This is a genomic window from Mycobacterium sp. (assembly GCF_965229265.1).
GTDB lineage: Bacteria > Actinomycetota > Actinomycetes > Mycobacteriales > Mycobacteriaceae > Mycobacterium.
In genome coordinates this window covers 1,544,685-1,660,027 of record NZ_CBDDIY010000010.1, presented here as the reverse complement: position 1 = coordinate 1,660,027, position 115,343 = coordinate 1,544,685, and the positions used below count along the sequence as shown (strand labels likewise).

Here is a 115,343-nt window from a genome sequence, read left to right as displayed (position 1 = left end):
GCGCCATGACAGACCAGAAGCAACATTCCGTCTCCACACCAGTCGCCGTTGTCGGTATGACCGCGATCTATCCGGGTGAGCCGGGGCTGGAAGGTTACTGGCGCACCATCACCGGCGGTCGTGACGCCATCGGCGACGTGCCACCCACCCACTGGCTGATCGATGACTACTACGATCCCGACCCGAAGGCCACCGACCGGACGTATTGCAAACGCGGCGGCTTCATCGACCCGGTGCTTTTCGATCCGGTCCGATTCGGGTTACCGCCTAACGCGCTGCCGTCGACGGATTCCGCGCAGCTGCTGGCACTCATCGCCGCCAGGAAGGTGCTCGACGAGGCGATGCGCTCGGGGGTGGACATCGACCTCGACCGCGTGGACATCGTGCTCGGCGTCGCCTCCACGACCGAACTCGTCGTCCAGATGGGCTCGCGAATGCAACGACCGATCTGGCGGAAGGCGTTGCTGGAGAACGGCCTAGCCGAAGATGAGGCGGACGAGATCTGCCGGGACATCGCCGATCAGTACCCGGCCTGGCAGGAGAGCACCTTCCCTGGGCTGCTCGGCAACGTGGTGGCTGGGCGCGTCGCCAACCGCCTCGATCTGGGCGGCAGCAACTTCGTGGTCGACGCCGCCTGCGCCAGTTCGCTGTCGGCGCTGCAGGCCGCGCTGCACCGGCTGTATCTGCACGAATCCGATCTGGTGCTGACCGGCGGCGTCGACGCACTCAACGACGTCATGATGTACATGTGCTTCTCCAAGACGCCGGCGTTCTCGCCGACGGGTGACTGCCGCCCCTTCTCCGACGGCGCTGACGGGACCATCATCGGCGAGGGTGTCGGCATGCTGGCCCTCAAACGACTCAGCGATGCCGAGCGTGACGGCGATCCGATCCACGCGGTCATTCGGGGCCTCGGCTCCTCCTCGGACGGGCGGGCCTCCAGCGTCTACGCACCACGCTCGGAAGGGCAGGCAAAGGCTCTGCGCCGTGCCTACGAGCGCGCCGGTTACGAGCCGTCCACGGTGGAGCTTCTCGAAGCGCACGGCACCGCGACGAAGGCCGGCGACGTTGCCGAATTCGCCGGGCTCAAGCAGGTGTTCACCGACGAGTCGGCCCGCATCGCGCTTGGCTCGGTGAAGTCACAGATCGGCCATACCAAGGCGGCGGCAGGCGCTGCAGGACTCATCAAAGCCATTCTGGCACTGCAGCATTCGACATTGCCGGGAACGTTGAAGGTAGACCGCCCGAATCCGGCGATGGGCCTGGAGGAAAGCCCCTTCTACGTCAATGCGCAGACCCGTCCGTGGGTGCGAACCGGCGACCAGCCGCGCCGCGCCGCGGTCAGCTCTTTCGGATTCGGCGGCAGCAACTTCCACGTGACTCTCGAGGAATACCGTGGCGAGCAACGCGCCAAGCGGCTGCGTGCCCTGCCCACCGAACTCGTGGTTCTCAGCGCGACGTCGCAAACCGACCTGGCGAAGCGGGCCGCCGATGTCGTGGCCGCCGCGCGCTCCGGCGAGAGCCTGGCCAGGATCGCCTTCGACTCGGCACGCGAGTTCGATGCGTCGCACACCGCGCGTGCAGGTCTGGTCGCGGCCGACATCGCGGCGCTCGAGACTCTGCTGGAGAAGCTGCGTAAGGCGCTCTCCGACGGCGTAGCCGATCAGCTGAAAGACCCCAACATCGCGGTCGGATTGGGTCCTGCCCGCGACGGCAAGACGGCTTTCCTGTTTCCCGGACAGGGCAGTCAGTACGTCGGGATGGGTGCCGACCTCGCGCTCGCCTTCCCACAGGCGGTGGGGGTGTGGGATTCGCTGGCCGGTGACCTCACCGACCTGCATCGCGTGGTCTTTCCCGAGCCCGCGTTCGACGCGGCTTCCTCGGATGCCCAGAAGGCCAGGCTCACCGCGATGGAGAACGCCCAGCCGGCCATCGCCGCCGCCAGCCTTGCTCAGCTTGCGCTGCTCAACGTGCTTGGCGTGACCGCGGAGGCGGCCGCCGGCCACAGCTTCGGAGAGGTGACCGCCCTGGCTGCGGCGGGTGTTCTTCCGGTGCAGCGACTTGTCGAAACCGCACGCAAGCGCGGTGTGCTGATGGCCGAGGCCGGACAGGGCCAGGACGGCGCGATGCTGGCCATCACGGCCAGCACCGACGATGTTCGGGCGTTTCTTGACTCGCAGCCGGAGTCGGCCGGTTCGCTGGTCATCGCCAACGACAATGCACCGGGCCAGGTGGTGTTGGCCGGACACGAGTCCGACATCGCCTGGGCGCAGGGCGCAGCGAAGTCGGCGGGCTGGACGTCGGTGCGGCTGCCCGTGGCGTCGGCGTTCCACTCGCCGATTGTGGCCGCGGCCTCGACACCGTTGACCGATTACCTGAAGACACTGGAACTCGGACCGACGCACTTCCCGGTGTATGCGAATGCGACGGCAGAGCCTTACGGGGACGCAGTCGCCGAGCAGCTCGGCGATCAGGTGCGCCAGCCGGTGCGGTTCCGCGAGATGATCGAAGCGATGGCCCGCGACGGTGTCACCAGATTCGTCGAGGTCGGGCCGAGTCGGGTCCTGACGAAACTGGTCGACAAGATCCTGGAGACGACACCACATCTCGCGGTCGCCCTCGACGATCCGAAGGCCGGCGGACTACGCGGCTGGCATCGCGGATTGGCGGCGCTCGCCGCCGACGGCGTCGCGCTCGACCTGGTGGCCCTTTACGACAACTACGACGAGCCGGAGAAGCACGTGCCGGCACCCAAGCACGCGGTTCTGGTGGGAGGAGCCAACCTTGGAAAGCCCTATCCGCCTGCGGACGGCAAGGTCACGATCACCCCGAAGCGCGTCCGCGTGACCACGCCGAGCGTGCCGCCGCCCACCGCCCCGTCGCGTGAACCCGTCTCGGCTCTGCCCCGCAACGGCGCGCCGGCCCCGGCGGTCCAGACCCCTCCGGCCCCGGCTGCCGCAGCAGTCCAGGCCATGCCGGCGCCGACTCCGGTATTGCCGCGCAGCGGTGCGCCCGCGCCGGCTGCCGCGGCCGTCCAAGCGCCGCTCTCCACAGACGCCTGGAGTGTTATCGACCGCATCCAGAAGGAAACTGCCCAGCAGCACGAGCGCTATCTGGATGCACTGGCCAACACTCACCAGGCCTACCTGGAGATGTCGGCCCAGATGATGGCCGAGATCGTGGGCGAGCGTACCGCCGCGCCGCGCACGCCGGCCGCCGCGCCGCATCTCGTCGTGCAGGCGCCGGCGGCGGCGCACCAGGTGCCTGCCGTCGCGGAACCGGTCGCAGTCGCGCCAGTGGTCCAGCCCGCCCCGATCGCAGTCGCGCCGGTGGTCCAGCCCGCTCCCGCTCCCGTGGCACCGGCACCCGCACCCGTGCCGTCGGTTTCGGCGGGTGAGGTGGTGTTGGCGATCGTCTCGGAGAAGACGGGTTATCCGGCTGACATGCTTGGGCTGGATATGGAGATGGAGTCTGAGCTGGGGATTGACTCGATCAAGCAGGTCGAGATCCTGGCGGCGTTGCAGGCGAAGTTCCCTGGTGCTCCTGAGATTCCGGCTTCGGAGTTGTCGAGTTTGCGGACTCTGCAGGATGTGGTGGATTCGGTCGCTGATTTCGCGTCGGCGGGTGCGTCTGCCCCGGTCGGATCCGCGGCGCCTGCCGTGCCGTCGGTGTCGGCGGGTGAGGTGGTGTTGGCGATCGTCTCGGAGAAGACGGGTTATCCGGCTGACATGCTTGGGCTGGATATGGAGATGGAGTCTGAGCTGGGGATCGACTCGATCAAGCAGGTCGAGATCCTGGCGGCGTTGCAGGCGAAGTTCCCTGGTGCTCCTGAGATTCCGGCTTCGGAGTTGTCGAGTTTGCGGACTCTGCAGGATGTGGTGGATTCGGTCGCTGATTTCGCGTCGGCGGGTGCGTCTGCCCCGGTCGGATCCGCGGCGCCTGCCGTGCCGTCGGTGTCGGCGGGTGAGGTGGTGTTGGCGATCGTCTCGGAGAAGACGGGTTATCCGGCTGACATGCTCGGGCTGGATATGGAGATGGAGTCTGAGCTGGGGATCGACTCGATCAAGCAGGTCGAGATCCTGGCGGCGTTGCAGGCTAAATTCCCTGGTGCTCCGGAGATTCCGGCTTCGGAGTTGTCGAGTTTGCGCACCCTGCAGGACGTGGTCGACTCCATCGCCGGCTTCACCTCCGGTGGTGCAAGCGCACCCGCGCCGGCCGCAGCCCCTGCCGCGGCGGCGCCGGCTCCGCTCACGTCGCAGTCCACCGGTGAGGTGGTGTTGGCGATCGTCTCGGAAAAGACGGGCTATCCCGCCGACATGCTCGGGCTGGACATGGAGATGGAGTCTGAGCTGGGGATTGACTCGATCAAGCAGGTCGAGATCCTGGCGGCGTTGCAGGCGAAATTCCCTGGTGCTCCGGAGATTCCGGCTTCGGAGTTGTCGAGTTTGCGGACTCTGCAGGACGTCGTCGACTCCGTCTCCGGTGCGACCGCCGGTGGCGGATCCGAACCCGCTGCGCCGGTGCCGCATTCGGCCCCGGTCGCGGCGCCTTCCGGTGGCCTCGACTGCACCGCGGCAGCGTCTCGGGAGGTTCCGCCCAGCGGCTTCGCCATGGCGGGCCTGGGCGACGGTGAGGTCCTGATCACCCGTGAGAACGCGGCCTTCGCCGAGGATCTCGAACGGGTCATGATCAGCCATGGCATCAAGGCCCGCGCCGTGGACGTCGTGCCGCACGAGGCGGCCGCCGTCATCAGCCTGGCCGCCTTGGGGCCCGCCGGGTCGCCGCAGGACTGCATCGAGACGCACCTGCGGGCATTCCACGCCGCCCGCAGCGTTGCCAAGAGCTCGTCGCGCTCGAGGCTTTTCGTGACCGTGCAATCCACCGGTGCCCGCTTCGCCGAAGCCGATACTCCGATCGGTGTGGCCAGCATCGCCAAGACCGCGGCATGGGAATGGCCCAACGCCTCGGTCCGCGCGATCGACATCGAAACCCTCGATCCCGAACGTCTCACCGCCGAACTGCTCAGCGGCGGTAGCGGGGTCGAGGTGGCGCTGCGCAGCGACGGCACCCGGCTGGTCGTCGTCGACGACGTCGACGCCGAACCCACTGGCGAGACGATCAGCGTCCCGTCCGACGGAGTCGTCGTGGTCACCGGCGGTGCACGCGGTGTGACCGCGCAGTCCGCCCTCGCCCTCGCCGCGCGCCACGGCGTGCGTCTGGCGCTGCTCGGTCGTACCGCCCTGCGCGACGGCGCCGGCGACGAGCCTGCGGGCACCACCGCGACGGAGATCGCCACCGCGCTGGCGGCCTCGGCGCGTTCGCGCGGCGAGACCCTGACCCTGCCGCAGGCACGGGCCCAGGCCGAGCGGTTGCTTGCCGAGCGGGAAGTCCGCGCCACCCTGGCCGCCGCTGAGCGCCAGGGCACCCCGGCCCGCTACTTCGCCGCCGACATCAACGACACTGAGTCGTTGCGCAACGTCCTCGACGAGGTGCGCAGCAGCTTCGGGCCCATCGTGGGCGTCGTCCACGGGGCCGGCGTGCTTGCCGACCGGCGCCTGGAAGACCTCGACGACGAGCAGTTCGTCAAGGTGTTCAGCACCAAAGTGATTGGCGCCGAGGCTTTACTGGCCGCGACGGCGTCCGACGACCTGCGGTTCGTCTCGCTGTTTTCCTCCATCGCGGCGCGTGCCGGCAACCCCGGCCAATGCGCGTACGCCGCGGCCAACGCGGTGCTGGAGTCCATCGCGGCACGGGAAGCCGCGCGCCGCGGCGACGCCTGTGTCGTGCGCGCGTTCGGCTGGGGCCCGTGGGACGGCGGCATGGTCGATGCCACGCTCAAGAGCCGGTTCCTGGAGTCCGGGGTGGGTGTCATCCCGATCGACGAGGGTGCGCAGTTCTTCGCCGAACACGCGCTGCGGCGCTCGGGATCGACCGCGATCGTCGTCGCCGCACCCGCCGAAGGGCGCCTGCGGTCGACCCGCCTGGACTGGGACGTGTCGACCGACAACCTGCCGGTGCTCGCCGACCATCAGGTACGTGGCCGGGTCGTCGTGCCGGTGGTGATCGTGCTCGACGCCATGCTGCGTGCAGTTCGCGGTCTGGTGCCCGACGCATCCCCGGTAATCCGCGATTTCCAGGTGCTCTCCGGTGTCACCTTCGCCGAACGCGAGCAACAGGCGCTCACACTGGACCTCGAGCCGACTGGTTCGGCCTACACCGTCAGCGTGCTGGATCCGGAGGGTCGTAAGCGCTACCGGGCCGTCCTGGAGACCGAATCTGATTCCACCACAGGCACTTCGGTGCCCGCTGTTTCCGGTGGGCCGTGGCCGTTCGGGGTCGAGGAGATCTACGGCGGTCCGTTGTTCCACGGCCCGAGGTTCGCCGCCATCGAGCGCCTGGACGCTGTGGGATCCGCCGGCGGCAGCGCCACCCTCACGGGCATGAGCGATCTCGGGTGGCCCGAGGGCGACTGGGCGATCGACCCGGTCAGCGTCGACGGCGGGTTGCAGCTGGGCATCCTGTGGGCGAGCGTGCACGGACGCCCCCTGGTGCTTCCGGTGCGCATCGGGCGCGCGGTCTTCCATGCGCCATTCGGGGACGGCGGCAGCCTGCGCTGCCGGATTGCCGCCAACCCGGTCAACGACAAGCGGGTTGACTTCGACATCGCACTGGAGACCGCCGACGGCACGCTCGTCGCCGAGCTCGCGGGCGTCGAGTTCTACGTCGCAGGCACTGGGGCGGATACGACGGCGTGAGTGGTTTCGAACCTGTCGCCATCGTCGGGCGCAGCTGCATCCTGCCCGGCGCGGCCACGCCGGAGGCACTGTTCGACGCGACCCTGGGCGGTCGTTGCCTGCTGACGCCCACCCGGCCCGAACACTGGCGGGGAGTAGACCCCGCGGCGCTGCTGGCCAGTGGCGAGCCCGGGCTGCGGGTGTCCTCGGCGACCGGCGGTTACATCGACGCGGCGCCCGACCTCTCCGCCATCTCCTCGAAGATCCCCGATTTCGACCGTCTCGACCCGATCAGTCACTGGCTTGCGTATTGCGCGCAGCAGGCGCTCGGTGGTCCGTCGGCGGGTCCGCGGACCGGGCTGATCGTGGGCAACTTGTCCTACCCGTCCACGGGCAACACCGAATTCGTCGAGGGCGTCTGGAACGGCGACGGTCACGCCGACCCGCGCAATCGCTTCTCGTCCGGCCTGCCGGTGCACCTGGTCGCCGGGGCGATGGGGATGACGGGGCCTGCCTTTGCCCTGGACGCCGCATGCGCGTCGTCGCTGTACGCGATCAAACTGGCCTGCGACGCCCTCCACGACGGCGATGCCGACGTGATGTTGGCCGGCGGTGTCAACGGCGCCGACGATCTGTTCCTGCATCTGGGTTTTACCGCGCTGCAGGCGCTCAGCCCCTCGGGCCGGTCGCGGCCGTTCCACGCCGACGCCGACGGTCTGGTGCCGGCGGCGGGTGCCGCACTGGTTGCCCTCAAGCGCCTCGAGGACGCTGAGCGGGCCGGCGACCGAATTCTCGGGGTGATCCTGGGTGTCGGGCTATCCAACGACGGACGCCAGAGCGGCTTCCTGGCACCCGCGGTGGGCGGGCAGACCCGCGCGATGTTGGCTGCGCTGGAGCAGGCCGGTCTGGGACCCGCCGATATCGACTATCTGGACTGCCACGCCACCGGCACCCCGCTGGGCGATGCGACCGAACTACAGAGCATTCTCGCCGCTTACGGCGAGGTGCCGCTGCGGCTCGGGGCGCTGAAAGGCAACCTCGGACACACCATCACCGTCTCCGGCGCGGCCAGCCTGATCAACGTGCTTTCCGCCATGCAGGCATCGACCATCGCGCCTGCGCTGTGCGACAAACCCACCGCGGCGCTGGGGGATACGCCGTTCAGCCTGGCGACCGCACCCACTGCCTGGGACGGTGAGATCAAGCGGGCCGCGGTCAGCAACTTCGGGTTCGGCGGTAACAACGCGCACCTGATCGTCGCGAACTATCTCCCCTCGCGCCGCACGGCGGCGCGGCCGTCGGCGCCGTCGGGCGACATCGTGATCTGCGGGCTGGGAGTGGTTACCGGAGATGCCCGCGACGTGGAGTCGTTCCGGCGCCGGGCACTGGGCCCCGAAGCGGCTCCCACGCCGCTGGATACCGTGGAACTCGACCTAGTGCGCCTGGGCTTTCCGCCCAGCGAACTCAAGGCCAGCCTCAGCCAGCAGACCACCATGCTGGCCGCCGCCGGACAAGCACTCGAGCAGGTCGGCACCGATCCGGAGCGCACCGGCGTGATCGTGGGGATGGGCTGCGATGCCACCATTGCGCGGCAACGCCTTCGGGTCCTGCATGCCGATGACCAGGACTGGCTGACCGCCAACAGCGATGCGGCTCCGCGCCTGACGGCCGACGGCGTCGTCGGCACCATGCCCAACATCCCGGCCAATCGCATTCACGCACAACGAGATTTCCGCGGATGGGGCTTCACCGTCTCCAGCGAGGAACTCTCGGCCATCACCGCACTGCGGATCGGTGTGCGCGCCTTGCGCCGTGGGGAGCTCGATACCGTCGTGGCGGGGGCGGTCGACATGTGTTGCGAGCCGGCCCATGAGCGTGCTGCCGACGCGGTAGGAGCCGGGGGATGGGAGCCGCACGGTGACGCGGCGGTGGCGTTCGTCCTCAAGCGGCGCGCCGACGCCGAGGCGGCCGGTGACGACATCATCGCCGTCGTCGATACCACGGGGGCGGTGAACCCCTCGGATCCGAACATCGGCGCCGAGCGTTTCGGACGTACCCATGCAGCCAGCGCGGCGATCGAAATCGCCTCGCGCGCAGAGGCGTTACGTGCCCGGGTTCGGGTAGACCAGAACGGGGCGCAACCCGCCCCGGGCGGCACCCAGACGTCGATCTGGCTCGAGTCACTGGGCGGGCGCGCCGACGGAGTCACGCTGTCGGCCGTCGGCCAACGACCCCGGCCGCTGGCGCTGGGTGCGGTCCCCATCTGCGAGCGCTACGCCGGTGAGAGCCGCGATGAGGTACTGGGTCGGATGAAGCGACGTGAGCCGGGCGGAATCGGCCCGGTGCGTTGCTCGGTGGTGGCTGACGGCACCGCGTCGTTGGAGACGTTACGCACAGCGGCCGCACAGCGACTGGAACGCGGCGAGGTACCGGTGATCCCCGGTGTCGCTTTCGCCGACGCGCCGACCACCGGAGAACTGGCATTCATGTTCACCGGAGCAGCCGCGGCCTATCCCGGAGCGGGACGGGATCTGTTCCTGGCGTGGCCCGAACTCGGCGACGCGCTGGCCGCTCGGCTATCCGGCGTCGGTGCCCTGGCGCGTCCGCTGTACGGCGCCGGTATCACCACGCTGGACCCGCGCACCCAACTCACCGGCTGCGCCCTGGTCTGTCAGGCGCATGCGGAGTTCTCCCGCACGGTGCTCGGGTTGTCGCCCACCGCGGCCATCGGCCTGTCATCGGGCGAAACGAATTCGCTGCTGGCGTTCGGGGTCTGGCGCGATCTCGAGGAGATGCTCGGCGAGATCGAAGCCTCGGGCATGTACGGCGAGCAGCTGACCGGCAGCTGCCGGGTGGCGGCCACGGACTGGGGTCTGGGGGACGAGCCAGCACCATGGGAATGCTGGCGGATCACGGCACCGCGAGCGGCGATCGAAGCCGCACTGGCCCGCGAACCGCGGGCCTACATGACCATCGTGCAGGCGCCCGACGACTGCGTCATCGGCGGCGACCCCGAGGCGTGCCGACGGGTGATCGATGCCGTCGGGGGTGCCAGCGCCATTCCGTTGGGCCTCGACATGGTGATCCACTGCAGCGCCATGGATCCCTTCGCCGACACCTGGCGTGCGATCCACACCCGTGCGGCTCATGCCGTGCCGGACGTGCGGTTCTACACCAACGCCGGCAACCGCGCCTACGAGCCGACCAGTGCTGCGGCCGCCGCCGCGATCACCCAGCAGGCCGTCGAGCCGATCGATTTCCCGGCAACGATCCTGCAAGCCTGGGAGGACGGGGTGCGCGTGTTCGTCGAGCACGGCCCCCGCGCCATCCTCACCGGGGCGATCCCGAAGATCCTCGGCGACCGCCCTTTCGTGGCCGTCGCGCTGGACCCCCAGGAACGGCGCGGACTTCGCGCACTCGCGGAATCGGTTTCCAAGCTGTGGGTTCACGGCCTGCCCGTAGCCATCGACGCATTCGATGCGCGGCTGGAACACCTACGCGGCCAATCCGTCCCGACGTCCGCGAGCGCCCGCAAGGTGACGCTGCCCGCGCACTGGCCCGACGTTGCCTCGGTGCCCCAGGCGCCAGCTCACCACGCGTCCGAGAATGGGAGCACCCCGATGCCGGAACTGGATTACGGAACCCTCCAGACGATGCCGGCTGCGCCGGCCTACCCGACGCCGCTGGCGATCCCGCGGAAAGAGGTCGTCGTCACGGCGACCGAGGTCGTCGCCGGCCGCGCTACGGTGGCACCGAGCCCGGTCAACGGCCGCACCGCCGCCGCGATCAGTCTGGTCGAATCGGTGAGCGAGGCCCATGCGGCGTTCGTCGAACGGCAGGCCCAGGCGCATGCGTCGTTCCTCAAGGTGCGCGGCGAGATGATGGCGATGGCGGCGGGTGGGCGTTCGCCGCTGCCGCTGGAGGCGCCAGCCGCCCCCGTCGCGTTGACGTCGGCGCCGCAACCCGTTGCTACACCGGTGGATCCGCCACGCGCGGCGGTGCCGGTGGCCCCGGCACCGCCGCCGGCCCCAGCCCCGGCCCCAGCCCCGACTGCGGCTCCCGCGCCCCTGCCTGCGCCGCCCACCACCTCCTCGCAACCGGCGCTCTGGTCGCGTCATCAGCTGGAAATCCTTGCCGGCGGCAACATTTCGGAGGTATTCGGCCCGAAGTTCGCCGAACTCGACCAGTACGACCGCCTGGTGCGGATGCCCGAGCCGCCGCTGCTGCTGGCCGATCGCGTGATGATCGTCGAGGGCGAGCCCGGCACGATGGGCACCGGCCGCATCGTCACCGAGACCGATGTCAACCCGGATGCCTGGTACATGCACAACGGGCGGATGTCACCGGGTGTGGTGATCGAGTCGGGCCAGGCCGATCTGCTGCTGGCCTCGTGGCTGGGCGCCGACTTCCACAATCGGGGACAGCGGGTCTACCGACTGCTCGGCTGTGACCTGACGTTCATGGGTGAGCTGCCCAAGGGCGGTGAGACGCTGCGCTACGACATTCACATCGATGGTCACGCCAAGCACGGCGACACTCGGCTGTTTTTCTTCCACTACGACTGCTATATCGGCGACCGCCTGATGATCTCGGTGCGCAACGGACAGGCCGGCTTTTTCTCCGACGAAGAACTCAGCCAGTCCGACGGGGTGCTATGGGACGCCGCCGATGACGTGCCGCGCCAGGGCTCGCGCCGCGACGAACCACCGCGGGTCACCCAGAAGCGCGCGTTCGACCGTGCCGAGGTCGATGCCTTCACCGACGGGCACGCCTTCGCCTGCTTCGGGCCAGGGTTTGAGCGGGCTGCCGCCCACACCCGCACCCCGAAGCCCCCGCGCGGCAAGCTGCGCCTGATCGACGAGGTCGCCGAGTTCCAGCCCGACGGCGGTCCCTGGGGCCGTGGGTATCTGCGTGCCACCGCGTCGGTGCCCAGGGACGCTTGGTTCTACGACGGGCACTTCAAGAACGACCCGTGCATGCCGGGCACCCTGATGGCCGATGCCGCCACCCAGGCGCTGTCGTTTGCAATGGCCGCCTACGGATTCACCATCGAACGTGACGGCTGGCGCTTCGAGCCGGTGTCCGACGAGATGGCCCGGTTCGTCTGCCGGGGGCAGGTCACCCCCGACGCCGACCATCACCTCGATTACGAGGTGTTCATCGAGGAGATCGTCGACGGTCCGACGCCGACCGTCTACGCCGCGCTGCTCTGCCGCAGTGACGGCTTCAAGGTTTTCGGCTGCCGACGGTTCGGGATGCGCCTGGTGCCGGATTGGCCGATGCCGCCGGGCGCCCCGGGGCCGATCCGAGTTCTGGAGGGCACCAAAGACGTTCGCGGTGACTACGGTGCGCTGCTGGCCTGCGGTCGGGGTATGCCGTCCGATGCTTTCGGCTCGCTGTATGCCCCGTTCGATGGCACCCGCCGGGCGCCGCGCCTGCCCGACGAGCCATACCACTTCGTCTCGCGGATCCTGAGCGTCGACAGCCCGCCCGGGGTGCCGACGAAGGGCGGCACCGTCGTCGCCGAATACGACGTTCCCGCCGACGCCTGGTATTTCGAAGACGGCAAGTCCTCGACGGTCCCGCTGTCGGTGCTCATCGAGATTCTGCTGCAGCCGTGCGGTTGGCTGTCGTCGTACAACGGCTTCGCCGCCAATCGGCCCGACGACGTCGTGTTCCGCAACCTCGACGGCAACGAGGTGGTCCTGGTCACGCCCGCCGAGGTCGGCACGTTGCGGATCACCTCCACGCTGGAGCGCTACGCCGAGGGCGGCGGTTCGACCATCGTGTTCTTCGACGTCACCTGCACCCAGGGCGACCATGTCGTGATGACCATGAAGACGGCGTTCGGGTTCTTCAGCCCTGAGGCGCTGAAGAACCAGGTCGGTCTGAAGGTGGAACCGGGACAGCTGGAGTCGCTGTCGGAGCCGGCGCCGATCGCCATGCCGTATGGAGCCGACGAGCTGCGCGGCGACCCGTGGCTGGCCCAGGGCCGATTGCAGGTGATCGACCGGGTGAAGTTCTGGCCCAGCGGGGGAGCTGAGGGCCTAGGACGGCTGGTCGCGGAATACGACATCGATCCCGAGACGTGGTTCTTCAAGGCGCATTTCTTCCAGGATCCGGTGCAGCCGGGTTCGTTGGGGTTGGAGGCGATGCAGCAGGCGGCCCGCGCCGCCGCCAAGCTCTCCGGTCTGGGCAGCGAAGACAGCGAGTTCGAGATCGTCGCGGTCGGTCAACCGTTCAGCTGGAAGTTCCGCGGGCAGGTCGTGCCGACCAATACGCGGACTCGTAGCGAGATCGACATCCTCTCGGTGACCAGAGAAGACCACGGCGTGCTGATCGTGTTCCAGGGCTCGTTCTGGGTCGATGATCTGCGCATCTACGAAACGCTGGGGATGGGTGTCCGGGTCGTCGAACGATCGCGCGGACCCCGTTGACCGCCGATACCATGACGGCATGAGGGGAATCATCCTGGCCGGGGGTTCAGGTACGCGCCTCCATCCGATCACCCAGGGCGTCTCCAAGCAGTTGATCCCCGTCTATGACAAGCCGATGGTGTATTACCCGTTGTCCACGCTGATGTTGGCGGGTATCCGGGAGATCCTGGTGATCACGACGCCGCATGATGCCGACAGCTTCGAGCGGCTGCTGGGGGACGGATCGCGGTTCGGTGTGTCGATTACGTTCGCCCAGCAGCCAGCTCCGGACGGGCTGGCGCAGGCGTTCACCATTGGTGCTGATTTCATCGGTACCGACAAGGTCGCCCTCGTGCTCGGTGACAACTTGTTGTATGGGCCTGGGATGGGCACTCAGTTGAAGTATTTCGCCGATGTCGACGGCGGCGCGATCTTCGCCTACTGGGTGGCCGAGCCCTCGGCGTACGGGGTGGTGGAATTCGATGCCGGCGGAACGGTGGTGTCGTTGGAGGAGAAGCCGAAGCAGCCGAAGAGCAACTACGCGGTCCCGGGTCTGTATTTCTACGACAACGACGTGGTGGCGATCGCCCGGGGGCTTTCGCCGAGTGATCGTGGGGAGTACGAGATCACCGATGTCAATCGCGCCTACTTGGAGCAGGAACGGTTGCGGGTGCAGGTGCTGCCGCGGGGGACGGCGTGGCTGGACACCGGGACGTTCGACCAGATGACCGACGCCGCCGATTTCGTGCGGACCATGGAACGGCGTACCGGTCTGAAAATCGGGGTGCCCGAGGAGATCGCCTGGCGGCAGGGCTTTCTCACCGACGACGAACTGCGTGACCGGGCCGATAGGCTGGTGAAGTCAGGGTACGGACGCTACCTGTTGGACCTGCTGGAAAGGGGTGCGTGATGGCGCAGCTTCTCGTCACCGGGGGTGCCGGGTTCATCGGGTCCAACTTCGTGCACTACGCGGTGGGGCACACCGACCATCACATCACTGTGCTGGACAAGCTGACCTACGCCGGTAACCGTGAGTCGCTGGCCGGCCTTCCCGAGTCGCGTGTTTCCTTCGTACACGGTGATGTCGCCAACGCGGAGTTGGTGGACAAGCTCGTGGCCTCCGCCGACGGGGTCGTGCACTATGCGGCCGAAACCCACAACGACAATTCACTCGACGATCCCGAACCGTTCCTGCACACCAACCTGATCGGTACGTTCACCTTGCTCGAAGCCGTCCGCAAGTACGGCGTTCGCTATCACCACATCTCCACTGACGAGGTGTACGGCGACCTTGAGCTGGACGATCCGAGCCGGTTCACCGAAGCCAGTCCCTACAATCCGTCGTCGCCGTATTCCTCGACCAAGGCCGGTAGCGACCTGTTGGTGCGCGCCTGGATGCGGTCCTATGGTGTGGCGGCAACGATTTCGAACTGCTCCAATAACTATGGCCCGTACCAGCACGTCGAGAAGTTCATTCCGCGCCAGATCACGAATGTCTTGCGTGGCACTCGCCCCAAACTGTATGGCGATGGTCGCAACGTCCGGGACTGGATCCACGCCGATGACCATTCGTCGGCGGTGCTGCGGATCCTGGAAGCGGGCCGCATCGGGGAGACCTATCTGATCGGTGCGAACGGCGAGAAAGACAACAAGGCCGTCGTCGAACTGATCCTGACGATCATGGGTCACGACGCCGACGCGTACGACCACGTCCCCGACCGCAGTGGTCATGACCTTAGGTATGCGATCGACGCGACCAAATTGCGCGACGAACTCGGTTGGCGGCCAAGATATCCCGACTTTGAGCAGGGTCTGACCGCGACCATCGAGTGGTATCGCGATCACGAGGAGTGGTGGGCGCCCGCCAAAGACGCCACCGAGGCGTTCTACGCCCGACTTGGGCAATGACAGGGGAGTGATGACGGAGCTCGGCAAGACGCTGCGCGCGGTCAGCACGGCCATTCCGGGTCTGACCATCTGGGAACTGCCGGTTCACGGCGACAACCGCGGCTGGTTCAAGGAGAACTGGCAGCGCGAAAAAATGGTGGCTGCTGGAATGCCCGACTTCGGGCCGGTGCAGAACAACGTTTCGTTCAATGTTGCTGTCGGCACGACGCGCGGTATTCATGCTGAGCCGTGGGACAAGTACATTTCGGTGGCGTCTGGACGGATCTTTGGTGCGTGGGTGGATCTGCGTGAGGGCCCGACCTTTGGCACGGTGGTCACCGCGGAGCTCGATCCGTCGCGCGCGGTCTTTGTCCCGCAAGGCGTTGGCAACGGATTTCAGACGTTGGAGCCGAACACCGCATACACCTATCTGGTCAATGATCATTACTCACCCGACGGTGTCTACACATCGCTGAACCCCGCCGATGCGACCATCGCCATCGACTGGCCGATTCCGTTGGAGCAGGCCGAATTGTCTGCCAAGGATCGCGCGCAAGGGCCGCTGTCTGAGGTTGTTCCCGTCCGGCAGCGCAAGACTTTGGTGATCGGTGCCGGTGGGCAGCTGGGTCGCGCTCTGCAGGCGGCGTACGGAAGTGCGTCGCACGTCGAGTTTGTCGACCTTCCTGGCTTTGATCTCACATCTGACGATCTCGGTGCGGCGCGACACTGGCGTGAGTACGACACGATCATCAACGCCGCGGCCTACACCGCGGTGGACGCGGCCGAGACCGCGGAAGGCCGTGTCGCGGCATGGGCCGCCAATGTCACCGGTATCGCGAATCTGGCGCGCGTCGCATCGGCGCACCGGCTCACCGTTGTGCACATATCGAGCGATTACGTGTTCGACGGCACGGCGACACGGCCCTACCGCGAGGACGACCCGATGGCCCCGCTCGGCGTCTACGGGCAGACGAAGGCTGCCGGTGACCAGATCATCAGCACACTGGACCGGCACTACATTCTCCGCACCTCGTGGGTGATCGGCGATGGGCGAAACTTCGTGCGCACCATGATGTCTCTCGCCAAGAAAGGTGTCGACCCGGCGGTGGTCGACGACCAGGTCGGCCGCTTGACATTCACCTCAGAGCTGGCCCGGGCGATCGGGCACCTTCTCCAGACGCGGGCGCCCTTCGGTACGTACAACATGACGGGGTCGGGTCCGGTGACCTCGTGGGCTGATGTGGCTCGGCGCACTTTCGAGCTGGCGGGTCATGATCCGAACCGGGTCAGCGGTGTGTCCACCACCGAATACTTCAGCCAGTCCACGAATCCTGTGTCGCCGCGCCCGGCCAGCGGTGTGCTGGACCTGACGAAGATCGAGTCGACTGGTTTTGTGCCCGTTGATGCGGGCCAGTCGCTGGAGGAATACGTTCGCCTGGAAATGTGCGAAGCAAACGAGCAAGCAGGCATTTCAGTCGGCGAGGAGAGGTAGAGCATGGCCACCAACATGGTAGAAGCCTTGCGTCGGTCCGTCGAGCGCGTATCCTTGGCAATTTTGTCGGTGCTCGATGTCGTCTTGTCGCCATTCGTGTATATCTCCGCAATCCTCCTGAAGTTCGTGCGAATGGCCGGCGTGCAGAATCTACCTTGTTCCAAGGCGGCACTGATGCGGGTCGGCGTGTTTCCGGTGTGGGACCATTATTATGAGCCGGCGTTTCGTAACGCCGCGTTGCGTGAACTATTGGCGGAGGACAGGGATCTGCCGGGAATTGACCTAAATGTGGCGGCTCAGCTGCAACTACTCGACTCTTTTTCCTATCAGAACGAGTTAGTTGGCCTGTCGCGAACGCGGGGGCAAGGCGACGAGTTCTACATGGACAACGGTGTGTTCGAGTCTGGTGATGCGGAATATTGGTACAGCCTTATACGACGCAAGAAGCCAGCCCGCATTATCGAAATCGGGAGCGGCTTCTCTACCAAGATGGCGCGGCGCGCGGTGGACGCCAATAAGCAGGAGGACGCGGCATATGAATGCGAACATATCCTAATCGAGCCGTACGAACACGGATGGCTTGATGAAATGGATGGCGTTACGGTCATACGTGCAAGAGTCGAGGACTGTGACGTCCAAATGTTCCACGACCTCGCGGCAAACGATATCCTGTTCATAGACTCTTCGCATATAATCCGACCTCGTGGTGACGTGCTCTTTGAATACCTGCAGCTACTGCCGCAACTTAACGACGGCGTCATTGTTCACATCCATGATATCTTTACTCCGAAGGACTATCCGGCTGGATGGGTTGTCGACGAAGTAAGATTCTGGAACGAACAATATCTTGTCGAGGCATTTCTCACCTTAAACAGTGAGTGGAAATTGATTGGTGCTCTCAATTTTCTGAAGCATCATCATTACGGTGCTCTAAGGTCGAAGTGTCCGTTTCTTTCCGATGACCGTGAGCCGGGGTCGTTATACATCCAAAGAGTTGGCACAATGACTCCGTAGCGGGTGTGCTTGAAGTTGTTTGGTGGTTGGTTTTATCTTGAGCTCGACTTGGCTCAAGTTAGCGCACACTGCCGCTGCCGACATTGAGCCGGGCTCTTCGGAAGTCGCCGGGTAGTGGAGTCCTCGGCGGTGAGGTTGGTGGCTCTTCGTGGTTCAGGGTGCATTTGCGAGTCGGTGCTGTGCGCCGCTGTGCAGTAGTGGTGAGCACCACCGGAGGCGGTGAAGTTGCGGAAGCCGAGGGCGTCGCGGCGTTAACGGGGTCAGATTGCGTGTGACTCGGCGCGGTCGTCGTGCGGCTGGAGCAGCGCCCGCACCGCTGGACGCGGTCCTGAGTCGCGAAGCATGAAGCTTGCGGGCCGAGGCCGAACAACCTGTGGCCACCAGAACCACCGGCCGAGCAGCGCGGCGATCGACGGTGTCATGAACGACCGCACGACAAGGGTGTCGAATAGCAGCCCAAGACCGATGGTGGTGCCGACCTGGCCGATGATCTGCAAATCGCTGGCGGCCATCGCGCACATCGTGAGGGCGAACACCAGGCCCGCATTCGTCACCACTTTGCCGGTGCCACCCATGGCTCGGATGATGCCCGTCTTGATACCGGCGCCGATTTCTTCCTTCATTCGAGATACCAGCAGCAGGTTGTAGTCAGAACCGACAGCCAAGAGGACGATCACGGACATCGGAAGCACCATCCAGTGCAATTTGATGCCGAGGATGTATTGCCAAATCAATACCGACAGACCGAATGACGAACCCAATGACAATGCCACCGTGCCCACGATGACGAGTGCCGCGATGAAACTCCTCGTGATAACGAGCATGATGATGAAAATAAGGCAGAGTGCGCCGACACCCGCGATCATCAAGTCATAGCGGGATCCATCGTTGAAGTCCTTATACGTCGCCGCAGTACCGGCGAGGTAGATCTTGGCGCTTTCGAGCGGTGTTGTCTTGAGTGCTTCCGTGGCTGTCGTCTTGATCTTGTCGATCAGTGCAATGCCTTCGGGTGTCGCCGGATTGCCCTTGTGGGAAATGATCAAGCGCGCCGATTTGCCATCAGGTGAGAGGAAAGAACTCATCGCCTTCTTGAAGTCCGCGTTCTCGAAAACCTCCGGCGGCAGAAAAAACGAGTCGTCGTCCCTGGCCTCGTCAAAGGCCTGTCCCATGGCATTGGTGCTCTCGCCCGCACTCTGAGAGGCGTCGATCGTGCCGGACATGGTTGCGTACATCGTTTGCATCATGGTCAGCATGGCTTCCTGGATGGCGATCTGCCTCGGTAGAGTTGCCAGCATTTCCGGCATGAGCCTGTCCAGGGTCTTCATGTGGACCATCATTTCCTGCAATTTATCGCCCATGCCGTCGAGGCCATCCATCGTTTCGAACAAGCTCCGTATTGCCATGCAGAGGGGAATGTCGTAGCAGTGCGGCTCCCAATACAGATAATTTCGGATTGGTCGAATGAAGTCATCGAAATCGGCTATATGATTTCGCATTTCGCTGACGAGTAGCGCCATTTCGCCAGTCACGATTACGGAATGGTGGGTCACGTCATTGAGTTGCGAGTTCAAACTATACATACGCTTCATGATCGCAATTTGCCGAGTCATCAGGTCGGTCATTTTTTGCATATCGTTGATTCGTTCTTTCATGAACTTCATCTGTTGCGACTGACTCGCATTTTGCATGCTGATCATGAACGGGATCGACGTGTGCTGGATGGGCGTTCCCTCAGGTCTTGTGGCGCCTTGCACTCGAGACACTCCGGGAACCCGGAATATAGCCTTGGCAAGCCTATGCAGCACCAAGAAGTCCGCCGGATTGCGCATGTCATGATCCGACTCGACCATCAGAATCTCCGGCATCATCCGTGCCTGTGAGAAATGGCGGTCGGCAGCCGCATACCCCACATTCGCCGGAATATCGGCAGGTATATAGAGGCGGTCGTTGTAGCTCGTCTGGTAGCCGGGCAGGGTGATGAGGCCGACGATGGCGACCGCTAGCGTAGCGGTGAGAATAGGAGCCGGCCAGCGGACGATGGCGGTGCCAATCCGGCGCCATCGACCGGTCTTGATCCGGTGTTTGGGATCGACGAGCCCGAATCGACTTCCGGTCGCGAGTACGGCGGGAACCAGCGTTACCGCGATCGCCACTGCCACAAGCATGCCCACCGCGCATGGCACACCGATGGTTTGGAAGATCGGCAGGCGGGTGACGCTGAGGCACAGCATCGCGCCGGCGATGGTCAGTCCGGAGCCCATTACAACCGGAGTGACGCCGCGGAAGGTGCTGAAGTAGGCGGCTTCGACGTCTTCGCCAGACTGGCGGACTTCCTGATAGCGGCCGAAGAAGAATATCCCGTAGTCAGTTCCGGCTGCCATCGCGAGGGCTACCAGGAGATTGATCGCAAAGGTCGACAATACGATGAAATTGTTGTCGGCGAGAAAAGCGATGACCCCGCGGGCCGCGAATACTTCGATACCGACGGTGATCAACAAGAGAATCACCGTGACGATCGAGCGGTAGACGAAGAGGAGCACCGAGAAAATAATAACGGCGCCGATGACAGTCATTTTGAGAATAGACCTGTCACCAGCGTGCTGCGTATCAGAAGCAAGCGCCGCGGGACCCGTCACGAATACCTTGACGCCGGGCGGCGGTGGCGTTCGTTCTACGATGCTGCGGACCGCAGCAATTGAGTCCTGGCCCAAGGTCGTGCCTTGATTGCCGGCCAGGTTTAGTTGCACATAGGCCGCTTTGCCGTCGGCGCTTTGGGCACCTGACGCGGTGAGTCGATCGCCCCACAGATCCTGCACGTGCTCCACATGTTTGTGGTCGTCTCGAAGTGCGCGGATCAATCCGTCGTAGTACGTATGGGCATCGTCGCCGAGCTGTTGCTGTCCCTCCAGCACCAGCATGGCGAAGCTGTCGGAGTCGGATTCCTGGAAGTTCGCCCCTATCCGTTCCATGGCCTTCACGGCAGGGGCGTCGGCAGGGGCCAGCGGCACGGAATGTTGGCGCCCGACGGTTTCTAGCCATGGGACTCCAAACGACACCAGCAGCGTCAGTGCGATCCACACCAGGATGATCGGTACGGACAGCGCGCGGATGGCACGTGCAATGAAGGGCCGGTCGCCCTGGGAGTCCGCCACTTAGTGCTCTTGGCCCTGCAACAACGCGCGCACAAGCGGGCGCGGTCCAGTTGGCCGCAGCATCGCGCTGGCCGGGCGTGGTCGCACGCGCTGAGGCCACCAGAACCAGCGACCCAGCGCCGCGGCTATCGAGGGTGTCATGAATGCGCGCACGATCAAGGTATCGAATAGCAGACCTAACCCGATTGTGGTGCCGACCTGGCCAATGCTCGTCAGATCACTGACGACCATGGTCATCATGGTGAATGCGAAAACCAGACCGGCGGTTGTCACAACCTTGCCGGTACCCGCCATCGCCCGGATGATGCCGGTGTTGAGGCCGGCGGCCAGCTCCTCTTTCATCCGGGCAACCAGCAGCAGGTTGTAATCGGACCCCACCGCCAAAAGGATGATCACCGACATCACTAGCACAGCCCAGTGAATTTGCCTTCCGATCAAGTATTGCCACAGTAAAACCGAAAGACCAAAGGAAGCACCCAGCGAGATCAGCACTGTGCCGACAATGACCATGGCCGCAATCAGACTTCGAGTCATGATCAGCATGACGATGAAGATGAGGCAGAGCGCGGAGATTACGGCGATCATCAAGTCGTAGCGAGAGCCGACGACCAGGTCTTTCACCGTGGCCGCGGTGCCCGTCAAGTAGATCTTGGAATCTTCGAGTGGTGTTCCCTTCAGCGCCTCTTCGGCCGCTGTCTTGATCGGGTCAACCCGTGACATGCCTTCGGCCGATGCAGGGTCACCTTTCTGGAAGATGATCATCCGTACGGATTTTCCATCCGGTGAGATGAAGATGTCCTGGATCCGCTTGAAGTCGGCATTGTTGAACAATTCCGGTGGCGCATAGAACGAATCGTCATTCTTCGCGGTGTCGAAGGCCTTTGCCATGGCGGTGGTATCGCCCATGCCGTCGTCTGCCTGGCCGAGCGTTCCAGCCATGGTGCTATGCATCGTCAGCATCATGGTCCGCATGCTTTCCATGATCGCGAGCATCTCAGGGAACTGCTGGAGCAGCTGCGGCATGATCACGGTCATTTGATCGAGGTCTGCCACTACGAGGCGCAACTTATCTGCAACGCCATCAATGCCGTCGATAGTTTCGAACAACGACTTCACCGCCCAGCATAAGGGAATGCTGTCGCAATGGGGTTCCCAGTAGAGGTAGTTTCGAACCGGGCGCATAAAATCATCGAAGTCAGCTATGTGATTGCGCAGGTCTAGAGTGATGTCTTCCATTTCATGGGTTGTCTGCGCCATATGGTTCGTGGTGTCAACCATCTGCTGCATGAGGCTGTACATTTTTTTCATCACGACGATCATTTCCCCAAGCATTTCACCCTGTTTGAGGAGATCGTCCATGCGCGCGTTCTGGAAGACCATGAATTGCTTCTGCGACGCCTGCTGCATGCTGATTAGGTATGGAATCGTCGAGTGGGCGACTGGAGTGCCCTCCGGCCGGGTCACAGCCTGAACCCTGGAAACACCTGGCACCGCGAGGACGGCTTTGGCCAGCTTGTTCAACACCAGGAAATCAGCGGGGTTTCGCAAATCGTGATCGGTCTCGACCAGCAGCATGTCGGGCGCCAGCATCGCCGACTCTGGAAAATGTCGCGACGCGGCCTCGAGTCCGAGAGTGGCCGGAATGTTCCGTGGCAGATAGTTCTGATCGTTATAGCTGGGTTTGAAACCCGGCAGGGTCAAGAGCCCGATCAGCGCGACCGCCAGTGATGCGGTGAGGATGGGCACCGGCCACCGGACTATCGCCGTTCCGATTCGACGCCAGCCGCGCGTCGTGGCATTCCGTTTGGGGTCGAATATTCCAAAACGACTTCCGATGGAAAGCACCGCGGGAAACAGCGTCAGCGCCACGAGTACCGAAACCGTGATACCAACGGCGCACGGCACTCCCAGCACACGGAAGAAAGGCAGTCGGGTGAAGCTCATGCAGAGCACGGCGCCGGCGATCGTCAAACCGGAACCCAAGACCACCGGAGCGACTGAGCGGTACGTGGTGTAGAAGGCCTTCTCTCGGTCTTCGCCGGCCTGGCGCGCCTCGTGGTACCGCCCGATGAAGAATATTCCGTAGTCGGTCCCGGCGGCGATCGCGAGAGCCACCAAAAGGTTCACGGCGTAGGTGGACAGTTCGATCATTCCGATATGGCCGAGCAGGGCGACGATTGCCCGCGCCACCTGTAATTCGATTCCCACCACCACAAGGAGAAGAATTGTGGTGACGATTGAGCGATAGACGATCAGCAGGATCACGAAGATCACCGCGATGCTGAGCATCGTGATGGTCGTGACCGTCCGATCGCCGCTGTTCCCCATATCCGCGACGACAGCCGCTGGGCCAGTGACATATGCCTTGATTCCGGGGGGTGCCGGTGTTTGTGCCACGATGCGCTGGACGGCAACGACGGATTCATTGCTTATCGGGGCGCCGGGTTGCCCGGCGAGATTGAACTGAACGTATACCGCTTTACCGTCGGCGCTTTGGGCAGCGCCTTGGGTGAGCGCGTCGCCCCAGAAATTCTGGATGTGCTGAACATGAACTGGGTCGGCTTCGAGCGCGCGGATCAACTGGTCGTAGTACCGATGGGCGTCGTCACCGAGGGGCTGCTGACCCTCGATGACGATGATTCCGACATTGGCGGACTCGGCTTCCTTGAAATTCGCCGCTATGCGTTGGGTTGCCGCATACGACGGGGCATCGGTGGCCTGCAACGACGCCGCATGCTGGGCCTCGACCAACTCCAGGGGCGGCACGGTGAAGTTCACAATGCCGATGACAGCGAGCCATCCCAGGATGATGAGCAGCGCAAATCGGCGGATTGTCCGCGGGAGGAACGGCGGCCGCTGGTCGTGCGTTTGGGTGCTCATGCGGACTTCAGCATGCAAGACGTGAATGCGGAGACCTCGTTGGAGACCTTCTCGGCCTTGACGTCGCCGTCCACCAGGATGCGGCAGCCAATACTGTCGGTGTCACCCTGCGCCGCGACGCTTCCCACTCCGGCCGCACCGACGAGCGGAAATTCCAACGTCCACGGCAACGGCGCGGCCTTGATGTATTGCGGGCTGCCCTCTCCATTGAAGAAGCTGATTTGGGCGGTGGTCCCGGGCGGTCCAAAGACCTCATACTTCATTCGTTTGGGGTTGAAAGGCTTGCTGTCGTCGGCCTTTGTGTCGCCGTAAGAGATCGAGTGGTCGGTGCCAAAGATGCCATGCAGTCGGGACACCGTGAATCCACCCGCGACGACGACGGCGAGAACCACCAACGGGATCCAAAGCCGCGCCAGAAGCCCGAAAATCGCCGTCCCGATACCGCGGCGCTTCTTACGGGAACCTCTGCGCTGCACCTCGGTTTCGACGTCTGCGGCGACGTCGTCGTAGTGTGCTGGCTCAACGTCGGGCAAACTGCCTTCGGTCACAGCACCCACCCTTTCCCACCTTTCACTTCTGCGGCCGTCGTGGCTCGAATCGGGCTAGCCCGCTCATGATCACCGCAACTGGACAGCATCTCGCGGTGCAAGGGCCGGATTGCTAGGAGAGTTAACCATGCCGCCGGTGGCTACATGGGCATTTTCAGTGCCCCATGCGACGCATAATTGACGCGCGCTTTTGACCTGGAGTTCTCGCCGAAACGGGCGTCGAGTGGAGTGGGTTTGCTGCTAGCGTGAGCGCCGACGGCGTCCGTTCCCGATAACGGAGCCGCGTAGAAGCACCATCGATCGACGATGCAACATGCGGAATGAGCTAATCCGATGCCGGCCGACCCCGACACGTTGAACGACCGGGCCCGCGGCGGGCGTCGCCTGCCGGAGTGGTTGCGGTCTAGCCAATTCCTCGGACCGGTAAGTGTCATCGGCGGCGTGGCGTTGATCGCGTCGATGGACGGCCCCATCGCGGTTTTCGCACTCCCGGCGATCCAGAACGATCTGGGACTGTCGGACGCGGGGCGCAATTGGGTGATCACTGCCTACCTTCTGACGTTCGGTGGCTTGATTCTGCTGGGTGGCCGCTTGGGCGACACCATTGGACGGAAGCGCACTTTCATTCTCGGGCTGGCGCTGTTCACCGTCGCCTCGGTGCTGTGCGGTGTGGCCTGGAACGGCGGCGTCCTGGTCGTGGCCCGGTTGTTGCACGGTGCGGCGGCCGCGGTTGTCACGCCGACGTGCATGGCGCTGGTCGCGACCACGTTTTCGAAGGGGCCGGCGCGGAACGCAGCGACAGCGGTATTCGGCGCGATGGCCAGCTTCGGCGCGGTGCTGGGGCTGGCACTGGGTGGAGTGCTCACTGGCGTGTCGTGGCGGCTGGCGTTTCTGGTCAACGTACCGATCGCGGTTGTCCTTATCTACTTCGCTTGCACGCAGCTGAGGGAAACCGAGAAAGAGCGTATGAGGCTCGACGTCGCCGGGGCGATCGTGGCGACGGTGACCTGCAGTGCCGCGGTCTTCGGCTTGTCGGTTGGGCCGGAGGAGGGTTGGGCTTCGCAGCCCGCAATATGGGCGGGTGTCGTCGCGCTGTTGGGTGTTGTGGTGTTCATCGCGGTAGAACGCACCGTCTCCAATCCGATCGTGCCATTCGACCTGTTCCTCGACGGCAACCGGGTGGCCACATTTATGGCCATGCTCCTGGTCCGAGGGTTGGGGTTCACGATGACCGTTGTGATCGCCCTTTACGTGCAGAACGTTATGGGATACACCCCGCTTGGTGCGGGGCTCCGCTTCATCCCGTTCACCATCGCGATGGCCCTCGGAACGGCGGTGTCCTCACGGCTGGTGATGCTCTACGCACCGCGGATTGTCGTCATAGCCGGTGCGGCCCTGGTCATCGCCTCGGCGATGTATGGCTCGACCTTCGACAACGTGACGCCCTACTTCCCGGATCTGGTTGTGCCATTGGCCGCAGGGGCCTTCGGCCTCGGTTTGATCAACGTTCCACTGGGGTTGTCGCTGATCGCAAGCGTCGGCGTGGAACGCATCGGGCCGACCTCGGCAATCGCCGTCATGTTCCAGAGCCTGGGTGGACCGCTTGTTCTGGTCGCGATCCAGGTCATCATCACGACACGCACACTGCAGCTCGGTGGTACTACCGGGCCCGCGCAGCAGATGAGCGGCGCCGCGTTGCAAGCGCTGAGCCGGGGTTACGCCTACGGCATGCTGTGGTTGGGTGGCGTTGGCGTCTTGCTCTGTGTGGTGGCGCTTTTCATCCGATACACCGCGCAGGAAGTGGCGCACGCCCAGCAGGCTCGGGATTCCCAGGACTCACCGGTCGCCGGGGCATGACATCGTCAGTCGATGTCGCCCGTCAGGCCGAACTCGGCCAAAACCTGAACAGTCAGATCCCGCAATTCCTGCCTGGTCGTCACCGATCCGGGCTGGTAGGCACGGATGTGTATGCCGACCTTGTTCACCTCCGCACCCAGGCCGCAAAAAAGCTGCAATTGGCTTCCGATCCGGTGAAGCCAGCCCTTGGTCAGGTGCTGGCTGGTGCCTCTGATGAAGGCGTAGGCGCAGAGCGTGCCATCGGGGCGGGCCACCGCGGGGCCGACTTCACCGAGGTGGGAACACACCGCCGGGTGCTCGGGGTCGCTGAGAGCGTAGTCGATCAGTTGTTTCCACGACTTCTTCGATGCGAACGGAGTCAGCGCGACGAACTGTGCTGATTCGTCCGGGGTATCCCGGAGCGTCTTCATCGCCGTTTTGATCGCGGCGCGCGCACCTCGCAGATCCGTTGTCACCTCGGTGGGGTCGATGCCAGCACGAGCGAAGGACACGGCGACAGCCCGGGCGTCTCCCTCGGTGCGGTCATTGACTAGCAGCAGCATGATGACGTCGCCAGCATCTCCATGTTGGCGTCCCATATGCAGGTCGAGCCTTGCGGTCACTGCGGCGGCCAGCGCGCCGCTGGTTCCACCGAGCGCTTCGGCTCGCGCAGTCCACTCGTCCAGGTTCAACCGGACCCAGATGCCGGGAATCGTTGCCGGCTCGTCCGCCTCCTCGGCAGGCAGGGTGACCTGGGGCGGGCTCTGGGGCCGGGCGGTATCCAGGCGGCGGCGTCGCGCCTCCTTTGCTGTAGCGATAACTGCGCGACCAACCGCGGGTGCGTCTCGAATCGCCTCGCCCATGTCCTGGGCCAACGCCCGCAGCCGCGAACGGGATCGCGGCGGCGGGTAGTCGCTGTCGCTGGTGTGGCCCATCACCGCGAGGGATGTCGCGAGAACGGCGCCAATACCATCGACCACGTAATGCGAAATCACGACAGTGATCGCGGAGGTGCCGTCGGTGAACGGGACGACGCTGAGCCGCCAGGCAGGTCCCGTTTCCGGATCCAAGGCAAGTTGCGCACGCTCATCGAGCCAGTCGGCGAATTCGGCACGTGGCCGGGCATGCTCGGCAATGTCGAGTGCCGGCGGCTGGTCGTCTGCGACCCACCGATACCGGCCGAACGGTAGGGGTGAACGTTCAATGCGCCTTCCCAACGGGCCGTGAGTGAGATGGTGGTGGAAACGGCGGATCCCGTCGAGGTCAACGGGACGGTCATACACCCACACCACCTGCATGATTTCGTTCTGACCGGCAGCGCGATGTCCCGCGTAGAAGGCCTGATCCATCAAGGCGAGCCGGTTATCCGTCCGCGCAACGTGATTCACCACGCCAGGTTAACTGTTTGCTATGGAAGTCCGCCAAGATGCCACCAAACGAGGACTGGAGATCTATCGTGTCGCCTGTGATTCATGCCGCGGAGTCCGGGACTGCGGCTCGTCCTGTCGTCCTGTTTGTCCTGGGGTTCGGTCGATCTGGCACGTCGGCGCTCACCCGGGTTATCTCCCTATGCGGTGCCGCACTGCCGCCTGGGTTGTTGGGGGCCACTCGGGAGAATCCGCGTGGCTTCTGGGAACCACGGAAGGTAATCAGCCTGAACCACGAAATCCTGCGCTACCATCGCAGTTCTGCGTACGACATGACTTTGCGTCCCCAAGAAGAGGGGGCGTTTGGCACGGACCGCAACGCCGCATACGTTGAGAAGATCCGCGCGTACCTCACTGCTTTGCCCCCCGCGCCTTTGGTCATTATCAAAGAACCGAATGTGACGGCACTGCCGGGCCTGTGGTTTGAGGCGGCACGTCAAGCAGGATTCGACGTGGCGGCCGTGATTCCGGTACGACACCCGCAGGAAATCGTCGGATCGCTGGCGAGCCGGGCCAACAAACAGAACTACGTTCGAGAATCACCCGAGCTCACCCTGGCCTGGTGGCTCAAGAGCATGCTGTTGGCCGAGCGGTACTCCCGGGGCATCCCGCGTGTATTCGTCGACTACGCCGGCCTTCTCGAGGATTGGCGCCAAGAAATCAAACGGATCGCTTCGGCACTGATGATCGATCTCGATACGCGCAATGAGGGGGTCATCGACGAATTCCTCACCGCTGACCTGCACCACCATCGGCATATCGGCCCGGTGTACGAACCATTCGGTGGTGGCTGGATGTCCGCCGTCTACGAGCAATTACATGCAGCCGCGGGCGATGAGCCCGTCGACGAGGCTGAGATGGACCGCCTGTATGAAGCGTATCGGGTGAGCGAACACGGCTTTCGCATGGCTTTCGAGGATTACCGCCGTTATCGTATTTTGAGCCGGCTCATGTTGCCGTCCCTCGTCAGGCTGAGCCTAGGGGCCCTCGCGCTTGTTCATCGGCGCCGGGGAACGTGGGGGTGAGCGGTGAAATTGGTGCTGGCGTTCTATGGGACCCGTGGTGACGTAGAGCCTGGTCTTGCTGTCGGCCGAGAACTGGTTCGCCGGGGCCACGATGTGCTGATGGCCGTTCCGCCTGATTTGGTCGATTCCGCGCAGGCGATTGGTCTCACCACTGTCGCCTATGGTCCAGAGAACCAGGAATGGCTGGAGGTGACCCGCGACTTCTGGAAGCGTTTCTTCCGCAGCTTCTGGAACGTCGCTGCGCTGAAGCGGTTGCTGCGCGAGTCCCGTGAACCCGGAATCCGGGCGTGGGCGCAGATGAGCACGACGCTGATCGAGGCAGCGGATGGAGCTGATCTGCTGTTGACCGGGATGAGTTATCAGGAACTCGCCGTCAGCGTCGCTGAATATCACCGCATACGTTTAGCGACATTGTTGTGGTTTCCGGTCCGGGTCAACGGCCGGCTTATTCCGAATTTGCCGGTGCGATTAGTTCGCGCGGCGATGCAACAGTATGAGCGGCTGGTATGGCGCGGTGTGAAGAACATCGAGGGCCAGCAGAGGCGCGAGTTGGGGCTACCGCGAGCGACAAGGCCGGCGCCGCAGCGGATCGCCGAACGCGGATGCCTGGAAATTCAGGCGTATGACGAGGTGTGTTTTCCAGGGCTGGCAGCCGACTGGGAACAGTGGAACGAACGGCGGCCGCCTCAACGCCCCTTCGTCGGCACGCTGACGCTCGAGTCGTCGACAGAAGCTGACGACGACGTGGCGGCATGGATTGCTGCGGGGACGCCGCCGATATTCTTCGGGTTCGGCAGCATCCCGGTGGAATCTCCGGCCGAGGCGCTCGCGATGATTTCCAAGGTCTGCGCGGAACTGGGGGAGCGGGCACTGGTCGGCGCTGGCTGGAGTGACTTTAGTGACCTTCCCCATGCAGATCACGTCAAGGTGGTCGGCACAGTGAACTTTGCGAAGATCTTCCCGGCTTGCCGAGCAGTCGTCCACCACGGTGGTGCGGGCACCACGGCGGCCGGTCTGCGTGCGGGAGTCCCTGCCTTGGTTCTGTGGATGGCCGATGTCCAACTGATCTGGGGAGTTGCCGTCAAGCGGTTGAAAGTCGGTGCCTCACGGCGTTTTTCGGTGACCACCGAGAAGACGTTGGAGTCGGACCTGCGCACCATTCTGGATCCGCGGTGCGCTGTGCGGGCGCAAGAGATTGCTGGTCGGATGACAAAACCTGCAGAAAGCGCCGCGGCCGCTGCTGACCTCATTGAGGAATTCGCTCTGAGTCGAGTCGGGTGACACACGTATTGACTCGTTTCCCGGTTGGCATCTGTTCGCCCCGCTAGCATGTGTTGCGTGATCGAGCTCCATGGCGTAGCCAAGACTTACGACGGGGGTGTTCACGCGCTGCGTGACGTGAGTTTTTCGGTTCCCGCGGGGTCGGTGTGTGCTTTGCTCGGCCACAACGGCGCGGGTAAGACAACCGCGATCAAGATACTGACGACGTTGCTGAGGCCCAGCGCCGGCCGGGCCGTGGTGGCCGGATACGACGTTGCCACCGAGCCCGGTTTGGTCCGCGAGAGTATCGGGTCAACCGGACAGCTCGCAGCGCTTGACTGGGGACTCAGCGGGCGGGAGAACTTGGTACTGTTCGGTCGGCTGCGGGGTATGCGGCGAAAAGAAGCGCGATTGCGCGCCGACGAGTTGATCGAACAGTTCGACATGATGAACGCCGCCGACCGGAAGGTAAGCACCTATTCGATCGGTATGTTCCGCCGGATCGATATTGCCGCCGCACTGGTGATCCCTCCGAAGGTTCTGTTCCTCGACGAGCCGACGACAGGCCTGGACCCGCGCAGCCGTCGCGATGTGTGGAACTTGGTGTCGTCGTTGTCGTCCGAAGGCATGACCGTCCTGCTGACAACGCAGTATCTCGAGGAGGCTGATGTTCTCAGCGATTCGATCGTCATCCTCAATCACGGCCAGGTGATTGCACGAGGTACCGCCGATAGCCTCAAGCATGCAGTCGGCTCCGCCTACTGCACTGTGAGTCCGGTTGATCCGGCCGACTTGCCCACGATCTTCGTGGCCCTGTCGGATCTTGGTGAGGCGCTGGCCGACCAAGAGGCCAATACGGTGTCGGTGCCCGCGCCCGATGGCGTCGCGACGCTGAGTGAGGTTTTTCGCCGCGTCGATCAGCTGGGCGTCGAGCTGGCCGACATTGCGTTGCGCAAGCCGTCTCTGGACGAAGTGTTTCTTCACCTCACGGATGGTGTCAACGTTTGACCGCGGTTGCCGCCTTGACCGAGCGTACGGTCCGCGCCGCGCTGCGTGACGATCTGCCGTTCGCGGTCTTAGCGCCAGTCGGTAACTTCGTTGTCTTCACTTTCTTGCTGCGAAATATCATCGACACCGGCCCGATGAGCTATCCCCAGTACGTCATGCCGGCGATCGTTATCCAGACGATGCTTCTGGGCGCGCTGACGACCGTCGACCGAGCCGCGACCGACCGGCAATCGGAATTCGGCATACGGCTTGGTACACTTCCGATTTCGGCAGCGGCGCCGCTAACCGCGCGGATGTTGTACTGCTTGGTTCGAGCTGTGGTGTCCCTGCTTGCTTCGGTGGTGATCGCATACGCGTTCGGCTTCCGGATGTTCGGTGGTGTCGGGTACGCAGTTGCGTTCTTGGTTGTCGTCCTGCTCTTCACTCTTGCCCTGTCGCTGGCTGCTGACGCCGCAGGGTCCAGAGCTGGGCGGGCGGACGCGGGAACCGGTTCGGTGTCCAGTCAGTTGTTCCTCGCGCCACAAATGCTGTTGGTGATGCTGTCCACCGGGATGGCGCCAGTTGAGTCGTTTCCGGAGTGGCTGCACCCGTTCGTGCGCTACCAACCGGTTTCGGAGGTGACGGAGGCTCTGCGCGGATTCACAGTTGGACAGGTTTCGATCGGCAGTGTGACGGCCACAATGGCCTGGTGTCTCGGCATGCTGATAACGTTCGGCGCGCTTGCGGTGCGTATGCAGAGGCGGACGCAGTGACGGTGAACGTGGCGCTGCGAAGTTCGCTGTTCGGTGAAAGCTTGGTGTTCGCCGGCCGGCTGCTCACTCGCTGGCGGCGTGAACCGGTCATGGTGGTTCAAGCGCTGGTGTTCCCGACGTTCCTGCTGATCACGTACAAATTGTTGGTTGGCAAGTCGATTCTGAAGATCACTGGCACCGACAGTTTGTATGCGCTGGTGCCGATGTGTGCGGTCGCGGGTGCGCTATTCGGGGCCCTCGCGACTGCCGAATCCATTCGTATAGAACGTGCGTGGGGCCTACTGAGCCGCTTCTGGGCGTTGCCGGTGCGCCGAGCCAGTGCGTTGGCCGGCAGGTTGCTCGCCGAGGCGGCTCGGACGTTGCTCGCGACGATGTTGATCACCGCTGTCGGTGTTGCCCTGGGGCTCCGTTTCAACGGGGGACTACTCGCTGTAATCCCGTTTTTACTGATACCGGTGTTGGTCGGTGTCGTATTTTCGGCAGCGGTCATCGTGATTGCGACGCGTACGAAGAGCTCTGCTGCCCTCATCTGGCTGGGAGTGCCGGCTATCGGCTCGGTGTTCTCCAGTTCAGGGGTACCACCCATCGAGCTTCTGCCTGGATGGATGCGGCCGATAAGCTATATCAACCCGATGGCACCGACGATCGACGCCATGCGTCAGCTTGCCCTGGGCGGGCCGGCGCTGTCGCCGTTGTTGACGAGTCTCGCGTGGGTATTTGGCAGCGCAGTGGTGGTCATTCCGTTAGCAGTCGCCGGTTATCGCGCCGCTGCCGCATCCGAGCGATGACGACTCTTCCTGTAATCGGAAGTCCGATCTTGGCAAAGATCGGAACACATCGGCGGTGTATGTCTAGACTCAGCGCCGCTAGAGCATTCATGCGAGATAGGGCGAAATTTTGACCATCACTCAGGACGATGTCCGAGCTCTTTATCTCGACCTACTCCGGCGTAACCTCACCCGGTACGGGATGCGCGAGAAGATGCCCTCAGATTGGCCTTGGCGGCGGCGCCTGTTACTCAAGGCCGCCAATACCTTCATCCCCATGGTTAGGGGATCGGGTCCGTTCGACCCGAACGCACGCGATAAGGGTCTGGATTGGCCGGCCGAGGCCGAGACGATGATCGGCATGCAGCGGCTGACCAGCCTGCAGCAGTGTGTCGAGACCGTCATCGCGGATGACATCCCTGGTGATCTTGTCGAATGCGGTGTGTGGCGCGGTGGGGCCTGCATCCTTATGCGCGCAACTCTGGCCGCTTACGGGGACGCGAAGCGATCGGTCTGGTTGTGCGATTCGTTCCAGGGTGTGCCTCGTTCGGACCCGGTGAACTACAAGGCGGACAAAGGGATCCGCGCGGAGTTCGCGGCGGGCATCCTCGGGGTGTCGGAAGCCGAGGTGAAGCGGAATTTCGAGCGGTATGGACTGCTGGATGACCGTGTCCGCTTCCTTCCCGGCTGGTTCAAGGACACCTTGCATAACGCCCCGATCGAGCAGATTTCGGTATTGCGGCTGGATGGTGACCTCTACGAATCGACGATTCAGGCGTTGGAACCGCTGTACCCACGGCTGTCGCTCGGTGGTTACTGCATCGTCGACGACTACTACGCGGTCAAGGCCTGCGAGCAGGCCGTCACCGACTACCGCGCCCAGCATGGCATCACCACAGAGATAATCGATATCGACGGCACAGGCGCGATGTGGCGGAAGCAGTGAGGACGTCGAGACGTCATTTTCGGTCACGTGCCTGATACCCTGCGGATCGGCATCCTGGGTGCGGCTCGCATCGCACCAGCAGCGCTGATCAAGCCAGCCCGCGCAGCCGCCGATGTAGTGGTAGCTGCGGTGGCCGCGCGAGATGGATCTCGCGCCAAAGCCTTTGCGGCCAAGCACAATATTCGGCATGCCTACGACAGCTACGAGGCGCTTGTCGCTGATCCCGATATCGACGCCATCTACAACCCGCTGCCAAACAGCTTGCACGGAAGGTGGACTCGTGCGGCGCTAACAGCAGGTAAGCATGTGCTATGCGAAAAGCCCTTCACGGCCAACGCGGCAGAAGCGCGTGACATCGCAGATCTGGCCGCCGAATCGGGCCTGGTGGCGATGGAGGGATTCCATTACCGCTATCACCCGTTCGCGGCGCGCGTTCAGCAGATTATTCTGTCGGGAGAACTCGGCGCATTGGAGCACGTCGAAGCTGCCTCGTGCTTCTGGCTACCGCGATTTTCTGACTTTCGCTATAACTACACGCTTGCCGGCGGGGCGATGATGGACCTCGGTTGTTATGCGGTCGACATGGTTCGCGCGTTCGGCGGGTCGACGCCGGAAGTTGTTTCCGCGCAAGCCAAATTGCGCGGCCCAGAGATAGACCGGGCCATGACCGCCGAGTTGAAGTTCCCGGAAGGGTACACCGGCCGGGTTCATTGCTCCTTGTGGTCGAAAGATCTGCCGCACTTCACTGCCAGAATCACTGGCACCCGGGGGGAATTGCGGCTCAATCCGCTGGTTCCTTTCCAGCGCTTCTCGGTGCGGTCCGCCGATGGCCACCGGGTGGAGCGCTTCCCCGCGCGCGCCAGCTACGCCTATCAGTTGGATGCATTTGCCGCCGCGGTGCTGCGGGGGGAGCCGGTGTCCACCACGCCGGAAGAGGCCGTCGAGAACATGACGGTCATCGACGCGATATATCGCGCCGCGGGGCTACCGGTCCGAGAGCCGAGCTGAACGGCCAAGGCCATGACACTCGGCACAGTATTCGATCGACGCGCAAATGCCCTGAATGCTCTCCGGCTCATGATGGCGGTATCGGTAATTGTCTGGCACTCCTTCAGCCTCACTGGCCGCGATATCGATTTCGCGCCCGTCCAACGGCTTATCGGCGACGGCGGGGTGGACGGGTTCTTTGCCATCTCGGGATTTCTCATCACTGCGAGTTGGCTGAGCAAGCCGAAGCTGCGCAGCTATTTCATCGCTCGGGGCCTCCGTATCCTTCCGGGCCTCTGGGTGTGCCTGGCGGTCACCGCGCTCGTCATCGCACCGATCAGTGTGGCAATTCAGGGTGGCTCGGCGATGAAATTATTGACGTCTGCCGAACCATACGAGTACATTCTCGCCAATAGCGGAGTGCAAACCCTCAAACCCGATATTGCTGGAACGCCAACAGGGGTGCCATTTCCGCATTCCTGGAATGGCTCGCTCTGGACCCTGTTCTTCGAGTTGCAGTGCTATATAGCCATCGCTGTTTTCGGACTGCTGGGACTGCTGCGGCGCCGGTGGTTCATTCCCGTCGTGTTGGCATTCGCCCTTTTCTGGTCAGCACTGCTGCCGCCTCCGCTCCCGATGCACACGGATGCGTTGACCTTCTGGGAGTTAGTGGCGCGCTTCGCCGTGATGTTCTACTCCGGGGCATTGCTGTACCAGTTTCGGGATTCGATTCCGGCTCGGTGGTCCCTCGTTGCGCTGAGTGTGCTCATTGTTCTAGCGGCCAGCCTGATGCCGAATTACCGAATAATCGGTGGGATCGCGCTCGCCTATGCTGTCATCGTTTCAGGCGCACTCATCCATGATGCGCGATTCACGTTGCGGACAGATCTGTCCTATGGCGTCTACATCTATGCGTTTCCGATCCAACAGTTGCTGATTATCTGCGGTCTTGTCACGCTGAATCCACTGGTATTCGCCGTGATCGCAACGGCGGCGACCATGCCGCTCGCCGCGTTCAGCTGGTTCCTGATCGAGAAGCCGGCGACGTCGCTGAAGACTCGGTTGACCCAGCGGCGGGTCGACCCGCTGGGCGAAGAGCTGGACGAAAGGGACGACAAGAAAGACCCATCGGTTGGTGGCGTCACGTGAGTACCGATGAGCTGGGCTCTGGCGATCGGGTCCTCGTTGTCTCGCATATGAGTGAATTCGGCACCGGAGGGGCAAGCGGTTTCATTGACATCCTCTGCGCGCTACGTGCGAAGCGGCCCGACCTGCAGTTGATCGCAGCCATCCCGGGGAAAGGGAGCCTCGCCGAGGAATGCTCTCGTCGCGGCGTGCGGACGGCGACTTCTTGGACCCCCTGGTGGACCACCAACAGACCCGAATGGACCGCGAAGAAGTGGGCACGCCCGGTCTTCGCTGTGCAGTCGGTGATCGGTGCGGTCACCTACAGCCTGGTTCTGATGCCTAGTGTGGCCGTTGCGGTCGCGGCCTTGCGGCGAGCGCGTCCTGCGGCAGTGCTCACCAATACCATGCCGATACCTTCGTACGCGATTGCAGCCAAACTGCTGGGCATCCCGCACTACTGGGTTATCCGCGAGTTCGGGCGGGAGGATCACGGCTTTTGGTTTGTGTACGGCTATCGCACGACGATTAGGTTGATCGGCCGGATGTCGAAGATGGTGATCTGCAATTCCCGTGCGGTGGAGACCGCAATGTTGACGCAGGTTCCGGCGATGAAGACCGCCGTCGTCTACCCCGCCGTCGAGTCGCCACTGGGTGAGCCCCGGCAACGCCATCCGGGCGAGCCGTTACGTGCCGTCCTTGTCGGAGCTCTCTACCGGGCGAAGGGGCAGGATCTGGCAATTGAGGCGGTAGCCGTTGCTCGAAGGCTTGGGGTAGACGTCCAACTGACGTTGGTCGGCGCCGGCAACCGCCGGCCGTTTCGGATGCTCGCCCGGCGCCTGGGCGTCGAGGATCTAGTGAGCGTCCACGGGCCGACCCGCGACCTGGCGCCGCATTGGTCAGCCGCTCATGTCGGTCTGATGTGCAGCCACAGTGAGGCGTTCGGCCGTGTCACAGTCGAGGCGATGAGGGCCGGATTGCCGGTATGCGGAACCGATTCGGGTGGAACCTCGGAGATCATCGAGGCGGGCGTCAACGGTCTGTTGAGCCAAGCTGGGGACGCCGAAATGTTGGCGGCCAACCTAATGGCGCTCGAGTCAGACGAGGAGCTGCGCTGGCAGCTCGCCGCTGGAGCAATCGCATCAGCACGCCGCTTCGAACGTAAGCGCCACAACGATGATTTCGCCGCAGCGCTGGGTCTGAAATCGAACTCCTCAGGAATCGAACTCGAGGAGGGTTAGGGTCGTGATCGTCGACCATTGCCGTCCAACAAACCAGCGAAGCGGCCGATGAATGGGTAGCTTCCTTGTCCGCCACAGCAATTCGAACAACGGGCCTCGGCCGCGGGGCAATGGCAGATTGTGCACAGCCCGAATGCCCGGCACGATGGCTGGTAAGTTCGCCAACTCCCTCACCGAAAGACTGAATGGTGTCCGCGGCCACTCGCCGTACAGTGCCGTCAAAACGCGGCTGCGAGCCAGCACCGCCTGGGACTTCGGCGGGAGATCGAACATGATTTGGCCGCCGGGGAAACGACGCGCGCATTCCCTGATCAGGCCGAGTGCCTGATCAGGCTCAAGGTACGGCAGAAGACCCTCGGCGGTAATGAACACCCCGTCGTCGGGATCGACTCGATCCATCCAGCTGAAGTCGAGCGCCGATTGTGCGCACGTCGCAATGCGTGGCGAATCCGGCAACAACCGTTCGCGCAGTTCCACGATCGCCGGCAGGTCCAAAGACAGCCAACGAAAACCAAGGTCGGGAGCGGCGGCCTCGAGGCGCCAGAAACTCGTCTGCAATCCCTCCCCGAGGGCCACGACGGTGGCGTCCGGGTGGTCGGAGAGGTAGCGAATGGCGCTGGTGTCGAATGCGAGCGCGCGTAGCGCGAGGTCCTGGCGGTCGTCGGACAGTTTGAACTTGCTGAAGTCGTACTCGATCGCATCGATCAGTTGGATCGCCATGGGATCATCGATGATCCCATCTGCGCGCCGCGCCTCATTTGCCCGACACAACAGCGTCACCAATGCCGTTTCGGGAAGCGGAAGGACGTTCCTCACCGCACAGAGGCTACCTGCACGGGAAACCGGATCTCAGGCAGATACAAAAAGAGACAGTCGAATGATCAGAAACACGACTGACTGATGTGTTCGGCAACTCGCAGCGCGTTCGCCGCCACGGTCAGACTCGGGTTCAACCCAGTACTCGACGGGAAGAAGGATGCGTCAACGACATAGAGGTTCTCCACCTCGTGTGCGCGATTGTGCGAGTCCAACACGCTGCTGCTGGGATCGGTGCCGAACCGGACGGTGCCGCATACGTGGCCCAGCGTCGAGTTGCTACTGCCGGTCCGAAGGGTGAGCGTCCGAAACGGCGCTAGTACGTCCTTGATCTGCCGCAAGAACGTCGCACGGCGCTCGACTTCGTTCGGGTGCAGTCGGTATCGCAGTCGTAGACGCTGTCGCCCATCGGTCGTGGGCCGATCAGATGGGAGCACGCGGTTGTCCAGATAGGGAAGGTCCTCCATGATCGCCGCCAGGACCAGACCGCCGCCGACGAGTCGTTCGTAAACCGGGCGCACCGCCGGGCTGACGAGACGTAATGCCTTCGGCAGCAGGCCGGGCGGATTGCTCAGCATCTCCAGCGGGGCGAGCGAAGCCATTGCCCCGGCCGATTGCACCGTGCCGTACTTCTGTCCCTCCCAGAAATAGAAGTCGTTGAGCCCGATCTCCTTGTTTTCCGCGGTGATCCGGGAGTTGCGGTGCGGCCAGACCTCGATCCAGTCGAGTAGGTGCCGCATGAGGTTGCGGCCCACCATGTCCGAGCCGTTGGCCAGTCCGCGCGGCCAATCGTCGGAACGGGAATTGAGGAGGAGAACCGGGGTGGCCAGTGCGCCGGCCGCCAGCACCACCACTTTGGCATTGAGGGCGAGCATGTCGTTGCGGCGCTGGCAGATCACGCGCCTGACCTTGGTGTGGTCGGCTTCGAGCCGGACGACCCGGCATTCGGCGAGAAGCTGGGCGCCATGCTCGGTGACGGCGGGCAACACCCCGTTGCGACCGGCCTCGCCTTTACAGGACTTCGCGCATAGATAGGCCTGACAGGTAACACAGTCGTCGGTGTAATCGCAGGCCATCGGCAGATGGTAGGGGTGCAATCCACGGCCGGACAGGTAGTTCACTAATGGCTGATTGTCCGGCGAAAACGGCGGCGCCGCAGGTCGATTGAGGTAGGCCGGTTCTGGCCGCAGGGGGTCTGGCTCGCCGCGCACGCCGAGCAGCCGTTCGGCTTCGGTGTACCACGGTTGCATCTCGCTGTAGGTGACGGGCCAGGAGTCGGGCACCGTGGAGTCCGCGGGGTCATGGAAGTTCTGCCGAGGTGTGAAGTCTTCGGCGAAGAAACGTTCGCAGACCATGCCGTAGAGCGCCGAGGACCCGCCGGTCCCGCTGCCGATGAAGGGCATGAATCGCTGAGGGAGTCGACCGCTGATGTCGGTGATCTCGTCTGTTGAGCGCCCTGCCCGGGCGAGGGCGTCGTGATAGTCAGCGGTGGAACGGTACCCCCTTGCCGGGGCCAGCTCTGGCATCGAGCCTCGCAGCGTTCCAGGTGTTCCGGGCAAGGTTGAACGGCCCTTTTCGACGAACAAGACCTGGTGGCCGGACTCAGCGAGCCGGCGGCCCAGCATCCCGCCGCCCATGCCGGTGCCGATGACGATCACATCCCACTCAACGCGTTCAGCTTCGCGGCCGCTCAGCTCGTGGTCGGCCAAATCGAACTCCTCAACGCGTGCGGTCACCCTGGTCAGCGAGTCGGGATGGTATCGGATTCCGGTAACGCGAATGGTCGAATGCGCAATCAGAGGTCAAAGAACCTGTGATACTGACCGACGTTCCTGCCCTTGCTGGTGAGCGGCAGGCTGAGAGGTTATGTCTGAAATGAGATACGTGCTGACGGCCTACGGCAGTCGCGGCGATGTCGAACCCACCGTTGTTGTCGGTCGTGAGCTACAGCGCCGGGGACACGACGTCCGGATGGCCGTCCCGCCCAACCTGATCAGCTTTGCGCAATCGGCCGGCCTTAATGTTGCTGGCTACGGCCAGGATTCGCGAGCGCTACTGGAAACTCAGCGCAGCTACTGGACGTGTTTCTTCCGCACCCCCTGGATAGCCAAGGAGTTGGACAGGTTGGGGCGGGAAATGGGTCAGATCCTCGCCGAGTGCTTCACGGGCGAGGCCACGGCAACGTTGGCGTCGCTGGCCGAGGGGGCCGACATGGTGATCGCTGGTCTGGGATTCGAACAGTTCCCGGCCAATGTCGCCGAGTATTACGGCATTCCCTTGACCACACTGCATTACTTCCCGATGCGGGCAAACGGCCAGGTGTTCCCATTGTTGCCTTCGAGGATGGGACGTGCGGTCATGACCGGGTACGAGCGTCTAGCCTGGAGCGGTCCGATGAAGGAAGCCGAAGACGCTCAGCGTCGTCGACTTGGCTTGCCGAAGGCGACCCGAGCGTGGCCCCGACGAATCTCGGACCGTGGATCGCTGGAGATCCAGTGCTACGACGAGGCTCTTTTTGCCGGCTTAGCGGACGAATGGGCACCCTGGAATGCGCAGTCGCCCCCGCGACGCCCCTTCGTCGGCTGGCTGTCGCTGGAATTGCCGACCGATGCTGATGCGGAGGTCGCGGCATGGATAGCGGAGGGAACGCCGCCGATCTTCTTCGGCTTCGGCAGCATCGCCGTCGAATCCGGCGCCGAGACGATCGCGATGATCGCGGCCGCGTGCGCGCAGTTGGGGGAGCGGGCGCTGGTGTGTGGCGGCGCCACGGACTGCAGCAGCATTCCCGACGCCGGCCACCTCAAGCTGGTGCAGACAGTTAATTACGCGACGACGTTTCCGCGTTGTCGTGCGGTCGTACATCACGGTGGCGCTGGCACAACGGCGGCTGGTCTGCGCGCCGGGAAGCCGACGTTGATCCTGTGGAACTTCCCCGACCAACCGGTCTCCGGCCTTGCTGTCAAGCGGCTGAAGATCGGTGCCACCCGGCGTCTTTCGACCACGACCAAGAAGACGCTGATCTCCGACTTGCGGCGGATTCTTGCGCCGGAGTACAGCACCCGGGCGCTCGAGTTCGCCCGCGGGACCAGTAGCGCCGCCGAAAGCGGCGCGGCTGCCGCTGATCGTGTGGAGGAGTTCGCGCTGCTGGGGAGAGCCCCCGTGCAGCGTCTCGAACGCCGGAATCCACACTGAGTCGCGTGTTGTCGAGTCGTACACACGCACTGTCTTCAACGATGCGGATAGCGTTCATCGGCTCCCTAGAATTCGGCTCCGCGCACGCAGCTGCCCTGTTAGCATGCAAAACCTAGTCAAAGACCACACCGAAGAATCCCGTGATTGGAATGCGCATTTGAGTCAGATAGTGGCCCGAGATTGGTGGACAACTCGACCCTCCGCATTTTTATTGTGGATCGGGAAAGGGAGTCCATCCTTACTGTTGCACCATGTTGCAAGCGGCTTTCGCTATCTTCTGGTCAAGCGTGGAGTTCCGTCCACCGTGGCACGTCATGTCGCTGAGGTCACTGGGGAATTCGAGGCGCGCGCGGCGCAAGGCGAGTTTAAAGAACTCTTCTTCGACGGCTACGATATCAATCGGGTGCTGTGGTGTGCCATCTTTTCCAGAGTCTTCGATCGTGCGGACCCCGTGGATATTCTTGAGATTGGGTCTTGGGAAGGCCGCTCCACTCTGTTCTTTCTGACCTATTTCACGGAAGGTCGTCTGACCGCGGTGGATACGTGGGGCGGCGGCGACGAGCATCAGCACGACGCCACGCGGGCCATACGCGACCTCGAAGCTCGTTTCGACGCGAATCTCGTTCCCTATCGGGCTCGACTAACGAAGCGCAAGGGGTCATCGATGCACGTTTTGCCGCAGCTGCTCGATGAAGAGCAAAAGTATGACGTGATCTACGTCGATGGCTCCCATTTCGCTGACGACGTGCTAACAGACGGGATCACCGCCTGGCGCATGCTGAATAAAGGCGGGATAATGATCTTCGACGATCTTTTGTGGCCGGGCTACCCCCGCGCGCGAGCCAATCCAGCATGGGCTATTAGTCAATTTCTGAAATACCACAAAAAGGAATACGAAATTCTTAGCGCTTACACCCAGCTGATCTTGCGAAAGAAAACATCATTTGAGGATCGCGTATCTGCCGATTTCGCAGTCTCTCAGTTTACGATCGCCACCGCTGAAACGGTCTAGCGCGGATTTGGTAACCGGCGCCAGGAAATTGCAAGGTGACGCAGTCTGGGACAGTGAAGCGCTCGCGACAGATTCCGACCTTGCCGCAGCAAACGATGGGAATCCCTGCCGACTCCATGCCTGCGAGCAGACCGCCATTAGCATCGACGCGCGCTGGTCACCGTGATGTCGAAAGATCAGATTGCGATTCTCGACCTTGATACCGCACGTATCGTCTCGCCTGATGTTGGCCGGTTTCAGTTCAGGCCCAGAATCGAGGTCAGCTCGTCGTCATGGCGCTCACGCTCAAAGCGGTGACTGGTCTCTGGCGCGTGTAGCGCCAGAGACCTGCGCAACGTTTCGTCCGCCTCGAGTGTCATCAGGTTCGCGGCCAGCGCGTGTGCATCACCGGCTGGGCTCAGCAACCCGTTGACCCCAGGCACGATGATCTCCGGGGTGCCCCCGGAGTCTGTGCCGCACACAGGGAGCCCGGCTCGCATGGCCTCGACGGTGACCCGCCCGAACGCCTCCGACTGACTGCACATCAGGCCGACGTGGGCGGCTTCCCAGTATTGACCGACGTCGAGGGTCGGTCCGTGAATGCTCACCAGATCCTCGACGCCTAGGCGCCGGGCGAGCATCCGCAACGGCCCGTGACTGCCAGTACCGACGAGGGAGAGTCGAATGTCGACACCGGCCTTGCGGGCAATGGCAATGGCCTCGATCGCGAGGTTCTGTCCCTTGGCGTGCGAGAAGTATCCGACGAGAACCGCGTTGAGGGGCTCGCCGGGCTTGCGTTGTGGTGCTACAGCGAGCGGACTTTCGACGACCGGGTACATCACTGCGGTGTTCACGGTGGGATCGATGGTCCGCAGAGCTTTCTCCACGGCCTTCGAATTGCAGATCACCGTCTCCGACAGCCGATTGATCAGGCGAACCGTTCGGTGGTAGCCCAGCAGAAACCACATCTGATGGTCATCCCGACCGAACTCGCAGACCATCCAGTGGTGCGGAATGCCGAGCAGCTTGGCGGCGATCGCATGCGAAGGAATCGTCATGGTGTTGGTGAGCACCAGCATCGGCCGCTCCCGGATCAGCAGACGTACCGCCTCGATGATCCCCGGAATGAGAATCACGGTATAGGGCAGCGCACCGATGAGTGCGTGCACGTCGAAGCCCCGGCTGCGTGACCACTTTCCAAAAGCCCACCACGGTGTCCAGGCGACTTTGGTCCGAATACCGCGCTTGGCGCAGTCGTCAACCACATCGCCGCGCCGAGGGCAGACGGCGAGTACTTCCAGATCTGGCCGCTTCTGCCGGATCGCCAGGATCGCGTCCCGGAATCCGATCACGCCACCGCCGCCAAAACTGGCTACATTCGAGATCACGAGCACACGCGGAGCGGAGCCCTGAGCGGGCGCGTTCCCGATCAATCGAAGCCTGGTTCTCAGACGGCGCACAGAGTCGGCGGCTAACACGGCGAAAGTGTATGCGAAGGGGCGTCAAACGCGAGACAGTTCATCGTCCACGAATACCGAGGAGCGTCCGTCCGATGGCAAAGGCCGACAGCATCACGCTTTCCGACACGGCGATGGTGACGCTGTGGTGTCGAGCCAACGAAGCGCGGCGCAGTGACGGCATCATCGACGATCCGATGGCGGTTCAGCTGATTGATTCGCTCGACTACGACTTCAGCAAATTCAATTTGACCGCGCGACAGGACATCGCGCTGCGGGCGTTGGCCTTCGACAAGGGGGCAACGCGCTATTTGTCCGTCCATCCGCGGGCCACGGTAGCGGCTCTCGGCGAAGGACTGCAGACCAGCTTCTGGCGGCTCGACGCAGCCGGACTGGGTAATGAATTTCAGTGGTTGACTGTGGATCTACCGCCGATCATCGAACTTCGGCAACGGTTGTTGCCGTCGTCACCGCGGGTGGTGGCAACGGCACAGTCGGTGCTGGATTTCAGCTGGATGGATCGACTGGACGCCCGCAACGGAGTGTTCATCAGTGCCGAGGGCTTGCTGCCTTACCTGCAGCCGGACCGTGCCCTTGACCTAATCCGTGAGTGTGCGCGCCGTTTCCCCGGCGGGCAGATGATCTTCGATTTGCCGAGCAGGTTCCAGGCTGCCCTGGCCCGCCGGCGAATCTGGACGGCTTTGCGTGGAAACTGGCCGCGCACCCCGTTCAGTCTTTCCGCGCGGCAGATCGCCGATCTGCCGAAAACCATGCTGGGGGTTCGTGCCGTGGACGACCTGACGCCGCCACGGGGCAGTGGCCCACCGATCGACCAACTGTTGTGGCCGACGGTGGGAGCACTTCCGCTCCTCGAGTTCGGCTGACGAATCGGTTCTCGGCTCGGACATCCGCCGAACTGCGATCTGGCGGCTAGGCCTCGCGGTCTGCCAGTTTGATCGCCGGCGGCAGCTGGGCTCCGGTGATCCAGCCCTCGACGGTGGGGGCGAACAGTTCAGGATGGCGGAGGGGCCAATCGTGGCCCATGTCGTCGGCGACCCCGGCGGCTCCGTTTGGCATCGACGCTGCAAGCGAGCCGGCCCAGCGATGCACGAACCACTTCTCCCTTGCGCCGGTGAGAAACAGTGTCGGGACCGGGGATTCGGCGATCCCTACAGGTGGGGTGAACCCGGCGGACTCCATGACAATATGGCGCATGTGCGAACTCGTCAGGCGGCGCACATCCCGGCGGTAGTCATCGGCCCATGCCGACAGCACTCCCAACCGGCGTGCATCCATCTGGCGACGCGTTGCGTCTCGGAACCACGCGGTGCGGGACGGCAGTCCCAGCAGCACCCGCGCCACGGGTGGCCCGGGAAGTGTGTTGATCATCGTTCCGACGAGCACGGCCCGAGCTACGACTTCGGGGTAGCGAGCCAGGAGCGTCAGTCCGACCTGGGCGCCGAGGGAAAAGCCCACCACATGTGCCCGACCTGTCGCGGTCCGCGTGCGGATTAGGCCGGCCACTGAATCTGCGGCTCGGTCGATGCCGAATGGCCCTCGCCGAAAGCTCTTGCCGTACTGGGGCAAATCGGGTACCAGGCAGTGGTAGTGCGGCATACGCGCGACGACCAGATTCCAGGACCATCCGCTCATCCGCCCGCCGTGCAGGAAGATGACGGCGGTCGCATCGACCGGGCCGGATTCCCGTACGAACAGCTCCATCGCGCCGATCCTATTGGGCAAAGTGGGCCTGGTTTATGTGTTCGGCGATGCGTAACCCGAACGCCGCGACCGTCAAGCTCGGGTTCAATCCTGCGCTGGACGGGAAGAACGAGCTGTCCGCCACGTAGAGATTGTTTACCTCGTGAGCGCGGTTGTTCTGATCTAGCACACTAGTTTTGGGGTCGCCGCCGAAGCGGCAGGTTCCGCAAACGTGGCCCAGGTTCGTATTGTCCCGACCACTGCCGAGAGAGAGCTTGCGGAAGGGCTGGAACACATCTTTCAACTGTCGCAGCAACGTGGCGCGACGCTCAAGCTCGTTAGCCCGCAACCGATAATACATTCGCATCCGTTGGCGCCCGTCGGTACCAGACCGCTCCGCAGGCAGGATCCGGTTGTCCAGATAAGGCAGGTCCTCCATTATCGCGGCTAGGATCAGTCCACCGTCCAGGAAACGTCTGTATGCCTGACGGATGGCGGGACCCATGAGGCGCAGCGCCTTTCCTTGACCGCCGGGGCGGTTGGTCACCCATTCGACGGGCGGCAACGCGCCGAATGACTGCAGGGTGCCGTACTTCTGGCCCTCCCAGAAGTAGAAGTCGTTGAGACCAATTTCTTTATTGGCCGTTGGGATCGTGGTAGCGGCGTTCGGCCAGATCGCCATGGGCTCAAGCAGGTGGCGCATCAAATTGCGGCCCACCATATCTGAGCCGTTGGCCAAGCCGCCCGGCCAGTCACCGGAGCGCGAATTGAGCAATACGACAGGTGTCGCCAGTGCTCCGGCGGCCAGCACGACGACCTTGGCGGTGAGGGCCAGCCTCGTGCCGTACTGCTCACAAATGACCCGTTGGACGTTGGCGCGGTCGGCGTCCAAATACAGGACCCGGCATTGCTCGAGTAGACCAGCGCCGTGTTCGGTGATGGCGGATAGCACGCCGTTGCGGCCGCCGTCGTTCTTGCAGGACTTGGCACACAGGAATGTCTGGCAAGTATCGCAATCGTCGGTGTAGTCGCAAGCCATCGGCAGGTGGTAGGGATGAAGTCCGCGACCGGACAGATAATTCACCAGCGGTTGATTCGCCACGGAGAATGGTGGTGCCGCCGGCAGTTCGATGCCTGCGTCGGGACGCAACGGGTCGGGCTGGCCGCGCACACCGAGCAGCTTCTCGGCCTCGCCGTACCAGGGACGCAGCTGCTCGTAGGTGACTGGCCACGCGTCGGGCAGGCTGGATTCGCCCGGATCGGTGAAGTTCTGACGTGGGGTGAAATCCTGTGGGAAGAATCGCTCGCACACCATGCCGTAGAGCGCCGATGATCCGCCGGTCCCCGCACCGATGAACGGCACGAATCGCTTGGCAGATTTGCCGCTGATATCTTCGATTTCATCGGTGGTACGTCCGGCGCGGGACAGGGCGTCGTAGAAGCCTTGTTCAGAACGGTAGGCCTGGGGTTCGGCTTGTTCAGGGACTGCCCCGCGTATGATTCCGCGTGCTCCCGGCAGCGTTGAGCGGCCCTTTTCAACGAAGAGCACCCGGCGGCCCGATTCCGCGAGCCGGCGACCGAGCATCCCGCCGCCCATACCGGCCCCGACTACGATCACGTCCCAGGCGGTGCGTTCCGCCTGGTGGGCGTCCACTAGGCCGTCCGTCAAAGTCGAGCTCCTCACCCAGAGTTGACTAAAGATAGCCGACCTCGGCAGGCGAACCCCGGACGAGGAGCGACCCAGTGGGGATAATGACCGGTGCTGCGGAGATGCCGCGCCGAAAGGTCAGAAAACCCGCGATGAAAATGGTGCTGTCGAGTTATGGCGGTCGCGGCGATATCGAGCCCGCCGTCGTTGTCGGGCGGGAGCTGCAACACCGTGGGCATGATGTCCGCATCGCTGTTCCGCCCAACCTGGTCGGGTTCGCAGAAGCCGCCGGCCTGGCGGCATTTGCCTACGGACTGGATTCGAAGCCGATCCTGGACTTGCAGCGCGAATACTTCACCGTCTACTCCCGGACTCCCTGGAAAGTGAGGGAGCTGCGGAGGATGGCTCAGCGAACCGAAGAATTCGCCGCCCGCTGTTGGGCCGACATGACAACCACATTGGCATCGGAGGCAGCCGGTGCGGATGTGCTACTGACTGGCTTGATCTTCGAACAGCCTGCCGCCAATGTGGCCGAGTTCCACAACATCCCGTTGGTCACGCTGCAGTATTTTCCGTCGCGGGCACACGGCCAGCTTCTGCCGCTCGTGCCGGCCCCACTGAGCCGCGCGGGGATGTTGATGAACGACTGGTTGGCATGGCGGGGGACCCGCAAAGGTGAGGATGCCCAGCGCCGCGAGCTCGGATTGCCGGGTGCTACGTGTCCCGCGCCGCGCCGGATCGCCGATCGAGGCTCGCTGGAGATCCAGGCCTACGACCAAGTGTGTTTTCCAGGACTAGTTTCGGAGTGGGCGAGTTGGAACGACCAGGAGCCGCCCCGACGGCCCTTTGTCGGGGCGTTGGCCCTGGCGTCGCCGACGGAAGCCGACAGTGATCTGGTGTCTTGGATTGCGCAAGGGACGCCACCGATCTTCTTTGGGTTCGGCACCGTGCCGATCGGATCCCCGGCCGCCACCGTTGCGATGATCTCATCAGCGTGCGCGGAGTTGGGCGAGCGGGCAGTCATCGGTGCCGGGGGCACCGACTTCAGCGATATCCGACACCCCGAGAATGTCAAGATCGTCGGTCAGGTGAACTACGCGACGGTTTTCCCGGTCTGCCGAGCTGTCGTCCATCATGGCGGCGCGGGCACCCTCGCTGCCTGCCTGCGAGCGGGAGTTCCGCAGTTGGTTCTCTGGACATTGCCTGATCAGCCATTCTTTGCGGCCCAACTCAAGCGGCTCAAGGTGGGCGCCGGCCGGCGCTTTGCCGCCACCAGCGAGAAAACGCTGATCAAGGACCTGCGTCGGATTCTGGCGCCGAACTACAAAGCGCGGGCGCGCGAGATCGTCCCGCGGATGACGACGCCGGCTGAAGCTGTCGCGGCCGCCGCTGACCGGGTTGAAGATTTCGTCCGCCTCGTTGTCTGAGATTCAGATCAATCGCAGTGGCATTTGGATTAGGCTGCCCACCGGACCAGCCGCGGAGCCGCGGTCCTGGCGAATTCCGCATGACGCGCGCAGGACGTGAAAGTTGAGGAACCGGAATGGCTAGAGGCGCGTTCGGTCGCACAGACGCCGAGATTGACCTCTTGGTGCGCGGTATGCGGTCGGGGATCGCGGTGGTCGGCTTCGGTTATATCGGGACGGTGATCGGTGCCGTACTGGCCGATCGCGGCTGGCCGGTTACCGGCATCGACGTCCGGCAAGATGTCGTTGATGAGATCAACCAGGGCCGGAGCCACGTGCCTGAGCCAGGTCTTGGCGAATTGGTGGCCAACAATGTCGGCGTCGGTCGGCTTCGCGCGACCACTGATTTTGGCGCGGTCGCCGACAACGATTTCATCGTTGTCACGGTCGGGACACCCCTCGGCCCGGACTATGAGCCCATCGTCGACGACATCACTGCGGCAGCCCGGGCGGTAGGGGAACACCTGCGAGCCGGCCACCTGATCATCCTCAAGAGCACGGTTCCACCCGACACCACGGAAACTGTCGTCAAGCCGATCCTGGAAGAAGTCTCGGGGCTGCGGGCTGGGGTCGACTTTGGGTTGGCATTCTGCCCCGAGCGACTCGCGGAAGGTCAAGCCATTCACGAGCTGACGTCGATCCCGGTCGTGGTTGGTGCGGTTGACGAACGGAGCGCACGCGCGTGCGCCACGTTGTGGCGGCACGCTCTTGGAGTGGAATCGATCGTCGTCGACGATCCGCGGACCGCAGAGATGGTCAAACTCGCCGACAACTTGTGGATCGACCTGAACATCGCGATGGCCAACGAGATGGCCAAGGTGTGTGACCGGCTCGGGATGGACGTGATCCAAGTCATCAGCGCGGCCAACTCGATGCCCAAGGGCCCCCAGAACGTGAACATTCTGATGCCGAGCATGGGAGTCGGGGGTTACTGCCTTACCAAGGATCCTTGGTTTGTCAACCATTTGGGGCAGACCCTCGGACTGGAGCTGTCGATCCCGAAGACTTCGCGCACCGTGAACGACAGCATGCCTTCCTACACCTATGGGTTGCTCACAAGTCTGCTTGCTGCTCAAGGCAAAGCGATCGAATCGAGCAAGATCGCGGTGCTGGGGATCGCATTCAAGAACAACACCGGCGATTGCCGCCTGACACCTACCAAGTACGTCATCGAGATGCTTGAGAAGTCGGGTTGTCAGCTTTCGCTACACGATCCGTGGGTGCCTGACGACGAAGCCCACACCGTGACGAAGATCCCGCTGGCGCCCGATATCGAGTCTACGGTCAAGGATGCCGATGCCTTGGTGGTTCTTGCCGGGCACCGCGAGTTCCACCAAATACCGCTCGCCAAGCTGGCAGAGCTGACCACGCCGGGGTGCCTATTCCTCGATGGCCGAAACAGTTTTGACCCCGCAGCGGTGCGTGCGGCGGGGTTCGTCTACAAAGGTATCGGGCGATAAGCCTGGTTCATCGATACCAGAGAGCGATCATGGCTAATATTGTTGTAACGGGTGGGTATGGCTTTGTCGGGTCGCACCTAGTTACCAAGCTGCTGGACCAAGGCGATTGTGTTACGGTATTTGATTTCGCGAAGAACATCCGAGATAGCAGTATCGATTTCGAGCGCTACCCCAATTTCCGTTTCGTACAGGGCGATGTCACTGACCAGGTTGCACTCGGGATGGCGATCAGATCCGGCGTCGATAAGGTGTTTCACCTAGCGTCGGTCGTCGGAGTCAACAAGTACGTCGAGGACCCGCTGCGTGTTGTCGACGTTAGCGTCATCGGTACCCGCAACGTCCTCGAATTGGCCCATCGACACGGTGCGCACGTAGTGTTCACCAGCACCTCGGAAGTGTATGGGAAGAACCCTGACACGCCATGGCGCGAGGACGACGACCGAGTGCTCGGCTCGACCCGCACCGCGCGCTGGAGCTACAGCACCAGCAAAGCAATGGCCGAGCACATGGTGTTCGCTATGTACGAAACCTATGGCCTCCCGGTGACCGTCGTCCGGTTCTTCAATGTGTATGGCCCGCGGCAGAATCCGATCTTTGTGATCTCCAAGAGTATTCACCGGATACTCAACGGCCACGAGCCGCTGCTTTATGATTCGGGGGACCAGACCCGCTGTTTCACATATGTAGATGATGCTGTTGCCGGCACTCTGCTTGCGGCAGAGAGCGATTCGGGGATCGGTGAACTCTTCAACATCGGCAGCATGACTGAAACGACGATGCGCGATGCTGTCGACCTGGCCATCAAGATCGCCAAAGTTGACTCGGTGTCGAGCACTGCCTCCTTCGACACCGCTGAGCACTACGGCGCGCGTTACGAAGACATTCCGCGCCGTGTTCCCGATTCGACAAAGGCGCAACGGGTGCTGGGTTGGCGGCTCGAGGTCGATCTCGAAGAGGGACTGCGCCGCACCATCGAATGGGCGCGGGCCAATCCCTGGTATCTGGAAGAACACGCGGGGAACTAGGCGGGCGAGAACGGCGATGAAATTCGTCTTGGCGAACTGGGGGAGTCGCGGCGAAATCGAGCCCTGCGCTGCTGTCGGCCGGGAGTTGCAGAATCGTGGACACGATGTGTGTCTTGTTGTTCCGCCTGACTTGGTGGGGTTCATCGAGTCGGTTGGGCTCACCGCGGTGTCGTACGGCTCAGATTTTCGCGTGGTGCATGCAGCGTACCGGGATTTCTGGACCTTCTTTTTCCGGAACTTCTGGCGGATAGACACTCTGGGCAAGATGTGGAGCACGGTTCAGGAACCCCTTATCGAATCTCGCAGGCAAGTGACGGCCACTCTGAAGCGCGTTGCGCAAGAGGCTGATCTATTGGTCAGCGGCATGAACTACGAAGACGCCGCCGCCAATGTCGCGGAGTCCTGTGGCATCCCGTTCGCTGCGCTGCATTACTTTCCGATGCGCTCGAACGGTCTTTTGCTGTCATTCCTGCCCGCACCGATCGGCCGGATGGCCATGGACCTCTTCTGGTGGCTGGCATGGCGTGGGCCCAAGAAGAGCGAAGACGCGGAGCGCCGTGAATTGGGTCTCACGAAGGCAAGAACGTCCTGGGCGCGCCGAATAGCCGACCGCGGTTCGCTCGAGATCCAGGCCTACGACCAAGTGTTCTTCCCTGGGCTAGCTGCCGAATGGAAGAGCTGGAACGAGCGTCAGCCGCCGCGACGGCCCTTTGTCGGCACTCTGTCCATGGAGTTGGTCACCGATGCCGACGCCGAGGTAGCTTCGTGGATCGCCAAGGGAACTCCGCCCATTTGTTTCGGATTCGGCAGTATTCCGGTTGAGTCGCCAGCCGAGACGATCGGGATGATCAGCAGGGCCTGCGCAACATTGGGAGAGCGGGCGTTGATTTGCGCTGCCGCGACCGACTTTAGTAGCGTCCCCATTCCAGAAAATGTCAAGGTCGTTGGCAGTATGAACTACGCTGCGCTGTTTCCTGCTTGCCGGGCGGTCGTGCACCATGGTGGCGCGGGCACCACGGCAGCAAGCATGCGCGCGGGTGTTCCGACGCTGGTTCTCTGGTCGGGTGCCGACCAGAGAATCTGGGGAGTTCAGGTCAAGCGGCTGAAGGTCGGTACTCAGCGGCGATTTGCGACTGTCACCGAAAATTCGTTGCTTGCCGATCTGCGCCGTATCTTGGACCCGGAATACCGGGTGCGGGCGCAGGCGCTCGCGGCTCGGATGACCAGCACCCTCGAAAGCGTTAGGGTAACAGCCGATTTGGTTGAAGAGTTCGCCCGGCTGCAGCGGGTCAGCTGACGGGGTTCCTCGCCTCGATCCAGCTCAGTAGCTCACGCATTCCGCCTTCGAGCGTCCACTGGGGACTCCACCCGAGTTCTGTTGTCGCGGGACCGATATCGCACCTTGCGGCGCGCACATCACCGTCGCGGAATTTGCCCACGACAACCGGTTCGGGGGCGCCGCAGACGGTAGCGAGCTGGCGTCCGAGCTCATGGATGGTAGTGGCGACGCCTGACCCGATATCGACGCAACGTGCGTGTTTCGCAGGCCTCTCCACTGCTGCTGTTAGTGCTGCAACAACATCGTCGATGTACACGAAATCCCTTAGGATTCGACCATCCTCATAGATCTCGAGAGGTTTCTTCGCGAGGGCCAGCCGTGCGAATAGCGCAACGATTCCGGTATATGAGTTTGTCAGCGACTGGCCGGGGCCGTAGACATTCTGCAGTCGCAGCACGCTGAGGTTGGTGTCGTGGGCAGCGGCCCAGGCGCCTATGATGTGTTCCTGGGCGAGTTTGGTTGCGGCGTAGATATTGGTGGGCCGCGGCGGCGTTCGGTCGGCGCGGCTGGCAAGGGGAACTGCATTGCCACCTCTGGGGCACTTCGGATCCCAGATGCCAGCGACGAGCTGAGAGTGACTGCGAGGCTTCGGGTAGAAGGTCTGGCCACCGGATTGCCATGCCCCTTCGCCGTAGACGGCGCGCGAAGACGCCAGGATGAGCTGATCTGGCACATGCGAAATGCGGCTCAGTGCATCGAGAAGCTGGGTCGTTCCGACGACATTGACCGAGCCGTGGCGTGTCGCCTCTGAAAGAGATTGTGCAGTACCGGTTTCAGCGGCCAGGTGGACGATCTGGGTGGGCCGGAACAACCGGAGCACGGCGTCCCAGTCAGGGGCATGCGTGACGTCGCCGGTGAACAGTCTCACCGAGGGTGGCAGATTGGTGAGGGTGTAGTCGCCGTGCACTTGAGGGTGCAGGATGTCCATCACCGCTACCTCGTAACCCGCCCCAACCAGACGACGGGCGAGTGTAGTGCCAATAAATCCTGCTCCGCCGCTGACGAGCACTGATCTTGACAAGGGTCGATGCCTCCGTCGTTAGCTGTGCGCGAGTGCGCGGTTGGCAAGGGCAACCAGTACTGGCGCCAACACTCGGGAGTATTGTGGCGCAAGATGATTCGAGTCGAAGTAGACGAGCGTGTTGCCGATGATCACCGGGCAGCGTCGTGCGGTACAGAAGAGTGCAGTCAGGTCGGCGTACTCCCCGCCTGCGGCGGTGGTCGCGGCGGCCTCTGCGGCGATACCGGCGTCGTTGACGGCGACCTCGCGGGAAGGTGAGCAGGCGGTCGCATCATCGAGGTGCGCGGAAAGGCAAATCGGAACCACCGAGCGGGGGTTAGGGATCGGTCCGAGCACTAGCACCTGAGCTCCGGTGTCTCGCAGCTGCCGTACGAGATGTCCGAGGCTGCCCAGCCATGCCGAGTCGTATGTGGTGAATCCGGGCTGCCAACTGGCCGTGTTGTACGCCCGTGACACACTCACGATGACGAGCCGCGGCCGCTCCGAACGCATCCGCTCTAGGACCTGGGAGCGCCACTGCTCGCAATGCCGGAACCGCTCGACGATGCTGCCAAGGTGTTGCGCAATGGGCACGTCCACCAGCGGGCAGCCCTCCTTGGCTAGCATTTCGAGCCGCCAGCGGCGCTGTCCGGCAATCTGCTGGAATCCTGGATCCCACATTGCCGCGTGTGAGTCGCCGATCAGTGCGACTGTCGTCGTCGACTTAACATCCCCGCTGGCACACTCCGGCTGCTGGAGATCCTTGTCCATCAGGATGCAGCTGGGGTCGGGTCCTGCCAGGGCAAGCGGCGGGTCGAGGTTGGCGGGGACGGCTTCGAGGTCGACGGATCGTTCGATGCCGGCCTGCACTTGGGCGAAGGTCTGTTCGACCGATCCAGCGGTGACGATCAGGGGCTTCGCTGGAGCTCCGTGACCCGCGGAACTGGGGACGGCATTTGTGAGCGCCAGGCCGACGGAGACAGCGATCGCGGTGGAGAGCACGCCGAGGCCGAGGCTGCCCCAGCCGGACCTGCGTATCTTGGGCGCAAAGCGCAGCGGGTCCTCGAGATAGCGCATGGTCAACCACGCCAGGATGGCGGAGAGCACGGCGGCGGCGAGCCGGGCTGGTAGACCCAGTGCGTGACCGAAAAGCGCTGGGGCGAGGATGAGTACGGGCCAGTGCCAGAGGTACCAGGAGTAGGAGATCCGGCCGATGGCCTGCAGTGGCGCCCAGCCGAGGAGTCGCCCGCCGCCTTGGCTCGGCGTAGCACAACCGGCACCGACGACCAGGACGGCGCCGATCGTCGGCAAAAGCGCGGCGAAGCCGGGATAGACAGTGCCTGCGGTGAGCCAGACGCAGGAGAGCAGGATCATTCCCAGGCCGAGCCATCCGATCATTGATGCCGCGCGTCGTGGCAGGCGGCTCCAGTGCCTGGCAGTCAGGGCGAGCACGCCGCCAAGCGCCAACTGCCAGGCTCGGGTCGGCAATGAGAAGAATGCCGCGGCGGGCACCAGATAGGAGCCCAGCAGGGAGAGCGCGAAGGACATCGCCGCGATGAGGGCGAGGATGACCAAGTACTGGCGCTGAGTTCGGCGACCTGTGGTCTCGTCGCTGAAAGCGGCGTTCGCATTCTTGCGCCGCCCAATGAGTCGGGTTAGCCAGGCCGTGATCAGGAACAGGGGTGCCCAGACCAGGTAGAACTGTTCTTCGACACCCAGCGACCAATAATGCTGAAATGGTGAAACTGTCAGGTGGTCGCCGAAATAGTCGATGTTGCGCACGGTGAACAAGACATTGCCGACATAGAGTGCGCTGGCAATACCGTCCTGGAGCACGGCCGGGACCTGAAGGGGCGGTAGCACCAGTACCGAGGCGATCATGGTGATGATGCCGACGGTGGCTGATGCGGGTAGGAGTCGGCGGGCGCGGGCTCCGTAGAAGTTGTGCAGTTTGATGGTGCCGGTGGTGTTGGCTTCGCGCCAGAGTAGGCCGGTGATCAGGAAGCCGGAGATGACGAAGAAGACGTCGACTCCGATGTAGCCGCCGGTGATGCCGGGGATGTCGGCGTGGAACAAAACGACGGCCAGCACGGCGACGGCGCGTAGGCCTTCGATGTCGGGGCGGAACCCGACGCGTTGTCGGGTCGCGGTCATGGTTGCGGTCATGCGTGCGTCGCGAGCGCGCGGTCGACTAGTGCGCCCATCGCCGGTGCCAGCACCCGAGCGTATTGGAGCGTCAGGTGGCTCACATCCAGGTAGACCAGCGTGTTGCCGACGATGACCGGACACCGTTCGGTGGTGCAGAACAGGTCGGTCAGGTCGGCATACTGGCCACCGCCGGCGGTGGTGGCGGCGTCTTCGGCCGCGATGCCGGATTGGTTCACCGAGGTGGACTGCCGCAGCGTGCAGGCCGGCGCGTCATCGAGATTGCCGGATAGGCAGATCGGCACGTTGAAGTGCGCAGCGGGGATCGGGCCGAGGACGAGGACCGCTGCCCCGGTATCACGCAGTTGCCGTACGACCCGGCTTATGCTCTCGAGCCAAACCCGGTCGTACCCGGTGAAACCGCTCATCGATTCATCGACCCCGTATCCCCGCCAGACGCTCACGATGACGAGCTGCGGGTGATCGGCCCGCATCCGGGCCATGACCTCGGCACGCCACTCTTCACAATGCTGAAGCCGTTCGATCAACCGACGAAAAACGCTGTCCACGTGGATGTCGATGATCGGGCAGGCTTCCTTGGCCAGCATTTGTAGCCGCCAGTGTCGTTGGGCCGCGAGTTCCAGGAACGCCGGGGTCCACATTGCGGCGTGTGAATCGCCAAGCAAGGCAACTCTCGTCGTCGAGGTGGCATCACCCATCAAGCAAGTCGGCTGGCCGACTTCGTATGGCGTGCGCAGGCAGCCGTTGAACGTGAAGTCCCCCTGCTCGGCAGCGATCATGTTCAGGGGCGGAGACAGATTCGACGGGACGGCGTGAAGATCGAGCGAAGCCGCGAGTGCGGCCTGCACTTGGGCGAAGGTCTGTTCGACCGTCCCGGCAGTAACAGTTATCGGATCGGCCCGGGCGCCATGTGCGACCGGGCTGGGGATCACTCTGAGCAACCCCAGACCGGTGCAGACCGCCAACGCGGTGGCTACCCCGCCGAGGGCGAGGCTGCGCCAGCCGGAGTTGTGGATCTTGGGCGTGAAGCGCAGAGGATTCTCGAGAAAGCGCAGGGTCAGCCAGGCTAGTCCGCCGGCGAGCAAGATCGCGACGAGCCGGGCGGGCAGACCGAGTGAATGACCCAGTAACGCCGGCCCGAGGACCAGCACCGGCCAGTGCCACAGATATAACGAGTAGGAGATCCGCCCGACAAAACCCATCGGCGACCAGCTCAGGAATTGGCCGCAACCTCGGTCCGGCGTGGCGCAGCCAGCGCCGATCACCAACGCTGAGCCCACGGTGGGAAGCAGCGCCGCCGTGCCGGGAAAGGGGGTGCTTGCGGTGAACCACACGCAACCGAGCAGGATCATTCCCAGTCCGGCCCAGCCAACGATCGCGGCAGCTTGCCGGGAGAGGCGTCGCCACTGCACAGCGGTCAGCGCTAGCAGGCCGCCGATGGCCAACTGCCACGCCCGGGTGGTCAGTGAGAAAAAGGCCATGGGAGGTACCACGTGGGTGATGATCAGCGACAAAGCAAACGATGTGACGGCGATCAGAGCGAGGACGACCACGTAGGCGCGTTGAGACGGGGTATTGACCGCCCGATCTTCGGCACTCCCGGCCTTGCGGAATCGGCGGACCAACCGGATCAGCCAGGCCGTGATCAGGAACAGGGGTGCCCAGACCAGGTAGAACTGTTCTTCGACACCCAGCGACCAGTAGTGCAGGAACGGCGACGGCGTCAATAAGTCGGCGAAGTAGTTGACGTGGTCGATGATGAACCAGTAGTTGCCGACGTACAGAGCGCTGGCGATGCCGTCGTAGATCACGGTGGGCACGCGCAGTGGCGGCAGTACCAGTACCGAGGCGATCATGGTGATGATGCCGACGGTGGCTGATGCGGGTAGGAGTCGGCGGGCGCGGGCTCCGTAGAAGTTGTGCAGTTTGATGGTGCCGGTGGTGTTGGCTTCGCGCCAGAGTAGGCCGGTGATCAGGAAGCCGGAGATGACGAAGAAGACGTCGACTCCGATGTAGCCGCCGGTGATGCCGGGGATGTCGGCGTGGAACAAGACGACGGCCAGCACGGCGACGGCGCGTAGGCCTTCGATGTCGGGGCGGAACCCGACGCGTTGTCGGGTCGCGGTCATGGTTGCGGTCATGCGTGCGTCGCGAGCGCGCGGTCGGCTAGTGCGCCCATCGCCGGTGCCAGCACCCGCGAGTACTCCAAAGTGATGTGGCTCCAGTCTAGAAATACCAGCGAGTTGCCGACGATGACCGGACACCGTTCGGTGCTGCAGAACAGGTCGGTCAGGTCGGCATACTGGCCACCGCCGGCGGTGGTGGCGGCGTCTTCAGCTGTTATGCCGGATTGGTTCACCGCTGCCGAACGAAGCGGTGCACAGGCGCGCGCGTCGGTTAGGTGCGCGGACAGACAACTCGGCACCACGGATTGTGGATCCGGCACAGGCCCGAGCACCAACACTTTGGCTCCGGTGTCGCGCAGCTGTCGAACGAGGTGTGTCAGTGCATCCAGCCACGCAGGGTCGTACGCGCTGAACCCCGGTTGCCAGTTGCGCGCGCTGCCGGATCCGTACTGTCGCCACAAACTGACCACGATCAACTGGGGGCGCTCGACGTTGAGTCGATCGAGTACTTGAACGCGCCATTGCTCGCAATGCTGCAGGCGTTCCGCCAGCTGCTGGAAATTATTGGTGATGGGCACGTCGACAGACGGACAACCGGACTTAGCCAACGTTTCTAAGCGCCAATGCCGTTCGTCGGCGAGCTGCTGGAAACCCGGGATCAGCATCGCGGCGTGTGAGTCGCCGATCAAGGCGACCCTGGTTGCCGAGGAGAGGTCGCCGAAGGCGCATTCGGGCTGCCCCGCTTCGAAGAAATCACGGACGCAACCGTCAAACCCCATCGCGTTCTTCTCATTCGGTGCGGCCAGAAGAGTGGGGGTCAGGTTGGAGGGTACCGCGTTGAGCGCCAGTGATTGCGCGATGGCGGTTTGCATCTGAGCGACGACCTGTTCCACGACGGCGTCATAGGCGGACTGGGGAGAACCTGGGGGCACCGGTGCGGCGGTGATGACCAGCGGGGCGGCAGGGCTGCCCGTCCCGACCATTGACGGCATGGTGAATGTCAGTGCAACAGCGGTAAGGACTGCGGTCGCGGTGGACAAGGCGCCCAGGCCGAGGCTGCGCCAGGGCGAGTTGCGGATTCTTGGTGAAAAGCGCAGTGGATCTTCCACATAGCGCAAGGTCAGCCAGGCCAGTCCGGCCGATAACAGAGCTCCGGCGAGTCGGCCGGGTAGTCCGAGCGGGTGGCCGAACAAGTCTGGGGCGAGGATGAGGACGGGCCAGTGCCAGAGGTACCAGGAGTAGGAGATCCGGCCGATCGCTTGCAGCGGTGTCCATCCGAGTAGCAGGCTGAAGCCTGAAGTTGTTGCAGCGCAGCCCGATCCGATGACGAGGGCGGTGCCGACGGTGGGGAGGAGAGCGGCGAAGCCAGGGTAGATTGTCGTCGCCGTGAGCCAGGTGCACGCCAGCAGGATCATTCCAAGCCCAACCACGCCCACCATGGCTGCAACGCGCGCGGAGATGCGGCGCCACTGCCCGGCAGTGAGAGCGATCAACCCACCGAGCGCCAATTGCCACGCTCGGGTCGGCAGCGAGAAGAAAGCAATGGCGGGCATCACGTAGGTGATGAGCAACGACAGCGCGAACGACATGGTCGCGACGAGAGCGAGGACGACGAGATACGGGCGCCGCGACGAGGTGGCCTCGGTTCGGGTCCGGCGGCGGACGAGCCGGATCAGCAACGCCGTGACCAGGATCAGTGCCGGCCACACGAGGTAGAACTGTTCCTCGACACCTAATGACCAGTAGTGCAGGAACGGCGACGGCGGCATGTGGCCGGCGATATTGAAGTAGCTGACGTCCTGAAGAATGAACCAGTAATTGCTGACGTATAGAGCGCTGGCAGCACCGTCGAGAATTGCGGCCAGCGAAGCGCCGGCAGGCAAAAGTAATACCGCGGCGACCATGGTGACGATGCCGACGAGTGCTGACGCCGGTAGGAGTCGACGGGCTCGGGCCCCGTAGAAACGGCGAAGTTTCACTGAGCCGGTGGAGTGGGCTTCGCGCCAGAGGGTTCCCGTGATGAGGAAACCGGAGATCACAAAAAAGACGTCAACTCCGACGAATCCGCCACCGAGTCCGGGCAATTCGGCGTGGAACAGGACAACCGCCAGGACCGCGATGGCGCGCAAACCCTGGATATCGGGCCGGAATCTGGTGGCTCCCGAGTGCTGGTCCTGCGCTCCGGCAGGACTCACGCTTTCGGTTTGATGCACAGTCACCTACTCCAGTCGGGAACCTGCCTCGAACCGAGGCATTATTACATCTACTAGCAATCAAAAGAGCCAGTTTGGGATCATGCAGTAGCGATTGGCGGGCCGGCCACCTGGAGCGATGATCCGTTCATACCTGCTCAGCAATCCAAGTGGTTGTGAACCGCAGTACTCCCGGGATGTTCTCAGCCAAACTTGCGCCGATCGCCTTCTCGAGCTGACCGCCGACGAGCGGGATTTTGACCTCCACCTTCACCGCCGAGCGCAGGTGGGAGCCGGTGCCCGCCGGGGTTAGCCAGGTGTCCGCACGACTCGATCCCAATCCGCCGGCAGCAGAAGCGATGATCTTGCCTTGGACGCGGCCATCGCTCATGGCCCGCCACGTCTCGCGGTAGGAGAGTTTCAGGTCCCCGGGAAGGATCTTGGCGACGACCTCTGGCAGCATTTGGCGTCCCAAGTTTTGAGTGGCGTGTACGGCCACGGTGCCGTCGTCGCCGACGACCAGCGAATCAAGGGTCGCGCTGCCGTCTCCGGCGAGGCGTGCTAGCCAGTAATCCTCGCGGCTGAACGCCGCATGAAGCTGCCCAACGCTGGCAACTGATTCAGTCGAAATGTCGAATGAACGCGACATAGCTGATCATTCTTACCCCAGTGGCGCCCGCGGATGGTAAGGATCGTCGCGTGAATATCAACAACGGGTTGGTGATGCTGGCAGACGCTCTGCCGGGGGTTAACCGGATCAGGGCGGTTCAGCAGGCGCTCGCCGCACGGGTCAAGCCCGTCTACCTGGAGATTGGTGTCTCCCGAGGACAGGCATTCCAGCGGATCAGCGCCGACGTCAAGGTCGCCGTCGATCCTGCGTTCAAGATTCCCGCGCGCTCACGCCAGCTGGCCAACGCGAAAGCCCGCGAAACCCACTACTTCGAGATGACCAGCGACTCGTTTTTCGAAGGCCAGAAGGATTTCCTCGACAAGCATCAAATAGACGTCGCCCTCATCGACGGGTTGCATACCTATGAACAGGTGGTTCGCGATGTCGAGTACACCGTCCGACACTTGAAGGACGACGGCGTGATCTTCCTGCACGACTGCAACCCTGCGTTTGAACTGGCCGGACGCCGTGCTGAGTCGTGGGAGGAATTCATGGCGCAGCAGAAAGGGCGTCCGCTCGCGATCGGGATATGGAACGGCGATGTTTGGAAGGCGATCGTCCATCTGCGCAGTTCCCGGGATGACCTGGTGATCGGTGTACTCAAGTGTGATCAGGGCGTCGGTTTCGTGCGCAAAGGCACCCCGGAATCAACCTTGTCGTATTCGTCGGCGCAGATCGAGGCTCTCACCTATGCAGACCTCAAGGCCGACCGCAAACGCCTGCTCAACCTCAGGCCGCCCCGGTATCTCGACGAATTCCTCGCGGCCAGCGCCTCGACGTAGCCGCAATGAAGTTTGTTCTGGCAACTTGGGGCAGCCGCGGCGACATCGAGCCCACCCTCGCTGTCGGCCGGGAACTGGTGCGCCGCGGGCACAACGTTCTGATGGCGGTGCCGCCCGATCTGGTGGCGTTCACCGCGGAAGCCGGCCCCACGGCGGTGGCCTTCGGGCCGAACTCGCGGTCAATCCTCGATGCCCATCGCGACTTCTGGACCTGCTTCTTCCGCAATCCGTGGCAGCTGCGGGAACTCGTCAGATCGCGGGTCGCGATCGCCGGACCCTTGCTCAGGGGCTGGCAGGACATGAGCACCACACTCATGTCGTTGGCCGAGGGCGCCGACCTAATCTTCACTGGTATCAATTTCGAGGACGCCGCCGCTAATGTCGCCGAGCATTACGGCATCCCGCTAGCCACTCTGCACTACTTTCCGCTGCGGCCTAACGCTCAGGTTCTGTCTTTTCTGCCATCACGGTTGGCGCGCGCCGCCGTCGAGGTGTTCTGGTGGGTGTCGTGGCTAGGGACAAAAAAAGTCGAGGACGGTCAACGGCGCGAGCTGGGTCTGCCGAAGTCGACCGGTTCTGCAGCGCGACGAATCACCCGACGCGGGTCGCTGGAGATCCAGGCTTACGACGAAGCGTGTTTTCCGGGCCTGGCGGCCGAGTGGGCACAGGTGTCCGAACAGCGGCCATTCGTGGGGACGCTGACGCTGGAGCTTGCGACCGCCGACGACGAGGAGGTGCAGGCCTGGATCGCGGCGGCAAGTCCGCCGATCTTCTTCGGATTCGGCAGTATTCCGGTCGAATCTCCGGCCGACACGATCGCCATGATCGCTGCGGCGACCGCACGGTTGGGGGAGCGGGCGCTGATCGGGGCTGCCGGCACTGACTTCAGTGATGCGCCGTGCCCTGACCACGTCAAGGTGGTCGGCACGCTGAACTATGCGACCGTGTTTCCCGCATGCCGCGCGGTGGTCCACCACGGCGGCTCGAGTACTACGCCCATCGTGATGCGCGCTGGGATACCCCAACTCATCTTGTATTGGGATCTCGTTCACGCGATCTACGGGGCCGCGGTCAAGCGCCTGAAAGTGGGTACCGCGCGGCGCTTTTCGACGGCCACAGAGGAAACCTTGGTTGCCGATTTGCGAAAAATCCTGGCCCCGGATTACCTGCGCCGGGCCCATGACCTGGCGAATCAAATCACCGAACCAGCAAAAAGCGCTGTGGTCACTGCTGATCTTCTGGAAGAGTTCGCCCAATCCAGAATCCTCGGTTGACCGGCAGTCATGTCCTGCCGAGTTTCGCTGTACCCGGAGACAGACGAACTAACGATCGTCGTGGATTTCCGTCGGCTATTCCGGAGCGAGTCTCACGCCCTCTGATCCCCGGAAGTGACGCAGATGGAGTGCTTGAGCTGCCGCAAACGGCGCACGCGGACGCAGCCTTGTTGGCTGATGTGACAGCGGTCACATTCAACTGCATGATGGCTGTCACATCGCGGAGTAAAGTCTGGAACTCGTTCCACTGATCGACGAAATGTCGACTGTACTGACTGGAGACGCTGTGACCATCAACCCTTTTGATGACGAAGAGGGCAGCTTTTTGGTCCTGGTCAACGACGAACAGCAACATAGTCTCTGGCCGACTTTCGCCGAGGTGCCCGCCGGCTGGCAGGTCGTCTACGGTGAGGCGGCCCGGGCCGCGTGCTTGGATTACATCGAGCAAAATTGGCCGGACATCCGGCCAAAGAGTCTGCGCGAGAGACTGGCCGTGGGCGGACGCTCTGCGTAACGGATCTAGGGTCGGAGAATCCGATGCAGCGTGATGATTGTGCGCTTCCCCTGACGCGCGCGCAGCTCGACATCTGGCTTGCCCAAGAGACCGGTCATTCCAATACGGATTGGCAGATCGGCCTGCTGATGAAGATCGAGGGTCCGCTGGACCGCGATGTATTCGAATGGTCGATCGCCCGGGTGATGAAAGAGGCGGAGCCGGTTCGGGCGGCCTTCTTCGAGGAGGGCGGCAGAGTTTGGCAGCGAGCCGTCGATTACTCGGAAATTGAGGTTCGCTTCTACGATCTGAGTGCTTCCGACGACCCTGTCGCCGACGTCCATGCCCGTGCGCTGTCGATTCAGCGCACGCCGATGGATTTCGATGGTCCGTTGTTCCGGTACGCCTTATTTCAAACCAAAATCGATGAATTCTATGCGTTCGGGTGCTACCACCACATCATCGTCGACGCCGCCGGTATCGGGTTGATCGGCCATCGAATCGCGTCGGTGTATTCCGCCATTGTGGCCGGCGAGCCGGTGCCGGCGGCATTCTTCGGCTCGCTGAAAGATCTGGTCGACTTCGAAACAGCATACGAAACGTCGACAGACTATAGGGACGACGAGGCATATTGGGCACAGAATCTCCCTGCCGAGGACAGTTCGAATTACCGAGCCCCCGAAGCGGCCGGAGAGCTTGATTCGAGCTGGCGTTCGGAGCCGGTCCAGCTTGACCCCGCAATCATGCGCCGGGTGCACGAACTGTCCGAGGTTTGGAGGATGCCCCGAACCTCGATCATTACGGCGGCGTCCGCGTTGCTAGTGCGCGGCCGACTGGCCGAGGGTGCCGAGGTGGTGCTCGACTTCCCGGTGAGCCGGCGTTTGGACCCGGCAGCAAAGACATTGCCGGGTATGACGGCCGGTGTCGTGCCGCTGGTGCTGACCGTTCCAGCCGCTGAGACTGTCGTCGATTTCTGTCGGCACGTCGATTCGCGAATCCAGGAGTTACTGGCACATCAGCGATATCCGGTGCATGCGCTGGAACGCAAGACCATCCACCGCGGTTTGGCGCGACCGGCCGACCGCGTAGTCATCGATTTCTTCCCGCTTGCCTTCTCGCTGGATTTTGGCGGCATTCCAGCATCGGCGTCGATGAGCAATTCGGGTTTCGTCGGCGGTTTCGGATTTGTCTTCTCCGGGGTGGGCGATGAGCTGTATTTCAGCACGTTGGGCACCGGGCACCTGTTTTCGGATATGGACGTCGATGAACTGACCCACCGCTTGCAGCAGGTCTTGGTCGAGATGGCAGTCAATCCTGCGCGGCAACTCTCGTCGATCGATGTGCTCGACGCGACCGAGCGCGCCTGTTTGGACCAGTGGAGCAACCGGGCAGTCCTGACCGAGTTCGCCTCCGCTCCCGCCTCCATCCCGGCGGTGTTCGCTGCGCAGGTCGAACAAAATCCTGACGCGGTGGCGCTGACCTGGGGTGGTCAGTCGCAGACATACCGCGAAGTGGACGAGGCCGCTAACCGGCTGGCACACCTGCTCGTAAGCGCCGGCGTCGGCTCTGGGCAGCGAGTCGCGTTGCTGTTGCCGCGCTCAGCCCAGGCTGTTGTGTCGATTCTTGCCGTCTTGAAAACCGGAGCCGCGTACGTACCTATCGACCCCGCGGTGCCAGTGGCTCGAATGCAGTTCATGCTCGATGATGCCGCCCCGATAGCCGCGATCACCAACGCTGGGCTGGCCGACCGATTCGACGGGCGAGATCTGCGCGTCTTCGATATCGATGACATCACCATCGAAGGCCAGCCCAGCTCGGCGTTACCCACGCCAGCGCCCGACGAAATCGCCTACATCATCTACACCTCGGGCACGACCGGGACCCCCAAAGGGGTCGCCATCCCGCACAGCAACGTGATGCGGTTGCTGGACTCGATGGACGGCGATCTGAAGCTGGCGGGACAGGTTTGGTCGCAGTGGCACTCGCTGGCATTCGACGTATCGGTCTGCGAAATATGGGGAGCGTTGCTCCACGGCGGGCGGTTGGTAGTGGTGCCCGAATCGGTAGCGCGCGCACCGGAAGAGTTTCTCGCGTTGTTGGCCGCAGAGCGGGTCACCGTGCTGAGCCAGACACCGTCGGCATTCTATGCACTGCAAATGGCCGACGACCTCCTGCCAGACATCGCAAGTCAACTTCGGTTACAGGCTGTGGTGTTCGCTGGCGAGGCGTTGGAGCCCGAGCGCCTCCGGACGTGGTTGCGCAACCACCCGGAGACGCCGCGACTACTCAACTTGTACGGCACGACCGAGACGACAGTGCACGCGTCGTTCATGGATTTGATCGATGTCGGTGGCGAGTTGGTTGCGCAGCACGCCCGTGGTGATCGGGCAGCATCGGCCGCGACAGCCGCCGGCACTGCGATGTCGATTCCGGCGGTGCTCGAAATGAACGTGGCAAGGGCGCCTGATGCGGTGGCAGTGACCTATGACGGCCTGTCGCTGACCTACCGGGAGCTAGATGAAGTGTCCACCCGGTTAGCCCAGGTGCTGGCCGATCGTGGAGTCGATCCGTCGGTGCCGGTTGCGCGAATGGACTTTGTGCTCACGGATGCCGCACCAGCCGCTGCGATCACGAACAGTATGCTGGCCGAGCGGCTAGCACGACATGATCTGTCGGTCATCGACATCGGAGATTTCGGCGACTCTGCCGCCGACGGCGAACCCATTGCGGCGCTACCGATCCCGGATCCCGACGACGTCGCGTACGTCATCTACACGTCGGGCACCACCGGGACGCCGAAGGGCGTCGCCGTTCCCCACAGCAATGTGGTCCGGCTGCTCCAGACGCTGGCCGACGATATGGATCTGGTTCAGCGGGTGTGGTCGCAGTGCCATTCATTGGCGTTCGATTTCTCGGTCTGGGAAATCTGGGGTGCGCTGCTTCACGGCGGCCGGTTGGTGGTGGTGCCTGACGCTGTCGTCCGCTCACCGGAAGACTTCCACGCCCTGCTGGTCGCCGAGCAGGTCAGTGTGCTCAGCCAGACCCCGTCCGCGTTTTATGCGCTGCAGGGCGTCGACGCGCCGCCATCCGATCTCGCGCTGGAGGCAGTGGTCTTCGGTGGTGAGGCGTTAGACCCGCAGCGCCTCCGGCCATGGCTTCGTAACCACCCGGGATCGCCGCGGTTAATCAACATGTACGGCATAACCGAGACGACGGTCCATGCCTCGTTCCGGCAGATCCTGGCCGCCGACGCCGACTGCGTCGTCAGCCCCATCGGGGTGCCGCTGGCACATCTGGGCTTTTTTGTTCTCGATGGGTGGCTGCGGCCGGTGCCGCCAGGTGTTGTCGGGGAGTTGTACGTGGCCGGTGCCGCGCTGGCCTACGGCTATTTGGGTCGGGCCGGCCTGAGCGCATCCAGGTTCGTGGCGTGCCCCTTTGGTGCCGCCGGACAGCGGATGTACCGCACGGGCGACCTGATGCGTTGGAGTGCCGATGGGCAGCTCGAGTACGTTGGACGTGCCGATCAGCAGGTGAAGATCCGCGGCTACCGTATCGAACTCGGTGAGATTCAGGCGGCGCTGGCAGATATCGACGGGGTCCGGCAGGCCGTGGTGATCGCCCGCGAAGACCGCCCGGGCGACAAGCGCCTCGTCGGCTATATCACCGGATCGGCTAGCTCTGCTGGGGCCCGTGCACAACTGGCGGAGCGGCTGCCGTCGTATATGGTGCCCGCTGCGATTGTCGCGATCGATGTGCTGCCGCTGACCGTCAACGGCAAGCTCGACACCCGCGCGTTGCCTGCGCCGGAGTATCACGACGCCGGCAAGTACCAGGCACCAACCGACGCTGTGGAGGAGATTCTGGCCGGTATCTACGTCCAGGTGCTGGGTTTGGAACGGGTTGGCGTCGACGAGTCGTTCTTCGAGTTGGGCGGCGACAGTATCCTGTCGATGCAGGTGGTCGCTCGCGCCAGGGCGGCCGGGCTGCTGTGCCGCCCCCGGGATGTCTTCGTCGAGCAGACCGTGGCCCGGCTGGCCAGGGTGGCCACCTTGGTCGGCGTACCCGAAGGCGGAGACGACGGGGTCGGCCCGGTGCCGACCACTCCGATTGTCAGCTGGTTGCACGAGCTGCAAAAGGCTGGTCCGGTCGACCAGTTCAACCAGGCGGTGATGGTGCAGGCCCCGTCCGGCACCACCGAAGCCGACGTTGTGGTGATGGTGCAGGCTCTGCTCGATCGCCACGGCATGCTGCGCGTACGGGTCGACGACGACAAGAACGGTGGATGGTCGCTGACCGTGCCCGAAGCGGGTTCGGTGGATGCCCGCTCGTGTCTGCTCACCGTCGACGTCCTGACCGATGCGGTCATGATCGAGGCGAGGTCGCGGCTGAACCCGGTTGCCGGGGTGATGCTGAGCGCGATCTGGGTGGCCTCGACTGGGCGGCTGGTGGCCATGGTTCACCACCTATCAGTCGACGGGGTGTCGTGGCGAATCCTGTTAGAAGATCTGAACGTTGCCTGGGCGCAACATCGCGCCGGGCAACAGCCTGAGCTGGCGGAACCAGCCACGTCGTTTGCCCGGTGGGCGTCACTGCTCGCCGATTACGCGCACCAGCCGCACGTCGTCGCTCAGGCGCCGGTGTGGCGCCAGCTGGCCGAGGCCCCGGCGGCGCTGCCCGATGTGAGCCCCGAGGATGACACCTTCGGAACCGCGGGCTCCATGGCGATCGACCTGGATATCAAAACTACCCGCCTGCTGCTTGGCGAGGTTCCGGCGGCGTTCCACACCGGGGTGCACGAGATTCTGCTCATCGCCTTCGGGCTGGCGCTTGCGGAGTTCCTCGGGAACGGTGGCGAGCCGATCAGCATCGACGTCGAAGGGCACGGGCGCTCGGATGAACTGGTAGCCGAAGGCACCGACCTTTCTCGCACGGTTGGGTGGTTCACCAGCAAATACCCAGTGGTACTGCACGTCGGCGGCTTGGCCTGGGCCCAGGTCACCGCCGGCGGTGCTGAGTTAGGCGCGCTCGTCAAGGACATCAAAGAGCAGCTGGTGAGGCTGCCCGACGGGCTGACCTATGGCGTCTTGCGTTACCTGAATGACGACGTGAATCTCGACGGATCTGATCCGCCGATCGCCTTCAACTACCTCGGACGGCTCGGGGCGACGCGAGACCAAGCGACGCAGACGACCGACGAGGCGTGGGAGATCTGTTGGGACGGCCTCACGCAGGTGAACCCCAACGCCGAGATGCCCATGCCGTTAACACACACTTTGGAACTCAACGCAGGGACGGTCGACACCGACGATGGCCCGTATCTGCGCGCAGGATGGACATGGGCGTCGTCCGTACTGAAGGAGACTCAGGTCAACCGGCTCAGTCAACTATGGTTCGACGCCCTGGCCGGCATGTGTGCGCACGTGCGCGGCGGCGGTGGCGGGCTGACACCTTCGGATATCGCTGTTGGGCTCAGCCAGCAGCAGATCGATGAGCTTCAGCGGCAATATGCGGATAGCTGACGTATTGCCACTGACCCCGCTGCAGCAGGGGTTGCTTTTCCTGGCCAGTACCGCCGATGGCGGCGACCATCCATACGCGGTGCAGCTCAACATCACGCTCACCGGCCCGCTCGATGAGCAGCGCCTGCGGGCAGCCGTCCAGGCGGTGGTGGTCAGGCATCCGAATCTGGCGGCCCGCTTCTCGGAGAAGTTCGACGTACCCGTTCAGATCATCCCCGCCGACCCCGAGGCGCCCTGGGGCTATCTCGATCTCAGCGGAGCTCGCGGAATCGATGACCAGATCGCCCAGGTATGCGCCCAGGAGCGTGACGCGGTATGCGATCTTGCCGAGCAGCTGCCGTTTCGGGTGTCGTTGATTCGGACTGCGCCCAACCGGCACCTGCTGGTTCTGACCAACCATCACATCGTGCTGGACGGCTGGTCCTTGCCGATTCTGCTGGGGGAGATTTTCGCAGCTTATTACGGGAAGCGGTTGCCGCCGGCCGCGCCGTATCGCCGGTTCGTCACCTGGTTGGGCACGCGTGATCTTGACGCGGCACGGGGCGTCTGGGGTGAGGTGCTGGCCGGCTTCGAAACCCCGACCTTGGTCGGTTCAGCGGCTCGGGGTCAGCCTGGACGCCGCGCAGTCGCGTCGTTCGATCTGTCGGAAAGCACCACCAAGAGCCTCGGGGACCTGGCCCGGTCCTGTCACACCACGGTCAGCACCGTGTTGCAGGCCGCCTACGTCCAGCTGCTGGTATCTCTGACCGGAAATCCCGACGTCGCGTTCGGCACCACCGTGTCGGGGCGGCCCGACGAGGTGTTCGGTGCTGAGTCGATGGTCGGTCTGCTAATCAACACGATTCCCGTACGGGCGCGCGTCACCGCGTGGACCACCACCGCCGGCCTGCTCGATCAGCTGCAGCACGACCACGCCCAGACACTCGACCATCAGCATCTGGCGCTCAGCGAGATACATCGCGTCACCGGTCACGACCAGCTCTTCGACACGTTCTTCGTGTACGAGAACTATCCGATCGACGCGGCCACACTGTCCGGCGCCGACGGGCTGGCAGTTTCCGACTTCGCGCATCGCGAGTACAACCACTACCCGCTGGCGATACAGGCCATCCCCGGTGACGAGCTGACGCTGCGCGTCGAATACGACACCGACGTTTTCGACGCCACTGCGATTGAAGGTCTGGTCGAACGCTTCACGCGGGTGCTAGCGGTCATGATCGCCGATCCGTCCCGGCCGCTGTGTTCGATCGCTCTGCTCGACAGCGCCGAAGCGGAGACGTTGGATGGCTGGAGCAACCGGGCGGCCCTGACCGAGCCGGTGCCCGCTTCGGCGTCGATACCGGCAATGTTCGCTGCCCAGGTGGCACGCAACCCGGGGGCGCTGGCACTGACCTGCGGGGGTCAGTCGCTGACGTACCGCGAACTCGATACGGCCGCGAATCGGCTGGCGAATTTCCTGGCCGGTCGCGGTGTCGGCCCGGGGGAGCGCGTGGCGCTGCTGTTGCCGCGCTCGGCCGAGGCGAGCGTGGCGATTTTGGCGGTGCTCAAGACGGGGGCGGCGTATGTGCCGGTCGACCCGGCAGCTCCCGCGGCCCGCATGGAACTCGTGTTGGGAGATGCCGCGCCGACGAGCGTGATCACCAACGCGGCCCTGGCCGATCGGCTGGCCGGACTGGACCTGCGGATCGTCGACATCGACGATCCGGCCATCACGCTCCAGCCCAGCACCGCCCCGCCCGGGTCGGCCGCCCCTGACGACCTGGCCTATCTGATCTACACCTCGGGCACGACCGGCGTACCCAAGGGTTGCGCCATCACCCACGACAACGTTGTTCAGCTGCTCACGGCACTCGAGCGCAGCGTCGAACTGGCGGGTCAGGTCTGGTCGCAGTGGCATTCGCTGGCGTTCGACGTCTCCGTGTGCGAAATGTGGGGAGCGCTCCTCTACGGAGGGCGCCTGGTAGTAGTGCCCGAATCGGTGGCCCGTGTGCCCGAGGAATTTCACGCGCTGCTGGCCGCCGAACAGGTCACGGTTCTCAGCCAGACCCCGTCGGCGTTCTACGCACTCCAAACTGCCGACGCTCTGCAGCCCGAGCTGGGCAGGCAGCTGAAGCTAGCGGCGGTGATCTTCGCCGGCGAAGCGCTGGAACCCCAGCGCTTGACGACCTGGCTGGAGAATCACCCGGGTGCGCCGCGGCTGCTCAACCTCTACGGCACCACCGAGACGACGGTTCATGCATCGTTCCGAGAGATCGTTGCCGACGATGCCGACAGCGATGTCAGCCCGGTCGGCGTCCCGTTGTCCGACCTCGCGTTCTTCGTGCTGGATCAATGGCTGCGTCCAGTGCCCGCCGGGGTGATCGGCGAGCTGTATGTCGCGGGTCCGCAGACGGGACTCGGGTACTGGCGCCGACCCGGTCTGAGTTCGACCCGGTTCGTGGCGTGTCCTTACGGAGCGCCCGGACAGCGGATGTACCGAACCGGCGATTTGGCATGGTGGGGTACCGAGGGGCAGTTGCGGTACGTGGGCCGGGCCGACGAACAGGTCAAGATCCGGGGGTTCCGCATCGAGCTAGGCGAAGTGCGCTCGGTTCTCGCAACTGTCGAGGGTGTCGAGCAGGCGGTGGTGATCGCCCGCGAGGATCGCCCCGGTGACAAGCGCCTGGTCGGCTATATCACCGGAACAGCCGATCCGGTGCGGGTACGGGCTGCGCTGACCGAGCGACTGCCCGAATACATGGTGCCCGTCGCGATCATGGCCATCGACGCATTGCCATTGACGGTCAACGGCAAGCTCGACAGGCGTGCGTTGCCGGTTCCCGCGTTTTCGGATACTCACTCCTATCGCGCCCCGGAAACCGCCGTCGAGGAGATCCTGGCGGGCATTTTCGCCCGGGTACTGGGTGTGGACCGGGTAGGTGTGGACGAATCATTCTTCGATCTTGGCGGCGATTCGCTGTCGGCGATGCGCTTGGTCGCCGCGGTCAATACGGGTCTTAGTGCCGGACTTTCGGTGCGGACGTTATTCGAATCACCGACCGTCGCCCAGCTGGCACCCCGGATCGGCGGCGACGAAAGCCGCCTGGAGCCTCTCACGGCGATGGCTCGGCCTACCGTGATCCCGCTGTCGTTTTCCCAGAACCGGTTGTGGTTCCTCGACCAATTGCAAGGGGCCTCAGCGACATACAACATGCCGGTCGGTCTGCGGATGCAGGGCACACTCAACGCCGACGCGCTGGGATTGGCGCTGGCCGACGTGGTGCGACGCCACGAGACCTTGCGTACAATTTTCGTGGCGAACGACGGGATTCCGCAACAGGTGGTGCTTCCGCCCGAGCGCGCGGACTTCGGCTGGGACGTCGTCGACGCCACCGACTGGTCAGACGACCAGCTGGACAGGGCGATAAGCGATGTCGCGCGTCATGCATTCGACCTGACTACTGAAATACCCTTACACGCGAAGCTTTTCCGCGTCAGCGAAAACGAACACGTGGTCGTGTCGGTGGCTCACCACATCGCTGCCGACGGCCTGTCCATGGGCCCCATGGTGCGCGATCTAGGCACCGCTTACGTCAGCCGGTGCTTCGGAATAGCTCCGCCATGGGCCGAATTGCCGGTGCAATACATCGATTACACGCTCTGGCAGCGTGCGCAGTTCGGCGAGCTGGACGATAGTGACAGTCTGATTGCCAGGCAATTGGCCTATTGGCAAGGCGCGCTGGCCGGGATGCCCGAGCTGCTGCAGTTACCGACCGACCGGCCGTACCCGCCGGTTGCCGATCAGCGTGGAGCGAGTATCGCGATCAGCTGGCCGATCGAGCTCCAACAGCGGATCGCGGAGGTGGCGCGCGGACATAATGCGACGGCCTTCATGCTCGTTCAGGCCGCCTTAGCAATGCTATTAGGCAGACTCGCTGCGAGTTCCGATGTGGCAGTGGGCTTTCCGATCGGTGGGCGTCGGGACTCCGCCCTCGACGACTTGATTGGCTTCTTCGTCAACACCTTGGTCTTGCGGGTCGACGTTGGCGGCGATCCGACCGTCGCTGAGTTGCTGGCTCAGGTGCGGACCCGCAGCCTGGCAGCCTACGAGCACCAGGATGTGCCTTTCGAGGTGGTCGTTGATCGGCTCAACCCCACCCGATCGTTGACCCATCACCCGCTGGTCCAGGTCATGCTGGCCTACCGCAGCCTGCCCGGGGAGACCAGCGACGAAATCGCCTTGGCCCTGGGTGATCTGCAGATCAACCAGATTCCTCTCGACACGGATACTGCCCGGGTGGATTTGGCGTTCTCGGTCAACGAACGCTGGACCAAGTCCGGTGAACCGACCGGCATGACCGTGCTGGCCGAATTCCGTACCGACGTGTTCGACGCCGCCAGCATCGAAGCGCTCATCGAACGGCTGCGCCGAGTGCTGGTGGCGATGACGGTCGACCCGGCCCGACGTCTGTCGACGATCGACGTGCTTGACTCGGCCGAGCACGCCCGCCTCGACGAAGTTGGCAACCGCGCGGTACTGGCACGCTCCGTGCCAGGCACCCTCTCGATCCCTGAGCTCTTTGCCGCACAGGCAAGGCTCACCCCTGACGTCGCGGTGCTGACTGACGGCCAGATCTCGATGAGCTACCGCGAACTGGACGAGGCATCAAGTAGGTTCGCGAATTTGCTTATCGATGAAGGTGTGGGCGGGGGTGCCACGGTTGGACTGCTGCTGGACCGATCCGCAGAAGCCGTTGTCGTCATGCTGGCGGCGCTGAAGGTCGGGGCTGCCTATGTCGCGATCGATCCGGCGCTTCCGCAGTCCCGGATCGCATTCATGCTCACCGACGCCGCACCCGCTGTGGTTGTCACAACGGCGGATCTGAGACCGCGGCTAGCCGGACACGATGTCGCGCTTCTCGATATACGGGATCCAGCGATCGGCAGTCGGCCGAGCACGGCGTTACCCCCGCCGGACCCCGACAATGTCGCTTACCTCATCTACACCTCGGGCACCACCGGCATGCCCAAAGGGGTGGCGGTCAGCCACCGCAATCTGGCTCATCTCGCCGACTCGGCACCGGAAGGTCTGCCTGCGAGACAGGTCTGGACGCAGTGCCATTCGTACGCCTTTGACTTCTCGGTGTGGGAGATCTGGGCTGCGCTGCTCGGCGGCGGGCGACTAGTCGTGGTGCCCGACGCCGTGACTCACTCACCAGACGACTTCCACGAGCTGCTGGTCGCCGAACAGGTCAACGTGCTGACCCAAACTCCGTCCGCAGTGAGTGCGTTGCGCCCGCAAGGTCTTGAATCGGTGGCGCTGCTGCTCGGCGGCGAGGCCTGCCCGGCTGAGGTCGTCGAACAGTGGGCAGACGGTCGTGCAGTGATCAACGCCTACGGACCCACCGAGGTCACGATCTATGCGTCGATGAGCGCGCCGCTTACTCCGGGGCCGGCATTGTCTGCTGTCGCGCCGATCGGGGCGCCAGTCCCGACCGCGGCACTGTTCGTCCTCGATGAGCGGCTGCGGCCGGTGCCCATAGGGGTGGCTGGTGAGTTGTATGTCGCCGGCCGCGGTGTGGCCATGGGCTATATCGGCCGAACCGGTTTGACCGCTTCACGTTTCGTAGCCTGCCCGTTCGGTGAGCCCGGCGCGCGGATGTATCGCACCGGGGACCTGGTGCGGTGGCGCGCCGACGGCCAGCTCGATTATGTCGGCCGTACCGATGAGCAAGTCAAGATCCGGGGGTATCGCATCGAGCTTGGCGAGATCCAAGCTGCCCTGAATGAAGTGGACGGTGTCGAGCAGGCGGTGGTGATCGCCCGCGAGGACCGCCCCGGCGACCTACGCCTGGTGGGTTATATCACCGGGACGGCGGATCCTGCGAAGGCGCGGGTCGCGGTCGCCGAGCGGCTCCCCGCATACATGGTACCCGCGGCGGTGATATCGCTTGATTCCCTACCGCTGACCGTCAGTGGCAAGCTCGATCGGCGAGCATTGCCAGCGCCCGACTACACAAGGACCGAAAGTTATCGGGCACCAGTCACTCTCGCGGAGGAGTTGCTGGCAGGCATCTTCGCCCGAGTGCTGGGTGTGGAGCGGGTCGGGTTGGATGACTCGTTCTTCGAGTTGGGCGGCGATTCCCTCTCGGCGATGCGCCTGGTCGCCGCCGTCAACACCGGCATGGGTGCGGCGCTGGCCGTGCGGACGGTATTCGAGTCTCCAACGGTGGCTCAGCTGGCCCCGCGCGTGGGCGCGGGCGAAGGGCAGCTTGATCCTCTGAAGACGGTGGAGCGACCGGCCGTGGTTCCGTTGTCGTTCGCTCAGAACCGTTTGTGGTTCGTCGATCAGTTGCAGGGTCCGTCACCGGTGTACAACCTGGCGGTTGCCCTTCGGTTGCGGGGCGACCTCGATGCCGAGGCGCTGGGCCTTGGGTTGGCCGACGTCGTGGGCCGCCACGAGAGTCTGCGGACCCAGTTCGTCGCGCCTGACGGCATCCCGCAGCAGGTGGTGGTCGATCGCGGGCAGGCGGGATTCGGCTGGCAGGTTGTCGATGCCGATGCATGGTCGGAAAGCCGGCTGGTCGCAGCCATCGAGGCGACGGCATTGCACGCGTTTGATCTCGCGACTGAAATCCCGCTTAGATCAAGGCTATTTCGCGTCAGCGACGATGACCACGTATGGGTGGCCGCGGTGCACCACATCGCTGCCGACGGGTGGTCGATCGCTCCGTTGGTTGCCGACCTGGGCGTGGCGTACGCCGCCCGCTGCGCCGGCAAGGCGCCCGATTGGCCCGAATTGCCGGTGCAGTACGTCGACTACACGCTGTGGCAGCGGGCACAGTTCGGTGATCTGGACGATCGCGACAGCCTCATCGCCGCGCAGCTAGATTACTGGCTGGAAGCCCTCTCAGGGATGCCGGAACGGCTCGCGTTGCCCACCGACCGACCCTATCCGCAGGTCTCCGATCAGCGGGGTGCCACTGTCACCATCGAGTGGCCGGTTGACCTCCAGCAGCAGATCGCGCTGATGGCGCGCGAACATAGCGTGACGAGCTTTATGGTGATGCAGGCCTCCCTCTCAGTGCTGCTCGCCGTGCTGAGCGCGAATCCCGATGTCGCAGTTGGCTTCCCGATTGCTGGTCGGCGTGACCCCGCGCTGGATGGGCTGGTGGGTTTCTTCGTCAACACCCTAGTGCTGCGCCTCGATCTCGCCGGTGATCCCAGCGTGTCCGAGGTGCTTGCGCATGTTCGTAGCCGCAGCCTGGCCGCATATGAGCACCAGGATGTGCCCTTCGAGGTAGTTGTCGAACGGTTGAACCCCACGCGGTCGTTGACCCACCATCCACTCGTTCAGGTCATGCTGGCCTGGCAGAACCTTCCCCTGGACGCCACCGAATCGGCGGCCGGGCTGACTCTTGGTGATTTGGATGTCGCCGAAATGCCGGTGCACACTGGTGCGGCCCGAATGGACTTGTCATTCTCGTTGGCCGAAGGTCGGAATGCAGCAGGCGATCCCACCGGCATCAATGGCTTTGTGGAATTTCGTACCGATGTGTTCGATGAGGCTACCGTCGTAACTCTGGTCGAACGGTGGCGCCGCGTCCTGGTTGCGATGACCGCCGGACCCGATGTGCGGTTGTCGTCGATTGACGTGCTGGACACCGACGAGCATGCCCGGCTGAACAAGTGGGGCAACCGGGCGATGCTATCCGTGCCGGGGTCGGCGCCAGTGTCGATTCCTGCGGCGTTCGCCGTGCAGGTCGCGCGTTGTCCCCAGGCGCCGGCGCTAACCTGGGGCGGTCGGTCTTGGACCTATCGGGAGCTCGATGATGCGTCCAATCGGTTGGCGCACCTGTTGATCGACCGGGGTATCGGTGCCGGGCAGCGGGTGGCGTTGTTGTTGCCAAGGACTGCCCAGGCAGTCGTGGCGACTCTGGCCGTCGCGAAAACCGGGGCAGCCTATGTGCCGATCGATCCCTCGGTGCCGCCAGCACGGATGGACTTCGTCTTGACCGACGCTGCGCCGGCCGCCGTGATTACCACGGCGGAGCTCGCCGACCGGCTGGACGGGCGTCATCTGTTAGTTCTCGATATCGACGATCCCGCCGCCACGGACCAGCCCGTGACGCAACTGCCGGCACCGGCCCCAGATGACGTCGCGTACGTCATTTACACGTCGGGAACGACCGGAACCCCAAAGGGTGTGGCGATCCCGCATCGCAACGTCACCGGACTGTTGGAGACGCTCGACACCGATATGGGTCTGGCCGGACAGGTTTGGACGCAGTGCCATTCGTTGGCCTTCGACTACTCGGTGTGGGAGATCTGGGGCCCGCTGCTCTACGGCGGCCGCGTTGTCGTCGTGCCCGACCCGGTGGTCCGGTCGCCCGAGGACTTTCTCGCGCTGCTGGTGTCCGAGCGCGTCACGGTGCTGAGCCAGACACCTTCGGCGTTCTATGCGCTGCAAGCCGCCGACGAGTTGTCCCCAGAGCTGGGGAGTCGGCTGGTGCTTGAGGCAGTGGTCTTTGGTGGGGAAGCTCTTGAGCCGCAACGGCTTACCTCTTGGGTGCAACGACATCCTCGTTCGCCGCGCCTGATCAACATGTACGGAATCACCGAGACGACGGTGCACGCCTCTTTCCGAGAGATCCACCAGGCGGACATCGACAGTGCCATCAGCCCCATTGGTGTGCCGCTGACGCATCTGGCCTTCTTTGTGCTCGACGATTCATTGCGATTGGTGCCCCCCGGTGTTGTCGGCGAGTTGTATGTGGCTGGTCGGGGTTTGGCGTACGGATACATCGGGCGCGCGGGACTCAGTGCCTCGCGATTCATTGCCTGTCCGTTCGGTGAGCCGGGGGCGCGAATGTACCGCACCGGTGACCTGATGTGTTGGGGTGCAGACGGTGAACTTCGGTACATGGGTCGCGCTGATGAGCAGGTGAAGATCCGTGGCTACCGCATCGAGCTCGGTGAGGTCCAAGCCGCGTTGGACGCGGTAGACGGGGTGACTCAGGCGGAGGTGATCGCACGCGAAGATCGACCCGGCGATAAGCGTCTGGTCGGCTACGTCACCGGCACGGTAGATTCGGCCGCGGTGCGCGCCGCGCTCGCCGAGCGGCTGCCCGAGTACATGATTCCGGCCGCCGTGGTCGTAGTTGAGTCAATGCCATTGACGGTCAACGGGAAACTAGACAAGCGAGCCCTACCTGAACCAGAGTATCAAGACGTCGACTCATATCGAGCTCCGGCCGATGCCGTGGAGGAGATCCTGGCCGGCATCTATGCCCAGGTACTGGGGTTGGAACGGGTAGGAGTCGACGAGTCATTCTTCGAACTCGGTGGGGACAGCATTCTTTCGATGCAGGTCGTCGCGCGGGCACGCGCGGCCGGAGTGCTCTGCCGGCCGCGCGACATCTTCGTCGAGCAGACGGTCGCGCGGCTTGCCCGGGTAGCCGGCTCGACGAGCGGTGCGGATCAAGCTGTCGATGCCGGTGTCGGCCCATTGCTGGCAACCCCAATCATCCGGTGGCTGCAGGAAGTTCAAGGCCCAGTCGAGGAGTTCAATCAGACTGTGGTCGTACAGGCTCCGATCGGTGTCACCGAGGAGGATGTCGTAACGGTATTGCAGGCCTTGCTGGATCAACATGCCATGCTCCGGCTGCGGGCCGCCCCCGGCGAGGGCGGGGCCTGGGAGCTGACGGTGCCTGAGCCGGGCACTCTGGACGCACGTCGATGCCTTCAGACGGTCGATGTGTTGTCGGACGACATTGTGATAGCGGCTCGTTCGCGGTTGGACCCGGCCGCGGGACAGATGGTGAGCGCATTGTGGGTCCCCCCCTCCGGTCAGCTGGTACTGATCGCGCACCATCTGGTGGTTGACGGTGTGTCGTGGCGGATCATTCTCGAGGACCTGAACCTCGCGTGGGCGCAGCATCGCGGTGGCCGACAGGTGTCTTTGCCGGCACCGGGGACCTCGTTCGCCCGATGGGCGGACGTTTTGGCCGAGTATGCGCATCACCCGGACGTCCTCGCCGATGTGGAGTCCTGGCTCCAGATTGCCGCCGTACCTACATCGCTGCCGCAGGTACAGCCCGACGTCGACACCTATGCCGAAGCTGGGAGCTTATCGGTAGAACTCGACCCCGAGACCACCCGGATGCTACTCGGCGAGGTCCCGGCGGCGTTCCACGCCGGCATCAACGATGTCTTGCTGATTGCGTTCGGGCTGGCAATCGCCGAATTCCAGGGGACCAGCGAATTGCCGATCGTCATCGACGTGGAGGGTCACGGGCGCGAAGAGGATCGGGTCGGCTCCCACACGGACGGCATCGATCTGTCCCGAACGGTGGGCTGGTTCACCACGAAATACCCTGTCGTCGTGAATGTCGGCGGGTTGGACTGGGAGCAGGTCACCTCCGGAAGCGCGGATCTGGGAGCTGTAATCAAGGACGCCAAAGAGCAGATTCGTTCTATGCCAGACGGATTGACCTATGGAATGCTTCGCTACCTGAGCGAGGACTCACGGCTGAACAGTTCCGATCCGTCCATCGGGTTCAACTACCTGGGCCGCATGGGCGCTGCAGCCGGAGATGCATCGGGCGACTACTGGGAGATACGTGCCGACAGCTGGAAGGTAGCGGGTGTCGCCGCGGCGATCTCCATGCCGTTGATGCATACAGTCGAGCTCAACGCTGGTGTCGTGGAAACCGCCGATGGCCCTCGCCTGCGCGCCGGGTGGACGTGGGCGCCGTCGGCGCTGGATTTCGAACAAATCAATCGACTGAGCCGTTTGTGGTTTGACGCGCTTTCCGGCATCTGCGGCTACGTCGAGGACGGTGGCGGCGGATTGACGCCATCGGACATTGCACCGGCGAGCCTGTCGCAGAATCAGATTGACGAGCTATGCGGTCAAGGCCAGGTCGCCGACATAGTGCCGCTGACGCCGTTGCAAGAGGGCCTGTTATTCCACGCGAACATCGCGCATGGCTGCGGTGACGATGTTTACGCGGTGCAACTGGACATCACGCTGACTGGCAGGCTCGACCAACATCGACTCCGTGATGCACTGCATTCGGTAGTCCAGCGTCACCCGAACCTGGCCGCGCGCTTCTGGCAGGAGTTCGACCAACCGGTGGCGGTCATCCCGTCCGATCCGCAGGTGGCGTGGCGGTATGAAAAGCTCTACGGCTCAGACGTAGAAGAGCAGATCACGCTACTGTGCGCCGACGAACGCACGGCGGTGTGCGACCTGGCCGGCCAAGTCCCATTGAGGGCGGTGTTGGTCCGCGTCGCGACCGACCAGCACCGGTTTGTGCTGACCAACCACCACATATTGCTCGATGGCTGGTCGCTGCCCGTTGTGTTGGGTGAAATGTTCGCCCACTACTACGGGCAGCGACTGCCCGCGCCGGTGCCTTACCGCAGGTTTGTCACCTGGCTTGCCGATCGGGATCTCGATGCGGCAAGGGAAGCATGGCGTTGTGTGCTGTCCGACTTCGACACTCCAACGCTGCTCGGCCCGCGGATACGCCTCGGATTGGTGCCGAGAAGTACTACGGCACTGAGGGTGTCCGAACGCACCACCAGTGCGCTCCACGAACTGGCTCGGAAATACCACACCACCGTCGGTACCGTATTGCAGGGCGCTTTCGCTCAACTCCTTGTGTCGCTGACTGGCCAACGTGACGTTGCCTTCGGCTCCGTCGTCTCGGGCAGGTCGGATGAGGTCGTAGGGTCGGACGCTATGGTGGGCCTGTTCATCAACACTGTCCCGGTCCGCGCGATCGTCACCCCGTCGACCACGACCGCCGATCTGCTCGACCAACTGCGGCACTTCCGAAGTCAAACCATCGATCATGAACATTTGGGTCTCAACGAGATTCACCGAGCCGTCGGCCAGCGGCAGTTGTTCGACTCGGTCTTCGTCTACGAGAACTATCCGACCGATTCCGCCGCGTTGTCGGGTGCTGATGGGTTGGCCATCACCCGGGTCGACAACCGTGACCACTACCATTACCCGCTGACGATTCAGGCGGTACCGGGCGACGAACTCGAGCTTCGGATCCAATATCGCACAGATGTTTTCGGCGACGGCGACATCGAAGACTTGACCGAACGCCTCGATCAGATTCTGGTCGTGATGACTGATGATGCAAACCAGCCGCTATTTCCAGCCGACGAATTAGGTGCTCGCCCCGCGGGACGCCTACAGATACATGAGGATCCGGTCAGTCCGATCGAGCAGGTCCTCGTCGATATCTTCCGGCAGGTGCTAGGCGTGGATCACGTCGGCGTCGATGACTCGTTTTTCGACTTGGGCGGGGACTCCCTGTCCGCAATGCGAGTAGTCGCCGCGATCGACACCCTACTTGGCACCCGGCTCGCGGTGACCGCGGTATTCGATGCGCCGACCGTGCGCGCGCTGAGTCGGCAATATGAACTAGGGGCGCTGCGGTAAACGCGCGCCTCGCGCCGACCTGATTGGGCTATTTCTCTGCGGTGTACCACCGGGTGACGTCGTAGCCGGCGTTGTAACGCGCAAGCCATTCAGTGGCGAGAACCGGCAGCGTCAGATGGGCTGGGTCGTGACCTGGAATCTGGCTGCGTACAACGCCATACGCAGCCGCCACCTTTTCGCGCTGGGGGACGAGCGGATACAGCTTTGCGAATGGCCCATGGTCCGCGGGAGCGACCGGTTGTCGTCTGAAGCGGCACCGAATCTTCTCCACGAGGGTCGCTATCGGCCCTTTGCCACCGAACATCGACCGGGCGTCGACCTTGCGGTCCTCAAGCGAAACGTTCTTGTTGAAACTGTCGGCAGTGGCGGCGATTACCGAACGAGCATGACCGAACACTGACGGTGCCATCTTCAGGCGGTACCACGGATCACCGACGATGGCATCGTAGATAATGAGTGCCGAACTTCGATGCTCCATCTCTTCGACGAAGTGCCACAGGAACAGTGATGCCACGCGATCATCCCCGGGGGCGAACAACGTGTCGGCGTTGTCTAGCATCATCTTGAACGACGGCGTGAACGTCGCTTCCAGATCGGCGATATAGGCCAATCGGTAGTTCAGAGACTTGGTGGCGGTCAGCTCGTCAAACGCGGCGATGACGTCGTCGAGAGTCTCTTTGAGTTCTGGGTGGGTCTTGAGCAAGGCTTTCGCGTGCTGGCGGTGTGCCATGCTGTGCTGACCCTCTTGGCGCACGAACGCCAAAGCTTCCTCTGCGATCTCAGGATCTCTGATGAGCGGCAGCGCTTCGTGAACCGCGGCACTGATCATCTTTTCGACGGCGAGGAAAAGAAACGACAGGGCATTGGCTGCGGCGGAGAAAGCCGGGTCGGATTCGTTCCACAAGAAGGGAACGTCATAATCGGAGAAGCCGAATCGCAGCTTCCGTACATGTAGATCAGTCATTTCGTGAGCGATCGTACGCCGTCAGGGTCACCACACACCTGGCACCAGCCGCGCGCGGACCGCCTGCGTGTAATCGCGGTAGCCCCGCAGCTCATCGGCGAGCAGCTTCTCTTCATCGCGGATCCGGGAGGCAAGGACTGCGACGCCCGGCAGGACGAAAACCAGCCCCCAATAGGAACCGAGAGCGAGGGGAAGGCCCACCAGCATGATCGCATTACCGGTGTACATGGGGTGGCGAACCAGGCCGTAGAGCCCGCTGGAGACCACTTTCTGGTCTGCGGCCACCTGGACGGTGGTCGATGCGTAATTGTTCTGAACGACCACCAGGACCACTACAGCTAGACCGGCGCCGACCAAGACATTGCCGGCTAGGCACACTGCCGCCGGTACCGATGACCAGCCGAAGCGGTGGTCGAGTCCGCCGACCACGCACATCGCCGCCAGTGACAAGTACAGCCCAGCCATGACGATCTTCTGCACCGGCCGCGCCTCGGCGATCGGACCGCCGCGCATCCGCCGTTGCATCGCCGCCGGCTTCGTCAGCTGCAGGTAGATACTGGGCAGCCATGCCGCCGCGGCAAACACGGCCAGGAGCACCCAGGCCTGCCAGTATTGCAGCGTGCCGGCCGTTACGAATAACACGGTGCCGATGACGACAAGCTGAACGAGCCCCGATACCAACACTCTAAGAACGGCAGTCACGGATCTTCCTTTGGTCCGGGCCGGCTGTCGGCGCCCTGTCACTGATTCGGCTACGCCGATATGTCGCTGTCGGACGGCGACAACTTCTCGCACAGCAGCTCCGACAACCCGCGAACCGTGCCGACGGCTAAGTCGCTGGACGTCAGGCGCACTCCCGTTTCGGTCTCGAGACGGGTGCGCAACTCCAACGCGCCCAGCGAGTCGACGCCGTACTCGGAGAGCGGCCGATCCGGGTCGACGCTGCGGCGCAGGATCAGGCTTACCTGTTCGGAGATGAGCCGCCGCAGCCGGGTGGTCCACTGTTCCCGTGGCAGTTCGCTGAGTTCGGCGCGCAATCTACTCGTGCCCGTTTGGCTTTCCCCGACGGCGCTGAACGCCTCCGCGAAGGGACTGCGCTGGGCGAAAGCGGCCAGCCAGGGGGTTCCGATGATCGGCGCATATCCGGTGTACCCGCGGTCGTAGCGTAACAGCACGTCGAGCGCGTATGCGCCCTCGTCGGGAGCGATGGCGGCACCGGCGTTCTCGGCGAAGTCGGTTGCCCGCCCGATCTGGCCCCATGCGCCCCACGCGATCGAGGTGCCCGGCAGGCCCTGCGCCCGTCTCCACTGGGTGAACGCATCCAGCCAGCTGTTCGCCGCGGCGTAGGCGCCCTGCCCCGGTGAACCCACCAATGCGGCTGCCGACGAGAACAAGCAGAACCAGTCCAGCGGCTGCGCGGCAGTCGCACCGTGCAGATTCCACACGCCGTGAACCTTTGGCGCCCAGTCACGCTCGATGAGTTCATCGGCGATGTTGGTCAACGTGGCATCCTCGACCACCGCCGCGGCATGCAGCACACCGCGCACCGGCAGCCCGGTGGCGGTCGCGGCCTCCACCATGCTCTGCGCGGTGACCGGGTCGGCAATATCGCCACAGTGCACCACGACTTCAGCGCCCATAGCGCGGATCAGCTCAATCGTCTCCAGCGCCTTGAGCGTCGGCTGCGAGCGGGAGGTCAGAACGATGCGCCCGGCGCCGCCGATGGCCATCTTCTCGGCGAGGAACAAACCAAGACCGCCCAGCCCGCCGGTCACCAGATAGGCGCCGTCGCGGCGGAATACGTCGACCTGCGCAGGCGGGATCACCACTGCGCTGTCGCCGGTTCGGGCGACCTCGAGCAGTAGCTTCCCGGTGTGTTGAGCAGCGCTCATCACCCGGATCGCGGTTGCGGCCTCGGCCAGCGGATAGTCGGTGTGCTTGGCGGGGGGCAATTCGCCGTCGGCCACCAATCGGTAGACGGTGCGGAGCAATTCCCCGACCCGCTGTGGGTGGCTCAGCGTCATCAACGCCAGGTCGACGTAGTAGAACGTCAGGTTTCGCCGGAAGGGGAAGAGCCCCAGTCTGGTGTTGCCGTACACGTCGCGCTTGCCGATCTCGACGAACCGCCCCCCGATGGCCAGCAGCTCGAACCCGGCCCGCTGGGCCGCTCCTGTCAGCGAGTTGAGCACGATGTCGACGCCGTAGCCGTCGGTGTCGCGGCGGATCTGCGCGCCGAAATCGGTGCTGCGCGAATCGTAGACATGCTTGATGCCCATGTCGCGCAACATCTGCCGACGCGCTTCACTTCCCGCGGTAGCGAAGATTTCTGCGCCGGCGGCCCGCGCCACGCCGATCGCGGCTTGACCCACGCCACCTGTGGCCGAGTGAATCAACACCCGCTCGCCGGCCGAGATACCCGCCAGATCGTGCAGCCCGTACCACGCAGTGGCGGTGGCGGTCGCAACCGCGACCGCTTGACGATCGGTGAGCTCCGCCGGCAGGGTGACGGCCAGGCGGGCGTCGCAGGTGACGAAGGTGCCCCAGCAGCCGTTGGCGGAGAAGCCGCCGACTCGATCACCGACGTGATGTTCGGTGACGTCGGGCCCGACGGCGGTCACCACGCCGGCGAAGTCCATTCCGAGTTGCGGCAGGCCGCCCTCGATCTCGGGGAACAGCCCCATCGCGACCAAGACGTCGGCGAAGTTGATGCTCGACACGCCGACGGCGACCTCGATCTGTCCAGGACCAGGATCGACCCGTGGCGAGGCAACCAGCTCCAGCGTCTCCAGATCACCGGGGGTACGGATGTGCAGACGCATCCCATGACTCGTGTGATCGGCCACGGTGATGTGGCGCTCGTCGGGCCGCAACGGTGCCGGGCGCAGCCGAGCGGTGTACCAGGCGCCGTCGCGCCAGGCGGTCTCGTCTTCCTCGGAGCCGCTGAGTAGTTGGCGGGCCAACTGATCGGCGTCGGTGCGGTTATCCGCGTCGATCTGGGTAATGCGCAGATGCGGATGCTCAGCGCCGATCACCCGCACCAACCCGCGTAGTCCGCCTTGCTCCAGATTCGGCTCGTCTGCGGTCACCACCGTCTGGGCGGCGCGGGTCACGACAAACAGGTGTGGGGGGTGACCCGGGCTGCCCACGAGTGCGCGGGCGACGCGCACCAGATGCCGCACACACTCGAGGCCGAGGAGGGGGGACTGGTCATCGGTGTCGCGGGACTGCTGACCGGTGAGGACCACCACACCGGTGAATTCCCCGGGGCGTAGGTTCTCGCTGAGCTGCTCGGCCATCGCAGAATGATCCGCGTTCGGCGGCCAGTGGACAGCGGTGCATTGTGCGCCTTGGTGTTTCAACGTGTCAGGCAGTGTGGTGTGCAAGGTCTCGGCGGTTGCGGCGGTGTTGACCAGCAGCCAGGTCCCGGCGTGCGTGTGGGGTGGCTCGGGCAGCTGTCGTTCTTGCCAGTCGATGGCCAGCAGCCGTTCGCCGAGCACTCGATCGAGCTGGGCGCTCTCCTCCAACGCGGTGCCACATCGCAGCCCCTCGACTCGGAGGAGCACCACCCCATCCTGGTCAAGCACGTCGAGATCGGCCTGGATGCCAGACGTATCGATGTGTGTGATCCGCGTGTAGCAATAGTGGGCGTTGCGCGCCGAGCCATAGGAACGCAGTCGGCTTGCACCGAGCGGCAATCCCATCAAGCCATCGCCGAGAGCCCGCACTCGTGGGCTGGCCGCTACCGACTGGAAGCAGGCATCCAGCAGCGCTGGATGGACGCCGAAAGCGCCCTGTTGCATCCTGATCTGTACCGGCAGCGCGACCTCGGCCAGCACCGTCTCGGTCGTCTCCTCGCCGATGTGCACGACGCCGAGGCCGGTGAATGCCGGACCGTACTGAACGCCGTGCTGGTCCAAGGTGTTTCGCACATCGTCACCGTCCGCGCGCCGCGGATGTGTTTCTAGCAGAGCGACGATGTCATAGGCTGCGGGCACATCGTTGTCCGCTGCGTGCAGCACCGCGCTGGCTTGGCACGCGTATCCGCCCCCCTGACCGGACTCCACGACGAAGTCCGCGACGCCCGGCGACGACAAGGACGTCGACGCTCCTACAGTGGTGTCTTCGTCGAGCAACAGCGCCTCTTCGAAACGGATGTCGCGGACTTCGGCGGCCTCGCCCAACACGGTGCGCGCCGCCGCCAACGCCATCTCGCAGTAGGCCGCTCCCGGGAGTATGGCCACATTGCGGATCTTGTGGTCGGCGAGCCACGGCTGGGCGGCGGTCCCGACCTCGGCCTGCCACACGTGACGCTCCGGCTCCTCCTGCAAACGGACGTGCGGACCGAGCAGCGGATGCACCGACACGGTGAGGCCGCCGTGCTTCGGGGTCTCCCGGCCATCGTGGTCCAGCCACAGGCGCTGGTGCGTCCAGCTGGGCAGCGGTGCGTCCACCAGTCGTCCCGCCGGATAGGGCACGGAGAAGTCGATTGCGGCACCCGCACTGTGCAAGTCGGCGACAAAGCCGCGTAGTCCTTGCGGAAGTTCCTGGCCGCGGCGCATGCCGGCCAGGGCCGCCAGCGGTACGTCCAGGCTCTCGGCGGTCTGCTCGACGGCATGGGTGAGCAACGGATGCGGTGCCAACTCGGCGAAGACCCGATACCCGTCCTCCAGCGCGGCTCGCACCGCGGCGGCGAAGCGCACCGTATTGCGAAGATTGCGCACCCAGTACTTGTTGTCGCACACCGGCTCTTCGCGTGGGTCGAATCCCGTCGCCGAATAGAAGGGAATCTGGGGTGTCATCGGCGTGATTCCGGCGAGAACGTCGGTCAATTCCTTGAGTATCGGATCGACTTGCGGGGAGTGTGAGGCGACATCGACCGCGACCTGGCGGGCCATCACGTCACGCTGTTCCCACGCGGCCACCAGCTCTTGGACCGTCTCGGTGGCTCCGCCGATCACGGTGGACTGAGGGGAGGCAACCACGGCCACCACGACGTCCTTGACGCCGCGCATCGTCAACTCCGAGAGCACCTGCTTGGCAGGCAATTCCACCGATCCCATGGCGCCGGAACCTGCGATGGTGGCCATCAACCGAGAACGGCGACAAATGACGCGCACCCCGTCTTCGACTGTTAATGCACCCGCCACCACAGCGGCGGCTGTCTCTCCCATCGAGTGCCCGATAACCGCGCCGGGCAGCGCCCCGTGTGCCTTCATGGCGGCCGCCAATGCGACCTGAGTGGCGAAGATCGTCGGTTGGACTCGGTCGATTCCGGTCACCACGTCGGGCGCCGTCATCGCCTCGGTGACCGAAAAACCGGACTCGGCGGCGATGAGGGGCTCCAATTGTCCTACGGTCGCAGCGAACACCGGCTCGGTCTCGAGCAATTCCGCGCCCATCTGCGCCCACTGTGAACCCTGACCGGAGAACACCCAAACCGGACCACGGTCATCGCGGCCCACCGCGGCTTGATACGGCGCATCCCCCGCGGCGACCTCGCGCAGGGCGGAAGCGAGTTCTGTTCGGTCACTGGCAATCACCGCGGTGCGTACCGGCCGGTGAGCGCGGCGGCGTGCCAACGTGTAGGCGAGATCAGGTAAGGGCACGTTCTCGTGGGCCTCCACCCATTCGGCGAGCCGGCTCGCGCTGCGGCGCAGTTCATCGGCCGAAGTCGACGACAGTGCGAACAGTGCCGGCCCTGCCGAAACATCCTCACCGCCGACGGGATCGGGCTGCTGGGCGGGTGCCTGTTCGAGGATCGCGTGAACGTTGGTGCCAGACACTCCATACGACGAGACCGCCGCCCGGCGTGGGTGTGGACCGTCGATCGGCCACTCTGTGACCTCTTGTGGCACAAACAGTCTGGTGTCGATCCGAGCCATCTCGTCGGGCAAGCGGGTGAAATGCAGATTCTGCGGCACCGCGCCGTGCTGCAGCGCGAGGACCGCCTTCATCAATCCGAGAATTCCGGAGGCAGACTGAGCGTGGCCGAAATTAGTTTTCACCGACGTCAGCGCGCAGGGGCGCTCGGTTCCGTAAACCTCGCTGAGGCTGGCGTATTCGATCGGGTCACCAACGGGAGTGCCCGGCCCGTGCGCCTCGACCATGCCTACTGTCCGCGGGTCCACACCCGCGACGCGCAACGTCTTGCGGTATAGCGCAGCTTGAGCGGTTGCCGACGGCGTCGAGATGTTCACGGTGTGGCCGTCTTGGTTGGCGGCGGTGCCACGGATCACCGCCAGAATCCGGTCACCGTCCCTCAGCGCGTCCGGCAGCCGCTTGAGCAACACCACCGCACTCGCCTCGCCACAGACATATCCGTCGGCCGCGATGTCGAACGCGCTGCAGCGTCCGGTAGGGGAGAGGTGGTTCTGCGCCGAACCGGCCACGAACTTCCGCGGTTCCAGCATCACGTAGGCGCCGCCGGCTAGCGCGAGGTCGCTTTCGCCGTCGTTCAAACTGCGGCATCCCATGTGCACGGCCATCAGGCTGGAGGAGCATGCGGTATCAACTGTCAGCGCGGGACCGTGCACTCCCAGGGAGTAGGCGATGCGCCCCGACGCCATGCTGAAAGTGTTGCCTTCGAAGCCGTATGGCCCCTCCATGGCATCGGAGTCGGCGTTGACCAACTGATAGTCGAGGTGCGTCAGCCCCATGAATACACCGGTCAGGGATTCGGCGATCGCGTCGGGCGTCAAGCCCGCATGCTCCATGGCTTCCCAGGAGTTCTCCAGCAGCAAGCGGTGTTGCGGATCCAGTGCGGCCGCTTCGCGCTCATTAATGGCGAAGAATTCCGCGTCAAAGCCCGCGACGTCGTCGAGGAATGCCCCCCATTTCGACGCGGTACGGCCAGGAACACCCAATTCGGGGTCGTAGAATTCGTCAGAGTCCCAGCGGTCGGGGGGGACTTCGGTGACCAGGTCCTCGCCCCGGAACAACGCTTCCCAGAGGGCTTCCGGTGACGAGATGCCTCCTGGAAGCCGGCACGCCATCCCGATTACCGCTACCGGACCGGTCGTATCGGCGTCCACAGTGGGCGAGGAATTCGCTGGACTCGAGCCGTCTACCCGATCAGTCGATCGCACCGAACGAAACCATCCCGTCTCCTCATAGCAGCGGTGCCGTATTTCCTCCGCTACCTGGCCCCAAGCTCCGGCGCGCTCTCGACGACGCAGGGTGCCTACGTCGATCTCGATTGAGCCGCACCCGTGTCTGGGCCACTCGCCACGTTCGAATGGCCGGCTTGACAGGGGCGAAAATAATTATGCAGGCGCAACCCTTGGCATCGTCAACCAATCGCGATTTTGCCGGTTTAGGAGGCTGTCACCGATCCAGCCGTGCGCCCGACAACAGAGGGTGGCGGCGGCCGCTGCGACGCGAGGGCGACCCGCTAAAAGATGGCAAAGACCCGGACTGTCCACGAAATCTGTGGTCGCCCTGATGCGGGAATTTCTCGGTACCGCGCTGACCGGTCGAGACCGGAGTTCAGTCGGGATCAGGTTTCAACATCGGGATCTCACATCTTCCGATGTTCTGCGGCGACAGCTACGCTAACCTGAGCCCCGTGACACAGGTGGTTCAGACATCCCTCCCGGCTCTGCTACGCGAACGCGCCAGTCTGCAACCGGACGATACGGCCTACACCTTCGTCGATTACGACCAGGACTGGGCCGGCGTTCCCATCAGCCTGACGTGGCCCCAACTGTATCGGCGAGTGCTGAACGTGGCGCGCGAGCTCAGATTAAGTGCGTCGCCGGGCGACCGCGCGATGATCATCGCGCCGCAGGGACTGGACTACATCTTCGCCTTCCTGGGCGCCTTACAGGCCGGACTGATCCCGGTTCCGCTATCGGTGCCGATGGGCGGCGTTGCCGATGAGCGGGTGGAATCCGTCCTGCGCGATGCCGTGCCAACCGCGGTCCTCACCACATCTTCGGTGGTGGCCGACGTGGTCCGGAATATCGCTCCACCTGCCGGACAGTCGGCTCCGGTGATTATCGAGGTCGATCGCCTTGACCTGGATGCTCCAATACGGTCTAGCGCCGGCGATTTCGAATACGACTCCGACAGTCATCAGACCGCCTACCTGCAGTACACCTCCGGCTCGACCCGCTCACCAGCCGGGGTGATGATGTCCTACACAAATCTGTTGACCAATCTGCAGCAGATCACGTCCGATTTTTTGATCGACTTCGGCGGCGTTGCCCCGCCTGACCTCACCTTCGTGTCCTGGCTGCCGTTCTTCCATGACTTGGGCTTGATCATGGGAGTTTGTTCACCGGTTGTTTTGGGAACCAGCGCCGTGCTGACCAGCCCGATTTCGTTCCTGCAGCGGCCGGCTCGCTGGATGCAGCTGGCGGCGAGTTATCCGCGGGTATTTACCTCGGCGCCGAACTTTGCTTTCGACGTGGCGGCAAAGAAGACCTCCGACGAGGACATGGCCGGCCTTGATCTCGGTGGTGTGCTCACTATCCAGAGCGGTGCCGAACGGGTCCAGCCCGTGACGATCAAGCGCTTCACCGATCGGTTCGCCCGATTCAATCTGCGGCCCACGGTGATTCAACCCTCTTACGGCCTTGCCGAGGCGACTCTCTACCTGGCTACACCGCGGCCAGGCGAGCCGACGAAAGTTGTGCACTTCGATTCGGAAGCCCTGACCGCTGGTCGGGCTGAGCGTATCGACGGCCCTGAGGGCACCCCGCTGATCAGTTACGGCGGGCCAATTACGCCGCAGTCCCCGACGATCCGCATCGTCGACCCGGACACCGGCATTGAGTGCCCGCAGGGGACGACCGGCGAAATCTGGGCGCACGGTGACAATGTCAGTGCAGGCTATTGGCAAAAGCCCGAGGAGACTCAGCGCACGTTCGGCGCTACGATCGTCGACCCCTCGCCCGAAACCCCGGAAGGTCCTTGGCTCAGGACCGGCGATCTGGGCTTCATCTCCGATGGAGAGCTGTTCATGGTCGGCCGGTTGAAGGATCTGTTGATTGTCTATGGGCGCAATCACGCCCCCGACGACATCGAGGCGACGGTATCGGAGATCACCGGCGGCCGGTCCGCGGCCATCGCAGTGTCGGACGATGGCGTGGAGAAATTGGTCGTCGTGCTGGAAGTCCGCAAGCGCGGTGATTCCGACGAGGATGCGTTACACAAACTTGGAGTCCTCAAGCGCGAGGCGACCGCGGCAATCTCGAATTCACACGGCCTTGCGGTCGCCGACCTGGTCCTGGTGGCTCCGGGCTCGATTCCGATCACCACCAGCGGCAAGGTCAGGAGATCGTCCTGCGTCGAGCTATACCAGCGGAAGGCGTTCACCCGCCTGGATACCTGATCACCACGGGCTGACGCGCATCGACGGTCGATTAGGGCGTGCCTGGGCTGCCATTCGAGCCAGGGGTCGCCGATCCGCTTGCTGTCCAGGCGATTCCACCGGAACCGCCGCCGCCGCCACTAGTCGATCCGTTGCCGCCATTACCGCCGTTGCCGCCGGTGGCATTCCCGGATCCGTAGTTGTAGGCGATCCCGCCGAGCCCGCCGTTGCCGCCGCTCGTGGCGCCATCACCGCCGGCCCCGCCCTGGCCTCCGATGGCGGAGCCGGGCCCGGCGGATCCGGTCAACAGGGTCGCCACGGCCAACATGTAATCCCAGAGCGGGTCGTTCCCGAGGTCGGCGGTGCCGCCGTTGCCGCCGTTGCCGCCCGTTCCGCTGCTGCCGTTGCCGCCTGCTCCGCCGCTGCCACCGATAACGCTTCCCGGGTAGTACACGCCGGCTAGGAAGTATCCGAATCCGAAGCTGATGACGGATCCGCCGTACCCGCCGTTGCCGCCGTCGGTGCCGTTGCCGCCTGCTCCGCCGTTGCCGCCGATCCCGCTGATCAACCCGCCGTTCCCGCCGGCACCGCCGTTCCCGCCGTTGCCGGAAACCGAGGATCCGCCCGCGCCACCTTCTCCGCCTGCACCGACTAAGACCGCCGACCCGCCGGCCCCGCCAAGGCCGCCATTCGCGCCGTCCCCACCGTTGCCGCCGTTGCCGATCAGCCCACCGCTGCCGCCGTTGCCACCGTTGCAGGCGGTTGTCGGGCATTCGGCGTCGGTCCAGGAGTAGCCGTTGCCGCCACTGCCCAGCAACCACCCTCCGGGCTGCCCGTCCGGGTCTGCCGCTGTCCCGTCGAGTCCGTTGCCGAGGATCGGCCGGCCCTGCCACTCATTGGTGACGAGCGCGGTGATGATGTCTTGGAGACTGACAGGGAAGGGGACTGGACCTCCCGCCTGCTGGGCGTAGGCGACGATGGCGCCGATCACGTCCTGAATGGACAGGTTCGGCGGAGTCGTCGGCGAATCTGCCGCGAGTATCGACGACGAAGCGGCGGCGGGGGACGCCCTCCGGCTTGACGCCACGGCCGGTTGGGCCGCGCTGGTGCTCGCGGCGGCGGAGAGTGTGGTGTCGTTCGTGGTGGCTGTTTCCGCGATGGCCTCGGCTGTGGGCGTGTTTGACGACGTTGCAGCGGCTGTGCTGGCACCTCCGGTCGAGGCAGGCGACGGCGTCGGGGCGGTCGCCTGGTTGTCGGAGACGGATCGTGGCTTGACTCGGGGGCTTGCGGCAGCACCCTTGCCCGCCGCCCTAGCTGCGGGCGACCGTGCCGGATTTGCCCTGCCGGTGTTTCCCACCTTGGGGCCGCTCCCGCGGCTATGGCTCGACGGCGCGCCGTCATCGGAAGAAGAGTCAGCGTGAGCAACTCCGGCGGTGCTGGCTAGTGAAGCGCAGACACCCACCGCGACGGCTCCTGACCCGAGCCAGATAGAGATGTTGCTGCGCCGTCGCGGGGCGCGGTGGCGAGCGCCGGCGGTTCGCGCTCTTACGCGCTCCCGGACCCTCGCGCGGTGCCTACCCGCCATCGTTTGCTCCCAAGTCCTCTGACGCTCCCGTGCGTCACACCCTCAGCATCGCACATACCGTGCTGTGGCAAACTCCTATGTTTTCATGTCGGGCCCGCTGCGCAACAGGGGGTGGTGATGACGCAGCCTTGCTATTTCTTTGTCCGCCCCGTCTGGCCGACGCCGGATGAAGCCTTGCTGTTGGATTTCTTGCTGGCGGTCGACGGCGACGAGGTCGAGGTCTTCTTGCTGCCAGTTCGCGGAGCGGCCGCCGCTGAGGTAGTCGTGCGACCCGTGCCGAGAGCGGCGGCGGAGACCCTCTTGCTGCTGGCAGACGCCGCCCCGTTCGCGAAGAGTCCGTTGATGTTGATGCCCGGAGTGGACCGAACAACCGTCGCGAGATTCTGAAAGATCGATGCCGCGATCACTGCAGGGCCGGGGCCGGCCTTCACGGTATTGCCACTTCCGAATGCATTGAACGCCCAGCTCAATGTCGTGTCAGGAAGGGAACCCCACACCGAAATGGAGTTGTTATTGCCGATGAAGTTCGCGGCGTTGCTCAAGATCCCCTCCGCGGCTTCGACCACGGTCTTACCCAGAATGTTGACGGTGCTGCTGAAGAACCCCTGGGTGACGAGGGAGCTGGCATCGCCCAACAGGTTGAGCGTGAAATTGCCCAGGCCGCCGACAGTGATCGTTTGCCCCGTGCCGCCAGGCGTGATACCGAAGGCAGAATTTAGGGTGCCGACATTGACAATGGTGCCCGGCCCGAATTGCACGGAGATGTTGCCGACACCGGCGGCACCCGTTGATTGCGGCCCGGTCCCCGGCGAGATCCCGAGGGCGAGATTGAGGGCACCGAGCGTCGTGCTCGCACCCTGCCCGATTTGCACGGCCATGCTGAGAAGAGAGGGTAGTGCGGACGCTTTCGCATTGTTGCCCAGTGCCATCGTGAAGGTGAATGCACTGAACGCGCTCGTAGCGGCGGCGATGGCGCTCGCGTCGGTGCCGATCGCAAGGGCGCCGCCGAAGAGGGTGGTGCTGGCATCAGCTATCGCGCCGGAACCGATGCCAATGGCAATACTGGTCAGGTTGCTCGTGCAACCATTGCCGTTGCCCAGACCAAATGCCGAAAGACACGTCGCGTTGGCCGTTGGCAGCTCGCCGCAGGCTCCGGCTACGAGCGAACCAGCGACCAGCGCGCTGAGCAGCACGCGATTCCGGGGGCGAACCTGATTCATCGGCATGTCCTGCTAGTTGAGCGGTCTTTGCTGGTTAGGAATGTAGCGGACATGCATTCGGGCGAGAAGTACCCCGGCTGCGGACCGCCAAGTTTCTGAGACCGTGAGCACATCAGCCATTCAATCTTATGGGCGGCCCACAGGCAACGTGGGTATTTATGTGCCGACCCGCCGCCCCGGCGCGTTCACCAATCGCCAACGGACCATCCGCGCTGACCGGATCTGTCAAAGGTCGTGCCGACATAGGCGGCGATACCGTCATTTGCCAGCCCCCGTTGCTTAGCGTTCTGTCTGACAGGCGAACCGGTCACTCATCGTTGTTCTGCGTGCTGTGAACGCCGCGGGCGGACCTAGCGGTGGATTTGGCGGTCGATTGTGTGGTGTCACCGGACGCGGCCGACGCGGCGGCGCGCCGATGGCCAACGACGGTGCTGGCCGCGGCGGCCGATCTCCCGCTGTTAGTCCGGGCGACCCTCGCCGCGGCCGTTGTGGAGCTATTGGAGGACATCGCCTTGGCGGTGGTTTCGACGCTGCCCTCACTGGAGGACCCCGGTGGCGGGGCGCTGTCGGTGGCGGATGCGGCAGCGCTGGCGGTTGTTCCGTCGCCGGCGGAAACGGCGGCGGCCGCTCGCCTGCTGCCCCCCAACGGCAGATTAGAGAAAAGTCCATTGAGGTTGATGCCCAGGCCCTTTTGCGTGAGCACCGTGTCGGACTGAAACACCGACGCCACGAGGGACAGCGGTCCGCTCAAGGCGGTAAGGACGTTATCAATGCCGACCACGTTCAGCGCCAAACTGACGAGTGCAGGAAAGTTGGTCCCTGTCACATTGATGGTGCTGCCGTCGCTCACGAAGTTCACGGCGGCGCTGAGAATCCCCTGCACGAAGACTGCGTTCTTCCAGCCCAGAATGTTGATGGCTGAGCTGAAGTACGACTGCGTCGACACGCTCCCCGCGTCGCCGAAGAGGTTGAGGGCGAGGTTGCCAAAGATGCCGGCTGACGTGGTCTGTGTCCCGGAGCCGCGGGGAGAGATGCTCAGCGCGACATTGAGGCCTCCAACGCTTTGTACCGTGCCTGTTCCGATTTGCGCGGCGATATTGCCGAAGCCGGAAGCGCCCGTCGTTTGGGTCCCCGTGCCACCACCGGGCAGGCCAACGGCGAGGTTGAAGCCGCCGAGTGCCTGTGAAATGCCCGCTCCGACTTGAACGACCACATTGCCGAGGCCGATCGCACCGGTCGTGTTCGGCGTTGTGCCATCCGGCGAGATGCCGAGGACCAAATTGAGAAGTCCACCGAGCGTCGACGCGGTGCCGGGCCCGACTTGAAGATTCCACCCGAAAAACGAGCTGAGCGTATTCGCTATCGCATTGTCGCCAAAAGCGCCAACCAGTTGAAACGCGCTGAGGCCTGCGGTGGCGCTGGCCCCGGTGCCGATCGCGACGGCGCCGCTGAACCAGCCGTTCACGGCGTTCGCCGTTGCGCCCGGCCCGATGGCGATTGCGTAGCTGGTCAGGTTGCTGGTGCAACCATTGCCATTGTTCAAACCGAAGAAGGACGCGCACGAGGCGTTGGCAGCCGGGGGTGCACCGAGTGTCCCCGTCGCAAGTGCCCCGGTTACCAGCGCACCGAGCAACGCGTTCCGTTTGCCTCGAACCAGACCCATCGACATCTCCGTCGCCCGTAGGTGTCTTTGCTGGTTAGGACCGTACCGGAGACGACACCGGGCGGACAGCATTCCGTTGGATACGCCACGTCGATCACTGCGGGCGTCAAGCCCTTGATCAGTGAGATGAAAACGATTGTGCCCCCGGCAGGATTCGAACCTGCGGCCTTCTGCTCCGGAGGCAGACGCTCTATCCCCTGAGCTACGGGGGCGCACGTACAGCTGCGCCATTGGGCCCCGATAGCCTAACTCATCCCGGCGACTGCTCGCGCTGCCGCCCTGGACCGACGTCTCCGGGATATGGATTCGGGCCCTGACCACGGCAGACCCTAGGATGGACCCTCGTGACACCCGCCGACCTCGCCGAGCTGCTCAAGACCACCGCCGCAGCGGTGCTCGCCGGGCACAACCTCGACCCCGCCGCCCTGCCCGCGGTGGTCACCGTCGAGCGTCCGCGCAACCCCGAGCACGGCGATTACGCGACAAATCTGGCCCTCCAGGTGAGCAAGAAGGTTGGCGCAAACCCTCGCGAGCTGGCGGGCTGGCTTGCGGCGGCCCTTGCCGAGGCCGACGGGATCGCCGCTGCCGAGGTCGCCGGACCCGGTTTCGTGAACCTGCGTATCGAAGCGTCAGCACAGGGCGTCATCGTCAGCAACGTGCTGGAGGCGGGACCCGCCTACGGCCACTCGACGATGCTCGACGGTCAGAACATCAACCTGGAGTTCGTCTCGGCCAACCCGACCGGGCCCATCCACATCGGCGGCACCCGGTGGGCCGCCGTCGGCGACGCGCTCGGTCGGTTGTTGACCACTCAGGGCGCTGTCGTGGTGCGCGAGTACTACTTCAACGATCACGGCTCCCAGATCGATCGTTTCGTCAACTCCCTGATCGCCGCGGCCAACAACGAACCCGCCCCAGCGGACGGCTACGCCGGCGATTACATCAGCGACATCGCCGAGCAGGTACTCGCCAAGGCGCCCGAAGCGCTCAGCATGACCGGTGACGAGCAGCACGAGACCTTCCGGTCTATCGGCGTGGATCTGATGTTCAACCACATCAAGAAGTCCCTGCACGAATTCGGCACCGACTTCGACGTCTTCACCCATGAAGACTCAATGCACACCAGCGGACGGGTCGACCAGGCGATCGCCAAGCTCCGTGAGAACGGCGCTATCTACGAAAAAGACGGCGCAACATGGCTGCGTACAACCGAATTCGGTGATGACAAAGATCGGGTTGTTATCAAGAGCGACGGTCAGCCCGCCTACATCGCTGGTGATCTCGCCTACTACCTCGACAAGCGTCAGCGCGGCTTCGACCTGTGCATCTACATGCTCGGTGCCGACCATCACGGCTACATCGCCCGTCTCAAGGCGGCTGCGGCGGCCCTCGGCGACGACCCCGACACCGTCGAGGTCCTGATCGGCCAGATGGTCAATCTGGTTCGCGACGGCCAGCCGGTGCGGATGAGCAAGCGGGCCGGAACCGTCATCACGCTCGACGATCTGGTCGAGGCCATCGGCGTCGATGCCGCCCGCTACTCGCTGACCCGCTCCTCGGTGGACACCCCGATCGACATCGACCTTCAGCTGTGGTCGTCGGCATCCAACGAAAATCCGGTCTACTACGTGCAATACGCGCATGCGCGGCTATCGGCGCTGGCACGCAACGCCGTCGACCTCGGGTTGTCCCCGGACGCCACACATCTCGAATTGTTGACCCACGACAAAGAAGGCGCGCTGATCCGCAGCATCGGCGAGTTCGGCCGGGTACTCAAGGCGGCCGCATCGCTGCGCGAGCCGCACCGGGTCTGCCGTTACCTGGAGGATCTCGCCGGCGACTACCACCGGTTCTACGACTCGTGCCGGGTGCTGCCGCAGGGCGACGAAGACCCCAACGATCTGCATCGCGCACGCTTGGCGTTGTGCGCTGCCACCCGCCAGGTGATCGCCAACGGTCTGGGCATTCTCGGGGTGTCGGCACCGGAGCGGATGTGAACGTTCACCCCGCTGGCCCGCGGCACGCCGAGGAGATCCATCACGGCGGTGCGCCCCCTCAGCCCCAGAGCGCCGTCGAAACCTCGGCATTGGCGCCGAACGTCTGGCCGCGCAACCTCGTTCGTAGCACCGACGGTGAGGTGACCATCGCCGGTATACGGGTCACGGAGTTGGCCGCCGAATACGGCACACCGCTTTTCGTCATCGACGAGGACGACTTCCGCAATAGGTGTCGCGAGATAGCGACCGCCTTCGGTGGCGGCAGAAACGTCCACTACGCGGCCAAGGCCTTCCTGTGCAGCGAGATCGCCCGCTGGGTAGACCAAGAAGGGTTGTGTCTGGATGTCGCCAGCGGCGGCGAGCTCGCTGTCGCCCTGCACGCCGGGTTTCCTGCCGAACGAATCGCCTTTCACGGCAATAACAAATCCGTGGTCGAGTTGACGACAGCGGTCAAGGCGGGGGTCGGCCACATCGTGCTGGACTCGATGACCGAGATCGAACGCCTGGACACTATCGCCGGCGACGCCGGGGTAGTCCAGGACGTCCTGATCCGGATCACCGTCGGTGTCGAGGCGCACACTCACGAATTCATCGCCACCGCCCACGAGGACCAGAAGTTCGGCCTGTCACTGGCCAGCGGCGCCGCGATGGACGCGGTGCGCCGGGTGTTCGCCACCGATCATCTGCGGCTCGTCGGATTGCACAGTCACATCGGGTCGCAGATCTTCGACGTGGCGGGCTTCGAGCTGGCCGCGCATCGGGTTATCGGTCTACTCCGCGATGTCGTCGCCGAATTCGGTGTGGACAAGACTGCCCAGATCGCCACCGTGGATCTCGGTGGGGGACTGGGGATTTCTTATCTGCCACAGGACGATCCTCCCCCAGTGCAGGACCTGGCCGCCAAGCTCGGCGCGATCGTGCGCAACGAGTCGGCGGCCGTCGGCCTGCCTGCACCCCGGTTGGTTGTCGAGCCCGGACGCGCAATAGCCGGCCCGGGTACGGTCACCATCTACGAGGTCGGCACCGTCAAGGACGTGGCGATCGGCTCGGGCGCGTCGCGGCGCTACATCAGTGTCGACGGTGGGATGAGCGACAACATCCGCACCTCGCTCTATGGCGCGGAGTACGACGTGCGGCTGGTCTCCCGCATCAGCGATGCGCCGCCGAGGCTGGCGCGGGTGGTCGGAAAGCATTGCGAAAGCGGCGATATCGTCGTGCGTGATGCGTGGGTTCCGGATGACGTACACCCGGGCGATCTGCTGGCCGTCGCCGCGACCGGCGCCTATTGCTATTCGATGTCGAGTCGGTACAACCTGATCGGCCGCCCCGCCGTGGTGGCCGTGCGCGACGGGCGGGCCCGCCTGGTGCTGCGCCGGGAGACCGTCGACGATCTGCTGAGTCTGGAAGTGAGGTAGGAAAATGAGTTCACCCGAGAAGCCCGTCGGTGTAGCGGTACTGGGCCTGGGCAACGTCGGTAGTGAAGTGGTGCGCATCATCAAGGAGAGCGCACCGGACCTGGCGGCGCGCATCGGTGCGCCGCTGGAACTGCGCGGCGTCGCGGTCCGGCGAGTCGCCGATGATCGCGGCGTGCCGGTCGAATTGCTCACCGACAATACCGAAGAGCTGGTCTCCCGTGCGGATGTCGACATTGTCGTCGAGCTCATGGGGCCGGTGGAACCTGCACGTAAGGCGATCCTGTCCGCCCTCGAGGGCGGTAAATCGGTGGTGACCGCGAACAAGGCGCTGCTCGCCCAGTCCACCGGGGAGTTGGCTCAGGCCGCCGAGCGCGCGCATGTGGACCTGTATTTCGAGGCGGCTGTGGCGGGCGCGATCCCGGTGATCCGGCCACTCACCCAGTCCCTGGCCGGTGACACCGTGCTGCGGGTGGCCGGCATCGTCAACGGCACCACCAACTACATCCTTTCCGAGATGGCCTCGACCGGAGCGGATTACGCATCGGCCCTGGCTGACGCTTCTGCCCTCGGCTATGCCGAGGCGGATCCCACCGCCGACGTGGAAGGCTTCGATGCCGCCGCCAAGGCGGCCATTCTCGCCTCGATCGCATTCCACACCCGGGTCACCGCCGACGACGTTTACCGTGAAGGCATCACCAAAGTGAGCCCGGCGGACTTCGAGGCCGCCAAAGCGCTCGGCTGCACCATCAAACTGCTGTCGATCTGCGAGCGCATCACCACACCCGATGGCCAACAACGGGTTTCGGCGCGTGTCTATCCGGCACTGGTCCCGCTGACCCATCCGCTGGCGACGGTCAACGGTGCGTTCAATGCGGTCGTCGTCGAAGCCGAGGCGGCAGGCCGGTTGATGTTCTACGGGCAGGGTGCCGGCGGTGCGCCGACTGCTTCGTCAGTGATGGGTGACGTGGTGATGGCGGCTCGCAATCGGGTCCAGGGCGGCCGTGGCCCTCGCGAATCCAAGTACGCCCAGCTGCCGATCGCCCCGATGGGCGTGATCCCGACACGCTACTACGTGAGCATGACCGTCGCCGACCGTCCGGGCGTGTTGTCCTCGGTTGCAGCGGAATTCGGTAAGCGTGAGGTCAGCATCGCCGAGGTCCGCCAAGAAGGTCTCACCGACGACGAGGGTCAACCTTCTGGTGCGCGGATCGTGGTGGTCACCCACCGGGCTACCGATGCCGCACTGTCGGAGACCGTGTCCGCACTTGCCGACCTCGATGCCGTACAGAGCATCAACAGCGTGTTGCGATTGGAGGGAACCAGCGAATGAGCAGCACTGTTGTCCACACCCCCTGGCCGGGCCTGATCGAGGCCTACCGCGACCGGCTGCCGGTGGCGGCGGACTGGACTCCGGTCACCCTTCTCGAGGGTGGGACGCCGTTGATAGCTGCCCCCCGGCTGTCTGAGAAGACCGGTTGCACAGTGCATTTGAAGGTCGAAGGGCTCAACCCGACCGGCTCCTTCAAGGACCGCGGGATGACGATGGCGGTCACCGACGCGGTGGCACGTGGCCAGCAGGCCGTGCTGTGCGCCTCTACCGGAAACACCTCCGCATCGGCTGCGGCGTACGCCGCGCGGGCTGGCATCACGTGCGCGGTGCTGATCCCGCAGGGCAAGATCGCGATGGGCAAGCTTGCCCAGGCGGTCATGCACGGCGCCAAGATCATCCAGATCGACGGCAACTTCGACGACTGTCTCGAGCTGGCCCGCAAGCTGACCGCCGATTACCCGACAATCGCGTTGGTGAACAGCGTCAACCCGGTTCGGATCGAGGGCCAGAAGACTGCGGCGTTCGAAATCGTGGACGCCCTGGGAACCGCCCCTGATGTGCATGCGCTGCCTGTCGGCAACGCCGGGAACATCACTGCCTACTGGAAGGGCTACACCGAGTACCACCGCGACGGTTTGACCGAGAAGCTGCCGCGCATGCTGGGCACGCAGGCCGCCGGTGCTGCGCCGCTGGTATCGGGCAAGCCGGTCAGCCACCCTGAGACCATCGCCACCGCAATCCGCATCGGCGCACCCGCCTCGTGGGCGGGCGCGGTGACGGCGCAACAGGAGTCCGGCGGCCGCTTCCTGGCCGCGACGGATGAGGAGATTCTCGCCGCCTATCACCTGGTCGCCGAATCCGAAGGCGTCTTCGTCGAACCGGCGTCGGCGGCCAGCATCGCGGGCTTGCTCAAGTCGGTCGAGGATGGCTGGGTCAAGCCCGGATCGACAGTGGTGTGCACCGTCACCGGCAATGGCCTCAAGGATCCAGATACCGCCCTGCGAGGGATGCCGACGGTCAAGCCTCTGCCCGTCGACCCGGGCGCCGTCGTGGCCGAGCTGGGCCTGGCCTGAGGAACGACCACGGTGACCCTGAGCCTGCCTGCCGGACTGACCGCAACCGCCACCGTCGCGGCCTCCAGCGCCAACCTTGGACCCGGTTTTGACAGCCTGGGCCTGGCACTGGCGCTCTACGACGAGATCTCGGTGGAAACCACCGATGCCGGGCTGATCATCGAAGTCGAGGGGGAGGGCGCCGGGCAGGTGCCGCTGGGCCCGGAGCATCTGGTGGTGCGCGCCTTGCAGCTGGGCCTGGCGGCGGCAGGTGCCGACGTGGCCGGGCTGGTTGTGCGCTGCTGCAACGCCATCCCGCATTCCCGTGGTCTGGGATCCTCGGCGGCGGCGGTTGTCGGTGGGCTGGCTGCGGCGAATGGCATTGTGGCCCAAGCGGATCTGGATCCGTTGACCGACGCACAGCTGATTCAGCTGGCCTCGGCAGTCGAGGGGCACCCGGACAACGCATCCGCGTCGGTGCTCGGCGGGGCTGTGGTGTCGTGGACCGACTCCCGCACCGCGCCGCCGACCTACGCGGCCGCGCCACTGCGGTTGCACCCCGACATCCACATCTTCCCCGGAATCCCGCAAGTCCGGTCCTCGACCGCGGAGACCCGGGTGCTGTTGCCCGCGCAGGTCAGCCACGAGGCCGCGCGGTTCAATCTCAGCCGGGCGGCGTTGCTGGTTGTGGCTCTCACGGAACGACCCGACTTGCTGATGACGGCTACCGAGGATGTTCTGCACCAGCCTCAGCGAGCCCCCGCCATGCCGGCCTCGGCGGAATATCTGCAGATGCTTCGGCGTTGTGGGGTTCCGGCGGTGCTTTCCGGTGCTGGTCCGGCCGTTTTGGCGCTCAGTACCAGCCCGGAGCTCCCAGCCGAGGCTGTCGAGTTCGGCATCGCCAAGGGATTCACGGTCAACGAAATGGGCATCGGCGAAGCAGTTCGCTGGGGCTCCGGTGTGACGGCCCACGGCTAAGTTGCGCACACGCCGGTGGCGGTTTCTTGCTTTCCGGCCGTCAAGCAGGCTATTCTCGGTGCCGTCCAGGCAATCGCAGCGTCTTTACCTGCGCCGAGACTAGGACGACTACCAATTCTTCTCGTGTTCAACTCGTGGACTGACGGTTCGCCATGGCCGCGAATCGCAGCGAGCACCGTTGACGCACAGACGATGGTGAGACTTCGCATTCAGCGAATCGTCTGAATGCCAGAACCCCTTGCCACGACGAAACGGTGAGGGAAGAAAGGAAATCCGTGACAGATACGGACCTCTTCACGGCTGGAGACAGCGCCCCGCAGACGGAGGCGCCCGCCGTGACCGCAGAACGCCCCTCTCGTGAATCCCGACCGGCGGCTGAGCCCCAGGTGGGTGCGGGTACGGACGCCGGCTCCACCGTGGCGACCGGGTCTCTGTCGACGATGGTCCTGCCCGAGCTTCGCGCCCTGGCCAACCGCGTTGGTGTCAAGGGAACGTCCGGGATGCGCAAAGGCGACCTCATCGCCGCGATCAAGGAACGCCAGAACGGCGGCAACGGAACCGCCGCCGGCGGCGCGGGCACTGCGCAGGCACCCGCCGAGCAGCCGAGCCAGACACGTGTCAGTGCTGATGCCAACGGCACGGAGCCGCGCCGCCGGGAGCGCAGGGCGGCAACACGCGACGCCGGTGCCGCCGGCGCCGAGGCCGCTGAGCAGCAGAGATCGTCGGACACCCGGTCCGACCAGGCGCAGCGCCCAGCAGAGAACAAGCCCGAGAAGGCTGAGAACAAGTCCGACAACAGGTCGGAGAACCGGTCGGAGAATCGCTCCGAGAGCAGGGCTGAAAGTCCCCGCCAGGAGAAGCGTGAGTCCGGCGATCAGGGCCGCGAATCGGCTGATCACGGTGGTCGGTCCCAGGGCGGCGGCGACGGACAGTCCGGCGGTCAGCAGAACCGTGACGACCAGAACCGTGACGACGACGGTGACCGTCAGGGTCGCCGCGGCCGCCGGTTCCGGGACCGCCGACGCCGGGGTGACCGTCCCGCCGGCGAAAGCGGGGGAGGCGGCGAGTCCGAACTTCGCGATGACGACGTCGTCCAGCCGGTTGCGGGCATCCTCGATGTCCTCGACAACTACGCCTTCGTGCGGACGTCCGGCTACCTGGCCGGCCCGAACGACGTCTACGTCTCGATGAACATGGTCCGCAAGAATGGGTTGCGCCGCGGTGACGCCGTCACCGGGGCCGTGCGCGTGCCCAAGGACGGCGACCAGAACAACCAGCGGCAGAAGTTCAATCCGCTGGTTCGGCTGGACAGCGTCAACGGCGGCCCGGTCGAGGACGCCCGCAAGCGTCCCGAATTCGGCAAGCTGACCCCGCTGTACCCGAACCAGCGACTTCGCCTGGAGACCAGCCCGGACAAGCTGACCACCCGCGTGATCGACCTGATCATGCCGATCGGCAAGGGCCAGCGCGCGCTGATCGTGTCTCCCCCCAAGGCGGGTAAGACCACGATCATGCAGGACATCGCCAACGCGATCACCCGGAACAACCCCGAGTGCCATCTGATGGTGGTGCTCGTCGACGAGCGGCCCGAAGAGGTCACCGACATGCAGCGCTCGGTCAAGGGTGAGGTCATCGCCTCGACCTTCGACCGGCCGCCGTCAGATCACACTCAGGCCGCCGAGCTGGCCATCGAACGCGCCAAGCGCCTGGTCGAGCAGGGCAAGGACGTGGTGGTGCTGCTGGACTCGATCACCCGGCTGGGTCGCGCCTACAACAACGCCTCCCCGGCGTCCGGGCGCATCCTGTCCGGTGGTGTTGACTCCACCGCGCTCTATCCGCCGAAACGGTTCCTGGGCGCGGCGCGCAACATCGAATTCGGCGGCTCGCTGACCATCATCGCCACGGCGATGGTCGAGACCGGTTCAACGGGCGACACGGTGATCTTCGAGGAATTCAAGGGCACCGGCAATGCCGAACTCAAGTTGGACCGCAAGATCGCCGAGCGGCGGGTTTTCCCCGCCGTCGACGTCAACCCGTCCGGTACCCGCAAAGACGAGCTGCTGCTGTCGACCGACGAGTTCGCCGTTGTGCACAAGTTGCGCCGCGTGCTGTCGGGCCTGGATTCCCATCAGGCGATCGACCTGCTGATGAGCCAGCTGCGCAAGACCAAGACCAACTACGAGTTCCTGGTTCAGGTGTCCAAAACCGCCCCCGGCGGCGGTATGGACGCCGACTGACGCAGCCCGTTAGGCCCCCCGCAGGGCGGCCATGCCGGGCGCCAGCAGGTCATCCAGTGCCGACCACGGCACGGTGATCGTGGGCAGGCCGTGGAAGAACTGGTAGTCGGCGAAGTGGATCTCCATGCCGGCCGGCGTAGGGACCCAGTTGGCGAAGTTTGCCTCCACCGGCGCGTTGCCCGGTTCGTCGGGCATCGGCGTCGGTCCGACCCCGGAGACCGCGGGCAGCAGTTCCTTGGTCTGTTGGGATAGTCGCTCCAGGCCGGCCTGCTTGTCGATGAACAGATCGTCCAGCGTGATCGGCTTGGCCGTGCGTGAGTCGATGACCACCGTGCTGACGTAGCTGGTGGGGTGTGCCGACGGGACGTGCACGTAGAGGCCGGTGATCAGTTCGGACACCGATGCGGCCCCGAAGTATATCTGCGGCTCGGTGTCGAACGTCCAAGTACCGTCGGGGTCGGCATCGCGTTTGACCGGATCGAGTTGCCCGGCGGCCGAAGCGTGGACCGCGCTGTTGAATGCCTCTGCGACCCGCGGATCACCGCCGGTGACGGTGTCGACGACCAGGTTCCAGCGCCCCCTACCGTCGGAGGTCGCGTCGCCGGCCGACGAGCGGGTGACGGTGTAGTTCGCGCCGTTGGACAGCCCGCTGGTCGGTGCTGCCGTCGTAGACGGTGACGTCGTCGCAGTCGTTGAGGTCGTCGGTGACGTCGCCGTCGTCGTACTGGACGGTGCGCTCGTGGCCCCGCTGCAGGCGGCCAGGCCGGCGGCCAACGTCGCGATGAGGACCGCCCCCCGGCGGCTACATGTGCCCATGTGCGGCATTCTGTCAGGCCAGGTGCCCTCAGCGATACGGATCGGTGATTTCTCGCAGATCCACCAACGCCGCGCGTAGCTCCTGATAACGCTTGGCGCCCAAATGCTTTCGCCAGCGTTGCTCGACCTTGGCGACCTCCGCCGCAGCGGTGCGGCACAGCCTGGCACCCTTGTCACTCAAAATGACCAATCGGGCGCGCGCGTCCACCGGGTCGGGTATCCGTGCCACGTAACCAGCCGCCTCCAGCTGGTCGACCAGTGCCCCCGCGGTCTGCTTCGTGACACCCGCTTGCTCGGCGAGATCGGTGGCGCGAATCCCGTTGGGGCCCATGCGTTGTAGTAGTCGGGCTTGAGCCAAGGTGATGTTCTCGGCGCCGTCGCCGGTCACTGCGCCCATTACCTGCGCCTCGGCGGCGCGGTGGGCGATGAACATCAGTGTCGGCATGGTGGGCACGTCGTCGGGCATGCGTTGACTTTAGTACGTGAGGCTGTCTATTTTGGTCAGGTAACCTGACTAAAGGAGGGCGATGCACCCCGACGAGATCTGGCGCAACATCGATGAGCAGCGCACCGAGCTGGCCGATCTGCTCGAAACCCTCACTCCCGAGCAATGGGCCAGCCCGTCGTTGTGTCAGGGCTGGCGGGTGCGGCACGTCGCCGCCCACCTGACGCATTCCCACATGGGTCCGCTGCGGGTGGTGGCCGAAGCGGCAAAGTCCGGCTTCCGCTTCGATCCGATGATCAATCGCCTCGCGCTCGACGATGCCCGGACGCAATCGCAGATCGTCGCGGCGATGCGCGGCATGGTCGGATCCCGGAAACGCATCGTCGGAACCAGTGCCCTGGACCCGATGACCGACATGCTGGTGCACGGCCAGGACATTACGATCCCGTTGGGAATCGAGCGGCCGGTGCCAGAGGCTGCTGCCGTGGCGTCGGCGAATCACTTGTGGCGCATGCGCTTTCCCATGCATCCAGCAAAATCGTTGACGGGCATCCGGCTGGTGGCCACCGACGCCGAGTTCGCCGTCGGTCAAGGCTACGAGGTCAGGGCGCCGATTCGGGAGATCCTGATGGTGCTGGCCGGCCGGCGCGCCGGCGTCTCCGGTGAGGTCGACGCCCACCGCCGCTGCTGACCCTCACCGCTGCGGTGGCGCCGCCCGCAACCCGGGAAGCACGTATCGCCGCATGAAGCGCAGCACCGCGTCGTGGTCGTCGGGGTCAAGCGTCTCGCCGGGCACCGTGCCGAGGCTGATCTGAATCCTGGCCACCCACTCGGCGGCCTCGTCAAGTTCGGTGTCGGCGTGGATCTCGCCGCGGTTCCGTGCTGCCTCCAGGTAGGGGCGCCAGAACCTGCCGAGATCGGGCACCAGGCCCTGCACCCCGGCGCCGGCGCACGCGGCGAACTCCTCGGGTTCGTTGCGACGCAATTGCATGACCAGCGCGCCGGGGGAGTCGTAGGCGCTGCGGCCCAGTCGCACGCCCACCGCCAGTTGTTCCTCGAAGCTGTCACTGCCGGACAGGATCTGGTGGGACTCGGTCCAGAAGGCGTTGTTGAGTCGCACGATGGCTGCGCCCAGGAGCGAGGCCTTGTCCGGATAGTGCCGGTAGAGCCACCCCCGCGACACGCCCGCGGCCTCGGCGATCTCCGAGACTGTGGTCGCGCGGATGCCCTTGGCCCTCAGGCACGCTTCGGCGGCGTCGATCAGCCGTTCCCGAACCGTCTTGGCCCCATTCGGACTGTCGGCGTCGGCGTTGGCTGTCACCTCGTCGTCCCTCCTCGTATCGACCCGACCGTTCCGATGCCGACATACTTTCAAACCGCGACGGATCCCTCGTGCACCGCATTGGTAGACAGATTTGTCATTCTGTTTACGCTGCGCTTCTATTGTGACGGAAGCCACCGCGGCAGGTGAGTAAAGATCAAAGACGGGAGATCCGTGGCCGAGACCGTCCAGCAACTGCTTCGTCAGCGTGTCGACGATTCCACCCCGGCGGTGAAGTTCGGCAATCAGGTATGGACCTGGCGCGAACACCTCGATGAAGCCGCGCGTCAGGCCGCCGCGCTGATCGCCATCGCCCGGCCCGACCGGCCGCTGCACGTGGGAACGCTGCTCGGCAACACCCCCGAGATGCTGACCGCCATGGCGGCGGCGGGGCTCGGCGGATATGTGCTGTGCGGGGTGAACAACACCCGCCGCGGGCCGGCGCTGGCCCGCGACATCGTGAAGGCCGATTGTCAGATCCTGCTGACCGATTCGGCCCACCGCAAGCTACTCGACGGCCTGGCGCTGCCCGGAGTGCGGGTACTCGACGTCGACTCCGCCGACTGGCGGGCACTGCTGGCCGAGGCGGGCGCGCTGACACCACATCGCGAGGTCGCGCCCACCGACACGTTCATGCTGATCTTCACCTCCGGCACCAGCGGTGAGCCCAAGGCGGTCCAGGTCGCCCACATGATGGTCCCGTTCGCCGGCGTCGCGCTGGTCGACCGGTTCGCGATCACGGCCTCCGATGTCTGTTACCTGTCCATGCCGCTGTTCCACTCCAATGCGCTGATGGCGGGCTGGGCGGTCGCCCTCAGTTCGGGCGCGGCGATGGCGCCGGCGTCGTTCTCGGCGTCGGGCCTGCTAGACGATCTGCGCCGCTATGGGGCGACCTACATGAACTATGTCGGCAAGCCGCTGGCTTACGTGTTGGCAACGGCCGAACAGCCCGACGACCACGACAACCCGTTGCGGGTCGCCTTTGGCAACGAGGCCACCGACCGCGATATCGCCGAGTTCAGCCGCCGGTTCGGCTGCGCGGTGTGGGACGGATTCGGCTCCACCGAGGGTGCGGTGATCATCACCCGCGAGGACGACTGCCCGGTGGGGTCGGTGGGGCGCGGCTTCCCCGGCGTCGCGATCTACGACCCGGAGACCCGGCAGGAATGCGCGACGGCCGTCTTCGACGACAGCGGCGCATTGGCCAACCCCGATGAGGCGGTCGGGGAGATCGTGAACACCACCGGGGGCGGGCTGTTCGGCGGCTATTACAACGATCCGAACGCGACCGATGAGCGCCTGCGGCACGGCATGTACTGGTCGGGTGATCTCGGGTACCGCGATGCCGACGGCTGGATCTACCTGGCCGGGCGGACCGCGGACTGGATGCGGGTCGACGGCGAGAACATGGCCGCCGCACCCATCGAGCGGATCATTGTGCGGCTGCCGCAGGTCAGCCAGGTCGCCGTGTACCCGGTACCCGATGAACACGTGGGCGATCAGGTGATGGCGGCGGTCGTGCTGGCCGACGGCGCCGAACTGACGCCCGCGGCGTTCGGGGAGTTCCTCGCTGCTCAGCCCGACCTGTCGCCCAAGGCCTGGCCGCGCTATGTCTGGATCGCCGACGCGTTGCCAGCCACCGCGACGAACAAGGTGGTCAAGCGGGACCTGATCGCCCGCGGCACCAACCCGGGAGGCGGCGTCGTCTGGGCTCGACCGGCGAGGACCACGGCCTATCAGGTCGTCGGACCGGAATAGGCCCCACCATCGAGGCGTTTGGGCAGGTGACGGTCAACCTGGCATACTGGACCGTCGACCACCTCAGGTACCGGTTCACGCCCGACTATCAGCGAGAGCACTTCGGGCGACCCGGCGACCACCGAACGAAGAGGACACCATGAAAACAGGGATTCATCCCGCCTACGCCGAGACCACCGTGGTCTGCGGCTGCGGCAACACCTTCACCACGCGCAGCACCAAAGACGGCGGCCACATCGTCGTCGAGGTGTGCTCGCAGTGCCACCCGTTCTACACCGGCAAGCAGAAGATCCTCGACAGCGGCGGCCGCGTGGCCCGCTTCGAGAAGCGCTACGGCAAGCGGACTGCGGCGAGCGCAGCGACGGGAGAACAGAAGACGGCTGCTGAGTCGGCCGACAAATAGCTGCCTTACCGACGCCCGCTCTGTTGCCATGTGCGCAGGCCGGGCGTCGGTTTGCGTTCGGGCGCAGTTGATACGAGGGAGGAGGGCGAATGGCTCAGCAAGTAGCGATGGCAATCGACACCGTGCTGACCGAGCACGCTGATCTCGAGCGTCAGCTGTCCGATCCCGAGCTGCACAGCGACGCCGGCAATGCCCGCAAGATCGGCAAGCGGTTCGCCCAGCTGGCGCCGATCGTCGCGACCTACCGCAGGCTCGAGACCGCCCGTGGAGACCTGGATGCGGCCCGCGAGCTGGCCGCCGAGGATGCGTCCTTCGCCGCCGAAGTGCCCGACCTCGAGGCCCGCGTCGCCGAACTCGATGCGCACCTTACCGACCTGCTGGCGCCGCGCGATCCGCACGACGGTGACGACGTCGTGCTTGAGGTCAAGTCGGGGGAGGGTGGCGAGGAGTCGGCGCTGTTCGCCGCGGACCTCGCCCGCATGTACATCCGTTACGCCGAGCGGCACGGCTGGTCGGTGACCGTCCTCGACGAGACCTTCTCCGATCTCGGCGGATACAAGGACGCCACGCTGTCGATCCGCAGCAAGGGCGACACCGCCGACGGGGTGTGGTCGCGACTGAAGTTCGAAGGCGGTGTGCACCGCGTCCAGCGTGTACCCGTCACCGAATCGCAGGGCCGGGTGCATACCTCGGCCGCGGGTGTCCTGGTCTATCCCGAGCCCGAAGAGGTCGAACAGGTCCAGATCGACGACTCCGATCTGCGCATCGACGTCTACCGGTCGTCGGGCAAGGGCGGCCAGGGCGTCAACACCACGGACTCCGCGGTGCGTATCACCCACCTGCCCACCGGCATCGTCGTCACCTGCCAGAACGAGCGGTCGCAGCTGCAGAACAAGGCTCGTGCCATGCAGGTGCTCGCCGCTCGGCTGCAGGTGCTTGCCGAGGAGCAGGCGCAGGCCGATGCGTCCGCCGACCGGGCCAGCCAGATCCGCACCGTCGACCGCAGCGAACGGATCCGCACGTACAACTTCCCCGAGAATCGCATCGCCGATCATCGGATCAACTTCAAGGCCCACAATCTCGACCAGGTGCTCGACGGCGATCTCGACGCGTTGCTTGACGCGCTGGCCGAGGCGGACAAGCGGTCCCGGTTGCAGCAGGCATGACCCGCACGCTGCGCCAGGCCATCGACGCCGCCACCGGTGCGCTGGTGGAGGCCGGCATCGGCTCTCCGCGGGTGGACGCCGAATTGCTGGCCGCCCACCTGGCCGGCGCCGACCGTGGCCGGCTGGCCACGCTCGCCGAGCCCGACGCCGACTTCTTCGGCCACTATGACCAGGCGATCGCAGCCCGAGCACGTCGTGTTCCGCTGCAGCACCTGACCGGTTCGGCGGCCTTCGGCCCGCTGAACCTGCGGGTCGGGCCCGGCGTCTTCATCCCACGTCCGGAGACCGAAGCACTGCTGGAATGGGCGCTGGCCTGCCGGCTGCCGCAGCGCCCGGTCATCGTCGACCTGTGCACCGGTTCCGGCGCGCTGGCGATCGCGCTGGGGACGGCTCGACCGCAGGCTCGGGTCATCGCGGTGGATGACGATCCCGTCGCACTGGATTACGCGCGCCGCAACGCCGAGTCGACGACGGTCGACGTGATCCGGGCCGACGTCACCGTCCCCGGACTGCTGCCGGAGCTGGACGGTACCGTCGATCTCGTGGTGTCCAACCCGCCCTACATTCCCGCCGGCGCAGACCTGGAACCCGAAGTCGCCGAGCACGACCCGTCGCACGCGCTGTTCGGCGGCGCCGACGGGATGGCCGTCATCGGACCGGTCGTCGCGCTCGCCGGCCGCTGGCTCAAGCCGGGGGGACTGCTGGCTGTCGAACACGACGACACGACGTCTGAACAGACTGCCGAATTAATAGCCGGCACAAAGCTTTTCACCGCGATTACGCCGCGTCGCGATCTGGCGGGCCGGCCGCGGTTCGTGACGGCCGCCAGGACGACGGGAGGTTCGGCGAGGCTGGCCGGAGTTGGCGCGCCAGCGCCGGCGGAGGGCAGGGGAAGCCGGGACCGACCCGATAGGAAGGAGCCCGCGTGACCCAGGTGTTCGACTGTGCCGATGCCGGCCAGCGCGTCGATGCCATCGCCGCGGCCGCCGCCGCGGTCAAGAGCGGCCGGCTGGTCGTGATGCCGACCGACACCGTGTACGGCATCGGTGCCGACGCCTTCGACAGTGCCGCCGTCGCCGGCCTGCTGGCCGCCAAGGGTCGCGGTCGCGACATGCCGGTCGGCGTGCTTGTCGGCTCCTGGCACACGATCGACGGATTGGTGTACTCGGTGCCGCACAGCGCCCGGGAATTGATCCGAGCCTTCTGGCCAGGCGCACTGAGCCTGGTGGTCCAGCAGGCGCCGTCGCTGCAGTGGGACCTCGGCGACGCCCGCGGGACGGTCATGCTGCGGATGCCGTTGCATCCGGTGGCCATCGAACTGCTCCGCGAGGTCGGCCCGATGGCGGTCTCCAGCGCCAACATCTCCGGCCGTCCGGCCGCCACGACCGCCGACGAGGCCCAGCGCCAACTCGGCGATCTGGTCCAGGTGTATCTGGACGCCGGTCCGTCGCAGGAACAGGCGGCCTCGACGATCGTCGACCTGACCGGTCCCACCCCGCGCGTCCTGCGGGAGGGGCCGATCAGCATCGCCGCCATCGCCGGGGTGCTGGGCACCGACAGCGCCGCGCTGACCGCCTGATCGGCGCTGCACCGGTCACAGGTGGGTGCAGTACGGTTTTTGCAATGCCAAACGGAACGGTTCACCTCGCCAGTGAGCTCCTGGCGCTGTCCGATCGTGGTGCCGGCGTGCCGTTGCGCGAGCTGGCTCTGGTCGGTCTGACCGCGGCGATCATCACCTATTTCGCGACCGGGTGGGTGCGGCTGCTGGCCACCCGGATGGGTGCGGTGGCCTACCCGCGCGAGCGGGACGTGCACATCAAACCCACCCCGCGCATGGGCGGTCTGGCGATGTACCTCGGCGTGGTCACGGCGGTCTTCCTGGCCTCTCAGCTGCCGGCGTTGACTCGCGGCTTCATCTACTCCTCGGGCATGCCCGCCGTCGTCGTCGCCGGCGGACTGATCATGGCCATCGGCTTGATCGACGACCGATGGGGGCTGGATGCGCTGACCAAGTTCGCGGGTCAGATCACCGCGGCCAGTGTCCTGGTCACTATGGGCGTGGCATGGAGCGTGCTCTACATCCCCATCGGCGGCGTCGGCACCATCGTGCTCGACCAGGTGTCCTCGATTCTGCTGACCCTGGCTCTGACGGTCTCGATCGTCAACGCGATGAACTTCGTCGACGGCCTCGACGGGCTGGCGGCCGGTCTCGGCCTGATCACCGCAATGGCGATCTGCATCTTCTCGGTCGGGCTGTTGCGCGACCACGGCGGTGACGTGCTGTTCTACCCGCCAGCGGTGATCTCGGTGGTGTTGGCCGGTGCGTGTCTGGGGTTCCTGCCGCACAACTTTTACCGCGCGCGAATCTTCATGGGTGACTCCGGCTCGATGCTCGTCGGGTTGATGCTGGCGGCCGCGTCGACCACCGCGGCCGGCCCGATCTCACAGAGTGCCTACGGTGCCCGAGACGTCTTCGCCTTGCTCTCGCCGTTCCTCCTGGTGGTCGCCGTGCTGCTGGTGCCGGCCCTGGACACGTTGCTGGCGATCGTGCGGCGCACGCGCGCTGGACGCAGCCCGCTGAGCCCGGACAAGATGCACCTGCACCACCGGCTACTGCAGATCGGGCACTCCCATCGCCGCGCGGTGCTGCTGATCTATCTATGGGTGGGCATCATCGCCTTCGGCGCGGCCGCCACCATCTTCTTCGATCCGCGCTACACGGGCGCGGTGATGCTGGCCGCGATCGTGGTCGCGGTGGTGGTCACGTTGATCCCGCTGTTGCGGCGCCGGGATGACGATTACGACGGAGTTTACGACGGCGAGTAGTAGACATATTTAGGGCCGTCTACCATGTGGTACGGTGCTGGCAGAACCCAGCCGAGACTCACAGAAACCTCGCGGGTTGCCGGCCCGGCCCATCGGAGTCACGCCCGATCGGCGCCGATTTACGACCGACAAAGGGAGCTGCCCCTTGGGTGATTCCGACGCGCCAGTCGCCCTCCGATACGCTCGGCGGGCTACCACGCGAAAATCACTCGACCGGCTCTCGCGAACGCATGATTGAGGTGAACCTGTGACGACGCCAGCGCAAGATGCGCCGTTGGTGTTTCCGTCCGTTGCCTTCCGGCCCGTTCGGCTCCTCGCTGTCTGCTGCGCGTTGACCGCGCTGGCCGTTGTCCTGGCTGGACTGGCCGGCCACATCACCTTCGGCGTCTTCTTCGGTATCGGCCTGGCATTGGGGCTGCTCAACGCGGTCCTGGTGCAGCGCTCCGTGGAGTCGATCACCGCCGGGGATCACCCGCTTAAGCGCAAGATGGCGCTGAATTCGGCCACCCGGCTCCTGGTGATCACCGCGGTCGGCCTGACCATCGCGATCATCTTCCGGCCGATGGGACTCGGTGTCCTGTTCGGCCTGGCATTGTTCCAAGTTTTGCTGGTTTTGAGCACGGCACTGCCGGTGTGGAAGAAGATGCGCACCGGTGGCGATGACAGCGACGACAGTGCCACCGTGCCGGGCACCGCAGTCACCGACTCCGCAGACGAAGCATCGAAGGGCTGAGCACCCCATGAGTGAACGAATCCTCGCCGAGGCCGCCATTGAGGTCGGCCACCACGAGACCGCCAAGTGGCTGGGGATGACGGTTAACGTCGACACGATCCTGGCCACGGCGATCGCCGCCGTGATCGTCATCGTGCTGGCGTTCATCCTGCGGGCGAAGGTCACCTCGACCGGCGTGCCCAGCGGTGTGCAGCTGTTCTGGGAGGCCATCACCACGCAGATGCGCGGTCAGATCGAGTCCGCGATCGGCATGAAGATCGCGCCGTTCGTGCTGCCGCTGGCGGTGACGCTGTTCATCTTCATCCTGATCGCCAACTGGATCTCGGTTTTGCCCGTGCAGTACGGGACTGCCGAGGGCGGGACCGGCGAGCTGCTGAAGCCGCCGGCTGCCGATATCAACTTCGTGCTGGCGCTGGCGCTGTTCGTCTTCCTCTGCTATCACGCCGCCGGTATCTGGCGACGCGGTGTGATCGGCCACCCGGTCAAGCTGTTGAAGGGACACGTGGCCTTCCTCGCCCCGATCAACTTCGTCGAGGAACTCGCCAAGCCGATCTCGCTGTCGCTTCGACTTTTCGGCAACATCTTCGCCGGCGGCATCATGGTCGCGCTGATCGCAATGTTCCCGCCGTACATCATGTGGGCACCCAACGCGATCTGGAAGACCTTCGACTTGTTCGTCGGCCTCATCCAGGCGTTCATCTTCGCCTTGCTGACCATCCTGTACTTCAGCCAGTCCATGGAACTGGATGAGGAGCACCACTAAAAAGACGTGTTCGACCCCCGAACAACCCACAGCCTGGTAGGAGTCCTACCAGCAATCAAGGAGGAAAAGGAATGGCAGACCCCACCATTGTCGCCGGGGCCCTGATCGGCGGCGGGCTCATCCTGGGCGGCGGCGCGATCGGCGCCGGCATCGGCGACGGTATCGCCGGTAACGCCCTGATCTCGGGCATCGCCCGGCAGCCTGAGGCGCAGGGACGGCTGTTCACCCCGTTCTTCATCACCGTCGGTCTGGTGGAAGCCGCGTACTTCATCAACCTGGCGTTCATGGCGCTGTTCGTGTTCGCCACGCCTGGCGCTTCCTAGTCGGCATGGGGGAGCACAGCGTCACCCTGTTGGCGGCTGAGGAAGGCGGTACCAGCAACTTCCTCATCCCCAACGGCACCTTCTTCTTCGTACTGGCCATCTTCTTGATCGTGCTGGGTGTGATCGGCAAGTTCGTCGTGCCGCCGATCCAGAAGGTGCTCGGTGAACGCGAGAAGATGGTCGCCACGACCACCGACGACAACCGCAAGGCCACCGAGCAGGAGGCCGCTGCCGACTCCGACTACCAGAAGGAGATGGCCGCGGCCCGCACCGAGGCTTCGGGCATCCGCGACGAAGCCCGGGCGGAGGGTCGCAAGATCCTCGACGAGATGCGGGGCAGGGCCAACGAGGAGGCGGCCGCTGTGCTGCAGCAGGCTGCCGAGCAGCTCAAGCAGCAGAGCGACGCCATCGCGGCGGACCTGCGGTCGTCGGTGGATTCACTGTCGGCGACCTTGGCGAGCCGGGTCCTCGGTGTCGGCCAAACCAGCATCGCCTCCAGCGAGTCGGCGACAACGGCGCCGGGACGGTAGGACATGTCAACCTTCATCGGACAGCTCATCGGCTTCCTGGTCATCATCTGGATCCTCTGGCGGTACGTGGTGCCGCCGGTGCGACGGCTGATGGCCAACCAGCAGGAGACGGTGCGCACCCAACTGGACGAAAGCGCCAAGGCCGCCAAGCGATTGGCCGAGGCCGACAAGCATCACGCCCAGCGGGTCGACGAAGCCAAGGCCGAGGCCAAGCACATCATCGAAGAGGCTCGGGTCGATTCCGAGCGG

71 protein-coding genes and 1 tRNA gene (1 of these 72 only partly in view) are annotated in these 115,343 nt (G+C 64.3%); 48 read left to right on the top strand and 24 right to left on the bottom strand.

The features are described from left to right. The first annotated feature begins 5 nt into the window (after positions 1–5). The 6 genes from ADBZ9K_RS09565 to ADBZ9K_RS09540 are packed head-to-tail and all read left to right on the top strand — an operon-like array spanning position 6 to position 17,543. A complete protein-coding gene (locus ADBZ9K_RS09565; RefSeq protein WP_526619828.1) occupies positions 6–6,755 on the top strand; it encodes an SDR family oxidoreductase in 6,750 nt (2,249 codons plus the stop codon). Then, entirely contained in the window at positions 6,752–13,171 is a 6,420-nt protein-coding gene (locus ADBZ9K_RS09560; RefSeq protein ID WP_526619827.1) for a beta-ketoacyl synthase N-terminal-like domain-containing protein, read from the top strand. The genes ADBZ9K_RS09565 and ADBZ9K_RS09560 overlap by 4 nt, the downstream gene beginning before the upstream one ends. 19 nt (positions 13,172–13,190) lie before the next feature. Further along, complete coding sequence (gene rfbA / locus ADBZ9K_RS09555) at positions 13,191–14,060, top strand: glucose-1-phosphate thymidylyltransferase RfbA (RefSeq protein ID WP_526619826.1); 870 nt, start codon at positions 13,191–13,193, stop codon at positions 14,058–14,060. Beyond that, positions 14,060–15,058, top strand: a complete 999-nt coding sequence (gene rfbB, locus ADBZ9K_RS09550; protein WP_526619825.1) for a dTDP-glucose 4,6-dehydratase — start codon at positions 14,060–14,062, stop codon at positions 15,056–15,058. The genes rfbA and rfbB overlap by 1 nt, the downstream gene beginning before the upstream one ends. Before the next feature lie 10 nt (positions 15,059–15,068). After that, positions 15,069–16,529, top strand: coding sequence for a sugar nucleotide-binding protein (locus ADBZ9K_RS09545; RefSeq protein ID WP_526619824.1), 1,461 nt, complete (start codon positions 15,069–15,071; stop codon positions 16,527–16,529). Between the two features lie 3 nt (positions 16,530–16,532). Further along, a complete protein-coding gene (locus tag ADBZ9K_RS09540; protein WP_526619823.1) occupies positions 16,533–17,543 on the top strand; it encodes a class I SAM-dependent methyltransferase in 1,011 nt (336 codons plus the stop codon). 260 nt (positions 17,544–17,803) lie between these two features. Here ADBZ9K_RS09540 and ADBZ9K_RS09535 read toward each other — a convergent pair whose 3' ends face one another. From ADBZ9K_RS09535 to ADBZ9K_RS09525, 3 genes are read right to left on the bottom strand one after another with little or no spacing between them, the layout of a single operon-like run. Continuing rightward, positions 17,804–20,695: an MMPL/RND family transporter gene (locus ADBZ9K_RS09535; RefSeq protein ID WP_526619822.1), complete on the bottom strand. Its 2,892-nt coding sequence runs from the start codon at positions 20,693–20,695 to the stop codon at positions 17,804–17,806. Continuing rightward, positions 20,696–23,575: an MMPL/RND family transporter gene (locus tag ADBZ9K_RS09530; protein ID WP_526619821.1), complete on the bottom strand. Its 2,880-nt coding sequence runs from the start codon at positions 23,573–23,575 to the stop codon at positions 20,696–20,698. It lies immediately after the preceding gene. After that, positions 23,572–24,051, bottom strand: coding sequence for an MmpS family transport accessory protein (locus ADBZ9K_RS09525; protein ID WP_526620863.1), 480 nt, complete (start codon positions 24,049–24,051; stop codon positions 23,572–23,574). Before ADBZ9K_RS09525 ends, ADBZ9K_RS09530 begins: the two co-directional genes overlap by 4 nt. Before the next feature lie 405 nt (positions 24,052–24,456). Between ADBZ9K_RS09525 and ADBZ9K_RS09520 the strand changes: the two genes are divergently transcribed. After that, complete coding sequence (locus ADBZ9K_RS09520; protein WP_526619820.1) at positions 24,457–25,980, top strand: MFS transporter; 1,524 nt, start codon at positions 24,457–24,459, stop codon at positions 25,978–25,980. 5 nt (positions 25,981–25,985) lie between these two features. On the opposite strand, the gene ADBZ9K_RS09515 is transcribed toward ADBZ9K_RS09520, so the two are convergent. Further along, entirely contained in the window at positions 25,986–27,347 is a 1,362-nt protein-coding gene (locus ADBZ9K_RS09515; protein WP_526619819.1) for a wax ester/triacylglycerol synthase domain-containing protein, read from the bottom strand. Between the two features lie 122 nt (positions 27,348–27,469). On the opposite strand from ADBZ9K_RS09515, the gene ADBZ9K_RS09510 reads away from it, so the two are divergent. The 9 genes from ADBZ9K_RS09510 (at position 27,470) to ADBZ9K_RS09470 (ending at position 36,497) form a co-directional block, all read left to right on the top strand. Beyond that, positions 27,470–28,411, top strand: a complete 942-nt coding sequence (locus tag ADBZ9K_RS09510) for a sulfotransferase family protein (RefSeq protein ID WP_526620861.1) — start codon at positions 27,470–27,472, stop codon at positions 28,409–28,411. Positions 28,412–28,414: 3 nt separating this feature from the next. Beyond that, a complete protein-coding gene (locus tag ADBZ9K_RS09505) occupies positions 28,415–29,692 on the top strand; it encodes a glycosyltransferase (protein ID WP_526619818.1) in 1,278 nt (425 codons plus the stop codon). A 57-nt stretch (positions 29,693–29,749) separates the two neighbouring features. Further along, complete coding sequence (locus tag ADBZ9K_RS09500; protein ID WP_526619817.1) at positions 29,750–30,679, top strand: efflux ABC transporter ATPase subunit, DrrA-related; 930 nt, start codon at positions 29,750–29,752, stop codon at positions 30,677–30,679. Further along, positions 30,676–31,431: an ABC transporter permease gene (locus ADBZ9K_RS09495; RefSeq protein ID WP_526619816.1), complete on the top strand. Its 756-nt coding sequence runs from the start codon at positions 30,676–30,678 to the stop codon at positions 31,429–31,431. Before ADBZ9K_RS09500 ends, ADBZ9K_RS09495 begins: the two co-directional genes overlap by 4 nt. Continuing rightward, entirely contained in the window at positions 31,428–32,219 is a 792-nt protein-coding gene (locus ADBZ9K_RS09490) for an ABC transporter permease (RefSeq protein WP_526619815.1), read from the top strand. The genes ADBZ9K_RS09495 and ADBZ9K_RS09490 overlap by 4 nt, the downstream gene beginning before the upstream one ends. A 115-nt stretch (positions 32,220–32,334) precedes the next feature. Continuing rightward, a complete protein-coding gene (locus tag ADBZ9K_RS09485; RefSeq protein WP_526620859.1) occupies positions 32,335–33,144 on the top strand; it encodes a TylF/MycF/NovP-related O-methyltransferase in 810 nt (269 codons plus the stop codon). Positions 33,145–33,171: 27 nt separating this feature from the next. Next, complete coding sequence (locus ADBZ9K_RS09480; protein ID WP_526619814.1) at positions 33,172–34,152, top strand: Gfo/Idh/MocA family protein; 981 nt, start codon at positions 33,172–33,174, stop codon at positions 34,150–34,152. A gap of 12 nt (positions 34,153–34,164) precedes the next feature. Beyond that, positions 34,165–35,280 carry an acyltransferase family protein gene (locus tag ADBZ9K_RS09475; RefSeq protein ID WP_526619813.1) on the top strand — a complete coding sequence of 372 codons (1,116 nt, stop codon included), beginning with the start codon at positions 34,165–34,167 and terminating at the stop codon, positions 35,278–35,280. Then, a complete protein-coding gene (locus ADBZ9K_RS09470; protein WP_526619812.1) occupies positions 35,277–36,497 on the top strand; it encodes a glycosyltransferase family 4 protein in 1,221 nt (406 codons plus the stop codon). Before ADBZ9K_RS09475 ends, ADBZ9K_RS09470 begins: the two co-directional genes overlap by 4 nt. On the opposite strand, the gene ADBZ9K_RS09465 is transcribed toward ADBZ9K_RS09470, so the two are convergent. Both ADBZ9K_RS09465 and ADBZ9K_RS09460 read right to left on the bottom strand, forming a co-directional pair. After that, a complete protein-coding gene (locus tag ADBZ9K_RS09465; RefSeq protein WP_526619811.1) occupies positions 36,471–37,313 on the bottom strand; it encodes a class I SAM-dependent methyltransferase in 843 nt (280 codons plus the stop codon). The two genes, ADBZ9K_RS09470 and ADBZ9K_RS09465, sit on opposite strands and share 27 nt — an antisense overlap. 65 nt (positions 37,314–37,378) lie before the next feature. After that, positions 37,379–39,049, bottom strand: coding sequence for a GMC oxidoreductase (locus tag ADBZ9K_RS09460; protein ID WP_526619810.1), 1,671 nt, complete (start codon positions 39,047–39,049; stop codon positions 37,379–37,381). A gap of 139 nt (positions 39,050–39,188) precedes the next feature. Between ADBZ9K_RS09460 and ADBZ9K_RS09455 the strand changes: the two genes are divergently transcribed. Continuing rightward, on the top strand, positions 39,189–40,505 hold the full coding sequence (locus ADBZ9K_RS09455) for a glycosyltransferase (protein ID WP_526620857.1): 1,317 nt from the start codon (positions 39,189–39,191) through the stop codon (positions 40,503–40,505). A 304-nt stretch (positions 40,506–40,809) separates the two neighbouring features. After that, positions 40,810–41,517 (top strand): O-methyltransferase, encoded by a 708-nt coding sequence (locus ADBZ9K_RS09450; protein WP_526619809.1) that lies wholly within the window; start codon positions 40,810–40,812, stop codon positions 41,515–41,517. A 236-nt stretch (positions 41,518–41,753) separates the two neighbouring features. Here ADBZ9K_RS09450 and ADBZ9K_RS09445 read toward each other — a convergent pair whose 3' ends face one another. Next, positions 41,754–42,884, bottom strand: coding sequence for a glycosyltransferase (locus ADBZ9K_RS09445; RefSeq protein WP_526619808.1), 1,131 nt, complete (start codon positions 42,882–42,884; stop codon positions 41,754–41,756). Positions 42,885–43,048: 164 nt separating this feature from the next. On the opposite strand from ADBZ9K_RS09445, the gene ADBZ9K_RS09440 reads away from it, so the two are divergent. After that, a complete protein-coding gene (locus ADBZ9K_RS09440) occupies positions 43,049–43,837 on the top strand; it encodes a class I SAM-dependent methyltransferase (RefSeq protein WP_526619807.1) in 789 nt (262 codons plus the stop codon). Positions 43,838–43,883: 46 nt separating this feature from the next. Here the strand turns inward: ADBZ9K_RS09440 and ADBZ9K_RS09435 are convergent, their stop codons facing one another. After that, entirely contained in the window at positions 43,884–44,675 is a 792-nt protein-coding gene (locus tag ADBZ9K_RS09435) for an alpha/beta fold hydrolase (protein WP_526619806.1), read from the bottom strand. A 10-nt stretch (positions 44,676–44,685) separates the two neighbouring features. Then, positions 44,686–46,308, bottom strand: a complete 1,623-nt coding sequence (locus tag ADBZ9K_RS09430) for a GMC oxidoreductase (protein WP_526619805.1) — start codon at positions 46,306–46,308, stop codon at positions 44,686–44,688. A 146-nt stretch (positions 46,309–46,454) separates the two neighbouring features. On the opposite strand from ADBZ9K_RS09430, the gene ADBZ9K_RS09425 reads away from it, so the two are divergent. From ADBZ9K_RS09425 to ADBZ9K_RS09410, 4 genes are all read left to right on the top strand, one after another. After that, a complete protein-coding gene (locus tag ADBZ9K_RS09425) occupies positions 46,455–47,729 on the top strand; it encodes a glycosyltransferase (RefSeq protein ID WP_526620856.1) in 1,275 nt (424 codons plus the stop codon). Positions 47,730–47,902: 173 nt separating this feature from the next. Next, entirely contained in the window at positions 47,903–49,228 is a 1,326-nt protein-coding gene (locus ADBZ9K_RS09420) for a nucleotide sugar dehydrogenase (RefSeq protein ID WP_526619804.1), read from the top strand. 29 nt (positions 49,229–49,257) lie between these two features. Next, positions 49,258–50,253 (top strand): NAD-dependent epimerase/dehydratase family protein, encoded by a 996-nt coding sequence (locus ADBZ9K_RS09415; protein ID WP_526619803.1) that lies wholly within the window; start codon positions 49,258–49,260, stop codon positions 50,251–50,253. Between the two features lie 16 nt (positions 50,254–50,269). Next, entirely contained in the window at positions 50,270–51,550 is a 1,281-nt protein-coding gene (locus ADBZ9K_RS09410) for a glycosyltransferase (protein ID WP_526619802.1), read from the top strand. Here ADBZ9K_RS09410 and ADBZ9K_RS09405 read toward each other — a convergent pair. The 5 genes from ADBZ9K_RS09405 to ADBZ9K_RS09385 all read right to left on the bottom strand — a co-directional run bounded on the left by ADBZ9K_RS09405 (position 51,543) and on the right by ADBZ9K_RS09385 (position 59,725). Further along, positions 51,543–52,601, bottom strand: a complete 1,059-nt coding sequence (locus ADBZ9K_RS09405; protein ID WP_526619801.1) for an NAD-dependent epimerase/dehydratase family protein — start codon at positions 52,599–52,601, stop codon at positions 51,543–51,545. The two genes, ADBZ9K_RS09410 and ADBZ9K_RS09405, sit on opposite strands and share 8 nt — an antisense overlap. A gap of 30 nt (positions 52,602–52,631) precedes the next feature. After that, a complete protein-coding gene (locus ADBZ9K_RS09400; protein ID WP_526619800.1) occupies positions 52,632–54,746 on the bottom strand; it encodes an acyltransferase family protein in 2,115 nt (704 codons plus the stop codon). Between the two features lie 8 nt (positions 54,747–54,754). Next, the gene (locus tag ADBZ9K_RS09395; RefSeq protein WP_526619799.1) at positions 54,755–56,887 is read right to left on the bottom strand and encodes an acyltransferase family protein; all 2,133 of its coding nucleotides are present in this window, start codon (positions 56,885–56,887) and stop codon (positions 54,755–54,757) included. An 8-nt stretch (positions 56,888–56,895) separates the two neighbouring features. Next, positions 56,896–59,103 (bottom strand): acyltransferase family protein, encoded by a 2,208-nt coding sequence (locus tag ADBZ9K_RS09390; RefSeq protein WP_526619798.1) that lies wholly within the window; start codon positions 59,101–59,103, stop codon positions 56,896–56,898. A 121-nt stretch (positions 59,104–59,224) separates the two neighbouring features. Next, entirely contained in the window at positions 59,225–59,725 is a 501-nt protein-coding gene (locus ADBZ9K_RS09385) for a DUF2505 family protein (RefSeq protein WP_526619797.1), read from the bottom strand. A 74-nt stretch (positions 59,726–59,799) separates the two neighbouring features. Here ADBZ9K_RS09385 and ADBZ9K_RS09380 point away from each other — a divergent pair, with 74 nt between their 5' ends. The 5 genes from ADBZ9K_RS09380 (at position 59,800) to ADBZ9K_RS09360 (ending at position 80,256) form a co-directional block, all read left to right on the top strand. After that, a complete protein-coding gene (locus ADBZ9K_RS09380; protein ID WP_526620854.1) occupies positions 59,800–60,528 on the top strand; it encodes a class I SAM-dependent methyltransferase in 729 nt (242 codons plus the stop codon). A gap of 5 nt (positions 60,529–60,533) precedes the next feature. Then, positions 60,534–61,802 (top strand): glycosyltransferase, encoded by a 1,269-nt coding sequence (locus ADBZ9K_RS09375; RefSeq protein WP_526619796.1) that lies wholly within the window; start codon positions 60,534–60,536, stop codon positions 61,800–61,802. Between the two features lie 286 nt (positions 61,803–62,088). After that, the gene (locus ADBZ9K_RS09370; protein WP_526619795.1) at positions 62,089–62,316 is read left to right on the top strand and encodes an MbtH family protein; all 228 of its coding nucleotides are present in this window, start codon (positions 62,089–62,091) and stop codon (positions 62,314–62,316) included. A 23-nt stretch (positions 62,317–62,339) separates the two neighbouring features. Beyond that, positions 62,340–67,814 carry an amino acid adenylation domain-containing protein gene (locus tag ADBZ9K_RS09365; RefSeq protein WP_526619794.1) on the top strand — a complete coding sequence of 1,825 codons (5,475 nt, stop codon included), beginning with the start codon at positions 62,340–62,342 and terminating at the stop codon, positions 67,812–67,814. Next, entirely contained in the window at positions 67,759–80,256 is a 12,498-nt protein-coding gene (locus tag ADBZ9K_RS09360; RefSeq protein ID WP_526619793.1) for an amino acid adenylation domain-containing protein, read from the top strand. Before ADBZ9K_RS09365 ends, ADBZ9K_RS09360 begins: the two co-directional genes overlap by 56 nt. A gap of 28 nt (positions 80,257–80,284) precedes the next feature. Here ADBZ9K_RS09360 and ADBZ9K_RS09355 read toward each other — a convergent pair whose 3' ends face one another. Genes ADBZ9K_RS09355 through pks2 form a run of 3 tightly spaced genes read right to left on the bottom strand, consistent with a single transcriptional unit; the run spans position 80,285 to position 88,212 of the window. Next, the gene (locus ADBZ9K_RS09355) at positions 80,285–81,220 is read right to left on the bottom strand and encodes a metal-dependent hydrolase (protein WP_526619792.1); all 936 of its coding nucleotides are present in this window, start codon (positions 81,218–81,220) and stop codon (positions 80,285–80,287) included. Positions 81,221–81,247: 27 nt separating this feature from the next. Further along, positions 81,248–81,922: a methyltransferase family protein gene (locus ADBZ9K_RS09350; RefSeq protein WP_526619791.1), complete on the bottom strand. Its 675-nt coding sequence runs from the start codon at positions 81,920–81,922 to the stop codon at positions 81,248–81,250. A gap of 50 nt (positions 81,923–81,972) precedes the next feature. After that, complete coding sequence (gene pks2 / locus ADBZ9K_RS09345) at positions 81,973–88,212, bottom strand: sulfolipid-1 biosynthesis phthioceranic/hydroxyphthioceranic acid synthase (RefSeq protein ID WP_526619790.1); 6,240 nt, start codon at positions 88,210–88,212, stop codon at positions 81,973–81,975. Between the two features lie 581 nt (positions 88,213–88,793). Between pks2 and ADBZ9K_RS09340 the strand changes: the two genes are divergently transcribed. Further along, positions 88,794–90,554, top strand: a complete 1,761-nt coding sequence (locus ADBZ9K_RS09340) for a fatty-acid--AMP ligase (RefSeq protein ID WP_526620852.1) — start codon at positions 88,794–88,796, stop codon at positions 90,552–90,554. 31 nt (positions 90,555–90,585) lie between these two features. On the opposite strand, the gene ADBZ9K_RS09335 is transcribed toward ADBZ9K_RS09340, so the two are convergent. After that, a complete protein-coding gene (locus ADBZ9K_RS09335) occupies positions 90,586–91,524 on the bottom strand; it encodes a PGRS repeat-containing protein (RefSeq protein WP_526619789.1) in 939 nt (312 codons plus the stop codon). Between the two features lie 7 nt (positions 91,525–91,531). Here ADBZ9K_RS09335 and ADBZ9K_RS09330 point away from each other — a divergent pair, with 7 nt between their 5' ends. Further along, entirely contained in the window at positions 91,532–91,954 is a 423-nt protein-coding gene (locus tag ADBZ9K_RS09330) for a hypothetical protein (RefSeq protein ID WP_526619788.1), read from the top strand. A gap of 295 nt (positions 91,955–92,249) precedes the next feature. Here ADBZ9K_RS09330 and ADBZ9K_RS09325 read toward each other — a convergent pair whose 3' ends face one another. The 3 genes from ADBZ9K_RS09325 to ADBZ9K_RS09315 all read right to left on the bottom strand — a co-directional run bounded on the left by ADBZ9K_RS09325 (position 92,250) and on the right by ADBZ9K_RS09315 (position 95,213). Beyond that, positions 92,250–93,338 (bottom strand): hypothetical protein, encoded by a 1,089-nt coding sequence (locus ADBZ9K_RS09325; protein ID WP_526619787.1) that lies wholly within the window; start codon positions 93,336–93,338, stop codon positions 92,250–92,252. A 307-nt stretch (positions 93,339–93,645) separates the two neighbouring features. Then, entirely contained in the window at positions 93,646–95,001 is a 1,356-nt protein-coding gene (locus ADBZ9K_RS09320) for a hypothetical protein (protein WP_526619786.1), read from the bottom strand. Between the two features lie 139 nt (positions 95,002–95,140). Continuing rightward, positions 95,141–95,213 (bottom strand) — tRNA-Arg (locus ADBZ9K_RS09315). 132 nt (positions 95,214–95,345) lie between these two features. Between ADBZ9K_RS09315 and argS the strand changes: the two genes are divergently transcribed. From argS to rho, 6 genes are all read left to right on the top strand, one after another. After that, entirely contained in the window at positions 95,346–96,998 is a 1,653-nt protein-coding gene (argS, locus tag ADBZ9K_RS09310) for an arginine--tRNA ligase (RefSeq protein ID WP_526619785.1), read from the top strand. Positions 96,999–97,033: 35 nt separating this feature from the next. Further along, the gene (lysA, locus tag ADBZ9K_RS09305; protein ID WP_526620850.1) at positions 97,034–98,413 is read left to right on the top strand and encodes a diaminopimelate decarboxylase; all 1,380 of its coding nucleotides are present in this window, start codon (positions 97,034–97,036) and stop codon (positions 98,411–98,413) included. A 4-nt stretch (positions 98,414–98,417) separates the two neighbouring features. Continuing rightward, positions 98,418–99,743 carry a homoserine dehydrogenase gene (locus ADBZ9K_RS09300; RefSeq protein WP_526619784.1) on the top strand — a complete coding sequence of 442 codons (1,326 nt, stop codon included), beginning with the start codon at positions 98,418–98,420 and terminating at the stop codon, positions 99,741–99,743. After that, positions 99,740–100,816: a threonine synthase gene (thrC, locus tag ADBZ9K_RS09295; RefSeq protein WP_526619783.1), complete on the top strand. Its 1,077-nt coding sequence runs from the start codon at positions 99,740–99,742 to the stop codon at positions 100,814–100,816. The genes ADBZ9K_RS09300 and thrC overlap by 4 nt, the downstream gene beginning before the upstream one ends. A gap of 12 nt (positions 100,817–100,828) precedes the next feature. Continuing rightward, positions 100,829–101,773, top strand: coding sequence for a homoserine kinase (gene thrB, locus ADBZ9K_RS09290; RefSeq protein WP_526619782.1), 945 nt, complete (start codon positions 100,829–100,831; stop codon positions 101,771–101,773). A 275-nt stretch (positions 101,774–102,048) separates the two neighbouring features. Then, positions 102,049–104,010, top strand: coding sequence for a transcription termination factor Rho (rho, locus tag ADBZ9K_RS09285; RefSeq protein ID WP_526619781.1), 1,962 nt, complete (start codon positions 102,049–102,051; stop codon positions 104,008–104,010). 9 nt (positions 104,011–104,019) lie between these two features. On the opposite strand, the gene ADBZ9K_RS09280 is transcribed toward rho, so the two are convergent. Continuing rightward, on the bottom strand, positions 104,020–104,826 hold the full coding sequence (locus tag ADBZ9K_RS09280; protein WP_526619780.1) for a DUF3298 domain-containing protein: 807 nt from the start codon (positions 104,824–104,826) through the stop codon (positions 104,020–104,022). A 28-nt stretch (positions 104,827–104,854) separates the two neighbouring features. After that, positions 104,855–105,292 carry a MarR family winged helix-turn-helix transcriptional regulator gene (locus tag ADBZ9K_RS09275; protein WP_526619779.1) on the bottom strand — a complete coding sequence of 146 codons (438 nt, stop codon included), beginning with the start codon at positions 105,290–105,292 and terminating at the stop codon, positions 104,855–104,857. Between the two features lie 61 nt (positions 105,293–105,353). Between ADBZ9K_RS09275 and ADBZ9K_RS09270 the strand changes: the two genes are divergently transcribed. Next, positions 105,354–105,962 carry a maleylpyruvate isomerase family mycothiol-dependent enzyme gene (locus ADBZ9K_RS09270; protein ID WP_526619778.1) on the top strand — a complete coding sequence of 203 codons (609 nt, stop codon included), beginning with the start codon at positions 105,354–105,356 and terminating at the stop codon, positions 105,960–105,962. Between the two features lie 3 nt (positions 105,963–105,965). Here the strand turns inward: ADBZ9K_RS09270 and ADBZ9K_RS09265 are convergent, their stop codons facing one another. Continuing rightward, complete coding sequence (locus ADBZ9K_RS09265; RefSeq protein WP_526619777.1) at positions 105,966–106,592, bottom strand: TetR/AcrR family transcriptional regulator; 627 nt, start codon at positions 106,590–106,592, stop codon at positions 105,966–105,968. A 174-nt stretch (positions 106,593–106,766) separates the two neighbouring features. Between ADBZ9K_RS09265 and fadD1 the strand changes: the two genes are divergently transcribed. From fadD1 to ADBZ9K_RS09210, 11 genes are all read left to right on the top strand, one after another. Further along, a complete protein-coding gene (fadD1, locus tag ADBZ9K_RS09260; RefSeq protein ID WP_526619776.1) occupies positions 106,767–108,350 on the top strand; it encodes a fatty-acid--CoA ligase FadD1 in 1,584 nt (527 codons plus the stop codon). A 139-nt stretch (positions 108,351–108,489) separates the two neighbouring features. Next, a complete protein-coding gene (rpmE, locus tag ADBZ9K_RS09255) occupies positions 108,490–108,753 on the top strand; it encodes a 50S ribosomal protein L31 (RefSeq protein ID WP_526619775.1) in 264 nt (87 codons plus the stop codon). A gap of 107 nt (positions 108,754–108,860) precedes the next feature. Further along, positions 108,861–109,919, top strand: coding sequence for a peptide chain release factor 1 (prfA, locus tag ADBZ9K_RS09250; protein ID WP_526620849.1), 1,059 nt, complete (start codon positions 108,861–108,863; stop codon positions 109,917–109,919). Continuing rightward, positions 109,916–110,848: a peptide chain release factor N(5)-glutamine methyltransferase gene (gene prmC / locus ADBZ9K_RS09245; RefSeq protein WP_526619774.1), complete on the top strand. Its 933-nt coding sequence runs from the start codon at positions 109,916–109,918 to the stop codon at positions 110,846–110,848. The genes prfA and prmC overlap by 4 nt, the downstream gene beginning before the upstream one ends. Next, positions 110,845–111,498 carry an L-threonylcarbamoyladenylate synthase gene (locus tag ADBZ9K_RS09240; RefSeq protein ID WP_526619773.1) on the top strand — a complete coding sequence of 218 codons (654 nt, stop codon included), beginning with the start codon at positions 110,845–110,847 and terminating at the stop codon, positions 111,496–111,498. The genes prmC and ADBZ9K_RS09240 overlap by 4 nt, the downstream gene beginning before the upstream one ends. A gap of 44 nt (positions 111,499–111,542) precedes the next feature. Further along, positions 111,543–112,745, top strand: coding sequence for a glycosyltransferase family 4 protein (locus ADBZ9K_RS09235; RefSeq protein WP_526619772.1), 1,203 nt, complete (start codon positions 111,543–111,545; stop codon positions 112,743–112,745). Positions 112,746–112,992: 247 nt separating this feature from the next. Next, the gene (locus ADBZ9K_RS09230) at positions 112,993–113,478 is read left to right on the top strand and encodes an ATP synthase subunit I (protein ID WP_526619771.1); all 486 of its coding nucleotides are present in this window, start codon (positions 112,993–112,995) and stop codon (positions 113,476–113,478) included. A gap of 7 nt (positions 113,479–113,485) precedes the next feature. Then, positions 113,486–114,241, top strand: coding sequence for a F0F1 ATP synthase subunit A (atpB, locus tag ADBZ9K_RS09225; protein ID WP_526619770.1), 756 nt, complete (start codon positions 113,486–113,488; stop codon positions 114,239–114,241). 71 nt (positions 114,242–114,312) lie between these two features. After that, a complete protein-coding gene (locus ADBZ9K_RS09220) occupies positions 114,313–114,564 on the top strand; it encodes a F0F1 ATP synthase subunit C (RefSeq protein WP_005148260.1) in 252 nt (83 codons plus the stop codon). A gap of 5 nt (positions 114,565–114,569) precedes the next feature. Further along, positions 114,570–115,094 carry a F0F1 ATP synthase subunit B gene (locus tag ADBZ9K_RS09215; protein WP_526619769.1) on the top strand — a complete coding sequence of 175 codons (525 nt, stop codon included), beginning with the start codon at positions 114,570–114,572 and terminating at the stop codon, positions 115,092–115,094. Between the two features lie 3 nt (positions 115,095–115,097). Further along, on the top strand, positions 115,098–115,343 hold the 5' portion of the coding sequence (locus ADBZ9K_RS09210; RefSeq protein WP_526619768.1) for a F0F1 ATP synthase subunit B/delta. Its footprint extends 1,086 nt past the window's final position; 246 of the gene's 1,332 nt are visible here — the first part of the coding sequence; the start codon lies at positions 115,098–115,100; its stop codon lies off the right edge, out of view.

What these genes read in the sequence shown, in the direction of transcription:
- ADBZ9K_RS09565 (WP_526619828.1), top strand. Translation starts at nt 6, where the DNA reads ATGACAGACCAGAAGCAACATTCCGTCTCCACACCAGTCGCCGTTGTC.
- rfbA (WP_526619826.1), top strand. Translation starts at nt 13,191, where the DNA reads ATGAGGGGAATCATCCTGGCCGGGGGTTCAGGTACGCGCCTCCATCCG.
- rfbB (WP_526619825.1), top strand. Translation starts at nt 14,060, where the DNA reads ATGGCGCAGCTTCTCGTCACCGGGGGTGCCGGGTTCATCGGGTCCAAC.
- ADBZ9K_RS09545 (WP_526619824.1), top strand. Translation starts at nt 15,069, where the DNA reads ATGACGGAGCTCGGCAAGACGCTGCGCGCGGTCAGCACGGCCATTCCG.
- ADBZ9K_RS09540 (WP_526619823.1), top strand. Translation starts at nt 16,533, where the DNA reads ATGGCCACCAACATGGTAGAAGCCTTGCGTCGGTCCGTCGAGCGCGTA.
- ADBZ9K_RS09530 (WP_526619821.1), bottom strand. Translation starts at nt 23,575, where the DNA reads ATGAGCACCCAAACGCACGACCAGCGGCCGCCGTTCCTCCCGCGGACA.
- ADBZ9K_RS09520 (WP_526619820.1), top strand. Translation starts at nt 24,457, where the DNA reads ATGCCGGCCGACCCCGACACGTTGAACGACCGGGCCCGCGGCGGGCGT.
- ADBZ9K_RS09475 (WP_526619813.1), top strand. Translation starts at nt 34,165, where the DNA reads ATGACACTCGGCACAGTATTCGATCGACGCGCAAATGCCCTGAATGCT.
- ADBZ9K_RS09455 (WP_526620857.1), top strand. Translation starts at nt 39,189, where the DNA reads ATGAGATACGTGCTGACGGCCTACGGCAGTCGCGGCGATGTCGAACCC.
- ADBZ9K_RS09440 (WP_526619807.1), top strand. Translation starts at nt 43,049, where the DNA reads ATGGCAAAGGCCGACAGCATCACGCTTTCCGACACGGCGATGGTGACG.
- ADBZ9K_RS09435 (WP_526619806.1), bottom strand. Translation starts at nt 44,675, where the DNA reads ATGGAGCTGTTCGTACGGGAATCCGGCCCGGTCGATGCGACCGCCGTC.
- ADBZ9K_RS09425 (WP_526620856.1), top strand. Translation starts at nt 46,455, where the DNA reads ATGAAAATGGTGCTGTCGAGTTATGGCGGTCGCGGCGATATCGAGCCC.
- ADBZ9K_RS09420 (WP_526619804.1), top strand. Translation starts at nt 47,903, where the DNA reads ATGCGGTCGGGGATCGCGGTGGTCGGCTTCGGTTATATCGGGACGGTG.
- ADBZ9K_RS09415 (WP_526619803.1), top strand. Translation starts at nt 49,258, where the DNA reads ATGGCTAATATTGTTGTAACGGGTGGGTATGGCTTTGTCGGGTCGCAC.
- ADBZ9K_RS09410 (WP_526619802.1), top strand. Translation starts at nt 50,270, where the DNA reads ATGAAATTCGTCTTGGCGAACTGGGGGAGTCGCGGCGAAATCGAGCCC.
- ADBZ9K_RS09400 (WP_526619800.1), bottom strand. Translation starts at nt 54,746, where the DNA reads ATGACCGCGACCCGACAACGCGTCGGGTTCCGCCCCGACATCGAAGGC.
- ADBZ9K_RS09395 (WP_526619799.1), bottom strand. Translation starts at nt 56,887, where the DNA reads ATGACCGCGACCCGACAACGCGTCGGGTTCCGCCCCGACATCGAAGGC.
- ADBZ9K_RS09385 (WP_526619797.1), bottom strand. Translation starts at nt 59,725, where the DNA reads ATGTCGCGTTCATTCGACATTTCGACTGAATCAGTTGCCAGCGTTGGG.
- ADBZ9K_RS09380 (WP_526620854.1), top strand. Translation starts at nt 59,800, where the DNA reads ATGCTGGCAGACGCTCTGCCGGGGGTTAACCGGATCAGGGCGGTTCAG.
- ADBZ9K_RS09375 (WP_526619796.1), top strand. Translation starts at nt 60,534, where the DNA reads ATGAAGTTTGTTCTGGCAACTTGGGGCAGCCGCGGCGACATCGAGCCC.
- ADBZ9K_RS09365 (WP_526619794.1), top strand. Translation starts at nt 62,340, where the DNA reads ATGCAGCGTGATGATTGTGCGCTTCCCCTGACGCGCGCGCAGCTCGAC.
- ADBZ9K_RS09355 (WP_526619792.1), bottom strand. Translation starts at nt 81,220, where the DNA reads ATGACTGATCTACATGTACGGAAGCTGCGATTCGGCTTCTCCGATTAT.
- pks2 (WP_526619790.1), bottom strand. Translation starts at nt 88,212, where the DNA reads ATGGCGTGCCGGCTTCCAGGAGGCATCTCGTCACCGGAAGCCCTCTGG.
- ADBZ9K_RS09330 (WP_526619788.1), top strand. Translation starts at nt 91,532, where the DNA reads ATGGACAGGTTCGGCGGAGTCGTCGGCGAATCTGCCGCGAGTATCGAC.
- ADBZ9K_RS09325 (WP_526619787.1), bottom strand. Translation starts at nt 93,338, where the DNA reads ATGAATCAGGTTCGCCCCCGGAATCGCGTGCTGCTCAGCGCGCTGGTC.
- ADBZ9K_RS09320 (WP_526619786.1), bottom strand. Translation starts at nt 95,001, where the DNA reads ATGGGTCTGGTTCGAGGCAAACGGAACGCGTTGCTCGGTGCGCTGGTA.
- ADBZ9K_RS09300 (WP_526619784.1), top strand. Translation starts at nt 98,418, where the DNA reads ATGAGTTCACCCGAGAAGCCCGTCGGTGTAGCGGTACTGGGCCTGGGC.
- thrC (WP_526619783.1), top strand. Translation starts at nt 99,740, where the DNA reads ATGAGCAGCACTGTTGTCCACACCCCCTGGCCGGGCCTGATCGAGGCC.
- ADBZ9K_RS09280 (WP_526619780.1), bottom strand. Translation starts at nt 104,826, where the DNA reads ATGGGCACATGTAGCCGCCGGGGGGCGGTCCTCATCGCGACGTTGGCC.
- ADBZ9K_RS09275 (WP_526619779.1), bottom strand. Translation starts at nt 105,292, where the DNA reads ATGCCCGACGACGTGCCCACCATGCCGACACTGATGTTCATCGCCCAC.
- ADBZ9K_RS09270 (WP_526619778.1), top strand. Translation starts at nt 105,354, where the DNA reads ATGCACCCCGACGAGATCTGGCGCAACATCGATGAGCAGCGCACCGAG.
- rpmE (WP_526619775.1), top strand. Translation starts at nt 108,490, where the DNA reads ATGAAAACAGGGATTCATCCCGCCTACGCCGAGACCACCGTGGTCTGC.
- prfA (WP_526620849.1), top strand. Translation starts at nt 108,861, where the DNA reads ATGGCAATCGACACCGTGCTGACCGAGCACGCTGATCTCGAGCGTCAG.
- prmC (WP_526619774.1), top strand. Translation starts at nt 109,916, where the DNA reads ATGACCCGCACGCTGCGCCAGGCCATCGACGCCGCCACCGGTGCGCTG.
- ADBZ9K_RS09235 (WP_526619772.1), top strand. Translation starts at nt 111,543, where the DNA reads ATGCCAAACGGAACGGTTCACCTCGCCAGTGAGCTCCTGGCGCTGTCC.
- atpB (WP_526619770.1), top strand. Translation starts at nt 113,486, where the DNA reads ATGAGTGAACGAATCCTCGCCGAGGCCGCCATTGAGGTCGGCCACCAC.
- ADBZ9K_RS09220 (WP_005148260.1), top strand. Translation starts at nt 114,313, where the DNA reads ATGGCAGACCCCACCATTGTCGCCGGGGCCCTGATCGGCGGCGGGCTC.
- ADBZ9K_RS09215 (WP_526619769.1), top strand. Translation starts at nt 114,570, where the DNA reads ATGGGGGAGCACAGCGTCACCCTGTTGGCGGCTGAGGAAGGCGGTACC.